Below are 106,340 nucleotides of genomic sequence, written 5' to 3'. Positions count from 1 at the left end.
TACGAGTTCCTGTCGAGGTCGAGTCATCGGTAAAGTCCTTTTAACGATGTGTGAATCAATGCTGATTTTGAGCTTAGGATTGGAATATCGAGTTGTCAATTTTACAGCGCCTGTCCATTTTGAAAGCCATGTGTCAATTAAGGGTGCCTGTCCCATATAAAGAACTTGTGTCAATTAAGTAGTGCCTGTCCCTGTTTAAAAAAGCGGAAGTATTGGGGTGGTGATTTGAAGCACGTAACTTTAGAATGATTATCTGGTATAAATCATGGGTAATGAGTGATGGATAATAAAATAAAGCAACTAAGCTCTCCTGTTGAAGGCCTTTATATCGGCCAGTTATCGACCATCGGCCCGGCAAAGACGCCTACCGGTATTGTTAAAATTCATTCAGACATAACCCATGAAATTAGTGAGATGGGGTTGAATGGTGATATCCAGGTGGATAAACGGGTGCATGGTGGGCCAGAAAAGGCGGTCTATCATTACCCCGCTGAACATTACTCACTGTTAAAGGAAGCACTGCCCCATCTCAGTGATAGCTTTATATCGGGCTCTATCGGGGAGAATATATCGACCCATGGGCTAATCGATACCGAGGTTCATATCGGTGATACCTTTCGGCTTGGCAGTGCTATTGTGCAGGTATCCCAACCCCGCCGCCCCTGTTGGAAGGTCAATCATAAATATGGCAATGCACATATCGCCTCATTGTTGATGTCCGAAGCGATTTCTGGCTGGTATTACCGAGTATTAGAAGCCGGTCAGCTTCGTCTTGGAGATAACATTGAGTTTCTCGAGCGGCTGGATAACAGTATCCCGGTGGCAGAGATCTGGCAGATATTGTTGCAACGCTTGAATAAACAACCGGGACCTTTAGTGAATGCTAAGATCCCAGGGCTGTCGGATGAGTGGCGTTTTGAATAGAAGCGTTTAAGAGTCGGTAAGCGCCCCTAAAAACGCCCTATTATTTAACTAAGCATCGTCGAGTTGCTTAAGTTTGCGATACAGGGTTGCTCGGCTGATACCGAGTTCTGTGGCGGTTGCCGAAATATTCCCCTCATGCTGTTCTAGCACCTGTTGAATAGTTAACAACTCGCTGGTTTTCAATGTGCCACCGCTCTGGTGCTGCCCTAAGCAGCCCATCGCAGCGCCCTGCCCACTCAGCTCTTCAAGAAAGTCATCACTGATATGACTACTATCGATTTTCACCTCATCGGGCTCCATAAAGGCGATCGCCACTCTCAGCGTTGTTTCCAACTGGCGGATATTACCCGGCCAATGATAATTCAGCAGTTGCGCCATCATCTCTGCATCGATATCTATCTGGCGGCCATCAGGTGTCAATTGCTGCAAGAAATAGCGAATAAAGTCTTCTTTGTCAGTGCGATCACGGAACGCCGGAATACGCAGACAGACACCATTGAGACGGTAATATAAATCTTCGCGAAACAGGCCGTCCGCCACTAAGGATTTTAGATCCCGATGGGATGCACAGATCACCGCGATATCCAATGCAATCTCATCCCCCCCTCCCAATGGAGAAATAGTCCGTTCCTGCAAAACCCGCAACAACCTCGCCTGCAATGCCAGCGGCATATCGCCGATCTCATCGAGAAACAGTGTGCCGCCCTGAGCCTGTTCCAGACGCCCAACCATGCCGCCTTTTCGTGATCCGGTAAATGCACCTTCACGATAGCCAAATAGCTCCGACTCTATTAACCCTTCGGGAATGGAGGCACAGTTAACCGCGACAAACGCTCCTCGGCTGCGGCGGCTATCAAGATGCAGAGATTTAGCCATCACCTCTTTACCGGTACCGGTTTCGCCCTGAATTAAGACTGGCAGTTCATGGGACAGTGCCCGGCTGCCCATCCTGACACCTTTCTGTAACCGTGGATCTTGGCCTGCCAGTTCGCTCAAAGGTGGCGCATGCAGTGGCGCCGGTGAGGCTTTATGGCGACTCGGCTTAAGTGGGGCGTTATAAGCAGTCGGTAAACTATTGGGGAAATGCAGTAACTCACAGTAGAAATCACCACCTCGAGTGCGCAGCTGACCACGCCCCTTACGGTGTAGATCGGTGAGTAGCACTTCAGCGCGCACACCAAACAGCTCTTCGAGATTGCGTCCTACCAACTGTTTCCGTTTCCGGTTAAGCAACTGACAGATCTGCTCGTTAGCCGCTTGAATATGACCGTCCAATTCCAGCGCCAACAAACCTTGCCAAGACGAACGAAGGTATTCCGGTCTTGAATGTACACTCAACACAATATGCTGTTGAAATTGACCGCTAAAGATACGGTTTTCGATAGACCGTATCGCCTGCTGTACGAGGCTGAGGTTGGGCGGTAAATTTTGGTAATCCGTTGGTGATGTCAGATCGAGTACGCCGAGAAGCTCCCCTTTAGGGTCAGAAATAGGGGCTGAGCAGCAAGAGAGATAACCAATAGAGTCTAAGAAATGTTCATTGCCGCGAATCATCAGCGGTGAGCGATTCACCACCGCCGTGCCTGGGCCGTTCGTGCCTCGCAACTCTTCCCCCCAGTTGGCACCAGGAGCTAAAGCATAGCGGGTGCTGCTGTCCAGATGACGGGTTTCGCCTTTGACTTTAAGAATGGTAGCCGATTCATCGGTCAGCATGACCAAACCGCCATCGGAACGAAAATATTCGACCAGTTGTTTAATTTCGGGATGCGCGGCTTCAATCAGCCGGCGATTTTTATCTCTCAGGTCATCGATACCGTCTTTGGACAGGTTTTCTAGATCTAACGGCGCATCGCAATTAAGCCCGGCATTGACACTGCGTAACCAAGAATCTTCTATTTCGCTACGCAATACCCCACTGGGCACCTCACCCTGCTCTATAAGGCGACTGCGCGCGATTTCCACCGTCTGAAGTTGATCGGTCGTCGGGGCTGTAACGGCTGTTTTTTTCATTATTATAATCACTCACCACGTCTAGACTTAACGAGTCACATACACACCATCTAATTTTTTACCGTATCACCTTAACGATAGCAACCCAAGCGTCTTCATACGAACCGGCCAACATCTGCTGATGGCTCATATAAAATGCCCGTCTATAACAGACTAAAAAACCCACGACACTGAAACAGCGCGTGGGAAAGCGATATCGAGGCAAGCAATAAAACCTGTTATCGCGGCTGAAGGAGTAGGGCCTCCTCAATCATGAATAATAAACACTCAATAGAAGTACATCAGCACCGCTTGCATATACACATTGCTGTCATCATTCGCCTGATTCGCTACCACAGCGGAACCATCCGGTGTGTAATAACCAATCAACGGACTAAAGACAAAGTTGTCGTTAATCGACCAGAGGGCATACAGATCAACTTCATGGCCGGACATATCCCCAGCATCATCCTGTTTGCCAAAATCCCAATACTGCATACCGAGAGTCAGATCGTCCAGAGGTTGCAGCAGCAGCTCTAAACGATCAACATCATTACCGCTGTTCGCAGGCCCGGCATAGTTAGAGGCCACTTCACCCTGAAACCAAGTACCAAAGCCACGGGTGAAACCGAAAAATAGTGGATCGAAGGCTTCATTATCGCTGGTAGCGCTATCATCACCAGAGAACTTCGCATGACGATAATTAAGCGTTGGCGACCAAGGTAGATCGGCAAAGGTCCAACCGCCCTCAACATACCAAGCATTCGCATCATTTTTAACCGCCGTATCGCCACCCTGCTCATCGACATATTCAAACGATAGAAACAGGTTCTCAACCCCGGCATTCCCCTGTCCACGCAGGCTGACCACATCCATCCCCTTACGCTGATCCCAAAGACCAAAACCAGCGCCTTGATCGACATCCAGCACCGACATATAACTCAGCCCCAGTGTGCCATGAGTCTCATCGACCCACTCAAGGTTAACCCCAGCAAGCTCGGTATCCTGATGATAGGGGTTGTCTGACTGTAACCAAAATAGATCACTGCGTAATGGGCCTTCCGGGTCAACTTTGAGTATGGCGGTTTGCTTAAAGCTTTTTTGACCCGCTAAATAGTAAGCACCACCGCGATCCACATCCACACCGGAGATCCCCATATCCCCTAAGCTGATGGCATCGCCGGCTAAGATAAAGCCATCGCCAACGGTGAAGGCTTGACGTCCGATAGAGAGATCAAACAGACCGGTACGGCTCTGCCAACCGACGAAAGCGTTCTCTACCTTCACTTCACTCTCACCACCGCTGGTATAGCCTCCCGCATCGCCATCACCACCGGTACCCAACGCAATCAACCCTAAGCCGCTGTAAATCGTGCCATTTGCGGTCGCCTGACGGCCAACCAGATCCCCTTTGATATAACCTTCTTGCCAATCGTTACCGCCATTATCGACGCCATCATAGTTTTCGTTGGTGGAAAAAACACCCGCCATCCCTTCCACATTAAACTCAACCGTTTTGCCATCTTGTTCATATACCGTGGCCGCGTGAGCCATGCCGGTGGCGAACAGTGCGCCAACCAAGGCATTCACTTTAACAAAGTGTCTTTTATTATTTTTCATCATCAAATCCCAGACAACGCGGTGCCAATAGCCTTGTTAAAGCTTCAACAAAGCGCCCATACACACCGCTGCGATAGTTTTCAGGCAAAGCTCCCCCAAAGCCGCTCATCAAGAGCGCACAAAGGGGAGTTACCGTATTAGAGAAATCGTTTAGCGAATAAACACCTGAGCCGTCGTGGTAGACATATCGCCACCCGGTAGATCAATGGTATTTAAACGTTCAAGGGAGTCAGCATCAAACACCGCCACATGATTGGAAGTACCCGCTAGATAGACTTTGCTACCGGTCTGGTTGACCGTTACGCAATAGTAGGAGTGCTCCAGCTCGGCCGCTTTAACCAGCGTTTGTTTCTCAATATCATATTTGGCTAACCGGTTGAGTACACCATACATAATATTAGGGTCTTTAGGTGAACGAGTACCGGTAAAATAGATCTCCGTTAATGGGCCAAAATCTTTGGTTTCGGTAGCACCGGTTTCCAAATTGATATTGAAATAACCATAGATCCAATCCGCCGTATTCAGATCATCAGAACCTTTCTGAAAACGGGCCGTGGTGTAGAGAATGGTGAAGTCTTGGGTCGGCGTTTGCACCGCCCAGACGTTCAACACATCCGGCTGAATATAGCGTTCCCGTTGCCAGTTACGACTTGGCACCGCGACTTCATACTCACCGGTTTGTACATCCATTTTATAAATATCGGCACCGGCCAAGTATAAGCCACCATCTTTACCCATCTGCATCGCCGTAACCAGTCGAGGAGTTGGTAGCATCCGGGTTGGCTTAGCATCCAAACCAGCATCGGTGTTGTAAACCGCCAACCGGGTTGGCTGCACAACATAGTGATCTCGCTCCATCAGCGTTGGATTTTGCACCGCGTATAGCTCTTTACCATCATAACTCAGGGCAAAGGCATACATAGTCTTCGTCCGCTCTTTGTGGCTCTGTGCCATTTTGGCGTGGAACTTAACCTCGCAAGTATCCATATCCACACCGTAGATATCTTCATAGCCATTATTAAGGATATAAGCGGTTTTTTTATCCGGAGCCACCTGCAGTGCCCCCGGGCCAAACCGCCCGGGCATATCACAGGTTTTGTAAACACTCTCGGTTTGCAAATCCAACACATGCATCTGATTAGGGTAATTAGCCACTACCATATATTCGTTGCCTGGCTTCAGTGCAGGCCCCTTGGCAGCAACCGCCAAACCACTGGTTAAAGTTGTTAATCCCAACGTTAACGTCGTCAGCATGATGGTCATACTGCGAGGAAGCATCGTTCTTTTTCTCATCGTAAGCATCCTGTTCGGTTAGTCTTTATCAGCAGGGAACACAGTTCCCAAGTTGCGCCAGTTTTCGCCGGAGCTCGCTGCTTTCTCATTCCAGTCCGGATAGGTATTCATCATGTCGGGCACCTGAGCAGGCCACCAGCATGGATCGGCACAACCATAGAGGTCGGATTCCATCGGCTGACACAGGGACGTTACGCCCCCAAAAGCATCGATTTCCCAACCTGGATCGGTGGTCGCGGTACAGCCCGCAATCGATTGCATCGCCACGACTTCTTCGACCTGATCGTCGGCTACGGCTTTAGTGAGAGTGTGTGCTTTGTTATTAACAGGCTTGAGATGTTTCATATCAATGAGCCCTCCGGGGAGATATGTAGCTGTCGATAAAGGCCGGATTTTCGGCCATGATGCGGCTGTAAACTTCGATACCGAAGTCCACCCAGTCGCGCATCAAATCGCAGTAGTGATAAACAGGTTGAGTGGGGTCTTCAAAACGGGCGTAGCTTTCGTGATAACAGCCGCCGGAGCAGAGGTTACGAATACGGCAACTAGAGCAACCGGTGTCGGTGCGATCCAAACGCTGTTCAAGGAAACCGCCGAGGCGCTCCTTATCGATACCGGTCTGCACATCACCAAAGGTATCCAGCCCTGATCCGGTAAAACGGTGACACAGGTTTAAACCGCCTTCATGATCGACCGCCAGTAAAGCAACACCTGCACCACAGGGTAACGCCTTCTTGTTGCCTTCATGGAGATCCGTAATCAACTGATGCATATTAGAAAAACCAATATTTCGGTGCTCCAGTGCCGCTTCAAGATACTCTTTACCAAGCTCTTTCATGTTGTGGAAAACATCCACCAGCTCGGCATCGCTCAGGTTGTAATAACTGATATCACCTGAGGTCACTGGCGCAAAACCCACCTCGGCAAAGCCCAGCTCGTTGAACAGGTGATGCCAAATCTGACGCACATCGGTGATGCCCTTAGTCAGCGTCACACGGGCACCGATGGGCCGGGCACGGAAGCGAGATAGCAACATTTTGGCTTTGCGACTGACCACATCATAGGTTCCCTGGCCACCCACGGTGATGCGGTTTTTATCGTGAATCGCTTTAGGTCCATCCATACTGACGGACAGACCAAAACGATGTTCATTAAGCCAGTCGGCGATATCCTCTGTCAGCAAAGTGGCATTGGTGGTCATGGTAAAGTCCACCGGTTTACCTAGCTCGGCAAAACGCGCTTCGCAATAGGCCACCACATCTTTGATAAGCCCCAGATTCGACAGCGGCTCACCACCGAAGAAAACGATGTTATAGCGCTGCTCTTGAGGGGATTCTGCAATCAACATTTCGATCGACTGACGCGCCGTATCGAACTGCATCTTCTTACCTTCAGAGGGCTTATCCAGATCTTCTTTATAACAATAACTACAGCTGAGATTACAACCGGTGTTCACATTCAATACCAAAGTATTTAAGGGAAACTCGGTGATCTTTTTCAGCGCAATTTCAGGCGTTAATGGCGAACCATCACTCACCAGTTCCAGTGCAATCAGCTCTTGCAGCGTTTCCGCCACCTGCGCAGTGGGATACTGGTTGGCCAGCTCACCAATCAACTGCTCTGCAGTCTGCTCTGGCCGGTTACGCAGTAACTCAATGAGCTGTGCGGTCAAACCATCCAGCTCAAACAAGCTGCTTGATGGAATATGGAACAACATCTGCCGCGAACTGACGGCGACGAGATGCAAGTTTTGCTCTACCAGATTTAATTGGGCGCCCATAGAACGACCCTCCTCACTATTATTATTTTCAGGATGCTGCCGGGTTCACAACATCGCTTATCTGTTAGTCAGGAACGGCTTATGGCAGTGGTGGATTATTCCAACGCTGCACCGTCACGATCATCTGACCTTCGGCATTCAGCGCCTTGTCCCCATCCATTACTTCAGCAATGACTTTGAGATTACCCGCATTATTGGTCGACATACGCCGTTCAGGGTTGGGTCCTGCCCCGGCGGTGATGAAGACACCGGTTTTCTCATTCATACGGCCGGTAAAGTGAACATCCCGATCCGCTTCAGCCTGCTCATTGAATGCTTCAACATGCCATTTAGCCGGTAGATAACCGATGCGCATATCATCCGCCGTACCCGGCTGACCATCGGCACCATTCATCCAGGCTTCCGCTTGAAAATAAGCATTATATTTCGGCGTTGAACCGCCATTGCCACCGACACGCGCAACCGTGAAGTCAGGCACGACATTGATGCGATCAATTTTGTTATAGACGTTGAGTGTGGCGCCTTCCGCTTTACCCGCATCCACCTTGCGTGGGCCCGGTTGTGCCTTATTGTTAGCCGTGGCTTGCACCACCACTTTGTTATCATCACGATAGATTTCACTGACTACGCTCACACCATCGCCGAGAGAGATCTGCTTGCCTAAGCCGGTTCCCACCAGCGTTAACACCTCTGTGCTACCTGCGCGGATATAGTTAGGCTGCACCGAGAGCAGTGTTGGTGTGCTACCGCTACGCACCGCGGAGAAATCCATACCGGCTTCATCATGCACCGTTTCAAACATACGGCCGGTGAGTTCATCACCATCGGCAGACAAAGCAAACACCTGGCGCATTTTGACACCATCGACGGTCAAGTTAGCACGCCATTCATAACCGGTATAAACCACTGCGCTACCGCTACCCTTCAGTGCCGAACCATCCGCATACTCGCCATCAACACTGACTTTATACTGATCCCCTTTACCGCCAGAGATCGTCATCACGCCACGGGCATTACCTTTGACAGGCATCTGTGCACTAAAACTCCAGCGACCACTCACGGGTACCTTAGTGACTTTTTGCCAGTTATCCCAACTGGTTGATTGCAGAGGGAAATTGCTGGCGAGTTCCGGCACCATCTTATTCAGTGCCAGCCCCATCCAATCACGGTCCCGTGCCTGGGCTTGATATTCAAGACTCGGCCACTGGCCTAAATGGAAGTTCACCAGATGGATCCACTCAGACGCCGGACGGCGCTGTAACTGCACCCGCGCACCTGAGTGACATCGGGCACACATCTGTTCAAAGTCAGTCGATTCAAAGCTTTCCATGGTAGTCAGGCGACGTTCTAAGGCATAACGAGAACCTTCGGTCTCCTCGGGTGCCAGCCCTTGCTTATCAGCAAAGTATTTCACCAAGGTTCGCCGCTCATCATCGGTGACCTCAAGACCATGCATCACCTGCATTCTGGCGATGGTCATCAACCAACCCTCAGGGGTTTTCCGTTGATGGCTCATACGGCTCATCTGCAAAGGTTCAGCTTTCTCTTGGGTATGGCACGCCACACACTTCGTTTGAATAATGGCTTCAGCATCAGCCGCCTGTATGGCTCCTGTTGGTAACATCAACCCCAGCAGAAACCCACCCGTCAACCGGGGTAGTTTAAAATTCTTCATCAAGGCCAGACTCCTTTGTTGTTAATTTAATTGGGCAGCCTCACACCGCTCATAGTTCTAACCTGTGAAGATATGTAGCACGGCGTGTGCCAAGAGAAATAATTCTATATTTTTCAATCATCTAGCTAGAAATAAGGGTAAACCACTAGGAATAAACGGCTTGGCGAGTGTTTTATTACGTAACACCGCTGTACAAAAATGTAACAGTATCGAGATACCCCTTGCGCTTTTCACCGCATCGTTGATCGAGAAAGCAACCCTTAAAAGACAACCCACCTCAATACAGCGCCCCCTCTGCCCCCTCAGCCCATGATCCGCCCGATATAGGGCGCTTATCTCGCCTATACGCTGACCGCCTCCATGAACAGCAGTCGTACAAACAAGCCTGCCAACTGACTTATTTTTTAACACTCTGTCTCAGAGTAAAACAGTTGGACGCTGTCAAAGCTCGCCTAAAAATCATGAACAAATACATATAAAACAATCAGTTAATTGCATTTAATAACTCTGGCACAGGCCTTGCGGTAGCAACTCTACTGAATAGCCATCCCACTGAGTTGCGGATTGTCTGTATAGGATTTCAGACCTCGGTCACAAAAAACATAACGATAATAAGGTTTATAAATATGAGCGAAACACAATTCTCCCCTTCGACAGCAGCGCTAGATTTTATTCAACGTCAGCATAAATTTTTGATCGGCGACCAATGGCTTGATGCCGAAGATGGCCGCACTCTACCGGTTATCAACCCTGCCAATGGCGAACAGATGGCCACCGTACCGAGTGGCAGCAAAGCGGATATTGATAAAGCGGTCGCTACAGCCCGTAAAACGTTTGAAGATTCAGAATGGAGCCGTATCAAGCCCGTCGATCGTCAAAAACTGTTATGGAACTTCGCCGATCTGATTGAAAAAAATGCGGGCTTGCTGGCTGAAATCGAAACACTGGATAATGGTAAAAATGTCGCCGTCGCAGAACATGTGGATATCCGTCTGGGTATCGACTTCCTGCGCTATATGGCTGGTTTTGCCACTAAAATCGAGGGGCGTAGTGTTGATGTTTCCGTGCCCTTTATGCCGGATGCTCAGTTCCATGGCTATACCCGTCGGGAAGCGGTCGGTGTGGTCGGCGCTATTGTCGCTTGGAACTTCCCTCTGCTACTCGCCTGCTGGAAACTCGGCCCAGCACTCGCGTCAGGTTGTACCGTGGTACTGAAACCAGCTGATGAAACACCACTCACCGCCCTGATGCTAGGTAAACTGGCACTGGAAGCGGGTTATCCACCGGGCGTCTTGAATGTTGTTACCGGCACCGGTATCGAAGCAGGTTCAGCCCTATCTCATCACCCCGATGTGGATAAACTCACCTTTACCGGTTCGACAGAGGTCGGCAAGCTCATCGGTAAAGCCGCGATGGATACCATGACACGGGTGACACTAGAACTCGGTGGTAAATCCCCCACCATCGTTTTAGAAGATGCCGATATCCCTACTGCAGCGGCCGGTGCAGCCAATGCCATCTTCTTTAACCAAGGGCAGGTATGCTGTGCCGGTTCACGTTTATATGTGCACAAAAAACACTTCGATAACGTCGTTGCCGATATCTCAAGCATTGCCGAAGAGATGACCATCGGAGCAGGCCTAAACCCTAATACGCAGATGGGCCCACTGATCTCGGCGAAACAGCAACAACGAGTGTGTAACTATATCGATCAAGGACGTCAGAGTGGTGCCACTATTACCACCGGTGGCGGTGCCGTAGATGGCCCGGGTTTCTTCGTTAAACCAACAGTGATGGTGGATGTCGACCAAAAATCTTCGGTGGTACAGGAAGAGATCTTTGGCCCGGTACTGGTCGCGATGCCTTTTGATGATATTGAAGAAGCGGTACGTATCGCGAACGACAGCCAATACGGCCTCGGTGCCAGCATCTGGTCAAACAACCTCTCGCAGGTACACCGGATGATCCCGCGCATCAAATCCGGTTCCGTCTGGGTTAACTGCCATACCGCACTCGATCCGGCCCTACCGTTCGGTGGCTATAAACAGTCAGGCCTAGGCCGGGAGATGGGCAGTGATGTGATCGAACATTACACCGAAGTAAAATCGGTATTGATGAGCATCTAAACCCGATCAGCACTTAACAAAAAGAGTAGCGGAGTGATCTGTTGCTCTTTATTCACCCTGACCATAGTGCAACGACGCTTAACACGACTATCCACTTTCACTTTTCCCCCTTTGACAACGAATCCTCTCGCCTGACAAAGCAACCGTCACCCCACGTAAAAACAACGCTTTCCCTCAAGCAGAAAAACCGCTAATTTAATACTTTAATTTAGTCAGTTAAGGACTCTAGGCTAACCGCTAATCAGCCTTGAAATACCCACTCGACGACTCACTCAGCCTAATGCCTCTAATCCTACTGCTGTTAGGTAAACACCGTTAGTCACTTGGAAAAAACATGTTTTTTAAACCGAAAGAAGAGAAAAAGCGCCTAACAGTCAACCGCGGTGACCCGAATAATCCACTGGCATCATATTCAAAACACACATTTGAATTGGATGGTTATGAATGGCCTTCGGTAGAACACTATTATCAGGCAATGAAATTTGGTGATGCGGAGTATGCTAAGCAGATTCGTCAGGCGGCCACACCGACAGACGCGGTGAAGCTCGGTAAAAGCAGACAACACGATAAACGCAAAGACTGGGATAAGATTAAGGTCACCGTCATGACCCGTGGTACTTACATCAAATGCCGTACCTATCCCGATATCGCTCAAACACTGCTCGATAGCGGCGATATCGACATTGCTGACCTGAGCCAGTACGACTATTTCTGGGGCAGTGGCCGCGATATGCGAGGTCATAATGCCTACGGTCACATGCTGATGGATATCCGTAACAAGCTAGCCGAAGAGGAGCAACAAAAGAAGTCTTAGCCTCACTCACCGACAGCCTAGAATAACGAGTTTTAAGCTCGGCTTACTCTACCGCACGGATGCTAGCCAACTATTCTGATACAGCCAGCGGGTCAAACCTTCTGCGGTGGACGGTGCCAGCCCTAATGTTTGTTGCAGACAGTCCTGAGGACTCTCATCCGCCGCGCGCTGTTGCAAAGCCCGCACCACTGGCGCCATCGCTAAGCCATTCAAATGCCAAATACCGAGAGGTTGATCATTGGTCGTGACCACTTCTTGAGCGGTAATTAAGCCGTTACTGACTACGGGTAACGTCTCAACCTTTAAGGACGCGGGATCGGTTTCCTGATGTAACGGTTCGCTATCGGGCCAGTTTCGTCGAGTGACCCAGAATGGATTATCCCAACGCGCTTCAGAGGCATAAAAATCTCGGCCAATACGGGCAAAACGGTAAAACAGATGGTCGACCCGTTGCTGGTAAAACTGCTTTGCCAACGGAGCATTCTCTGGTTGTTGCAGCAGCGTGTTAATTACTGCTGGGGCTTGCAAGGCACTGGATAGCGCCTGAAAAATACCGTTACCCGAGAGTGGATCGACAGCCATTGCGGCATCCCCTACCCTGATCCAGTTCCCCCCCACCGCTTCCCGGCAAAGTATCGGTGTGCTGGTGCGGGCATGGATAATCCCGCTTGGCTCGGCACTATCTAAAAAGGGCTCGGCACTCGATAGCGTCCGTAAGATGCGATTGCAGTGATCAATTAACTGGGATTTATCCGGCAGATTAGCACTAGCCACATCAAAGGTCAGCTGCAGATAGCGTGTGCCATCAGACCAAGCCGCCATCCAAGCCCAGCCATCCTGAAAGCTCTCAGCGGCGGACTGTGGTTGACAAGGAGCCCCCTGCCAATATTGCAACAATGACACCGTTTCACTGCCGCGTAAGCGTTCAAGACCGGCACCGGGCGCACTCCGACCCCGCGCTTCCACCAGAAAATCAGTGGTGATCAGCTGTGCGACAGCAACATCCCCATCAGCCTTAACCGAAATAGCATAACCGTCATCGTTCGGGTTAACCCTGTCCACACGGCCATCAATAACCGTAACGCCCGCGGCCTGCAAGTCCAACCCGATCCCTCGGTCTAACTCACTACGATTAACCAATCTTTCGGTATTGGCGCTATTGGTTTCACCGTTCCAACTAGCCATCCGTGGAGACGCCGCTGGTAAATTGGCGAGAGCCTGTTGAAAGCCCGCATTACGTAAACCTTCCAACACGCGTTCTGAGATCCCCTCAACCGCTTTAAAAGGTCGCGGCTGAGTGATGACGGTGACTTGATAACCCAGTTTTTTTAACCCTAATGCGGTGGCTCCTCCAGCAGGGCCGCCCCCAAGCACGACAATCTTTGCCATGCTCTGTTGGTCTCTCGTCATTATTCACTCCCTCCATTGCGGGCACCTTCCACCGCGGGGAAGCGCACTTCGACGCCAAAGTAACCGGCCTGACTTTCCAGCCAGTGATCGACCGCCGCCTGCTGAGCCTTTCCACCTTCGCTCAAATAGCGGCCAATATGACCGGTCAACTGAGCACAGCCGGCACTGGCACCGATCACCCCGTTGGCGGCTTTTACATAACCACCAAAATCCGCATATTGGGTTTTCAAACAGGATAACTGAGTAGCGTTTTCACAACGGGCATCACCGGTCATACGAAACACACCGGGATAAGCCGAAGGGTAAACAGGGTCCCCTTTAGCAGGCGACGAGGCACAGATGATCACCCCAGCAGCAATCGCTTTTTCACAGGCACGGCGTAACACCTCTCGGTCATTACGTAGCCCTAGACTCAGATTGATAAGATCAACCTTCTGTTCCACCAACCAATCGATGGCGGCGGCCACTTGTGCCGGTGTTGTGCTTAAACGCTCGTGGAAGATCTGGGCAATAGCAAAGTCTGCTGCCGGTGCTTGGGTTGCCATCACCTCTAACAGCGCAGAACCATGCCCAAGTTGATCATCACCGGCCGATGTTAAGACAACACCCTCATCATATTTAAACCCCTGCGCGGCAATCACCCGCTCGACGCCGGTCTTTGCCGATCTGGCAAAACCACAACCGCTATCAACAATACCGATTATCACCGGGTTGGATGTTGTTAATCCCATGTTACTCAACCTCCGACACTGAGTTTTCTGCCACCAGCTGGCCATCTTTTAATTCAATCCGCAGATCAACCCCACTGAGCGTCGAGGCCCGATGGCTGATCAGGATCCGGGTTTTACCGGCAAACACCCGGTTAACATTGGCAATCACTTCGGTTTCGGTGGCCTCATCCACCGCCGAGGTCGCCTCATCCAAAATCAAAATCACCGGCTGCTGCAAAATCGCCCGAGCGATCGCCACCCGCTGTTTCTGGCCACCAGACAGCTGACTACCACGTTCACCCAACGGGGTTTCTAAGCCCAACGGCAGGGACTCAATTAACGCCGACAGTTGGGCCTGTTCCGTGGCGGCTAACACCTCGGCATCGGTCGCCTCTGGCGCGGCATAACGGATATTTTCCATCAAAGTGCCGCGAAAGATAGTGATATCTTGGCTCACCAACGCCACCCGCTTACGCAGTTCCATTGGCGCCAATTGCTTCAAATTAATACCATCGATCAAAATACGCCCCTGCTGCGGATCGTAATAGCGCATCAGCAGATCAATCACGGTGGATTTACCCACCCCGGAGGGGCCAATCAAGGCGATACTGCCGCCAGCAGGCAGCACAACACTGGCATGATCGAGAATCGTTGCGCGATCTTGATAGCGGAAGCACACCCGATCAAACTGAATTTCACCGCGCATATCATCGGCCAGTGTGGTGGGGTTCTCAGGTGCAGCGATATCCGGCTCTGCCCGACGCAAGTCCATGACCCGATCGAGGCTGACCGACATCCGCTGAATCGCCACATACAGCCCCAATAAGCTTTGCACCGGGCCGGTGGCCATCCCCAAATAGGTCGAAAACGCGATTAAAGAGCCCAATTGCCACTGCCCTTCAATCACCCAATAACCGCCGATCAGAAATGCTGTGGCGCGGGTCAGTGAGGTCAGGGTGCCGGGCACCGCTTGAGTGAAAAATTCGGTGACCTGTAGTTTAAGCAGATCGGTAAGATAGTGATTACTCAGGTTATGCAGTTTACTGGATTCCCGTTTTTCTTGGGATACCGCCTGAATAAACTTCATTGCAGGCAGGGTTTCCACTAAAAAAGAGCTAAGGTCGGCCGAACGTTCGCGAATAATCCGCGCTTGGCGCTCAACTTTACGGCGCATCCAGCGCAGCCAAAGCACTTCTAAAGGAATCAGCACCAACACTAATAACGAGAGCTTCCATGAAAGCGTTATCAAGAGTGCGAACGCGCCAGCCAAACCCAACACACTGCTTAATGCCGAGAACATACTATCAACGGCAAAGCGCTGAATCTGAGACACATCGCCATCGAGACGGGAGAGAATATCGCCGATCCGTCGGCCACCATAAAACTGCGGCGACAGGGTTTGTAAATGCTCATACAGATGTTCGCGCAGGGCAAACAGAATTCGACCCGATAAACGGGTGTGTAGATAGCGGCTAATACCCGACAAGCCGGTGCTGAAGATACCGACGAAAATCATCGTTACCGCCATGGTGACTAACATGCCGTAATCTTTCGCCAGCAAGCCCTCATCAATCAGCAACTTGGTTAGCCAGGGTTGCAGCAACACTAACGCGGAGGAACACACCGACAGCAGCATTAAGCCAATTATCGCTTTTGATTGCGGTCGAACAAAGGTATAGAGCCAACGAAACGCCTCTTCTAACCGCTCTCGATCCTGCCCATCAATTGCTGCACTTAACCATCTGATCATGTTGACTCTTTTTATTATTCGCTTTAAATACAAAAAAGGCTGTCACCGGACAGCCTTTTACTTAACAGAACAACAATCGTCAGCTTACTTCAAAAATGCGATCCGCATGGCTGAGGTAGACTGATCACCCGGTAATTTGATTGAACCAATTTTCTCTAATGTATCAGGATCGTGGATCGAGATATCACTCGAAGTACCACCCACATAGATGGTCCGGTTTTGCGTCATATTTAGGTCGTAATAGGTATGTTCCATATTATGCACTGCGAGGGTCTTTTTCTCGCTAATGTCATGTTTGGACAGCGTATTAAACGCTCCGTAGAGTATATTACTATCGGTCGGATCGGTAATAAAGTTGAACACGATAAACTCAAACGGCAATATTTCGCCCTGTTCAACCTCACCGGTTTTAAGATCTACCCGGCTCATACCCCACCAGAACTCAGCTTTCTCCATATCACCCGGATCACCGTTCCACTTAATGGTGAAGTACGGCAGGATAAACTCATCTGCTTGCTCCCCTAAGGTGTGCATGGCAAACGCGTCAGGCTGTGTCCAGCTATCGCCCCGCTTCCAGTTTTGTAACAACGTCAGTACACGAATATCACCGTTTTGCGGATTAATCGCCTGCACATCATTACCACCGAGAATGACTTCACCGGTATCCATTGCCATGATCTTGGTTATCTGACGATCGACCGGGAAAGTTCTGATCGGCTTAGCATTAAGCCCAGCACTGGTGTCATATACCGCCAGTTGAGGTTCCATCACTTCATAGCGATCATTCAACTTACGGGTTGGGTTTTGCACCGTGTACAGCTCTTTACCATCTCGGCTAACCGCCAGTGACACAAAGCTTTTAACGGTAACGTTGTCATAAGATTGCTTCGCCGAGAAGACGATATCGCAGTTGGTAATATCAAAGCCAACCACATCTTCCCATTTATTGGTGCCGACATAGGCGATACGGCCATCCGGAGACGGTTCAACCGTCCCCTGACCAAAGGTGCCTGGCACATCACAGCTGCGCACAATTTTATTGGTTTCAGTATCGATCACATGCAACTGATTCGGACGGGTCACCGTCAACAGATATTCATGGCCACCGCCTTTCATACCGTTGAGATCCGCCGACGGGCTCATCGCACAACCAGACATCAGGGCAACAGTACCGGCGATACCAACCAAGGCAGCGGCTTTTATTGTATGGGTAAATTTCATCTGTGCCTCCTTCACTTCTGCTCTTCAGGGAAAATGCCGTCCAGCTTGCGCCAGTCTTCATCCGCCTTCGCCACATCCTGAGACCAATCAGGATAGTTACTCATGGTGTCAGGCACCTGAGCAGGCCACCAGCAGGCATCAGCACAACCATATAGATCAGATTCCATCGGTTGACACAGTGAACCCAAACCACCGAACGCATCGACTTCCCAGCCTGGATCGTTAGTGGACGTACAGCCCACGATGGTTTGCATAGCAACGACTTCTTCGACATCACCGGTCGATGTTGCCTTGTCGATCATTCTTGCTTTTTTATTAAACGACTTAAGATGTTTCATTTTCAAGCTCCTCGTCGCGGAGTCACATGGGCATCAAAAAAGCCCGGATTTTCTAGCATGATGTGGGTGTACGCTCTAACACCGAAGTCGACCCAGTCACGCAGTAGGTCGCAATAGTGATAAGAGGGTACGGTCGCATCACCGTATTTGGCATAACTCTCGTGATAACAACCGCCAGAACAGATATTGCGGATTCGGCAGGTTTCACAGCCGGTATCAGTACGGTCTAATCGGGTTTCAACAAATTCAGCTAATGCCGGTTTATCCAAACCTTCACTCACATCGCCGAACAGGGGCTGATCTGAGCCGGTAAACCGGTGACAGAGGTTAATACCGCCTTTGGTATCAACCGCGAGCAAGCCAACACCCGCACCACAGGGCAGCTGTTTCTTATTGCCCTCGTGAATATCGGTCATCAGCATATGCATATTGCCGTAGCCTAGATTTTTGCCCTCAAGAGCTGCATCCAGATACTTTTGGCCTAACCGCTTCATACCCGCAAACACCTCAACCATCTCTTCACCGGTGAGGTTGAATGAGGAAATATCGCCTGAAGTCACAGGGCCAAAGCCCACTTCGGCAAAGCCGAGATCGTGATACAGGTGATCGAATATAGCTTCTACATCGGTGATGCCTCGCGTCAACGTCACCCGACAGCCAACAGGGCGGGCGTTGTAGCGTGCTAACACCATTTGCGCCTTACGTTTAACGACATCGTAAGTGCCTTGGCCACCGACACTGATCCGGTTTTTATCGTGCATCGCCTTCGGCCCATCCATCGAGATGGTTAAGCCAAAACGGTGCTCGTTAAACCAGTCCACCAGCTTTTCGTTCAGCATGGTGGCGTTGGTGGTCATGGTGAAACTCACCTCTGCTTCACGGGTCGAAAACAACTCTTCACAATAAGCCACGACATTACGTATTAACGGCATATTGGTGAGCGGTTCGCCACCGAAGAACACCACGTTGTACTGACGCTGATCCGGAGACTCTTTCAGCATCATCTCGATCGACTGAACCGCTGTTTCAAAGCTCATCTTGTCACCCTCAGATGGGGTGGTCAGATCTTCTTTATAACAGTAAGTACAGCTGAGGTTACAACCGGTATTGGTGTTCAAAACAATGGTTGTCAATGGAAACTGGTCCACCGGTTTCGGATCAATATTGATCTGCTCCCGGGCACCCTTTTCAACCACAATTTTCAGTGTCTTTAACTCATCCAGAGTATCAACCACATCACCGGCACTGAACCGACCATCAAACCGTTCACGAATTTGAGGAGCAGACACCTCCCCCTCTGAGGTAAACAGTTCAATAAGCTCACGGCCCAGATCATCCAGCTCAAACAGACTGCTGGTTGGCACATGGAACAACATCCGTCGTTCCTCCACATCTACGAGGTGTAGATTGGGTTTTACCAGAGTTAAAGATCCCATATTCAATTTCTCTTCTTGTTATTGGTAACAGCGGTCATTAACAATTGTTATCGGTGCCAGTCTTACTGAATGGCGCGTTTGATATAACTCGGCACAGCCACCAACAGATCCGCTTCGCCTTCAACCGCTTTACCACCCTCTTTAACCGTCGCTACCACCGTCAGCATGCCGACGTTATTGGCAGACATGCGACGTTTAGGGTTAAGACCCGTATCGCCCGGTGTGAAGATACCTTTGCTATCGATGGTGCCAGCATACTCAAGATCTTTATCTTCAGCCGCCACTTCGTTTTGAGGTTTAAGCGACCAGTTAGCAGGCATATAACCGAGGTTTAAATCATCCTCGGTGCCTGGTTTACCGTCAGCACCTGCGGCAAAAGCGATGGCGCGGAAAGTTGATTTAATCTTAGGAATTTTGCCGCCATTGCCACCGATACGTGCCAAGCCATGCATAGGAGAAACCTGCACCGCCGCCACTTTATCGTACACCGCTAGCTGCGCTTTCGCCTTGGTCGAACCAACGGAAACATCGCGCATACCCACAGCGGCAGAACCCGACGCTTTCGCTAACACCACGACACGATCCGCATCACGTGACAGGACTTTAATCACCTGAACACCGTTGCCTAGTTTCACCGCACCGTTGAGGTAACCACCTTTAATGGTGATTTGAGTTTGCTGGCCTTGCTTAATCGCCGCAGGAGACAAAGCAACGATACCCGTTCCATTGACGGCTTTCAGTTCGCCACCGATTTCGTCATGGGCGCTTTGATACATCCGTCCAGTCAGCGTAGAGCCATCTTCAGAGGCGGCCATGACTTGACGTACACGAACACCATCAAGGGTCAAACCAGCACGCCATTCAAAACCAGAAAAGACTTTAGCACTACCCGTACCGCGCAGTTCAGAGCCATCAGCATAATGCCCGACCATGGTGACGGAATAGTTATCTTTTGAGGTTTGAGCGGCCGTCAGCACAGCACTGTAATCACCTTTTTCTGGCATGAAGCCAGAAACAGACCAGCTACCATTAAGCACAGGCTTGGCTGCGTTTTCCCACTTAGCCCAAGCTGCATCATTGAAGGCATAATCCATCGCCAGCTTAGGGGCCGTTTCATTCAGCGCAATATCGTACCAACGACGATCTCGCGACAATGCGTGTAGTTCTAGGGTTGGATGCACCGCCATATGGGTGGTTACCAACTCTTTCCACTCGCCTTCAGTCCGGCGCTGCAGACCAAAGCGGGCGTTTGAATGACACCGGGCACACATTTCGACATACGCTGGATCAACGTCTTCAACAACATTTGGCTGTTGTTCTAACGCATAGCGATGCTTAGCGGTTTCGGACGGCGCCAAGCCTTGAGTATCAGACAGATACTTAATCAGTGTCTGTTTTTCTTCGCTGGTTATATGTAAGCCATTAAGATGCTCCATACGTTGCAGCGTCATCTGCCAGCCTTCCGGCGTTTTGCGTTGTTCACTGATTCTAGAATAAGGTTTGTCAGGATTATCGGTCTGAGTATGACAAAGAAGGCACTTAGCCTTAATGATCTCATCCCCACCCATAGCCCAACTCGCCCCAGGGGTTAGCATCGTCCCCACCAGCGCCAGTGCACTCGCATTGAGTAGTGCATACTTGGATTTATTATTATTCAAGGCCAATCACTCCTGTAAGAATTATTTTGCAGCACCGGTATTGTCAATTAAATACCGGCGCAGGCCCTCATCTTTCATTATTAGATCGCTGCTCACCAGCTTCACCCAAACTAACGGTCAGGTGTAAATGAATTTCCGGGGATTTGTGTTAAGTTGTCCGTTAATGTAACAAGATGTAACGATTACCGATTAATAACAAATAAACTTATTACGTTACAATTAGTTACCCTGAAAACGATCTACACCCGAGTTTCGCATGAATCACTGTTCCGACAGCGAAGTGCTTGGTAGACTCGATGGTGACGAGTAACCACAAAATGATAATAGTTGCAGACCATGAATCTATCCATTGAACAGCCACACATTCTGATTGTTGAAGATGACTTTGCCTCCCGTGCGCTGCTGGTCAGCTATTTCGAAAGCGAAGGCTACCGGGTCAGTGAGACAGATCATGGCGAAAGCCTAGTACAGCGGGTATTGGATGAAACCATCAACCTCGTGCTGCTCGATATTAACCTGCCGGGTAAAGATGGCTTATCCCTCACCCGGGAACTGCGGGCGCATTCCAAAGTGGGCATTATTCTGGTCACCAGCAAAGGCGATGAGATCGACCGTATTGTTGGCCTCGAGCTCGGGGCCGATGATTATGTTACCAAACCCTTTAACCCTCGCGAGCTACTGGTGCGGGCCAAAAACCTGCTCTGGCGGGTGACCGATCAGGCAACCCCTGAAAAAAACAACAGTCGTCATCTAATCCAGTTTGAAGGCTGGACCCTCGACTGCAGCCGCCGCTTATTAGAAGGCCCCGATGGTTCGGAGCGGCTGCCAGAGGGTGAGTTTAAACTCTTTCATGCACTGATCAGCAGCCGTGGACAGGTGCTCAGCCGAGACCAGCTAATGGATGCGATCCATGACCGCGAATGGACCCCCAATGACCGCTCGATCGATGTTTTAGTGGGTCGCTTACGGCGTAAACTCAACGACAACCCTCTCGACCCTCACTTTATTTTGACCGCCCACGGAGCCGGTTACATGTTTGCCGGTGAGGTAAAATAACCCATGGGGGTCTTGCCTGGGTTTAAACTACTGAGCATCATCCATCGGGGTAAACACTGCACCATCAGACGGGCCATCAGAGAGAGCGATCAACGCCTCGTCATCATCAAACAGCTGAATAACAGCACCAACACCCCGGAAGAGTTACACCGTTTCGAACATGAAGATGAGTTACTCAGCGCCTTAAATATTGATGGCATCGTCGCACCGCTAATGTTCGCCAGCGTGAACACTCGCCCGATATTGGTATTCCCCGACCGAGGCGGTCTCTCCCTACGACAAACATTGCAGCAAAAAGAGGCCCATTGGCATGAGATACTGCCGATGGCCATTGCCATCAGCGAGCTACTGGGCAGACTTCACAGTGAACGGGTGATTCACAAGAAACTATCACCGGATAATATTCTCTGGTTAGCCGACAGCGGCACGGCTCAGTTGATCGACTTTTCGCTAGCCACCCGCCTCACCCGCGAACAGGCTAGTTGGAACTCACAACAGATCTCGATTGATGATCTTCGTTATATCGCCCCAGAACAAACCGGCCGTATCAACCGTCATATCGATTATCGCAGCGATTTCTACAGTCTCGGCGTCACCCTATATGAAGCCTTTTGTGGCCGCCCACCCTTTCGCAGTGACGAACGCCTAAAGCTTATTCACAGCCATATTGCCAAGCACCCGAAAGCACCACACAAAGTCAATCCAGCAGTACCAGAGATGCTGAGTCGTATCGTGCTAAAACTGATGGCCAAAGATGCCTCAGAGCGCTACCAATCCAGTTTTGCTCTATCGCAAGACCTGAAAAAATGTCTCGACCTCTGGCATCAGTTAGCATCGATCCCGCTATTTAACTTGGCCAGCCAAGATATTTCTGAACACTTTTCGGTGCCCCAGCGACTCTATGGCCGCGCCGCGACCATCCAAAAGCTGCGTAACAGTTTTGATCAGATGATGATGCGGCGCCAAGAATTGATCCTTATCACCGGTTATGCGGGGGTCGGTAAATCGAGTCTGGTACATGAATTACGGCATTATATTCATGAGCAAAACGGACGCTTTATTAGTGGCAAATTCGACCAATTTCGTCGAACACGCCCCTATTCTGGTATTTTTATCGCGTTACAAGCGCTCATCCGGCAACTGCTGACCGAGAGCGAACAAGAGATCTCGTTATACCGGGAAGCCATTCTTAAATCACTGGGCCAACATGCTGGTGCACTGGTGCGACTGCTGCCCGAACTGGAACTGGTAATCGGCAAGCAACCGAGCGAAAATCGAGTCTCGGTCTTGGAAGAACAAAACCGTTTTTCCCGTCTGGTCAAAGCACTGCTGCAGGTGTTCGCCACCGAAGAGCAGCCACTGTTACTGTTTCTTGATGATCTCCATTGGGGCGATCTAGCATCCTTTAACCTAATTACCTCGCTATGCGAAAACGGCGATATTCCCAATTTATTACTGGTCGGTAGCTATCGCGACCAAGAAGTCGGCCCGACCCATCCGTTAACACTGGCCATCGGGCGTATCAAAAAAGGCGGCTGCCACCTCAGTGAAATATTGCTTGAGCCGCTGAATAAAGCGCAAATTATCCGCCTCATCGCCGACACCTTGAGAACCGAACCGCAACGCTGTACCGCGCTAGCACAGATCTGTCTCGAAAAAACCCAGGGTAACCCTTTTTTCCTGATTCAGTTTCTCTACTCGCTTCACGATGACGGTTTAATCAGTTTCCATGAAAACCGCTGGCAGTGGGATGAGCAGAAAATTCAGTCGCGGGAGATGAGCGACAACGTTATCGATTTGATGGTCAGTAAGATTCAGAAACTGCCTAAAAATAGCCAGAACGCCCTGCAGATGGCCGCCTGTATCGGTAGCCCCTTCGACCTTAACACCCTTTCAACGGTCCTCGAGTTAACCATTCCGCAGCTGACTGAAGGGCTTTTTAACGCGGTGCGTGAAGGGCTATTGATTCCTCTGAATATCAACTACCCAAGCCTTTCGGGACTCACCTTTGAGCGACACCGCTACCGGTTTGTCCATGACCGAATTCAACAGGCCGCTTACTCCCTGATCCCTGAAGCGCTGCGACAACAGCTCCACCTACAGATTGGTCGGTTATTACAGCAACGTTTCGCCGGCCAAAGCAGCGCCCCAATATTTGAAATCACCAACCACCTCAACAGTGCTCGCTCACTCATAGAATCGACTGCCGAACTCACCGAGCTGGCATCACTCAACTGCCAATCCGGTATACAAGCACTCGATTCCGCCGCCTTTGATGCCGCTCAAGATTATTTTGAAACCGGTATCGAACTGCTGCCTGAGGATTGTTGGCAGCAACACTACGAACTGACCTTAACACTCTATAAAAGTGGCGCTGAAGCCGCTTATATTCGCTCGCGGTATGAGCAGATGGACACTCTGATCGATCAGGTCATTGCCAACGGCAATAATGTCCTCGACCGTGTCAAAGTCTATGAGATCAGAATTCAATCCTATATCGCCCGCAACAAATTTGATCAGGCGATGAATGAAGCCTTACAAGTACTGCCGATGCTCGGGGTCGTTTTGCCGCAGAATCCCGGCCGAGTGCATATTTGGAAAGGCATTCTGCGTACCCAGTGGCTGTTACATCGGCGCACAGCCGAACAGATACTCAGCGCTCCACCGATGCAAGATCCCCATGATTTGGCGGCCCTGTCGATTCTGGCAAGTATGTTTGGCGCGGTAAAATTCTCCAGTTCGGCACTGCGACCACTGGTAATGGCCAAAGAGGTCGAATTAACCCTAACGCGGGGCATAACCGCCCATTCGGCGATGGCCTTTGCCGGTTATGCCGGCACCCTCTGTGGTAAGTATTCCGCCATTGAACAGGGTTATCGCTTGGGCTGTGTGGCAATGGAACTCGATCAGCGACAACCCGATCGTCTGTTACATCACCGCACCACCTCCCTGTTTGACTCCTATGTACGGCATTGGAAAGAGCCATTGAAAAACTCTATCGACTCCCTGTTAGAGGGGCATCAACAGGCCATTAACTGCGGTGATGTGGAATGGGGTAGTTATTGCCTCGCCGCCTGGATTCAATATGCCTTCACCCAAGCGGATAACTTCGCCGAGATTCAACCAACCATCGAGAGTTATACCCGTTCGTTGCAACAATACGGCCAGAAACCCTCGATCCAATACTCGTTACAAGCATTGCAGGCCATCGATAATCTACTGGGGCGAAATGCCAATCCCAATGGCTTTTTCGGCCGCTTCTTCACCCAAGAGATGCTCGATCAAAACCATCGTGAAGATCACCGCACCGCCATCGCCACCTACCATTATTATGCGGCGCTGTTCTGCTATATCATCGAAGACTACCCTCAGGCACTACAACATTGTCAGACCGGTATGCCCTACCTACCCCATATTGTCGGCACCTATACCTCGGCCTGTTTAGAGTATCTGACCGCCCTATCGCTACTGGCACAGCTCGATGAGTTCAGCGTGTTGCAGCAGCGACAAAAGTTAAAAACGGTACGACGCATTATCCGCCGGGCTAAACGCTGGGCCTATCACGGCCCGGAGAACCATCAGTATTTCGCCGATCTACTGCAGGCCGAATATCACCGCGTCTGCCACCGCTATAGTCAGGCGATGGACTTTTACGATGCGGCTATCCGTGAAGCGCAGAGTAACCACTTTCATTTGATTGCCGCATTGGCCCGGGAAGTGGCTGGCCGCTGCTATCTCGAATGGGGTAAGGATAATATTGCTAGCACCTATTTAAATGAGGCGTGGAACGATTATCTGAAGTTGCAGGTCAAGCCTAAACTGCAGCAATTACAGCAACAATACCCCGAGATGTTTGGTGACCGGAACATCACCAGTAACCACAATAACAAGACCGTCATTAGCGTTGATGACTCCGCTAATATTTCCAACCAACATCTGGATATTATCTCGGTGATCCGTTCTTCTCAGGCGATTTCCGATGAGATCGAACTGGAAAAATTGCTCGGTCGATTGATGACCTTGGCGTTAGAAAGCGCCGGTGCTCAGCGCGCCATTCTGATCCTTAAAGACAAAGAACATCTGTATATCGAAGCGGAAGCCGAATCCGACCGGACGCCCCACTTCTTTAACGGCCTAGCCTTGGAGGATAGCAACCGCTTACCCACCAGCATTATTCACTATGCGGCCCGTACCAAAGAAACCGTGGTATTGAGTAATGCCCACAGCCATGAAATGTTTATGCAGGACAGTTATATCCGCAAACATAAACCACGTTCACTGCTGTGCAAACCTATTTTATATCATGGCGAACTGACCGCGGTGCTATATCTCGAAAACAATGAGAGTCGCAATGTCTTTGACCCGTCTCGTTTAGAAACGCTGCAAATCCTCTCGGCGCAGGCAGCGATCTCCATCGAAAATGCCAAGCTCTACTCCAGCCTAAAACATTCAGAACAGGAATACCGTTCACTGTTTGAAAACACCGTCGAGGCGATTTTTAGAGCCAGCCCTCAAGGACACTTTATCTCCGCCAACCCAGCGTTGGCCGAGTTACTTGGCTATTCCTCTCCGGCAGAGTTTCTTAACGCGATTACCGATATTGCCAGCCAGTGTTTTGCTAACAGCCATGATTTGCACAGTTTTCTACAACAGCTGGCTCAGAACAACCGTGTCACCGATTTTGAAACCGAATGGTTGCGCCGGGATGGCTCCAGCGTCAATCTATCGATCTCGGCCCGACGTGAATTGGATAATCGCGGTAATGCACTCTATTACGAAGGCTCGCTTACCAATATCACCGAGCGCAAAGCCAAAGAGCAGGCCCAACTAAACCTACAGCGCTCAGAAGCGTCCAGTCAGGCTAAATCAGAATTCTTGGCCACCATCAGCCATGAAATCAGAACCCCGATGAATGGTATTCTAGGTATGGCGCAGCTGTTGGAAACCCAGCAACTGCAACCGGAGCAACGTAAACATGTACAGGCTATCTACCAGTCGGGACAAACCCTGCTTTCCATTCTTAATGATGTGCTCGATTTCACCAAGGTTGAAGCCGGGCAGACCGAACTCGATCTAACCCCTTTTTCAATCCAGCAGGTGTTGGAAGAACTCGAACTGATTCTTCGGCCGATGGCGCACAATAAGCAGCTACAATTACAACTCACGATTAACGACCCATTGCCCGAGGTGGTGATCGGTGATCGGCGCAGCTTAGGCCAGGTGCTGATGAACCTCTGCGCCAATGCGATTAAGTTTACCCAGCAAGGCTATGTGGCCATCACCGTGTGCTGTGAAACCAGCGGTGACACTATCGGACTCCATGTCACCATAGAAGACAGCGGCATTGGCATTCCCAAAGAATCCCACCATCGAATTTTCCAGCACTTTTCCCAAGCCGATTCCTCGATTACTCGCCGTTATGGGGGCACTGGACTCGGGCTGGCGATCAGTAAAAAAATAGTCGAGCTGCAACAGGGAGAGATCGGCTTTGATAGTGAAGCCGGTAAAGGCAGCCGCTTCTGGTTTAGCCTACCCTACCAGCGGCCCACTGAAGCGACACAAAACCCTGCCCAGCCCGCCAAGCAAATCAAAGGTCAACCGCTGCGTATTCTACTGGTTGAAGATACTGAAATTAATCAACAGGTGGCGACCGGTTTACTGGAAAGTGACGGGCACTCGGTGGATATTGCCGCCAACGGCTATCAAGCGCTGCAACTGCATGATCAGCATGACTATGATCTGGTATTAATGGATATCCACCTGCCCGATATGGACGGTATGGAAACCACCCGCCGGTTGCGCCAGCATGCTCAGTCAGCCAAAGCCCATATCCGGGTGATCGCTCTCACTGCCAGCATCACCGAAGCAGAGATCAATAACTACTATTCCGCCGGTATCGATGCGGTGATCGGCAAACCGATCCAATTCACCGAACTACAGCAACTGATTGGTAAACAACAATCAAAATTAGGTAAGTCAATCACTACCATGGATACGCCTGCGAATAACGCACAACCCACCAGTAACAGTCACTACCTAAACCCCTCACTGGTGCAACAGCACGCCGATATGCTGGGAATGGAAAAATTCGCACGTCTGATCGGCCAGCTTGAATCCCAATGTGAACAGCTGATCAGCGAATTAGAACACGCTCAGCAACAAAACAATCTGACACAACTTCGCTCGATCGCCCACCAACTTAGCGGTGCCGCCGCCAATTTTGGTCTGCTGGCTTTAGCCAGCCAGTGTAAAGCCTTAGAAGAAGACCGCGAGACCCCAACGCCAAACACCTATGATGCACTGCGTGACCTGTTACTAATCAGTCTGACAAAGCTGCGGGAATTTAATCAACAACACGGCGCTAAACCTTAACCGCTAAGACTCGCTAGCCCTCGGCCATTAAACGAAAAAAGCCCCTCAATGAGGGGCAAAACGGTAAAACAAAAGGAGATCACCGGATAACCCTCCGGCAGGGTAGAAAAGACAAGCCTGCAGGAATACAGGCTCACATGGCTGTCATCTATCGAGTGACAGCCATGATGAGAGGCATAAATCAGCCCCTATTTATTGATATTAAGCACCTGAATTGAGGTATATTCCAGCAGACCTTCTTGGCCAAATTCAACACCAAAGCCAGACATCTTACAGCCACCAAAGGGAGCATAAGGCAGCAACTCGGAATGACCATTGACCCACGCGGTGCCACACTCAAGTCGGGCTGCAACCAGCGCTGCTTTGGCCGTATCCGAAGACCATACCGACCCCCCTAAGCCCTCATCAGAGGCGTTGGCTCGCTTAATCGCATCATCAACATCGCTATAACGGATCACCGGTAAGACCGGGCCAAACTGCTCTTCATCCACCAAACGACAACCATCGGTTACATCAGCAACAATGGTCGGTGGATAGAAGTAACCAGCACCTTCGATCGGTGCACCACCACACAGAATCCGCGCGCCATTAGCCCGTGCATCTTCGACCAAATCATTCACTAAGCTAAACTGCTTACGGTTTTGAATAGGGCCAAAAGTAACGCCCTCGTCCAAACCATTACCTACGGTTTGCTTCGCTGCTTCATCGGCCAGCTTCTCGCACATCTCTTCGTAGATAGAATCATGTACATAGAGACGTTTTAGCGCCGCACAGGTCTGCCCCATATTAAGGAATGAGGTCTGGAAAACCGCTTCCGCAATCGCCGACGGATCAGCATCGGGCAACACAATACCCGCATCGTTACCGCCCAGTTCCAGCGTCAGACGCTTAAGGTTTCCAGCGGCGCCACGCATAATATTTTGACCGGTCGGGGTCGATCCCGTAAAGACGATTTTGCTAATCCCTGGATGACCAGACATACCACTACCAATACCGGATTCACCGGTAACAACATTCACCAGCCCTGCCGGTGCGACTTCATTGATAATCTCAACCAGACGAATCGTGTTGAACGGCGTCAAACCGGACGGTTTAGATACCACCGTATTACCCGAACGGATCGCTGGCATAATATGCCAAACAGCAATCATCAGCGGCCAGTTCCAAGGCGTGATCGAACCCACAACGCCCAATGGCTTACGGTGCACTTCAACCCGTTTAGCCTCGCCATCTTCGAGCACTTCAACCGGCATCTCTAACTCAGCGGTAGCCCGAGTCCAAGCAACGGCTCCGCCCACTTCCATCTGTGCCAAAAACAGCGGTTTACCCTGCTCTTCAACAACAATACGTGCCAACTCATCGGCATTCGCTTCAATTCGATCAGCAATGCTATGTAACAACGCCTTGCGTTCTTCAGTGCTGGAATACTGCCAAGTCTCAAAACAGGCCTGTGCTGCAGCAATCGCATCGTCGAGCTGTGCCAAACTCGCTTCAGGGCAGTGTGCAACCACATCTTCCGTGGCGGGATTTAAAACCTCAAATTGGCCAGCAGCGCCGGCCACTTTCTGACCATTAATAATTAACGAGTAGTGTTTCATTCTCATATTCCTTTGTTACCGAAATGCCGTTGCCCTAACCGAGGGCAACGGCTCATTTATAATTATGCTGTGCAATCAGAACGGTACGATCGCAATAACCTGTGCGTAAAAGTTATCCGACTGAGTATTCTGAGTTTGGTTGCTATTATCCGGTGAATAAACACCAATTAACGGGCTAATAATCAGGTGCTCGTTAACCACCCACTCCGCGTAAAGATCCACTTCTTGGCCTTCCGAGTTAGCACCAAAGGTCGATGAATCACTGAAATCAAAATACAGTGCACCGATCGATAACATCTCGGTTGGAGAGGCTTTCAGAGCGACATGCTGAATCGTCGCAGATGAACCGAATGGTCCAGCATAGTTAGCGGCGACTTCACCTTGGAACCAAGTGCCGTAGCCACGGTTGAAACCATAAAACAGTGAATCAAAACCTTCATCATATTTGGTATAACGGTAGGTCACTTGAGGTGACCATGCGACATCAGCAAAGGTCCAACCCGCCTCAGCATACCAAGCATTGGCATCATCGGAGTTATCACCTTGGCTCTGATCAGCATATTCAGCCGACAGGAACAGGTTCTCAACACCGGCGTTACCCTGATAACGCACACTCATGGTTTTTTGGCCATCACGGGCGGTATTATTCACCGCGTCCAGACCTTTGATATAAGTACCACCAAAGGTACCTAACTCAGTAATATACTCAATATTGGCCCCGGCTAGCTCCATTTCGGCCTGTCCGGTGTTATCAGAATGTAGATAGAACAGATCCCCCCGCAGGCCATCATCTCCGCCAATACGGGCAATCGCTGTCTGGTCGAATGCCTTACGGGCAGCCAGCCAGTAAGCACCACCACGGTTAGAATCGGGGAACACACCTTCACCAAAATTCAGTGCATCGCCATTAATCAAAAACCCATCACCGATGGAAAAGTTTTGACGACCAAATGAAAGGTCTAGGGTATCGGTACGAAAGCCGATATACGCATCTTCGAGGGCTGTCCGACGTTCACTACCATCGGTATTACCGCCGGCATCACCGTCGCCCCAAGTACCGGACGACACAAAATTAATGCCGCCATAGACGGTCGCGGCTTCGGAGATCGCTTTACTACCGCTGAACCCGGCCTTCAAATAGCCTTCCTGCCAAGTAGAGCCGTTACCCGCTTTACCAAAGTAGTTTTCATCACTGCTGAAGGTACCAAGTACCGCTTCAATATCCAGATTCAGTTCGGCGCCATCTTCGGCATAGAGGTTATAAGCCTGTGCTGGCACGGCCATAGCCGCCGTGACTGCCGCCACTGCTGCAGTCAGCATGTAGCCTGAAAGCTTATGGCTGGTAAATTTTTTCATCGATGTGATCCTCCGCGAAGCCGCGATTTTTTATAATATTGGAGTGCTGCAATCACTGAATAACCCAAGATTGCTACCGATTAGCCGGCTGCGAGATAGGGGAAACCTCGGCCGGTCAAACAGATACATTAAGCACTGAGACCAGACTAACCGTGGCGTGTAAACCAGTTTCCTGAAAAATGTGTAATGTTGTGCAGAAATGTAACGAAATAAAACAAACGGAGAAAACCAGCAAGCTACCTGGCTTTTGTACTGTTAAGCGAAAGAGCCCTTCTCTAAAAAGCGTCTTCGATAGTAATGGCTAAATCAGCGTGCTGTAGAGGATGGCAGGCAAAAATCGGGCTAGAGTGTTCGTTTTCAGCACAAAGCAAACATGAGATCAGACAAACGAAAAGCGCCAGAGGCCCCCTCAGGGCGCTTTTCTATATCGACAACATCAGTGACACAACAACGTAATGACTGAACGAATGGGCCTGTGTTTAAAAACAGGCCGGAACAACTAACCGCTAAAACCGAGTGTTCATGGGCGCGGTGCATCCAGTTAAATAAATATGTACGAGGTAACGAAACCGGTTTCACCGCCCAATGGTGGGGATGGAAACGTCAGAAACTACTCTGTGAACAGTGTGATGCAGAGGCTAATTGCATTGAGTTTGCCTTATGAATGAAAAAGGCTGCTCCACAACCCAACAGTAAAAAGCCTGAGACTAATGGCAGCACCGTATCATTGAAAAGCTGACCAACTATCGTGCCAAAAACAACCGCCAACAGAGTCGAAAGATTACCAATAACCGCAGAGGCAACACCGGCAATTCGGCCAAAAGGTTCCATCGCCATGGCATTTAAATTACCAAACTGCAAACCAACAAAAAACAGTATGCTCCAGAGATAGGTCATCAACAACCATAACGGTGGAACGCCCTGTAATCGCCAAGAGAGTAGCAGCATGATGCACGACAATCCCGCCACCGATAGCGCCGCCGTCAACGCTAACCGCGGTGCTCCCCAACGCATCACTAGACGTGAATTCAAATAGGAAGCCCCCGCAAAACTGACCGTGAGTGTCGCGAATAGCGCTGGGAACATATCACCCATCTGATAAACACCCTGCATCACCGGCTGAACGGAATTGATAAAACCAATAAAGGCACCAAAAATAAACCCCAACGCCAGCACGTAATACACCGCCGCCCGTGCTTGCAAGATTGACTTAAAACTTTTAACCGTCTCACTAATCGAAAACGGCACTCGGTCATGCTCGGCTAATGTCTCTGGCTGTCTTAACCAAAACCACAGCCCAGCTATCACCGCCAGCGCCAACAGAAAGATAAAGATTTCCCGCCACCCGAACAGCCAAAGCACTCCCTGTCCAATTAAGGGCGCAACCACCGGCGATAAAATAAACACCGTCATCACAAGGGACAGCACGTGCGCCATCTCATCGCCTTTATATTGATCTCGAATAATGGCCAAGGTGATCGTTCTTGGGCCCGCCGCTCCCAGACCTTGTAGAAAGCGCCCCACTAACATCATTTCTAAGCTATCGGCCCAGAGCGCAACCAAGGTTCCGCACAAGAAGATCCCAAGACCTAAGTAGATTGATGTTTTCCGTCCTTTAGCATCGGCCAGAAAACCATAAATCAACTGTCCAACCGCCATGCCCGCAAAGATAGTCGAAACAACTAACTGAATATTATTCGATTCACCGACATCTAAATCGGCGGCCATCGGGTCGAGGGCCGGTAAAACCGCATCGATCGATAGCGCAACCATGCACATCAGCAACGCCATCAGACCAATAAACTCGACCGACACCCCTTGTTTAAGCGCTTTCATGCAGCATCCTAGGCTGAAAACAGGGGGCGTCTTAGCTCGCCCCTGCCTCACTATTTATAACTGAATACACTCGGTGAGTGTTAAGCGTGGCTGGCCATAATGACTTTCAAGCCATTTTTTAGCTGTAAGGATTGCTCTTCAGATAGCCCCATAAGCACCTGCGCTTCATGTTGCTTAGCCAGTGCCAGTAGTTCATCGGCCCGCCGCCGCCCCTCGGGTAATAAAGCCAGCGTATTGTCTTGTAGTTGCACCAGCCCTTTATCGACCATCCAGTCAATGGTTTGTAGTAGCGCAACCTCGGGCTGCATTACGATCGGCGCAAGCGCCTCGAGGGTAATTGCTCCTCTATCACGCACCATCGCCAGAATACGCCACTCTTCCGGGTTAACATCGCCTTTGGCTTGTAATAAAGGATATAGATCCGCACTGAAACGGTTATAGGATTCACGCAACATATACAACAGATAGTCGGAGATAAAGGCACCGGATTGATCCGGTTTTTCATAGGTCACGGTTGAGGGATGCTGGCTCGATACCGAATAGCTGCCCCGGGTAAACACCAAGGGTAAATTACTATCCCGGTAGCGGTAATCGATAACTTCACCGACTAAAATCAGATGATCACCACCTTCATAAACAGCCCAGGTTTTACATTCAAACTGGGCCGAATAATCACTCAGCAACGGGCTGTCCCCTACCCCTTGGGTATACTCAACATCTTTAAATTTATCTTCGCCCCGACTGGCAAAACGGTTAGAGGTCTCAACTTGATCTCGGCTGAGTACATTAACGGCAAAGAATTCAGTATTTTCAAAGGTGGCTAAGCTATGCGCCCCTTTATCGATGCTCCACAAAATCAAAGGGGGGTCGATCGACACAGAATTAAAACTGCTGGCGGTTACACCGACCGGCTCACCCTGTTCATCACGGGTTGTTATAACGGTTACCCCGGTGGGGAATTGCGATAGCGCCCGTCGAAAATCACGTATATCTAAATTTTGCATACTCATCTTTATCACCCTTTATATTTGAAACACCAGCATCTATATCGACTGCTTAACACCTAATACCTACATCTATCAGCTTGCACTTCTAAATCACTGTTTACCGGCTACTCTCAGGTTAATACCGTCAGAAACCGTTCATTCAGCACCCGGTCGTGATAGAAAATAGCTTTGCCTAGATCTTCAACCTTCCAAATGACCGGTTGATGATCGGGGTAGTGATAATCGCCGCCACAGAACACTTCATTACGGTTGCCCGAGGGGTCAAAAAAATAGATGGTCTGACCGTGGGTTAAACCATGCCGGGTAGGCCCGATATCGATCGGGGTATCGGTCATCGAGATCAGATCACCGGCTCGCAGGACCGCCTCCCAGCTATCGAGGAAAAAAGAGGCATGGTGGAATTTATTCGGTTCGGGACAGTCGATAAAGGCGACATCATGGGATTTCATCCCCACGGTCATAAAGATACCGACCTTCTGATTTTCAGGATCAACCACTTGCTCGGCTAGTTCAAAACCCAGTACATCGCGAAACAACATATGGGTCTGTTCAATATTTGGACCATATAGCAGACAATGATCAAAACGGGTCGCCTTCATGCCCTTCAGATTGCGAGGCCAAGCTTCAGGGTTAATATTAGATATGCCCCACTTGCCGGTTTTTTGCTTGTCCGCATAGAGCTCAAAGTAATGACCCGTCGGTGCCTGAAAACGAATTCGACGACCGCAGCCAAACAACTCATCAGCGGGAATATGTTCAACCTCACAGCCATAGGCAATTAACTCCCCTTCAAGCTGCTCCAGCACGGCATTATTGAGCACTTTAAAGCCCATAAAATCCATGCCTGCCGTATCGGCCTGCCGAAGCACAACAGAAAACTTATCCACTTCGGTCCAGCCCTTAAGATAGACCCGCCCTTGAGCATCTCGGCCCACCTCAATTAAGCCCAACAGTTCACTATAATGGCTGACCGCTTCAGCCAAATCTAAAACCCGAATCTGCACATGACCCGGCCGCATAATACCTTTTCTCATCGTGACACCTTCTTTCTTATTATTGTCTAAGTGACAGGCAACCCAACCGGTCATCGGTCCATTCGGGGATGCCGTGCCAATGTGTTATTCGCAGACCCCCATATCACTCTTTAATCGGCACAATCAACACGGGGCGATCCGATAGCTGTAATACCGCTTGGGCGGCAGAGCCGAGAAAAAACCGCCCCAATAACGAATGAGTTCGTGTGCGCGAGCCCATCACGATCAGATCAGCCTGCAGCTCATCGGCCACCTTAATGATGGTCTCAGCGGCGGGCCCTTCTTCTAGGCGCGTGATAGGTTGCTGTTGCAGCGGCTTATCCATGAGCTCCTCAAGACAAAACGTCTCGATACGATCAGTCATCAAGGCTTTCAGTTTATCGATACCCTCGGCACGCATTTCCGCCAACCCGGGGGAGCTCAGATAGCCTTCGACCAGTGTTTTGGTCGCCGCATTTGCCGGCTCGACCACATGTAAGAAGATTAATTGAGCATTATGTTTAGCAGCTTCATTAACCGCCATATAGAACGCTTGCTTAGAACTTTCACCTAGATCCGAGGCATATAGCACCCGATTAATATCCTGAATCATCATTACCGCCTTTTCAGTCGCGGATGCGGCCTGCAGTGCAACGCACCACAGACACGCGACCCATCAAATTGTGCTAGCCAACCATGCCAGGCAATAGCAGTGAGATCGCCGGGATCGTTGCAATCAGCACCAGTCGAATAATATCGGCAATCCAAAAGGGCGTGACGCCTTTGAATATAGTGGCGAGCCTGACATCCGGTAACACCGATTTGAGCACGAACACATTTAAGCCCACCGGCGGCGTAATCAAACTGATCTCGGTGACCACAACCACCAAAATACCGAACCAGATCAGATCGAATCCCAATGCTTGAACCAGTGGAAAAAAGACTGGCACCGTCAACAGAATCATCGACATACTCTCGAGCACACAGCCTAGTAACACATAGATAGCAATGATCGCCATAATCACCCAGATCGGGCTGAGGTTCATTTCCAGCACCATATCGCGCAGCGAATCAGGCAATCCGGCGAGGTTGATAAAGTTAGAAAACAGCACCGCACCAATCACCAAGAAGAACAGCATCGCGGTAGTTCTCACCGTACCAACGAGGGTTTCAACCAGACTTTTAAAGGTCAGACGACCACGCAGCAAAGCGATAAAAAAAGCCCCCGATGCGCCGATACCCGCCGCTTCGGTTGGCGTGAACACACCGCTATAGATGCCCCCCATCACCACCACAAACAGCAAGCAGATCGTCCAAACGTTTTTAAACGCGACTAGTCGCTCAGTCCAGCTGGATCGCTCCCCTGCAGGGCCTTTTTCCGGCTTCAGTTTCACGGTGACGGTCACCGCCGCCATATACAGAATGATGCCGAGTAAACCCGGCAACAGTCCGGCGATAAACAGCAAGCCGATATCGGTTTCCGTGATAATGCCGTACACCACCAGAATCACACTGGGTGGAATCAGAATGCCCAGTGTGCCTCCGGCAGCAATCGAACCGGTGGCCAATTCATCGGAGTAGTTGTATTTGCGCATCGATGGCATCGCCACCTTTGACATGGTTGCCGCTGTAGCCATAGAGCTACCACAGACCGCCGAGAATGCACCACATGAGACAACCGTAGCCAAGGCCAAACCGCCTTTGAAATGCCCAAGAAACGCATTGGAGGCACGATACAGCTGCGAGGATAGTCCCGCCTCCGTGATGAAATTACCCATCAGGATAAACAGCGGCACCACCGAAAGGCTATACGATAAGCCGGTTTCAAAGGACACCTGCGAGATCATATTTAACGCCGCATTCCAGCCCCGTGGATTACCAAACTCCACCTGCTGCACATAGGCAAAGCCGCACACCCCGACCAGCGCCATCGCGAAGCCCAATGGCACACGGGCGAAGATGATAAGCAACAAAACGGCAAAGCCGATCAGACTAATCTCCATAAATCACTCCACCTCGGGGGTTGGTTTATCAGCATGACGGGGAAACAGTTTTTTACCCCGTTTAAACAGCAGCATCAGCAGCAACGCCCAGGTTGAAAGCGAACAACACACCGCCATCAGAAACACCAACCCCGCGTAGGGGATTTCTAACATCGCAGTGGTGTCTTGATATTCATAGGTGCGAATCGCCAACTTCCACATCATCCAGGACATCACACCAAAGACGATGACATTTACCAAGCACACCGCTATATCCTGCACCGGCTTGAGAAAAGCCGGCACCGTGGAGTCCATGAGATCAACGTCCACATGAGAACCTTTGGCCGTGACCATCGGCAAACCGAGAAAGATCAGCGCGGCCAACAAAAGTTCAGTCAATTCAAAGCCGCCGGGTAACGGCGCAGCAAACAGATCCCGGCCAATGACGTCCACCAATGTGACCGCCATCATTAAAAACATCGCCAACGCGGCGGTGTAAGCCAGCACCCGCTCGAATAAGAATTCGAGCGGACTGATCCATACCTTTGCCTTAAACACAGCGATAAGGATATTCATAACAGCCTCGCTTACTGAGGATAATCAGCAGTGATCTGACGCAGTTCGGCCAATGCCGCTGCCCCATCAACACCCTTTTTCTTCGCAGCTTTAATCCACTCGGCTTCGAGGGTTGAGGTGCGCTGTTTCACGTCGTTGATAAAAGCAGCGTCTGCCGTCGTGATTTCATTACCGTTGGCTTTCATCGCCGTTAGCGCTTTAGCATCGGCAGCATCCCAAGCGCGACCCGCTAGTTTGGCAAAGGCTTCACCGGAAACACTCATGATGGCAGCCTGATCTGCTGCAGAAACACTCTTGAAGCGATCCCGATTCATCACGAGGAAGAAACTAATGTTATATAAGCCACCGGGGACAACCGTGGTGTGCTTAACAATATCTTGCACTTTAAACGCCGTGACGGATTCCATCGGCAGCAATGTGCCATCGGCCACACCGTGGGACAGCAGTTCATAACTTTTCGACGCGGGCTTCAACAACGGCACGGTATCAAGCGCTCTGGCAACATCATTCACCACACCACCACCCACTCGCAGCTTCATCCCTTTTAGATCGGCCACCGTGGAGACTTTTTTCTGGCTGTTATGAATTTGACCGGGGCCATGGGTAAAGACACTCAGCAGCTGTGTACCTTTGTGTTCATTCGCTTGCGCCAAGTATTTTTGATGTACACGCCAGTAGGCCACCGACAGCGCTTCTGCACTGTTGCCACCAAAGGGAAACTCAACCACTTTAGTTAAAGTAAACCGGCCCGGGGTATAGCCGTGAACGCTATAGGTAATATCCGCCAGACCATCACGGGCGATATCATAGTGAATCTTTGGATGTCCCAACCCTTTGGCCAAAATATTGATTTTCACCCGGCCTTCGGTCACCTCTTCAACCTGTTGTGTCCAGGGCACAATCATCTGCGCCACCACTGGATGGGTCGGTGGAAGCCAAGAAGATAACGTCAGTGTTGTATCGGCATTGGCCATACCGGTAGAGGCGAATAACACGCCAGCAGCAACTGTTTTAAGATAATTTTTCATTGTTATAATCTCCGTTTATCGCTTTTTTATCTGTTTTTATGGCAAAGCTTTATTCACTGATACTGCGTTTTTATGCCTCGTTAAGATCATCACCCCTGTCTAGTTGACCTGTTTTTTTTATCGCTATATCGCCGCCTTTAATAATTGAAAATTCAACTTTTTAAAGACAGACTCACCCCGGTTTAATCGCCCTGCATCGGCTGCAGGCCTACCTAATAGCGAAGGCCTGATAAGCGATCCCGCAGTTAGATATCTAACACCAACCGCTTACTTTTCGAGCGAGAACAACACAAAATAATCTGGTCGTTATCGTCACGCTCTTCATCGGTCAAAAACTTATCTTTATGATCCGGTGTGCCTTCCAAAACATCACACAAACAGGTACCACAAACACCCTGTTCACAGGAAACATCAACGGCAATACCGGCGGCGGATAACGCCTCAACAATGGTCTGATCTTCGCCGACCATCACGGTCACACCGCTTTGCTCGGCCACCACTTCAAACGCCGTTCCACTGGTATCAATCTCGGCGTTAAAATATTCAAAGTGGACATTATGTTTGTCATAGCCGACCGTCTCTGCGGTGCCAATCACCCAATCCATAAAGCCAGATGGGCCACAAACATACACATGGGTATCCGCTGCTGCCGGGGCTAATGTTTGCTGAGGATCGAAACGTTGCTCATCCGCTTCATCATCAAAATGCAGCGACACATGGGCATCGAACTCGGCAGCCAGTTCATCGAGAAACGCAGCACTGGCGCGACTACGACAGCAATAGTGCAGTTCAAAGGCTTTACCCGCGGCTCGTAAGCTATAGGCCATGGTTAGCATCGGAGTGATACCGATACCGCCGCCGACCAAGACCGTGCGCGCGGCGCTCAGATCCAGTGGGAAGTGATTACGCGGCGCACTGATTTGCAGTGTTTTACCGACGTTAAAATCATGGTGAATCGCCTGCGAGCCACCACGGGAATTGGGATCGTTAAGAATACCGAGTCGGTACCGGTCACTCATACTCGGATCATTACTCAAAGAATACTGACGCACGATGTCCGGGGTGACATGCACATCAATGTGGGACCCGGCATCAAATCCAGGCAATGCGGTGCCATCTTTAGCCTTAAGTTCAAAGACCGCCACCGCGTCAGCCTGATCTTCACGCTGGCTAATAACAACATCGATTAGTGGTTCACTCATCATCTCACCCTTTAAAAATATATGACTGTCGGGCCGTACCCACGGCCCGTCTTCGACGCCGACCTAATCGGTCATTACGCCTTAGCGCATAAAGATGCCGCCATTAACATCCCAGGCAGCACCGGTAACAAACGAAGCCTCGGGGCTAGCCAAACGGGTCACCGTATCGGCGACAAAATCGGCATTACCCAACGCTTTAACCGGAATCATCTGATCGATAATTTCAGCTAATCGCTCTGGGGGCACCAGCGCCCGTACCGATGGTAGGTCGATAGGTCCCGGAGCAACGGAATTAACCGTGACACCCGCTTCGGCTAACTGACGAGCGAAGATTTTAGTCATGGTCAAAATGGCCCCTTTACTGGACGCATAATGAGCCCCCGATGCGGTGCCACCGTTTTGCCCTGCCAGCGACGCCATATTGACGATGCGACCGTAGCCGTTATCGGCAAAATACTGCCCAAACACCTGGCAACCAAAGAAGGTGCCGCGCATATTCACGCCGACCACTTGATCGAACTCTTCGGCGGTGATTTCCATTACCGGGGTAGTGGGTGTCATCGCCGCATTGTTCACCAGTGCATGCACCTGACCAAAGCGAACCACCGTCGCCTCGAGTGCCGTGCTGAAATCGGCCTTGTTAAGCACATTCAGTTGTAGCGCCATCACCCGCTGCTCACTTGCATCAATCTCTAACGCCGTCGCTTTAACTGCCGCTTCGTTCATATCGGTTAACACCACCCGAAAGCCGGCCTTAAACAGGCTTTGAGCAATCGCTTTACCCAAGCCTTGCGCCGCGCCAGTGACTAACGCCACCTGATCGTTATGCGTTTCCTGATTCATCTAAGCCTCCTTAAAGGATGTAACCAATACTGCTGAGATATGCATCGGAGTTTTGTAAGCGGATAACTTTCTGTTCGATCTTGAATCCGTCCCCCTCCTTTAACAGCGTATAGGTCACATCTGCCGGATAGCTGCTCAGCTTGCCGTAGCGACATTCGCTAAGAAACATGGCGCAACGCACTGTCACCTGCGTATCGCTATCGTCAAGAATGCGAAAACGCGACACACTACGGACGGTTTTATCCGTAGTCTGGGTCGACACCGCTTCACCACTGAGCAAACGGTTCACCCGTAAACGACGCATCTCAGCTTTGTCATAGGCATAATTAAGGCTGTTCGCGAAGTCGGTTTCGTCGGGATCAATCGGCACCACATACATACCGTTCTCGCTCCACAGGGTTAACCACTGTTCATACTCTCTGAAATCGAGCATATCGGCTTCGATACTGATAAAGTCAGTCACCTGATTCAGCAAACTTAAATCTGTCATTGTTATTTCTCCTCAAAGCCGATCAATCAGGCAATCATCATCTTTTTCCACTGCTGATAAGCAGCGCGCATACCGGTTTCAGAGCACACCGCACCAGATACATTGCCATCTGGGCTCGTGGTCAAATTAGCTTGACCCCGATTCAGCAAGATCCACTCATCGGCACCCGCTTGAGAGCCTTTCTGTACCCGCTGCCATGCTTCAGCATCATCCGGTGTACCAAAGCCCATAGGCCCTTGAAAATGTTCATGTAAACGCAGACGAGTTTGGTTAAATGCCGCCGGCGCACCCTCGCCACCGATGGCAACATGGTGAATCTCGGTCTCGGTCACAGAAACCGGTGCCAGTACCCGGAAAAACGCCATCGAACAGGCCACATTAGGGAACAGATTCAGGTTGAAGCCGGAACCACCCACGGCACGTACCATACGGCGCACTTCAAGATCACTATGCCCTTCAGCCGCCAGCTCATCGGCCAACGCCTGAAAACGGCCCGGAATCGGCGCGTCTAGATCCTCTTCAAGATCCACCAGTTCAGGGATCATCACCATCACACTGTGACCATTGCCCAGATCTTCTACATGTCCTTCACCATCGAGGAAGTCGAAGATATCTGCGGTCTGATCATCAACCGAAGAGACAAATGATTTATGCACTATCGGGAAGTGATAAGCATCGGTGGTATTTTCTAACTGAATTTTCCAGTTACCCGGGAAACGGAAACGGTGATCGCCTAACACTTTTAATGGATAGCCACCGCCCTGTTTAACAAACAGGTCGATCCATTTTTTGGCTCCGCCAAGGAACTCTTCCAGCGGTTCAATATCATTTTTGAAGGTAGCAAAAATCAGCCCTTGATAGGTTTCATAACGCAGACTGATCAATGGCAGTTCAGATTTGTCCAACACGCCGTCATACTCTTCCGGCTTCGGAATGGCGCGCAGCGCACCATCGAGGGAGTAGCCCCAGCCGTGATAAGGACACATAAAGCTTTTAGTATTGCCCTTCTTCCCTTCACAGACGGTGGCCGCCCGGTGACGGCAGCGATTCAGCAGGACATGGATCTTCTTCTTGCGATCACGACTAACAATGACCGAATGGCGACCAATCATGGCGGTTTTGTATGAGCCTACGTCTGGCACTTCACTTTCGTGTCCAACCCACACCCAGGTGCTGTTAAAAATCTTATCCAGCTCTTCTTCAAAGATCTCGGGGTTTGAATAAAGAGCACTGTGCACCTTGTCCGGCTTGACCATATTTTGGTAATCCGCCGCTATATTTTTTACATCAATCATTTTGCTCATGGGGCTCCCCACTATTTTTTGTTATTAACGTCATGTACTTAGTTGGCCGGGTATTCAATCAGGCACCGGCAGGTCCGCCGGCTGATCCCAAGGCGTTGACACGGGCCGGTTAAATAAGCTCTCGGTCTGGAAATGGCTAATACGCCACTGCCCGTGATCACAACGAAAGGACACCGTTAGCCGAGCACTACTCAACTGAGATTTGCCGCTACTGAAAGTCGAGGTTTGTAACAACACCCAACTGCCCTGCGCATCACGCTCAGCCACCTCAATCAACTCACTGGTAAGAAAGTGAACATTGGTTTCAAAATGGGCCGGTGGTTGGGTATATTTGGCAAACATCGCCCGAATCGCCTCGGCTCCTTGGTGACAGCCGAAGGTTTTACCGTAACGACCACCACGACCTTCCCAGACGGCATCGTCAGTGAAGAGCACCATCAGATCATCCAGCTCAAAGCCGGCATCGAGTCGATCACAGAGGTACATATACCGGTTCATACAACGGCGAACGGCCTTTTCCGCTTCAAACGCCGCTAGACGTTTAGATAAAGAGGCAACGGTTTCTCGGCTAGCCATGGTGAGTCTCCCAACAGGTGATCAGGCAGGTACAACAAGTTCGCGACCGATACGGGCCTCAACTTTGCAGTATTTCCATAGCTTGTAAGTGCCATCGCCCACCGGCGTCGAACGAAACAGATCACAACCTTTAATCACCGTTTCCAGATCTGGCACATCGGCCATAATATAGGCGGTCCAAGGCGCACTAGTCGAAGGGCCGACTTGCAGACGGTCGTCGTCCATAATGCCCAGTACATTCACCCCCGGCAGATCAGCAATGCCTTTCATCATGCCGCTAAAGGCTTGCCATACATCCCCCATCTCACTTTGCGGCGCATCCATAAAGTTTTGGTTAACGCCAATACAGAAAAGAACTCGGTGCATCGTAGTTTCGCTCATAACAATCTCGCTTAAATTAGTGTTGGTTAATGTAAGGTGTGCCGCGGATCACAGATATCCAGGCAATGGTTTATGATCAAACAGCATCGCCCCGGCATTTTTATAGGTGATCGCCCCCATGAAGGCGTGCTGTGTGCACATCATGGAATCACGCATAATGCGCGACAGTGGGTGGTCGTTATAGGCACCGGTCATACCTGATACCTGATAAGCAATACGAATCGCTTCGGCGCATTCGTGGGTTAAATTGGTGGCGGATAAACGCAGCATGCTGATCTGCTCTGGCGTAGGCACCTCACCGTCAAGAATGCTGGCCCAAGCCTCATCGGTAGCTTGATAGAAAAAGGCCTTGGATGAGCGTACTTTTGCTTCAGCCTTAGCGATCTCCATCTGCACATATTCGCGCTCACCGAGGTTAGGGGCACCGGTAACGGAGCGTCGTCCAGCGGCCATACCGCGCACCACATCAATAGCTTCACGGGCCAGTCCTAATGTCGTTACTGCCAGTACCTGTGCCGCAAACGCCAACGATGGATATTTAAAGAATGGGTCATCTAAATTCGATTTTCCGCCCCGCGTGAAAGTCCATTCTTCCGGCACTATCACGTCATCAACCACCAGATCGTGGGAGCCTGTCCCAACCATGCCGACAACGTTCCAAGTCATATCGATGTTCACTTGTTCTCTTGGCATCACCGCCATACGCGGTAAGGATTCGCCATCATCCGGCAGAATACCCACGCCACAGAGAGAAGCGCCCATACAGCCACTGCCAAACTGCCACCGGCCTTTAACCTTAAAACCACCCTCGACCCGCTGTGCCGGTTGCGGCGGAAAAATACCGCCGGCAAACACGACATCAGGACTATCGGCCCAAACTTTTTCAATGGTCTCAAGGGGAAGGCTGGCTAAATACACCGGGTTCATACCAAAGCTGGCGACCCAGCCTGCCGAGCCATCCGCAGCCGATAGCGCTTCAACCATCTGCAAAAACTCAGTTGGCGATTTCTCATCACCACCAAAACGTTTAGGCACTAGCGCACGGTAGACACCGATCGCCTTAAAACGCTCGATGATGTCTTGTGAGATATATTTTTGTTGCTCAAACTCCTGGCGGCGGCTACGGATATCAGCCAGCAGAGCATCAAATGTTGCTGCTCCACCCCAGGCGTCTTTATTGATGACGTTGGCAGTCATGACTCAAAACTCCACACGGTTATTATTTTGATTAGGCATAAACTCACTCAACAACCGGGCAAGTTCACATAAACGTTCGTCGTCACCTTTACGGCCGACCAACTGCAAACCCACTGGGCGCTGGTCTGACGTTTGTAGGGGAATCGATATCGCCGGGTGGCCCGAAAGATTAAAAGGCCGCACAAACGTCGAAATACTCAGATCGGTTTTACCTGCCTGCGCATCGGCAAGGCTCATCGGAAAAGCAGGAAGCGTGGGCAAGACTAACGCCGTTACCTGCGCTAACGCGGCATCAACCTGTTGACTGAATTGCGTACGGATTGACTCGGCAGCCGCGACCTGCTGATCAGTCGTATGGGCAGCCTGAGCTAAGCGGGCCGCCACATCATCGCCAACCTTGCCGGTGTCGAGTAGATGACCACAGGCATGCCAAGTTTCAGCATTAATCAACACCATGCCGGCCGTAAAGGCATCATTAAAGGCGGCTAACGTCAGCGGTTGTAACTGAAATGGGGTACGTTGTAGGCATGCGGAGATACACGCATCGATCGCCTCATCGGCGACGACCTCGATCACACCGAGGCGAATATCACCTGATAGCGGTGCTGTTTTGAAACCGGGCTCTATCGCTTGCATCGCCGTTATTAACATATCGGCGGAATCAGCGAGCACGCCGACGCAATCAAGGCTGCTTTGTTCAGGCATCACCCCCCGGCGACTCAGCCGACCAAAAGTGGGTTTAAAACCAAACACACCGCAGCAGGCTGCCGGTACACGAATAGAGCCACCGGTATCGGTGCCGATAGAGAAATCGGCCTCAGCGGCGGCGACAGCCACTGCTGAACCACTAGAGGAACCACCTGGAATAAGATCGGGATAACGAAAGTTAACGGGGGTGCCACCCCACTGATTGAGGCCCGTCATGCCGTACGCTAATTCATGCAGCGTCGTTTTACCGACAATCTGACAGCCGGACTGTAACAGCATCGCGACCACATCAGCATGCTGACTCGCAGGTAGTGCATGCTCTAACGCTCGGCTGCCACAGCGCGTTGGCAACCCTTCAATATCGATGCTGTCCTTTACGGCAACCCGTAAACCATCACCTAGTGACACCCGTTGAGAGAAAATTGGCATAGTCCGGTCACTCTTATCATTCTTATTATTGGCCGCTGATCGCTTAACCCAACGCCCTTGTCATGGACTAATAATTCTACTTAAAGGTTGAATTGTCAACTAAATTTACTTGAATATTCAACCTTTAACATGCATCTTAAATGAATAAAAAGGACTCTAACCCAATAAAACAAAAAACATAATTAATTTAAAATCAATGACTTAAATGAAGACAAAAGTGATTAGCAGATTCAGCTGGGAGATTTTTTATAGACGTGTAAATATCAATTTATAAAACAAAAATTCAGATTTAACTCTATGAAAAATATAAGAAATCGAAATAGCATTAAAAAAATGGCCAGAACAGCCAAAAAATTATCGCGAGGGGCGGCGAATAGAGATCAATCCTCCGATAAGTTAACAAATAATCGTTTGAGCAGCTCATTCGTTTTTTTAATCTGAGGCTCAGAAAAGCCTTTAAAGGCCCGAGAAAAAACTTTCTTCGTGGTGGTTTGAAGCACTGCATCCACCTTCTCATGCCCCTCTTCAGTGAGGGAAACAATCGCCACCCGGCCATCACTCTCGCTGGCATTCACCTCAACCAGTCCAGCATCACGCATCCGATAGACGATTTTGGTAATCGTCGGCAGTTTGCCGATCGCATGTATCGCCAGTTCAGAAATGCTCGATGGACCGTTAAATTGCAGTATCGCTGCCACCCGCCAGCGGGCGATATCCATGCCCATCGGTTTGAGGGTCTTTTCCATCTCTACCGAATACAGTGCGTTGACCCGCGCTACCCAATAAAAGGGAAATTCGTGAATATCAAAACATTCACTGGCTGGATTATATTTTTCTAACTTTTTAGACTGAGTCGCCATAACACCCCCTGAACATCTCTGCCTCATGCACGAGATACCCAATCCTAATTTCGGCGCAACCATAACAAATAAACGTCAGACAAACGAGTACAGCCGCCCGCAAAACGGTGAATTAGTGGCATTTATGCGCGGATAAATGCGGTAAATCAATAGTGATTAAGCTTACAACGGCGCCAACGCCATGCCTAGCCGTCTAAACGCACCTCCAGCATATCGTAGTAAATACAACGATTAAGAGAACCTAACAGGCAACGTTTTCGATAAGGCCAGAAAAAGGGATTCAATGACCCCTATTGGCAAGTGATTAAGCGATAGTTATTGGATAACAAAAAGCCACCTAACCGTGCCCTTTGTAAACACAAAGAAGACGTTTAGGTGGCTTTTAAGTCTATTCGCATCTACCTAGGTTGGCAGAGCGATGCGGTTAGCGGTTAGCGGTTAGCGCTGATCGAAATCGACCACCACAGTATCGGTGATTGGGTGTGCCTGACAGCTAAGGATATAACCCGCTTCGATTTCATGCTTTTCTAAACCATGAGAAATATCCATATCGACCTCGCCTTCAACCAGCTTACATTTACAGGTTGAGCAAACCCCCGCTTTACAGGAGTAAGGAAGATCCATGCCATTGTGCATACCGGCATCTAGGATATTTTCACCCACGGTCGCCAAATCGAACATCACCGCCCGTCCATCAGCCCGCACGGTCACTTTAGAGGTTTTCTCTTCACCAAACTGTTCTTTACGTTTAGCCGCTTTTTCCAGCATCTCTTTCGAGTCAGCGGATGAGTTAGCAAACAGTTCGTAATGGATCTGTTCATCGCTTAGGCCTTCCAACCGGAAGCCCCGTGAGATTTCCGACATCATCGCTTCAGGACCACAGATAAAGGCGTCATCTACATTTTTGATATCGATCAGACCCGCTTTTTGCAGTGCATAGCCTTTAGCATTATCGATGCGACCATTGAGCAGATCCGCGCCCTGATCTTCATAATCCATGATATTGATCCAATGGAAGCGATCCATAAAACGGTTTTTAACGAAGTTCAGTTCCTCTTTAAACATCACCGAGTTGCTGCGACGGTTACCGTAGATCAGAGTCACTTTGGAACCCGGCTCGGTATCAAGAATCGACTTCATGATGGAGATCATCGGCGTAATACCCGAGCCGACGGCCAAGCACATATAGTTTTTGCTGTTAGCCGGGTTCAGTTCGGTATAGAAACTGCCCTGAGGCGGCATCACATCCACCGACATACCCGGTTTAAAAACATCATTGGCGTAGTTTGAGAAGCGCCCGTTCTTAACTCGTTTGATGCCGACCCGCATATGGCCATCATGAATACCGGAGCAGATCGAATAGGAACGACGTACTTCTTCACCATCAATGGTCGCTCGCAGGGTCAGAAACTGCCCCTGTATAAAGCGGAACTTATCGGTTAGGTCGGCCGGAACCGCGAAGGTTACGCAGATCGCTGTATCCGTTTCGGGCTGTACATCGGCGACTTTCAGCGTGTAAAAATTGGTGTCAGACATGCTTCACCTATTGTTTTTATCAGAGCTGATACGAGATCAGATCTTTTTGAAATAATCGAACGGTTCACCGCAATCGTCACACTGAAACAGTGCTTTACAGGCGGTTGAACCAAACTCACTGACTCTGCGGGTATTGCGTGATCCGCAGTGGGGACAGGCGGCGTGCGCATCGGGCGTCAGGCCATCCGCATCCAGCTCCGCATCTTCCGGCGGGGCGATACCATATTGGCGCAACTTGATGCGTCCCTCGGGTGACATCCACTCGGAACTCCACGCCGGCGACAGTGACATTTTCACCGTCACATCGGCGTAGCCATGTTCGTTCAGACACTGAACAACATCGGTGCTGATATTATCCATTGCCGGGCAACCGGAGTACGTCGGTGTAATGATGATCACAATTTGATCACCATTACGTTGGATATCCCGCAATATGCCCAGATCCCAGATGCTTAACGCCGGCACCTCGGGGTCTTTAACCGCATCCAGAAGATCCCAGAGCACTTTAACGTCATCAGCATTACGCTGTTGCAGACGCTGGTAGTGCTCTTCAGCCATCAGAGAGATTTCATTCATAGCCCTTACCACTTACAGCCGGGGTGAGAACGGTGCACAATCTGCATTTCAGTCAGCATGTGACCTAGATTTTCGGTATGATAACCAATACGACCACCACGCACGGCCCAACTATCTTCAGGCACGCTCAAGGTCGCGTTAGTGATAATCTCAGTCACCATCGCCAGCCAATCATCCCGCAAAACCGACACATCGACACCGATACCGGCATCTGCCAACAGTTGTTCAGTTTCATCCATATCGAACAGTTCATGGGTGTAACCCCATAGCTGATCGAGGGCTTTCTGAGCCCGTTGATGACTCTCTTCAGTGCCATCACCAAGACGTAGCACCCAGTCACGGCTGCGACGCAGATGGTATTTGGTTTCTTTAATCGCTTTGGCGGCGATCGCCGCTAACCGTTCATCTTTAGATTGCAGTAGCTGTGGCAACATCAGGGTGTAATACACATCAGCAAACAGCTGACGGATCTGCGAATAGGCAAAATCCCCTTTCGGCAGTTCCAACAATAGCAGGTTGTGATATTCACGATCATTGCGCATATAGGCGAAATCGTCTTCGTCACGGCCATCATCAGCCAACTCGGCGGCATAGGTATAAAGCATCCGGGCACGGCCAATATAATCGAGGGCCACGTTACCGTAGGCGATATCCTCTTCGAGGAAAGGCCCATAGCTCACCCATTCAGAAATCCGGTGGCCAAGTACTACCGCGTCATCGCCCAGACGGGTCGTGTATTCCAGCAGTGCATTTTTCATTTGATCACTCATGCAGGCTCTCCCCAATTACATGTTGTTGACGGGGTCAGGCAAAACATAATACGTTGCATGACGATAAGGTTTGTCATCGCTCGGATCATAGAAGCAATCTGCATCGTCTTCCTGAGAAGCGCAAATATCATTGGATTTAACAACCCAGATACTGACACCTTCACTACGGCGGGTGTAACAGTCGCGGGCATATTCCAGCGCTTGTTCATGATCTTCGGCATGTAGGCTGCCGATATGCTTGTGGTCCAAGCCACGCTTGGAACGCACAAATACCTCAAACAGTTCCAGCTTTTCAGTTGTCGTTGTCATCTCAGTTACCCCTTATGCCGCGTTCTGTGCTTTTTGGGCACGTTTCTTTTCGTTATAGGCGGTGATCGCATCACGTACCCACTCACCTTCTTCATGAGCCGCTACATGGTGTTCAATACGTTGACGGTTACAGTGACCGTTACCGTTGATAACACTCCAGAACTCATCCCAGTTCAGATCACTGCTATCGTAGTGACCCCGCTCTTCATTCCATTTAATCGCTTTGTCTGGATGTTCCAGACCCAGCACTTCAATCTGCTGCACCGTTTGATCGATGAACTTTTGTCGCAGATCATCGTTGGTTTCACGTTTGATTTTCCATTCCATCGATTTCTGCGAATGCGCGGACTCCGAATCGTGTGGTCCAAACATCATCAAGGCAGGCCAGTAAAAGCGATCGAGGGCATCTTGAGCCATCGCTTTCTGTCCTTCAGAACCTTTCGCCAGCGCTAGCATGGCTTCATAACCTTGACGCTGATGGAAGGATTCCTCTTTACAAATACGAATCATGCCCCGTGAATATGGGCCGTATGAGGTACGCTGCAAAGAAACTTGGTTCACAATCGCCGCACCATCAACCAACCAGCCAATCGCGCCAACATCCGCCCAAGTAAGGGTCGGATAGTTGAAGATTGAAGAGTACTTAGCGGCACCCGTTTGTAGCTGCTCGATCATCTCAGAACGGGAAATACCCAGCGTTTCACAGGCACTGTAAAGATACAGACCGTGACCCGCTTCATCCTGAACTTTGGACAGCAGTACCGCCTTACGACGCAAAGAAGGTGCCCGAGTAATCCAGTTTCCTTCTGGCTGCATGCCAATGATTTCAGAGTGCGCATGCTGTGAGATCTGACGAATCAGGTTCTTACGATAGGCATCCGGCATCCAGTCTTTCGGCTCAATTTTCTCTTCGGCCGAAATCTTACGCATGAAGTTTTCTTCTTGAGGTATTGTCATTTCAATCGTCTCCACTTCGGTTTAAGACCCAAACAGGTCTTTCGCGATGACATGTCGTTGGCGACCCCACAACAGGGCACCCGTGTTATTTTATTTTAGGGCGGTTATCAAAAACCCGCTTGGCCTTACCTTCGGAGCGAGGAATAGCTCCCGGCTGCAAAATATCGATCTTGGTAGAGATACCAACCACCGCTTTAATATGGTGAGCTAGTTCTTTCGCCACTTGATCCTGATGTGCACTCAAGCCGCCCTGGGTTAGCTCGACCTTGATCAGTACGGTGTCGAGGTTGCCCTGCTTCTCAACCACAATTTCATAGTGCGGAGCCAGAGCAGAAATCTTCAAAATCTGTTCTTCGATCTGGGTCGGGAAGACATTCACACCACGGATAATCATCATGTCATCGGAACGGCCGGTAATTTTGTCGATCCGGCGCATTGGACGCGCAGTACCCGGCAATAGGCGGGTCAAATCACGGGTACGATAACGAATAATCGGCAACGCTTCTTTGGTCAGAGAGGTAAACACCAGCTCGCCGTACTCACCGTCTGGTAATACTGCACCGGTATTCGGATCGATAATTTCAGGGTAGAAATGATCTTCCCAGATAGTTGGACCATCTTTGGTTTCGATACATTCTTGTGCCACACCCGGTCCCATCACTTCAGACAGACCATAGATATCCACGGCATCAATACCTAAACGATGTTCGATGTTTTTACGCATCTCATCGGTCCAAGGCTCGGCACCAAAGATGCCACAACGAAGCGCCATCTTATGAGGATCTAATCCTTGGCGCTCCATCTCATCGATAATGTTGAGCATATAAGAAGGGGTCACCATGATGATATCGGGATCAAAATCGTTCATCAGCTGAACCTGTTTCTCCGTCTGGCCACCCGACATCGGAATAACAGTACAACCCAAACGTTCAGCACCATAATGAGCACCCATCCCACCGGTAAACAAACCGTAACCGTAAGAGATATGGACTTTATCGCCGGCATGACCACCCGCCGCACGGATTGAACGCGCCACTACATCAGCCCAGACATTAATATCATTCTGGGTATAACCGACAACGGTTGGTTTACCGGTCGTACCGGATGAGGCATGCACCCGCACAACGTCATCCATTGGCACGGCGAAGGAATCAAACGGATAAGCATCGCGCAGATAAGATTTGGTCGTGAAAGGAAACAGACTCAGATCTTCTAGCTGTTTCAGTTCAAAAGGGTGAACCCCAGCCTCGTCACATAGACGCTTGTAGGCCGGCACATTGTTATAAGCATGGGCGATACTCCACTGCATACGCACGAGTTGCAGGGCACGAAGCTCATCAATACTGGCGGTTTCAATCGGGTCTAAAGCCCGGCGGGGATGCTTCTCATATTTCATAATTTTGTCGTCCTGTATTTCTTATATTTCAGGCATTCAGCACAGGGTAAATAGCAGCTCGGCAAACATTCGGTTCTGCCGAGCTGATGAACAGTCTTACACGCGTTCGATGATCATCGCGATTCCTTGTCCGACGCCAATACACATGGTGCACAGCGCATAACGGCCACCGGTACGGTGCAATTGATACATCGACGTCATCACAAGACGCGCGCCACTGGCTCCCAGAGGATGCCCTAATGAAATAGCACCGCCGTTCGGGTTCACATGCGCGGCATCATCTTCCAAACCTAAATCTCGCATGACCGCTAAGCCTTGAGCCGCAAACGCTTCATTCAGCTCAATGACATCCATCTGATCCAACGTCAGACCGGTTTGTGCCAGTACCTTTTTGGTCGCTGGCGATGGACCAAAACCCATAATCCGTGGCGCGAGACCCGCCGTTGCCATACCGACGACACGAGCTTTTGGGGTCAGGCCGTATTTATCTGCGGCGGCTTTCGAAGCGATCAGCAATGCACAGGCACCATCATTAACGCCAGAAGCGTTACCTGCTGTGACCGAACCTCCGGCGCGAAAAGGCGCCTTCAATTTAGCGAGATCTTGCAAGGTTGTTGATGCGCGAGGATGCTCATCGGTATCAACCACCAATGGTTCACCTTTACGCTGAGGAATAATGACCGGCACAATCTCTTCATCGAAAAGACCTTTTGCCATCGCGGCGGCGGTTTTTTGCTGACTACGCAGCGCAAACAGATCCTGATCTTCGCGAGAGATGTTGAACTCTTCAGCGACGTTTTCAGCAGTCTCCGGCATACTATCGACGCCGTATTGCTCTTTCATCTTTTTGTTGATGAAACGCCAACCGATAGTGGTGTCATACAGTCCATTCGGTGTGCGACTAAAGGCCGCTTCTGCTTTACCCATCACGAACGGTGCCCGTGACATCGACTCACAACCACCTGCAATCATCAATTGAGTTTCGCCGGCTTTAATCGCCCGCGCTGCCATACCAATGGCATCCATACCTGAACCACACAGACGGTTAACCGTGGTGCCTGGCACCTCGGTTGGCATCCCCGCCAGTAGCGCGGACATACGTGCAACATTACGGTTATCTTCACCCGCCTGATTGGCATTTCCGTAGATAACATCATCTACCTGAGACCAGTCCACCTGTGGATTACGATCTATCAATGCCTTCAAAGGCACCGCACCCAGATCGTCAGCCCGAACAGCAGAAAGACCGCCACCGTAACGCCCAAAGGGGGTACGGATAGCATCGCAGATATAGGCATCTGTCATTATTATTTCCTCATTTCTATTTTCCTGAGAACGCACAACATAGCGCCAATCAGTGTGGAAAACTGTGGTGACAATAAAGTCCGTCATTCCCGGATTGAGTTAATATTACACAAATCATCATGATTGACAACTTTTATGTATCACTTTAAGACCAATGGAAATGCCGCCTATATGAAATATATTCATTACTAATCCCACATAAGCCCTTATTTATGAAACTTAATTCAGGTACGTTAAACAAAAAATGTATCAATCAACATCACTTATAAAAGTATAGATGGCGATCAAAATAACGCCTGCTAATATCCAGCATAATTAACAGGCCGCCATCCTGCCTGCGTCATGCGAACCGCAATAAAAAGGCTGACAATAATGGCAAGCCGACTAGACTTAACAGGGTAAGATGTAGAGGAAGCAACAATGGAAAGAATCACCACCCAAACGCTTCTAACAGGCTGCGAATTAAGTCAGCTTGCCAACGCGTCGGTGTTTGGGGCACTGCCGGAAAGCGCAATCCGCTGGTTATTAGATCATGGGGTGATAAGGCGTTTTAATGCCGCAGACGAACTCTTCAGTCCGGCACAGCCAGGCAATAGTTTTCACATTATTCTGCAGGGCTCGGTGGCCTATTATAAATTTCATGACGGTCGCTATGCCTATATCCGCACCTTCAACCCCGGCGAGCAGATCGGTTTTGTTAGCATGATTGCCCTTCATGATCGTGTCGGTCGCGCCGAAGCCTGCGAAGCGGTGATCTCATTAGAGATAGACTCAGACACATTTCATGATTTTCATCTGAGTCAGCCTATGGAGTTCGGTATCTTGATGATGAACCTAGCCCGCGAGATGGCCCGAACATTAAGAAAGACCAACAATATACTGGTGGAACGCTCCTAAAAGCAGCAAACTCAATCTAATGAAGGCTGTATAGCACCAGAGAGTGCACTTTTGTGGCCGGTCAGGTAGGCCCAAAAACGATCACGGTAAGAAAAGAGCCACCACTCTTGCTGATAATTAACCAAGCCGACCGTGCTCATTACGTTGGCAAGCAAGCGTCGGTTAGCCATCGCCTGCTCACTGAGCGTCGAACAATGACTTAAACATAGGTCTGGGTCTGGGTCAGTTTCATTCCAACGATAGATATCCATACCAAAATCGAGCATAGCGCCCTGTTCATCTATTAAGAACAGATCCACCGCTGCACCGCTATTATGGGGTGGCAGCAGCGTTGAGCCATCAGGATAGGTCACCGCTGACACCATTCGGGTAGCGGCAATAAATAATGCGGCGTCATCCAAACTAGGCTGACAATAGCGCAGTCGCGCTAGTTCATGGTCGAACACGCATTTGCTGCACCGTCAGGCTGCGATAACCTTCATACAGTTTCAGCCGGATACCCTCAGAGAGAAATGACTGCGCCGCAACAAGCGAAGATAGGTCCCATGACGGGCAAAGGTATAGTCGCTGAGGGTGGCCAGACACTCCGGAGGTGGGCCATATTCGAGACCTCCCATTCGCCGAATATCCACCAACGGTTCACCACACTCCACAATGGGAACGGCCAATACCTCAGCAGAGGAAGGGGTAAAGCGGGTCATCAGCCTATCCAGACACATGCCGATAATAAATAACTGACTATAACAGGCGCTGACAGAGACTCATGGCTATCGACTGATAGCACAAGAATGCACAGCCTCGGCGGCTGTGCATAAGATAGGATATTTACCGCAAGGCCAATTTTCGAAAGGCTTAGCTAGCGGTGATCGGTGTGATATTAACGGCGTGTATACCCACGTCTTTGGGTGCAGCTTCAAATTGCACAGACTGCCCTGTTCTAAGACTTTTATACCCCTCGGTAACGATCGCCGAATAATGGACAAATAAGTCCTCTTCAAAATCAGGCGATACTATAAAGCCAAAGCCTTTAGCGTTGTTAAACCACTTTACTGTTCCCGTATGCATCTGATGCTCCTTAATATAATGCGCTACTACAGGTCTCAGAGTATTTTAACGACCATTAGATCCACTCGACCCTAGGACTATTCTCAGAAATCAGAGCGACGGGGTATATAAGAAAAAATCCTATAATGCGGTTTCAGTATGATTAAAACTGTCTCAAATCAAAAAAAAAGCAGGCGATGCCTGCTTATGGGAATTATGCCCGGTCTTGTCGGTCGATATCACCGAAGATATCTTGCCTCAGCCGCTGCCGTTCTAAACGGTCTTCAATATCGCGTCGACGGCTATGAGATTTACGCCCCAGCTCTTCTGGAAGCTCATCATCGGCCTCGTCCCAATAATCGTCAGCGATAAACTCTACCGCTCGTGCCGAGCGCGCTCGACGCTTGCTGCCTTTATAACTCTCGTCACCCCAGTCTTCCCAGCCATCTTGGTCGTCTGAGTAGTTATTGAAACGCTGCTTGTTACTCATAATGCTTCTCTTTAATACCTTAAGGGCCTTGATAAGAAAGTGCTGTTAGCGCACTACTCACCTGATCAGGCATCAAAAGCCATCCATAGGCATCATAAAGCCTGACCATAAAAAATATTGATCTACTATTGTTTGTACTGTTTGAAGTACACTTTGATTATTATCAGACTTTTAAGCGCTGTAAAATGATGCTTTTTTATGACTTCGATCGAAATTACTAATCGAAGTAATGATCACACTGCCTCCTCAGGCTCCTGATCAATACCCACCCTCCAAGCAGATGGCCTACACCATGGAAATAGGATTACTACGCACTTTTCTGGAAGTCACCCGTACCCGCCACTTCGGCAAAGCGGCGCAGAATCTTTACCTTACTCAGTCAGCGGTTAGCTTTCGTATTCGCCACTTAGAAGAGTTGGTAGGCGTCGCCTTATTCACTCGCCAACGCAACAATATTCTCCTCACCAGTGCCGGTGAGCGGCTGATTCCCCATGCGGAAAATATTATTAAGAACTGGCAGATGGCTTTACAGGATGTGGCTATATCGGAAGAACAGGAACGACAACTAGTGCTAGGGGGAATATCAAATCTCTGGGGCACCTTTCTCCAATCCACCTTGCCAAAATTGGCGGGGAGCTTTCCCAATATGATTATCCGGACTGAAATTAATAATCATCTGGAGCTAACCCGATCACTACTCTCGGGCACACTGGATCTCGCCATTGTGCTCGATCCCCCCAACCTCGATGAATTAGATCATGCAAAAATTGGTCAGATCGAACTGGTGTTGGTCAGTAATCAAGCAGGCCTGACACCCGAGCTGGTGCAAGATAATGACTTTGTCTTTGTCGACTGGGGAGCGGCATTCAATATGCGAACCGCTAAGCTGTTCAAAAAAACTCTGACGCCGATTTTACATACGGAACAGAGCCAGATCGCACTGGAATTTATTCTCAGTCACGGCGGCTCGGCCTTCTTACCGTTAGTATTGGCTGGCCCCTATTTGGCATCCGCTCAGCTCCACCGGGTCAATTCAATTAAATCGGTTAAACGCTCGGTGTTTGCGGTATACGTGAAAGACTCTGAACGCCAGTTTCAGGTGCAGGCCATTATTAAGAAATTAGGTGAGTATGAACTCAAACCCGAAATGACGCTTTGAGCAAACGCCCCCAACACCTGTTGGGGTAGCAGCATAGATGTTTGCTGATGCTAGGCCGATAGTATCTGTACGATAGAAAAGCTCAATTATCCAACAGGATAGAAAGCGCCTCTTTTATTTCAGGCTGCATCGCCTGATCTTTGTCCTGTAACTCGGTTACCGAAACGGCGAATTGGGTACGGATAATATCATTTTGATCGACTAACCAAGCCAGGGCGGCTTGACTACATTGTTGCGGTGTCCATGTTTGCTTAAGAGGTACACCTGATCCCTTGAGAAAAGCAAAAAAATCATTCTGGTCCTTCAAAACAGAATTCATGTGCGCTCGCTCCTGCAACAGTTCCGGTTGCTTTATTATTATCGTTATCCCTGACAGCTATAATAATAGGGACGAAAACCAGCGCTGGGCTGGTTTATCTTTATACCTTAGTTGTATACCAACAAACTCTATTGATCAACTTTTTATCGCCTCTGTGTAATAAAAAAACACCGTTTAAAAAGCCTTATCTGGGTTACCACCGGCCAGCAAACAAAAATACCGTGCGACAGCAACTAAAACTAAGATTTCCGTTAAGGGATCACCGTAAACTTAACCTCCTGCCATACCCCTTGCTGATCGACTACCCGCAACAGGTGTTTACCCGGCGAAAGCGTTTCACTCAACTCATGGAAGGTGCGTGTAGCGCCTAAGTAACGTTTATCAAGGTGCCAAAATAGCTGCGCTGAATCCTTTTTCGCCGTCGCGCGAAAGATCACCTCACCTTGCTGGCCATTCATATAGCGTGGCAAGCTGATAATCTGGCCGACACGGGGATAGGTCACTTCAAAACGGCCCCTGAGCGCACGTCTGTCAGGCGTGCAATTTGGCTCAAAATCTGGCACCGGACGATAAGAAGCATGCGCGATACGATAGAACGCCGCCTGTGATGGGGGTAATTGGAAATAAGTTTTACTAATAATAATACTGCCGCTAGGGTTGCAAGCAATGCTGCTGCGCAAACCACTGTTACGATCCACCGTTACCTGAAAATGGTGCGGACTAACCTTCTCAAACTGCGTCGCCACCGGAATCAATACACTTTCCCGGGGACAGCCAAACTTCGGTAAAAAACCATTTTCGCGGCAGACTTCAATCGACTTCAACGCCGCACTAGGTTCTTCTGGCCATCCCAGATCATTAATTACATTTAGGGTATCAAACAATAGCGGCGCCGCAGCACGGGTGCCGGTCAGTAATTGCCGCCCTTCGCCATTGGCATTACCGACCCATACACCAACCGTGACGTTAGCGGTGGTACCCACGGCCCAGCCATCTCTTAGGCCATAGCTGGTGCCGGTTTTCCAAGCTACCCGGGCTGATCCAGAAAACAGCCGATGAATCTTATGTAACCCCGGACGGGTAACATCCGACAAGGTATCAAGTGTCAGCCACGCGGCGCCCTGACTAAAAGGGTATGGCGGTGCATCAGCCGCACCCGATTCACCGTAGCGCAGCGGTAGCACCGTCAAAGCTTGGGCGGTTTGCGCCCGACGACTCAGGTTCGCATAGGCCGCAGTCAGGTCCGTTAAACTCACTTCCGCGCCGCCCAATATCAGTGATAAACCATAGTCGTCCGGCGGCCGAAACAGGTGACTAAAACCGAGCGTCTGTAAACGTTGATAGAACGCCTGATAGCTATAGCTGTTTAACATCCGCACCGAGGGGATATTCAGCGACGCGGTAAGCGCTGCACGGGCGGTCACGGCCCCCCGAAAACCTTCATCATAATTACTCGGTTGATAACTGCCATAGGCGGTCGGCACATCGGGAATCAGTGTTTGTGGGGTAATATCGCCATTATCGAGCATAGCGGCATACAAAAACGGCTTTAAAGTGCTGCCGGATGATCGGGGTCGACTGGCGATATCAACATGGGCAGCATCTTCAACCCGTTGACTATAGGCCAGATTACCCACGTAGGCCTTCACCTGCATAGTGGCATTATCTACCACCACGAGCGCTAAATTATGAATCCCGATCGCCCCGAGGCGCTGACTATGTTGCCGAGCAATAAAGCCAATTTTCTGACTTAAACGACGGTCGATCTGAGTCTGAAATACCGCCTGATCCGGAGACTGCTGACTCAACCGATCCAACAGGTGCTGAGCATAAACCGGCCAGCGCCGCGGTCGCGCAGGTATCGTTTCTAACAGTGAAAGACGGTAATCCTGCTCAGTTAATACCCCCTGCTGCCACAGTTTATGCAGCAGAAAATCCCGTTTTGCGCGTAGTTTATCTCGACTACGAGAAAGGTGCATCGCCGCCGGGTTATTGGGCAGCACCGCCAACAGTGCGGATTCGGCCCAGCTGAGTTCCGCTAATCGCCGGCCAAAATAACGCCAAGCCGCCGCTTCAATCCCCACCGTATTCCCTCCCATCGGCGCATTGGCGGCATAGTAATTAAGGATTTCCGTTTTGCTTAATTGGGTTTCAAGCCGCAGTGCGAGATGCAATTCCTGTAGTTTTTGCCACACCGTTCGGGCTCGGTTGCCATACACCATACGCGCCAACTGCATGGTAATGGTGCTTCCACCACTGACCACCCGACCGGATTTCAGGTTGAGATACAAGGCCCGAATAATCGCGACAGGGTCAACCCCGGGGTGCTGCATAAAACGCTTATCTTCATAGGCGATCAAAGCGGTTTTATAGGTTTTAGATAGAGGTGACACTAAAGCGAAACGCCACTGCTGATCAGTGGCGATGCGGGCACTCAGCAATTGCTGATTTTCATCCAACAACTGCCGCGAAAGCGGTTGATTAAACAACGGCTCGGGCAGCGGCCACCACAGGGTGGCGACCGCCAGTAATAGCAGTAAGCCCGTTAGGGCGATGCTACGTTTACTGAACAACCTCAACACTTAGGCCTTTTCGTTGCGCTTTAATCGTTTCGTCATACATCGCATAAGCAGAGATAGCTGGCAGGTAAAAACGACCGACAAAAGAGGCATTCAACTGCAGTGTCAGATTTTTCTGTTCGCCAGCCTTGAGGGCCATGTAACCGCTCACTCGATCATCGCGGATATCAACATAATCAAACTGACAGGCAGCCTCACTGCAAGCCTCACGCTCATTATCGATCTGCCAACCACTCGGCGCCCTAAAGTTCAGCGCCACATTGGTCATATCGTTACGGCTGGTATTACGCAACCAAATCTGAGCAGTGATATTACTCCCCTGCTTGAGTGAGCGGATATTCGCTTCATCACCCTGGCTATCGAGATAATCAACCTGCAGCTCTAACCCCTCAGCATAGCTCTGCTCTGAACCGGGGCTCGCAACGCCGCTCTGCGTTAGGGTTAGCCAGACCGGTGCATCGCCGTTATTAGCAATATTAAGTGTTTCGGCGACATCACCACTTTGCAGCGCCGCTTCGACGACCTGTCGACCAACACTCAAACGCTGTTGCGCCTGAGCTTGCTGTAACAACACCTCGGTAGGCGCCACCTCATTGGCCTGATCGCTCAGCGCCAATTGCTGATAGTTCTCCAACGCCACCAAGGCATAAGCAGCGCTCTGGGTGCTATACCAGCGATTTTCGGCCAGCTTGTCAGCCACTTCATCCGCCAGCTTTGCGGCACTCTCAGGATCAGCCATATTGGCATAGAGCATCAGGAATAACGCTTTATCCCGCAGGGCTGAACCGAAGCTTGGTGAGTTAACATCATAAGCGTCCGCAACCGTTAGGCCATCGTCAATCAGCGTCCGAGCTATATCATCCTGCCCGGCATACAGATATGCCAATGACAGCATCGCCCGGCTTGCTCCATCATCAATCTGCAAGGCTTTCAAACGATACATGGCAGACCAGTTAGGCGTACCAGCGAGACTCAATGTAAATAAACGGTACGCTTGGGCTCTGATTTTTTCGCTATCACTGCTATCGACAGCTAACTCCGACGCCTGATGCTGATATGACAACCACTGTTGTAACAGGTTTTCCGGCACATCATAGCCGGCCTGTTTCGCCAGCAAGAGGAAATGCCCTGCATAACTGCTCCCCCAAGCATGGCTCTGAGTCTGACCCGGCCAGTAGGCAAAACCACCTTCTAGGGTTTGAAATGACTGCAAACGATCGATCGCCGCGCTAATGTTCTGTTGCACCTGTTGCTCTGTTTCACCGGCCAGGTGACTCAGCTGATTAAGGTAGAGCTGAGGAAACACCGACGAGGTAGTCTGCTCAAGGCAACCGTGGGGATATTTAACCAGATAGTCCAACCGTGACCTTAGGTGAATCGGTTTAAACTGACTCAGCGCGATGGACGCACCATTACTACCGGCAATACCAAAGGGCTGCAGATCCAGCGCCAAGGCCGCCTGACTATCCAAACGATAGGAGGCTGTGCGAGTCGATAGGCTATTAGGCGCGTTTATATCCAAATAGAGTGTCTGACGGCTTTCCCCTGAGGCGGATTGTGTCGTAAAGGTGAAGGCCACTTTACCCGCCAACGCACCGGTCTCAATGGCAAACTCGGTAATTGCCGATGAATACGCTCCCACAGTGACACGCTTTAAGGCTTCAGCAATCTTCACCTGTTCGCTATCCACCGCCAACGTCACCTCAACTTCAGCTGCTTCAGCCGTATTATTAAATAGCTCGACCGGCACACCCGCTTGTTCACCGATTCTCAGCACTCGAGGTAGCGTTGGGAACATGGAGATATCATCCCGTACGACCACTTCCTGCTCCGCTTTACCGTAGGCCCCACCATCTTCAGCAACCACCATCACCCGCACGGCACCCAGATACATCGGCAGGGTCACCTGATGGTTGCGCGTTTCGCCGGGCTGTAATTCAAACCGGCCAATATATTGCACCAAAGGGGGAAAACGTCGATTTTTCTTACTCTTATCGTCATCCTTCTGAGCGTCACTACCACCGACCGGTAATAGGCCATGTAGCTCACCGCTATAGGCACCCACGACATCTTTATAGAGATCCCAAGTTTTCACCTGCAATGCCTGACGACGATAGAAATAACCAAAAGGATCAGGGGTTCGGTAGTTAGTCAGCCCTAATAATCCCTCATCAACCAACGCCAGGGTGTAAGCCATCGGACGGCCATCGGCCTCGGCAACTTGAATATCAAAGCTGGCACGGGAACGCACCTCTTGTTTCGTGGTAATCAACGGATGAAGATGGTTCTCAGGGTTTTCAACGGCTATTGGGATAATGCCCATCAGACGCATCGGCCGATCATTGTCGCGTTTTTCATGGGGCTGCAGGTAGGTCACACTGACATACACATTCGGCGTCATCTCCGCGGTGATATCGAACGTAACTTGCTGTTGTAACAGCGGCGTTGCCGAAGCGTCAGCTTGTTCGCTCTTCACCCAGAATTGCTGCAACACCTGATTAGCCGATTCAACCGTAACCAACGCCCGACCATGCTGCAATTCAGGCAGGGTAACCGTGGCGATTTCACCCACCTGATAAGCTTTTTTATCACTGAATAGCGTTAACCGATCAACATTATCGCCCTGTGACTCCTGTTGCCGCCCTGCCCAACCGGGCCAGTCGATATAAACAACTTTACCGGTGCAATGACTATCTTCGCCGGCAATACAGCCGCGCACAAGATAACGGCCCCACTGGGGATAATTAACCCGCAATGGCCATTCAGCCATGCCGTTCTCATTGGTCGCAACATGGCCCGAGGCAACCACACTACTATGTCGACCATCGGTATAACGCGCTAACGATTCGCTGTTTTTTTCATACCACCACTTCCAATCGAGTTTATACACCGTCACCTCGAGATCGGTATTGCTCACCGGCTGGCCAGTTTTATCCAATACCACGAGACGGGTTTTATGATCCTCATCGGTCAACAACATCCCCCGTTCCGCATCACCTTTAGGCAGTTGCAGCCCGAGGTAACGCTCGTAGTAATCAAACGGCCGGCTAAAACGATTGCTACTAAACTGACCACTCGGCTCAAACACCCGATTCGTAAACACGGCTTTAAGCATCCCCGGTGCCGGGGTTTTACTTTCGATACGTAAATCAAACTGGGTATTGCCCTGCTTATCCAATGAGCCTTCAAACAGTTTTGTTTTGCTCGCGCGATAATCCCGCGCGGGATCATCGAAGGTATAGTCAGGAAATTTACCCGCAAAGGCTGTTTTTACCGGCACCAGCATCACCGAAACATCCGCCTCTAAACCGCTAGCGGGGGCACCGTGCAGCCATTTTGACTGCAATCCAACCGACCGCGTAACACCGTTTTCTAAACGAGTATCCCGGGGGATATCCAACTCCACTTTAAGGCGATTCGGCACTACAGTTTCGATCCGCAGAGGATGATAAAAATCCTGTCCCCCAACACGGACAATCGCTTCCCAATTACCGGTCGGCGCGCTTTCCGGCGTAGCCAGTTTAAAGCTATATAGCCGTCCAACCGGCTGATTACTGTAAATCGATTCCACCAACTGACCCGAGGGGTTATAGAGGTCGGCCACCACAGGATGTTCCGCAGGCAGTTCATTAAGCTTATCTTTGAGGATAAAGGTCAGATAAATATCATCGCCGGGACGCCAAACATCCCGCTCACCAAAGATAAAGCCGTCGATATTACTTTGCAGATGGGTGCCGCCGATATCAAACTGACTGGTGGTTAACGCCCCAGCATCATTCAGCTTGAGGTAACCGACCTGCTCACCGGATGTCGCTTGGAGATAAAAAGGCTTGCCTTTGAGTTCAACCATCGTAAAGCCATCATCATCGCTGACCCCTTTACCCACCGACTGACCTTGGAAATTGAACAGCTCAACCGTGCTGCTCACCAGCGGCTCCGCGGTTTTTAAGTTGGTAGTGATCACTCGAGCAATCTTGCCCGCCGGTGTTTGTTTAACAACGATGCCAATATTCGAACGCAGCAGGTTTTTCGCGTCTTTACTCTCCGCCGCATAACGATAGTAACGATCACTGCAGGCACTTAGAGAATTTGAACGGGAAGAGCCTGGCTCTAGATTATCCCAAGAACTGTAACCGCCACTGTAATCGAGCGCCTCACTATTAGCGGGAAGCTGACGGGGCGGCACGGGTATCGCGTTTTCGGCGTCGCTACAGGCGATCATCGAATCCCCTCGATCCAATGAGAGATAAAGACGGATAAGACTACCGCCCTTTTGGGCCATCAGTTCGGTGATATCTAACCGATAATCTTGCCAGCTGCGCAGATTATTATCCTTCAGCGGCACCGATTTCTGCCAAATAAAGCGCCCGACTTTATCCAGTTGGCGGGCTTCACCTAAACGATTTTCTTGTAAAAACTGATGGATATTATCATCGAACACTTCAAACGCAGTGACCGTTACCGACTTTGCGCTGACGGCCTGGAACGGTAACTCGATACGGGCAGCATCCGGCAAAATAACACCACTGCCGGCAAACCGTACCGCTGGATTATGCGGGGCAATGCTGAAGCTTTTCTTAAGACTGGTCGCTAAGCCGATATCACACCGGTCCTGTAACTCTTTATGGATGGTGATATTCAGCTTGTCCGCGGCCGAGTTATTCAAGCCTAACCGCAGGGTATTGCCGTCCACCTGATAATGAGTAAAGCGATACTGGCTCGAAATTAGATGTTTAAGGGCTTGGTTCTGTTTGAGTTGACGATTAAATCGTAATGCCAGCACACCGCTATCAGCCACAATCGCACCGGAGATCAGTTCTAATGGTCGATTATCGGCACCGTCCATGGTCGGCACAGTAAAACCTTGTTGCAGCCCTTCACCCCAGCTAACTTCCACCTCTTGAGCACAGCTATCGGCTCGGCGAATATTACTGATAATCAGCTGTGGTGCCTGTCCTTCCTTGGTGGTAACGGAGACGCTGGCATCACTATCGGACACCTGAATTAAGGAGGTTAAGCTTGCGGCATCAAGGCCCTCGGCACCGCTAATCTGAGCATGAATTTCAACTCTATCGGCCTCACTATCGCGGACGATCGGTTGATGATTGAAAACATCCTGCCATTGCAGGTCGATTTGTGGATTGCTGGCAATAACCAGACTATCAGTTGGCGGAGCCGCCTGAGAGGAATTTGTCGCATCGATAGCGGCCGCATCGGCACCCGTGGCGCTTGACTGAATAGCCTCTACAGCATTCGCCGCAGTGACTTGCTCTGTAGAATGACTTGCAGTATCAGCCTCGTCGCTGCACCCCAGAACCAAAACCACTAAACATAAAATTGACGCCCGCAACATATTCAAATCCCTTTCTCCAGCGAGCCATCAAGTAACATAATTACTCGATGGACGGCCCCGCAAACATTTCATTATCCTGTTATATACCACTCAGCGATTATCTGACACCTTTCGTGGCCCGCTCTGGTGAAAACCTGCGCGATAAAAACGTTTTTGCTCAAAAAGCCCGCACCACCGCGAGCCAAAGTGCAACTCGCAGCGCTCCGCTATCCAGACTTAGACTTTACTTCGATTTTTTCTTCGTCGTACGACCTGCCGCCGGTTTGCTACGAATAATCTTCGTCCGTCCGGCCTTATTGGTGCGTGGACGATGCACCTTCTTACTCATCTGCTTACGCAGATTATCGCGACTACCGACCTCATAACCTGGCATATAAACCCGCTGAATCCGGTTACCGATAAGGCGTTCGATATCATCCAATGCCCGCTCTTCTTCACGGCTGACAAAAGAGATCGCTTTACCTTTCGCACCGGCACGCCCGGTACGGCCAATACGGTGAACATAATCTTCAGCTAGATAGGGCAGGTTAAAGTTAACCACCAGCTCTAAGCCTTGAATATCCAAGCCACGAGCGGCAACTTCAGTCGCCACCAACACCTGAATTTTACCCGATTTAAAATCGGCAATAGCGCGACGACGAGACCCCTGTGACTTATCCCCATGGCAAAGCGCCGCACGAATACCGTCGATTTTCAGGTCAACCATCAAAGAATCGGCTTGAGCTTTAGTACTGGTAAACACCAGTACCTGAAACCACTGATGCTTATTGATCAGTTCCGCAAACAGATCAGCCTTACGCTTCTCTTCTACTGGATAGACCACATGTTCAATGGTATCGGCGGTCGCGTTCAGTTTTGCCACCCGCACGGTTTCGTAAGGTGTCATCAACTGTTTAGCCACGGTATTAACCGTCGGCGATATCGTCGCTGAAAACATCAAAGTTTGATGTTTTTTCGCAGTTTGCTGCAACAGAGTGCCAACATCGGTGATAAAGCCCATATCAAGCATACGGTCGGCCTCATCGAGCACAACAAATTCAGCTTTCGCTAAACTCACATTGCACTGCACCACATGTTCTAGCAAACGGCCCGGGGTAGAGATAAGAATATCGACGCCCGCTTTAAGTTTTTTCTGCTGGCCATCCATATTGACGCCACCATAGAGGGCCGTCACGGTTAGTGGCATAAACTGAGCATAACGCTTAATCGTCTCGGCCAGCTGTTCAGCCAATTCGCGGGTAGGGGTCAGGATCAATGCGCGAGGACAACCGGGTTCTGTCGGTTTAGGCCGGTCGCTCATCTGTTGTAGAATCGGCAGACTGAATGCAGCGGTTTTGCCGGTGCCGGTTTGGGCGTTGGCAAGCACATTCTTACCCCGACGGGCGGGCACTATCGCCTGCTCCTGTACTGGGGTCATCTGACTATAGCCACAGGCATCCAGCGCCTGCTGAATCTCTGGAGCAAGATCTAATGCTGAAAACTTCATGATAAATCCTCTGTATACCGTGCTATAGCAAGGGCAGGTGTAAATAACGTCACTGTTTTAACTTAACAGGCATCAACTTCACCCGCCCTATTTCTCGGGCGCATATAATAAAGGATTTTAAACACATTAGTGAGGCTGATTACAGGTGATTACGGTTATCCAGTGAATCAACGCTGCACAGAGGTCATAATCGCCTGTAAGCCGGGTTTATTGGCAAAGATTTCTGCCTCGGTTAAACCCACCATTTCATAGGGTAATACCAACCATTTATCGGTGGTATGGGTATAGAAATCGGGAGTTCTATCGGTGCGATTATGGGACGGTTTAAACCAGGGCACCGCCACTTTGACATCCTTTGGCATATTCCGCTTAGCTCGCTGCGACAATTGCGATAGCACCGCATCGATACTCTTGCCAGAACCAAAAACATCATCCACGATCAATAACTTATCGTCCCGGTTAAGGTTTTCCAACAGATAGCGCAAGCCGTGGGCTTTGATACTGTTTTCGCCTTCGATCATCGATTGATAACCGGGTAAGCCACGATAGGAGGTGCGAATAGAGATATGATCGGTTTTCACGCCGAGGTATTGCAAACACTCCTGCACGTAAATACCGACGGTGCTACCGCCCCGCCAAATACCGACAATAAAATCAGGCCGATAGCCGCTTTCAAAAATCTGCGCCCCTAAACGAAACGAATCGCAGATCAGTTCCTGCTCTGTAATAAAATGTTTTTCCACAATCTTCACCTTCCCCATAAGAGTAGTCACTGTTGCCGATCAATCAGCCCGCATCAGGCACTAGATGACCGATAATGCTGAACAGTTCCGGGCGATGCTGCTGCAGCTCATCAACCGTTAGTCCTTCCAGTGAGTGCGGGTATTTCAGCCACGCTTCAGTCTCATAGAGATAATATTCAGGATCGACACCGGTCTTATTACGGGTCGGCTTAAAATACGGGACCGCTATACGGATATCCTCAGGGGTATTTAAACGACACTTGTCTCGCAGTTCGGCGATCACCGCTTGAATAGTGAGACCGGTGTCATACACATCATCAACAATCAGTAGACTGTCAGTGGCTTGGATATTCTTGATCAGATAATCCATACCATGAACATTAACCTTCTTAGCCTGTTGATCAATCCCATCACTATAGGATGAGGTACGAATGGCAATATGATCACTGTGTATATCGTAGTAGGCGAGAAACTCCTGCACCGCTACACCAATCGGTGTGCCGCCACGCCAGATAGCAATAATATAGGTCGGCTTAAAACCGTCATTGACTATTTTTGCCCCTAACCGGAATGAGTCTTCCAATAACGTCTGGGCATCGAGGTATGTTTTTTCCATCGTTTTATACTCTGTCTATAACGCCTGCTATCATAACAACCGCTAATACATTTCTACATCTCAATTTCAACTTAACAACGTGATTGCCCGCCTATTTCAGCATCACAGCAAAACGCAACGGGCAGTAGCGCCGGTTAACTCACCGCCAAGCGGTGCGCCAACGCTTTCTGACGTTGAATCAATTGCGCAATATCGAAATCAACAATGGCGCCGTCGAGCACCCGCCATTGACCGGCAACCATCACTCTATCGGCCTGATGAGCACCACAGAGCACCAGTGCCGCCAACGGATCACCAGCACCGGCAAAGCGCAGCTCATCCAGTTTAAACAACGCGATATCCGCTTGCTGCCCCACTTTAAGGGAGCCAAGATCATCCCGACCGAGACAGCGCGCAGACCCTTCGGTCGCCCAAGACAGCACCTTTTGATGGGTGATTTCAGCGGCATCATATTTAAGCCGTCCTAAGAGAAATGCCTGACGCACTTCCTGAATCATATTCGAGCCATCATTAGATGCAGAGCCATCGACCCCCAGCCCTACTGGACTTCCGGCTCGCTCAAGATCCAATGTTGGGCATAAGCCTGACGCCAGCAACATATTGGACGATGGACAGTGACAGATACCCGTACCGGCAGCCCCCAAACGACGAATTTCATCATCATTAAAGTGAATACCATGAGCCAGCCAGACTCGATCACTCAACCAACCGACTTTCTCCAAATAATCCAGCGGCCGCAGCCCAAACATCTTAATGCAGAAAGCCGTTTCATCATGGGTTTCGGCCAAATGAGTATGTAAACGCACATCATATTTCTGTGCTAGTTCGGCACTGGCCCGCATTAAACTCTCACTTACCGAAAAAGGTGAACAGGGCGCCAAGGCAACCCGGCTCATGCCCCCCGCTTCAGCCTGATGATAGCGACTGATTAGCCGTTCACTATCATCCAAAATAGTCTCTTCATCCTGTACGGTAGACTGGGGCGGCAACCCGCCGTCATCCTCCCCTAAGCTCATTGAACCACGGGTAAGATGCACTCGAATACCGAGTTTATCTGCCTGCGCCATCTGAATATCAATGGCGTTTTCTAACCCTTCAGGGAACAGATAATGATGATCGCTGGCGGTGGTACAACCGGATAACAACAGCTCGGCTAATGCCACCTGAGTGGAAACTTCAATCATCTCCTCACCCAGCTTTGCCCACACCGGATAGAGACTTTTTAACCAGCTAAACAGGGATTTATTCAACGCCTGAGGAAAAGCCCGCGTCAGCGTCTGATAAAAATGGTGATGGCCGTTAATTAGTCCCGGTAACAACACATGTTCTCGTGCATCAAACACCTCATCCACCGGCTTAGAAGGTTGCGCCCCGGCGGCCAGCACCTCGACTATAAGCTTGTCTTCAATCACGACCCCGCCAGCAGCATCACTGCTGAGTGTCGCCAGAGGCGTCTTAATCCAGATACGACCAGAACTGTTCAACTTAGTAACTCCGTTAGTCAATAATGTCTTAATTAATGATCTGGCTAATATCTAGCCATTTACATTTGAATCCACGCTGTTAATCCGTGGCGAATCGATACTCGTTTTCAGCCCTTTAGGCATCAAGTTTGCCAATCCCAACACGCTCAAAATGCCTGTGCTCGGCACTCGTTGGCCGTTTAAGCAGCATGAATGCCGGCAACGATGGCGCTAATGCTGGATGATGGGCTACAAAAATAATAGAGGAGAAGCTAATTGTCTACAAAACAGAAAATATATGTATCCATATTACGAAAAAGATTAGCGTCGATAACCGGTAATATTAACAGCCACTATCACGCTCACAACGCTCAGTTTGAACACCATGACCCTCAGCCCACTGAACTGAATCAATGGAACATCACCGCAACTTAAGTTTTTTAGCATAATAGAAAGGACTCAATAGACCAACATATCGATCCAAAAGAAGGCTGTTTAAATTGTATACAATAAATCCCTAAATAAAGGGATACACCGTAAAGATGCGGAGATCAGCAGAAATTAACGCCAAACAACCCAAAAAGAACAGAGTAATTTAGTGCATTAAAACGGTAGAGTAGATAAATAGCGTATAGGTAATGATCGGTTTTAGTAACTGAGGACCTAAAATAAGTTGACTAAAAAGTCAGGTTTTAATTTAATGATTGAAATCCGAACTAAACTCCAAGATAGATAACCATAATAACAGGAGGTCCACCTTGATCAGGTTCTTACTCAACAAGGAGCTTCGCGTCGAGCAGCAGTTAGACCCCAATATGACGGTACTCAACTATCTCCGCGACGAACGCAGTAAAACCGGTACCAAAGAGGGTTGTGCTTCGGGTGACTGTGGCGCCTGTACCGTAGTACTAGGCGAACTGGATGGCGATCGAATCCGTTACAAAAGCATCAACGCCTGCCTCACCTTCATCGCCACCCTCAACGGAAAACAACTGATCAGCGTTGAAGACCTCAAGCAGGGGTCAACTTTACACCCCGCTCAGCAGGCGATGGTTGACTGTCATGGTAGTCAATGTGGCTTCTGTACCCCCGGCATCGTGATGTCGATGTTTGCCCTGGGAAAAAATATAACCCATCCCAATAAAGAAGAGATTAACGAAGCATTGGCAGGCAACCTCTGTCGCTGCACCGGCTATCGGCCGATTATTGAAGCCGCCGAAAAGATGGCTAACGATGTAACCCCGGATAGCTTCACCTCGGAAGAGGCAGCCACAGTGGCAAAATTACGGCAGATACAGCCACAACAACAAGTGGAACTGTCGGATGGTACAAAACGGGCTTTCAACCCCACCACTATCGCAGAACTGGCTGACCTCTTAACCGCCTATCCAAACGCTCGACTGCTTGCCGGCGGCACTGATTTAGCACTCGAAGTAACCCAATTTCATCGCCCCATCGAAACCCTAATTTACATCGCCGATATCCCCGCCCTAAAAGAGATTCATATAACGGATCAACAGTTAGAACTTGGCGCCAGCGCCTCATTGAGCAACTGCTACCAGCGTTTAAACTACGATTACCCCGATGTTGGCGCACTGTTACACCGCTTTGCGTCACTGCAGATCCGTAATCAAGGCACCTTAGGCGGTAATATTGGCAACGCATCCCCTATCGGCGATGCACCACCGATGTTAATTGCTCTGGATGCAAAACTGGTGCTAAGAAAAGGTGAGCAACAACGCACCCTAGATCTGCAAGATTACTTTATCGATTACAAAGTCACCGCTCAGCAACCGGGGGAGTTTATAGAAAAAGTGATCGTGCCCCGCGCCGCCGATAACGGTGAGTTTCGCAGCTATAAAATCTCCAAGCGGATCGATGACGATATCTCCGCTGTATTAGGCTGTTTTAATCTTAAAATCAGCAATGGTGTGGTTGAATCCGCGCGGATCGCCTTTGGCGGTATGGCGGCAATTCCTAAACGGGCCAGCTACTGTGAACAGGCACTCATCGGTGCTCCTTGGACAAGGACCAGCATTGAACAAGCTAAAGCAGCACTGCAACAGGATTTCAATCCTATCTCAGATTTTCGTGCCTCACGAGAGTATCGCCTATTGGTCGCCACCAATATGCTGACCCGTTACTTTATTGAGATCGAAACGCCAGACGTCGAAACACGGGTAACTGCCTATGTCTAATCATCAAAAAGCCAGCAGTTATGCAGCGATGCTGGAAAAAGTTCAACAGGATATCACCACCGGCGTAGGCCGTAGCGTTAAACATGAAAGCGCAGCGAAGCAGGTCAGTGGTGAAGCGATCTATATTGATGACCGCTTAGAATTCCCCAATCAACTGCATATCTATGCACGTATGTCCGACAACGCCCATGCTCGCATCACCCGTATCGACACAACCCCCTGCTACGCATTTCCTGGAGTCGCCATTGCCATTACTGCAAAGGATATTCCCGGCATCGTCGATATTGGCGCACTCAAGCCTGGCGACCCGTTACTGGTAGAGGAGTTAGTTGAATATGTCGGCCAGCCACTATTAGCAGTGGCCGCCGATGACCATGAGACCGCCCGTAAAGCCGCAATGGCGGCTATCGTAGAGTATGAAGCGCTCGAACCGGTGCTCTCAGTAGAACAAGCATTTAACAACAAACACTATGTTAGCGAGCCACACACCCATAAGCGGGGTGACTCCGCGGCGGCATTGGCTGGCGCGAAGCACAGCGTATCCGGCAGCGTTCATATCGGCGGTCAGGAGCACTTTTATCTGGAAACCCAGATTGCTTCCGTAATGCCCACCGAAGACGGCGGGATGATTGTTTATTCCTCCACCCAGAATCCTACCGAAGTGCAGAAACTGGTCGCCGAAGTACTGGATATCCCGTTTAACAAAGTGCAGATCGATATGCGCCGCATGGGTGGCGGCTTTGGGGGTAAAGAAACACAGGCAGCAGGCCCTGCGTGTATCGCGGCAGTGGTTGCTAAGCTGACGGGGCGTCCGGCCAAGATGCGACTCCCACGGATGGAAGATATGATGATGACCGGTAAACGGCATCCTTTCTTCAATCAATATCAAGTTGGCTATGACGATAATGGCAGAATAACCGGTTGTGAGATGAAGCTAGCAGGCAACTGCGGCTACTCACCGGACCTATCAGACTCGATCATTGACCGAGCAATGTTCCACAGCGATAACGGTTACTACCTCGGTGATGCCACCATCACCGGCTACCGCTGTAAAACCAACACCGCATCCAATACCGCCTATCGTGGTTTTGGCGGACCTCAGGGTCTGATTATGCCGGAAATTATTCTCGATGAAATTGCCCGAAAACTAGGCAAAGATCCCTTAGCGGTTCGTAAACACAACCTCTATGGCGAAGCAGGCCGGGACACCACCCACTACTACCAGAAAGTGGAAGATAATGTTCTCCCTGAAATGCTTGATGACCTTGAACGCAGTAGCGATTACCAACAGCGCCGCCAAGAGATTAAAGCCTACAACGCCACCAGCCCGATTCTTAAAAAGGGATTAGCACTGACACCGGTGAAATTCGGCATATCCTTTACCGCCAGCTTCCTTAACCAAGCCGGGGCGCTTGTTCATATCTACACCGACGGCAGTATCCATCTTAACCATGGCGGCACCGAGATGGGCCAAGGCCTCAACACCAAAGTGGCTCAAATTGTTGCCGAAGAGTTTCAGGTGGATATCGACACCATCCAAATAACCGCCACCAATACTGAGAAAGTACCGAATACTTCACCAACCGCGGCATCATCTGGGACAGATTTGAACGGTAAAGCCGCCCAGAACGCAGCCCGCACCATTAAACAGCGATTGCTCGAGTTTGCTGCCAATCACTTTAAAGTGACGCCTGAGGATGTTGAGTTCCGCAATAACCATGTGATGATTCGTAATGAGTTGATGAGCTTCGCTGACTTTATCCAGCTGGCCTATTTCAATCAAGTTTCACTCTCAAGCACCGGCTTCTATCGCACGCCGAAGATCTTCTATGATCGTGAAAAAGCCAGTGGTCGGCCGTTCTACTACTTTGCCTATGGCGCCGCCTGCAGTGAGGTAGTGATCGATACGCTAACCGGCGAGTATAAAATTCTGCGGGTTGATATCCTCCATGATGTCGGCGCATCACTGAACCCAGCGATCGATATTGGTCAGGTCGAAGGCGCATTCGTACAAGGCGCAGGCTGGCTCACCACGGAAGAGTTGGTGTGGAACGATCAAGGCCGTCTTATGACCTCCGGGCCTGCTGGTTATAAAATCCCGGCGATAACCGATATGCCAATCGATTTCCGCGTCCGCTTGGTCGAAAACCGTAAAAACAAAGAAGACACCGTATACCACTCCAAAGCCGTAGGCGAACCCCCCTTTATGCTCGGTATCTCCGTCTTCTGTGCCATAAAAGACGCCATATCCAGCATTGCCGATTATCGCAACAGCCCTGCATTAGATGCACCCGCCACCCCAGAACGGGTGTTGTGGGCAGTGCAAGAACAGCAGGCTGCAGCAGCAAAATGACTCTCAAGTTTTCGCTAACCGCACTGTTAGGAGCCCTATCATGAATACTCCGTGGATCGCAGCGCTAAGCCAAATTGAAGCCGATGCTACCCCGGCCGTCATGATTACGGTGGTCGAGGAACGGGGTTCAACACCGCGTAATGCCGGAGCTAAAATGATCGTCAGTCAGGTCCAGCAGTTTGACACCATCGGCGGTGGGCATTTGGAATATAAAGCGATCAAAATTGCCCGTAAACTATTAGCCCAAGGCCAAACCCAACCACAACTAGAACGCTTCTCTCTCGGCGCAAGCCTCGGACAGTGTTGCGGCGGGGCCACCACGCTATTGTTTGAGCCACTGAATACCGACACCGTCAACATCACCCTCTTCGGCGCAGGCCATGTTGGCCGGGCGCTAATTCCCATACTCGCTAGCCTGCCCTGCCGAGTGCGTTGGGTCGACGCCCGTGAAGATGAGTTCCCCGATCATATTCCTGAAGGGGTGGAAAAAGTAGTCAATGAATACCCGGTGGATGAGATAGAGAAACAACCCAGCGGCAGTTACTTTATTGTCATGACCCACAACCACCAACTCGATCAAGAACTCACCGAAGGCATACTCAAACGGAATGATTTTAGCTATTTCGGGCTGATTGGCTCCCTCACCAAGCGCAATAAATTTATCCACCGGCTGCAAGCAAAAGGCTTTACCAGCGAACAGATTGCTAGGATGACTTGCCCTATGGGGATCGCCGAAGTGAGCGGCAAGCTCCCCGCCGAGATCGCCGTATCGGTCGCAGGGGAAGTCATTGCCCACTATAACGCCGGATTTAACGCACAACGAAAAGGCAGCAGCCATAGCACCGTTGCCTCCGTGGTTGATCGTTTGGCGATCTAAATCGACCCGGCAAGAAATAGAACACACCTTGAAGTAAAACTGAGAGTCCGCATGACACATAACACTGTAACCGCTTACCGCGCAGCGATTCTAGATAGCCTTGGCGATCCCGCAGAGATCGGCTTAAACAACAGTATCCGCTATTTTGAAGATGGTCTGATGCTGGTTGAAAATGGCACAATCACGGCTTTGGGCGATGCCACGGCACTGTTACCCAACCTACCTCAGGGTTGTGAAATCAAACACTATGAAGACGCCCTGATCGCACCGGGCTTTATTGATACCCATATCCACTATCCGCAAACCGGTATGATCGCCTCCTATGGCGAGCAGCTGCTCGACTGGCTCGAAAACTATACCTTCCCGGCTGAACAGCAGTTTGCCGACCGCCAACATGCTGATGAGGTCGCCGATATCTTTGTCACCGAACTGCTGCGTAACGGGACCACCACTGCGCTGGTGTTTGGCACGGTTCACCCTGAATCAGTGGATGCTTTTTTTGCCCGTGCAGAGCCACAAAACCTGCGCATGATTGCCGGCAAGGTGATGATGGATCGTAACGCTCCAGCCGCGCTCACGGACAGCCCACAAAGCAGTTATGAAGAGAGTAAAGCACTGATCGAGCGCTGGCACGGCAAGGGCCGATTACATTATGCCGTTACGCCTCGCTTCGCCCCTACCAGCTCACCAGAACAGTTAGCGATGGCCGGTCAGCTGTTGCAAGAGTACGACGGCCTCTACATGCATACCCACTTGTCAGAGAATAAGAGTGAAATCGAATGGGTTAAAGCACTGTTCCCAGAACAAAAAGGCTATCTCGATGTGTATGACCATCACCAGCTTTTAGGGGAACGTTCAGTGTTTGCCCACGGTGTGCATCTTTGTGATGAGGAGTGCGCGCGGCTAGGTGAAACCGGCTCTGCAATCGCCTTCTGCCCTACCTCGAATCTATTTCTCGGCAGCGGCCTGTTTAACCTACCCCAAGCAGAGCAACACAACATTAAGGTTGGCCTAGGCACCGATGTCGGCGCTGGCACTAGCTTTTCAATACTGCAAACCTTGAATGAAGCCTATAAAGTGATGCAGTTACAGAGGGTCAAGCTACACCCCTATAAATCCTTTTATCTAGCGACCCTCGGCGGTGCCCGAGCGCTGCAACTGGATGATAAAATCGGCAACCTCGAACCGGGTAGCGAAGCTGACTTTATCGTCTTGGATTATAAGGCGACACCACTGTTGAGCTATCGCATGGCCCAGACAAAAACCATCGAGGAGCGGCTATTTGTGATGATGACCCTCGGGGACGACCGGATGATCAAACATACTTTTGCCATGGGTAAATCGGTTTACGATCGCAGTTAGGCCCTTGGACAATAGGGCTTATCAAATATATCAACTGTAAAAATAATCATTAAAAAAGGCTGATCCTATCAAGATCAGCCTTTTTTACGACCCAATGGGTACTCCAACATCGCTATTTCGTTCTATTCTCGACGACCGAGATCAGCGGGGATTGCGCACATGGGAGAAGATAGCTCGTAAATCATCGGTGGCAATCTCATCATCCAAACTGAGTTTTTCTTCTATATGATCAAGATGGTGCATCATCAAACTCACTGCACGGGGTTTGTCTTGCTCCGCAATCGCATCGATCAGTTCAAAATGTTCATCATAAGAACAGTGGGATTTAGCTCCGCTTTCATACTGCGCAATAATCAGTGAACAAAGAGATACAAGGCTGCGCTGAAAACTCAACAGAGGAGGGTTGTTTGCAATTTCAGCCAGCAACAGGTGAAACTCTCCGGACAGTCGGATACCCGCACCACGATCACCACGGTCAAAACACGCCTGCTCATCACGAACCATCTGTCTAAGCTGTTCCAACTGTTTTTTCTGAGCATGATCACAGACCAGTTCAGTGACTGACTTTTCCACCACCCGGCGGGCAAACACGATCTGCCGAGCTTCTTCTATCGTTGGTGAGGCAACTACTGCTCCCCGGTTAGGCCGCAATACCACCACCTGTTCATAACCTAAACGCGATAGGGCCCGACGAATGATGGTACGGCTAACACCAAAGATCTCACCCAGCGATTCTTCATTGAGTTTAGTACCCGGGGCAAGACGCTGCTCTAGGATCGCATCGAAAATGTATGCGTAGACAATATCATCTTGGGTCTTTTTACCGTCCCGTTTGGTATCACTCTTTTTTAACTCAGATATCTGACTCATAAAGCCTCATTAACACCGACTCACCGGCCAAAAGCTAATGGAAAAACAGCCATAACTTTTTGATTGAAAACGTCATTAATTATACATATAAGGGTATATTTTGTACACATATTCACCGGTCACAAAAAATACTCGCACTCCCGGAAATTCTAACAAAATAAGCGATATCATCGGCCATAACCGAGACTCTACCGGCGTTCTTTGTCATCAATAAACAGCCATTCAAGAAGACACTAAAATCGTCAAAACTCAAAAACCTGACTTTTGGGTTGACTTTTTTGTATACAATTATAGTATGAATAAAACACAATGCTGTTTAGGACACGTCACATTTCCAAGGAATGAAACACAACAACCCGGCGGTCAATCTACCCAATGGCAGCCTTAATAACAATAATATGGGTGAGACCCCAAATCAGGAGTTAAAGTTGTGGATAACATACAACTTGATGCAACCAAGACGGATTCGCCATCGTCGCCAGGCAACCGTAGCGTTGTAGATCGTTTTTTTAAACTCAGCAAACATAAAACCAATGTGCGCACAGAGATCATCGCAGGCCTCACCACCTTCGTGACCATGTCCTACATTATGTTTCTCAACCCCATTATCATGTCTAAAACCGGCATGCCCTTCGATGGCCTCTTTCTCGCGACCTGTATCGGTGCCGCCATCGCCACCATTTTTATGGGCATCTATGCCAACTGGCCGATCGGCTTAGCACCGGGCATGGGTCTAAACGCCTTCTTCACCTTTACCGTCGTGCTAGAGATGAACTACAGCTGGCAGATCGCACTGGGGGCCGTGTTTCTCTCCGGCATTCTATTTGTACTGATGAGCGTCACCCGCTTACGAGAATGGATGTTAGAAAGTATTCCCATGAGTATGCGTCTAGCGATGACCGCTGGTGTCGGCCTCTTCCTCGGCTTTATCGGACTACGTTTTACCGGTTTGATCGTACCTAACCCCGACAACATGCTCGCCTTAGCCGATCTAACTCACTTTGGTTTCGGCCCGTTCGGCCCTGAAGCGCCAGCCCTAGGGTTACTCAGTTTCCTGATTATCAGTGTGCTAAGCTATCTCCGAGTGTTTGGTTCGGTGATTATCGGCATTGTCGTGACAACCGCCATTGCCTTCCTAATGACCGCACTACTGCCTGTCGATTTTTTCACAGTGACCTCCGATAGGGCGCCACTGTCTGGTTTTATGGCTTGGCCCGAGAATGGTCTCGTCGCCGTGCCTAACTTTGCCGACCTCGCTCCCGTCTTTATGCAGCTCGATATCATGGGCGCATTGGATGTTGCACTGATTCCAGTGATTATCACCTTTCTGTTTGTTAACATTTTCGATACCGCAGGCACCCTAATGGGGGTCGCTCAACGGGCTAACCTACAAGATGAAAACGGTAAGATCGAAGGCCTGGATAAGTCCCTCAAGGCCGACTCAATCTCCTCCGTTATCGGTACCGCCTTCGGTTGCCCTCCCGTTACCTCCTATGTTGAATCAGCCGCAGGTGTCGCCGCCGGTGGCCGTACCGGTTTAACCGCTGTCGTCATTGGCATCATGTTCTTGCTAGGCGTGTTCCTACTACCTCTGGCGCAGATGCTGCCCGGCTTTGCCGTGGACGGTGCATTGATCTATGTCGCCATGTTAATGATGGGTTCCCTAGCCAGTATCGACTGGGATGATCTTACCGAGTTTGCCCCCGCCCTGATGACCACCATCATGATGCCACTGACCTTCTCTATCGCTAACGGTATCGCTATCGGCTTTATCACCTATACCGTTATGAAAGTCACCACCGGTAAAGCATCATCCATCACTAGCGGTGTATGGGTGCTAACCGCTATCTTTGTGGCTAAGTTTATCTTTCTGCCCTAAGCCTTAAACACGTCTTAGAACGGACGTTTTAGTACAACTCTCAAGCCCTCCTCTGAGGGCTTTCGTTTACCAGCCGCTAAAAAACCCTCACTTTACCCACGCTCCTGCTTGGCATATTCTTGCTTAACGGCTGTAGACCGTAAAACCCAACGACCGCGATCTATTTAATCAGGAGATATAGATGACTTATCCAATTGAGGGTGCCTGCCAATGTGGCGGCGTAACTTATAAGTTATTATCAGCCCCGCAGTTCATTTTGGCCTGTCATTGCATCGCATGTCAGAAGCTATCCACCAGCGCCTTCAGCATTACCGCCATCGTTGACGCCAGCGCCATTGAGTTTAAAGGTGAGATGAAGGAATGGAGTCGTCCCGCCGACAGCGGTAATATCTCTGCAGCCAAATTTTGCCCTAGCTGTGGTAACCGGATCTACCATTTCGACCCGGCTACACCCAACGTTATCAAACTCAAACCCTCTACTCTGTCCGACACCCGTATTTTAAAACCCACTCGACATATATGGGTTAGCCAAAAACAGGACTGGTTTGAGATTCCCGAAGGTGTCGAAGTGTTCCAAAAACAAACCTCATAAAGGATTAGGAATCGTCGAGCGGTTATTACCGCTTGCGGCAATCACTCAGTCAACTATCACTCAGCCAGATAGGCCATAGCCAATGGTTAGTTGAGCCTACTGGCGAATGTTGATAGCGCACAACACTTCAGGGACTTCAATATGATCAATCTAAGCACACCTATTGCGTTCAATGACACACTCCCCGACGCGGTCGATGTGGTGATTATTGGCGGAGGCATTATCGGTATCTTCTCCGCCCTAAATATTGCCCGCTCGGGTCTCAGCGTGATGGTGATCGAAAAAGGCCGTATCGCGGGGGAACAATCATCCCGCAATTGGGGTTGGATTCGCCAACATGGCCGTGATGCGGCCGAATTACCGATTATGATGGAAGCCACTCGGTTATGGGAAAACATTGATCAAGAGGTCAAAGGCCGCACAGGGTTCAAGCGTGTCGGCGTGATGTACCTCTCACAAACAGAAGAGGCCCAGGCTCAGCGCGAAACATGGCTTAGCACTGCCGCTGCACATGGTGTCGATACCGTGGCCCTATCGAGTGCACAAATAGGGCAACACATACAACTGGATGCACACTCGAAGAATCCTTGGGTTGGTGCAACCTATACCGCCAGCGATGCGCGTGCCGAACCTTGGCAGGCGATCCCCGCGATCGCCGAACTGGCCCACAGTGAAGGCGTGCTGATTAAAGAAAATTGCGCCGTGCGCACATTAGACATTGAAGCCGGCCAAATCACCGGCGTTATTACCGAGGCGGGACGCATTAAAACAGCGCAAGTCGTGGTCGCCGGAGGCGCTTGGTCATCGTTGTTTCTACGCCGTCATGGAATCACTATTCCCCAGTTATCGGTACGCGCCTCTGTGGCCAGAACCGCGCCTATTCAAAGCATTACCACCACCAGCTTTGCCGATAAAAAACTGGCGGTGCGTCGACGCAATGACGGTGGTTACTCGCTTGCGCTCACGGATTCCCATGATCACTTTATTGGTCCGGATTCGTTTCGTTTGTTGCCTAAATGGATAAAAACCGGGTTGCAAAATATTCATGAAATCCGCCCTTGGGTCAATGAAATAGCCAACTCTCCTGATGCGTGGCGGGTTGAACGTCATTGGGCTACGGATGAAATTAGCCCCTTTGAACTAACCCGCGTTCTCGACCCAGCGCCCGCTAAGGGCAAGGTAAAAGTGATGCAACAACGCTTTGCGCAAAGGTTTCCACAAATAGGTGAGCCTCAGATTCTGGATGCTTGGGCTGGCATGATCGATGCCATGCCTGATATTGTGCCTATCGTTGACCGAGTGCCCAATTTTGCAGGACTCATTGTGGCGACAGGAATGAGTGGCCACGGCTTCGGTATCGGCCCCGCGTTCGGCAAAATTGTGGCACAAATGGTGAATAAAGAAGATAGTGAACATGATTTATCACGCTTCCGTTTCTCCCGTTTCAGTGATGGTAGCACCTTAGATATTGGGCCCAATATCTAAAGGGGGCATAACTTCCCCTTTGTGGTTACTGACGCTGTTCAACAACAATAACAGCGTCAGTATCAAAGCCTCTCACCTTAGCCATTTTCATAAATTTCTGCATGACCTCAGGTTTAACGTCAGGCGTTCGGGACAGCAGCCACAAATAAGAGGTGTCAGGCCCAGAGACAAATGCATACTGATAGCCTTCGTGGTCCAGTTCAAACACCACATACGAGCCGTAGAATGGCCCAAAGAAGGAAACCTTCAGGTAGCCTTCATCGCTTTCGTTAACAAAATAAGCCTTCCCCTCTGCTTCCTGCCATTCTCCTTTTGCCGTTGAAAAACCCCGATTGAGCACGGCCACGCCACCATCCTCTCGCCGAGTATATTCAGCCAAAACCTGGGTTAACCCTCGTTCAAATGAGTGATCGAGTCGAGCAATTTCATACCACTGACCTAAATATCGCTCTAGTTCAAACTGATCGACCGGTGTCACTGACTTCGGCATGCCTAAGCAACCATTCAGTAACAGTGCCATCATCAGCGTTAATAAAATGTTCACCGCCACTTGAAAGACCTTATGCTAAACGTTTAAAGCGTCATACGTCGCGCTTGCCATTCAGATCATTACCGCTGTAATACTGGAACAGCACCCTAAAACATATCCTTGTCAGCCTGCCTAAGATCTAACTCAAGCACCTGTCGCATACGACAGTTGTCTATCACCACCACTGTCTCTAGAGTGTAGTCTGATAACTTTAATAAAAAAATCTATCCATTTGAGCGGTGATATTGGCTTAGGGATAACAAGACAGGTAGCGTCATGAGCGATAAATATCTAAAACAGAATTTAACCACGCCATCACCACCCCTTAGGTCGAGCCTAAAAAGCACCGTGATTAAATCATCAATCACGCTCTCTTTACTGCTGACCTCGTTGGTCAGTTATGCCGATGAGAACGTGTTACTCGAGCGGGTACGCTACTGCGATTTTCGTGGTATTAATAATGTTTGCGCTGGCACGGCCACCACACCGAACAAATTCAAAGCCTGGAATGATGCAGGCGTTTCAACCGAGGGCCAACGTAACACCTATATCGCTATCGTTAACCAGCCACCAAAAGATCAGGTCCGTAAGGTGGTGTTTATCTCAGCAGGACAGCAAACAGACCCCGGTGGAGAAAAAAAAGGCAAGTTTGGTAAGGGCTATCCTAACGTACTAACGGGGCAACCCAACGATTATAAAGATGGCTGTATGAACGCCACCAAAAGCTGCACCCGTACGATTGACGCTAGGTCAGTCCTCGGTCGCTTGCGGGGGGATGGTAAATTTAGTGATAACGACACCCTGTTTATCGCCGCGTTTGATATGCGCTTTGGCTACTATCGATCCACCGCCGAAAAACAGAAACGAGAAAACGCTTATTGGGAATTCCTCACCTCGAAGTTTGATCCTAAAAAAGTGGAGTTAATCGTCTTGGCGGGGCAAAGCCGCGGGGGCTGCATGATGTTCCGACTCGGACAAAAGTTACGGGCAACATCCACCTATGAAAATACCCCCTTAATCGTGCAAGGCTTAGACCCTGTTTGCTCCACCACCGGCACCCCAAATGTTGGCCGGGAACTCCCTCCGTTAAGTGGCGTATATAAAAACCCACTCAATAGTGGTTATGAATCCTATCCTATCGATATGGATCAAGTTTTCCCCAGCGACCACCGTAACAAACTGGCGGTTCTGGATATTCACGGTGGCGGTGAAGTATGGGACCTAGAACCGGACATCCGTTCATTCACATGGAAGGCCAGCGATACCGACCTCGGCTGGTGGAAACAAAAGTGGGTGAATGCGGGTCATGAAGATATGGGGGGGAAATATGAACACTCATGGCAAACCGTTGACTTAGCGGTTACCCATATTTACGACTCGATGTACCTATTTGGCAGCACCCATTTCAAATCAACCGCTCAACATCCGGTTGATATCAATGGCGATGGCTTAAGTGACATAGTGCTACGCTCTCGAAACCCGCAACAAGGGCTCATCATTCATACAAAATTATCCAACGGCGATGGCTCATTCACCGATAAAGCGTTTATCTCCGGTGATGGTTCAGCGGTAGACTTACTACCGATGCTCTCCGGTTATTTCAATGCCGACAACAAAACAGATCTACTGTTACGTTATTACCACCCACAGAAAGGCTTAATGCTGCGCACCAAGTTTTCCAATGGTGATGGCAGCTTCACAGAAAAAGAGTATCAGGCTGGCGATGGCCATAGTGCAGCAGAAAAACTGGCGTTTATCGGTGATGTCGATGGCGATAAACTGTCCGATCTCATCTCACTTTATCAGCACCCCACCTCTGGGTTGCACATCCGCGTTAAATACTCGAATGGCGATGGTACTTACCGAGAAACTGATCACCGTTCCGGTGATGGCGCCATGGGTGACTCCCTGCGTATGCATGCCGCCGATGTTAACGGTGATGGTAAAACCGACCTAATCTACCACTTTCAAAGTGGTTCAAATAACTTCCAAATACGAACCCAAATCTCCAATGGCGATGGCAGCTTCACCTATAAAAAACTGATCCCCGGTGGTTGGTGGCATATGAATAATATGCAAAGCTTTGTCGGTGATGTGAATCGCGATAAGAAGTCTGATCTCATCCTAATCACCCGTGACCATGGCACGAAGTTATTACGCGCCAATACCTATCTCTCTCAAGGGGATGGTACCTATCATCGAGTCATACACGATCTCGCCGAAACCGCCGACGTTGATAAACTGGAAACCTTAGTCGGTGATTTCAATGGTGATCGCAGAACTGATATTCTGCTACGTAAGCGTGACCCACAACAAGGTTTGATTCTGCGGCTTAAACTCGCCAAAGGTGATGGTCATTATACCCATGTTCAACATATCGCCGGAGACGGGCCTCAAATCGATAATTTTTCTGCTTTGATCGGTAATATCGATAAAGGACAAACGGCTGATCTTATCCTACGAGCACGCACGGCTAATGGTATATTAATACGCTCCAAGCTAAGCAAAAGCGATGGTAGTTTCTCCGAAGCGCAATACAACGCAACCGGTGATACCCTTATGTTGATGCGATACCCCGCCCTTAGCGGTGCGATGAGATGGGCCGGCGGCGGAACCTTTCACCCCTGCGGCGGCTGTGCAAAGACCACTTCCGCTGCAGACAAAGTAGCCGTCAAAAAAGCGACCGTACTGCTAACAAAACCATCCATACCCGGCGGGAATGTAGTACATAAAGCGGTTCAGGTGCCGCAATTAAAGCAATAAATAGCCCTATTTATCCTGCAGACTGAGGGGCTACACAGCCCCTCAGCGATGGAGGCTTAGTAGCCTTTTCGGTTAACCCATTAGGCTGAGATAAACTCAACTAAAATCGGTGATTGATATTTTAGCCAGTACCCCTCTAACGACCGGCCCGAGTAACCCGCGATGATCAACTGCATCAAAGCATGCCTATTTATTACCCTCTTGATCGGTAATAGCTTTGCTGTGGCAAATGATGTTCAGCTTAAAAATAACTGGTTGTTTCAACACGGCGATAGCCCAGACTGGAGCCAACCCTCATTCGATGACAAGCCATGGGAAACCGTTGAAGTCCCTAAACTGCTATTTCAAGGACATAACACCCCGGTCAAAGGCTGGTATCGAATCCATTTCGATTTTCAAACATCAAACCAACAAAACTTAGCTCTTTTCATTGAAACCATCCGCCACGGGGATGAAACCTGGCTCAATGGCACTCGTATCGGCGGATTGGGAGAAACCTATAATGCTTGGGATTTTTTACATACAAACCCACAAAGTTTACCGCGACTGTATAAAATACCCGATCAGTTGCTACAGCCGCAAAACAATGTTTTAGCGATCAAAACCAATGTCGGTTTCGGCGCCGCCTGGGGGGCGATGTTTCCCGGTGGGGCTGGCATTACCAAGGGCCAAGTGGTTATTGGTCAATACGATGCATTGCTCGAAAAAGTCCATAAAACAACCCTTAAGATCATCACCCTAGACACCGTCTTTGCGGTCTTAGGGGTCATCGAGTTTGTTATTATTATTGTGCTGCTGAAAACAGCCTTAGGCCCAGTACCTGAATTCAAATGGCTACTCGCCTGTAGCTTTTTCCTGCTATTAGGGGCGGCCGCCCACGATATCAACTACATCTATTCGATTAAGTTCATCAGCGCCAACCTTGCCATGGTGACGGCAATGCTGGTGCTGCCCTACACCACCGCTATGTATTTTTGGAGTCAGTACCGGGATATCCCCGGCAAGCTGATCACCGTTTTTTCTGTGATCTGGGCAGTCAACGTTGCGGTGATTTTATTACCCAACATTTCATTCGAGCTGAAAAATCTCTGCTGGTATCTCTGGAACCTACAGGCGGTGGCGTTTTTCTTTTATGCTATCTATGCCGCGTTTAAAGGGCTTATCTATAAACGCATCGGTGCCTACGCTCAGTTTTTTGGCATCATCATTTATGTCTTTTCGATTCGTAGCCAATGGCTTCCCGATGATTTCTTTGGCCACCGGAATATTCAATTCGGCAGTATCATCTATCGCTATGCACTGCTGTTCGCATACTTTCAACAGCTAACCCATATCCGCATGGACTTTAAGAAACTCTCTATCAGAATCGTCGATATCACCGACAATGTTCGCCATTCAATTGCTCGAGAACTCCATGATGGCATTGGTCAGCACCTTGCCTCAGCGAAACTTCAGACAAATTTAGCATTACACACCGAAGATAAAGACAAACATCTAGAATATGTCAAAGCGGAGTTAGAAAGAGCTGTTCAGGGGTTAAGACGCCTGATCAACGGCCTACACCCCGTGATTATCGATCAGACCCCCATCAAGGGGGCGCTCGAAACTGAGTGCAAGAATATTGAAAAAATATATGGCATTAGCACCCAACTCAACGTCACCGATATCGACCTCGATAAGCGCACCGAGATTCACGTATTTCGAATATTTCAGGAGTGTGTCGCCAATGCGATCAAACATGGCTTGGCGCGTCAGGTTGAGATCCAGTTAGCGACCAAAAAAGGCTATGTCTTTCTCTCGATTAAGGATGATGGCGTGGGCTTTAACAACAACGTCAAACAGGAATACCGCGACGATGGCGGTTATGGCTTTGTCAGCCTGCAGGAAAGAATCACCCTGTTAAACGGTCATATCGATATCACCAGCAATCAGGGCACAGGCTGTCATATACAGATTAAGTTTCCTGCTGCAGGTATTGCTGCTTAACGAATATAGCCCTGTTTGAGCGCCTCAGCGACCGCATTGGCACGACCATGTGCATTTAATTTAAGGCAGGAGTTAGAGATATGAAAGCGCACCGTGCGTTCAGAGATATCCAACTGCCGTCCGGTTTCCTTATTGGAAAGCCCTTGAGCGGCACAGGCTAACACCTCGATCTCCCGTGTGGTTAAGGTCGCATTGCCATCGGTCGACTCAAATATCGAGAGCGCTTCAATCATCCCGGGAGATAAAAACTGCTCTCCCTGCTGCACATTTTCGATCGCATCGCTCAACTCTTCAAATGCGCTCTCTTTGAGTACATAACCGGATAAGCCTAAGCCCAATAAAGTTTTAGCCAAATGCGCTTCAAGATGCATGGTTAATGCAATCAGTTGAGTAGCCGGACTATGACGCTCGGCAAATTGAAGAATCTCTTCGGTTTTAGCTCCCGGCATCGACAGATCGACTAAGGCAATAGCGGGGCTAAATTGTTTAATGAGCTCAATCAATTCATCGCCATTACTGCCTGTGCCTAATAATTGAAACGTCGGCGATTTACCAATCAAACTACTGAGCCCTTCCAAGAACATTGAATGATCATCAGCCGCAACGATTGTGACAATCTCTGACATAACTGGCTTCCTTATAAGGCGAACAAAATAGGGCTAACGAACGACTCGCGGCGGGGTAATATTAGGCCTTAACACAAACATACACCGAGTTAGTCGATTCATCACTCTGAAACGGGTTATAAAAAGACACCACATGGGCATCGACCCGCGCAAAGACCGTTTTCAACAAAGCCACAAAGGGGGCTTCCGGCAAATTTTGTGACCACATAGCAAACACACCACCGGGTTTAAGCTGCTCAGCCATTAATGACAGATTTTCGGTGGTATAAAAGCTCGCATTGGCTGAATTAAGATACTCCGTGGGGGAGTGATCAATATCCAATAAAATGGCATCAAACTGTTTCCCGGCGCACTTCGGATCAAAGCCCTTACTCGGCTCAGCCGCTAAATCGAAGAAGCTACCATGCACATAGCGATTGCGGTTATCGGCATTGAGTATTTTACCCAACGGAACCCGTTCATCTTGATGCCAACCAATCACGGTATCAAGCGCATCAACCACCAGCAACTCGGCAATACGTTGATCTTTTAAGGCTGCCACCGCAGTATAGCCGAGCCCCAACCCTCCCACTACAACACTACACTGTTCACCCTGAACGGCGGCTAAACCTAGATCCGCTAATGCCTCTTCCGCCGCCACAAACATACTCGACATCAAAAACTCTTCGCCGAGCTTCACCTCATAGATCTCACGCTCACCAAATGCGGGCATTCGCCGCCGACGCAGAGATATCTGCCCTAAAGGCGAGGCTTGGCTATCGATTTCTTCAAATAATGGCATGGCAGAACAATCCTAGCGTGATATGCGGGCGATCATCATACTTGCTTCGCGCGAGGTTGGAAAATATCCAGACATTTGAGACCCGCCCCATATAGAGGATCGCCTTTATGCTTACCTGACAGCAAAAGGATCCAGCAACAGCATTGCGCCGTACAACAACACAATCAACTTACTCGAGAAACACTGATGTTTTCTATCTTTAAGTCCAACCCTAGCAAAAAGCTGGATAAGCAATACAAATCAACCCTAGAAGAAGCCATGCAGGCCCAGCGAAATGGCAACATAGAACGCTATTCTGAACTCAGCGTTGAGGCAGATAAGCTCTACCAACAGATTTTGGCGATGGAAAAGAAGACATAATAATTGAAGGGCATTATTGCCACGAAGACGCACGGCAAGATTGCGTTAATCGAAACAGACAAGCCTAGAGGCATTAAATCTTAGATAGGCTTCACGTCAGTAACAAAGCCCTAGACGTGCTGACTATATTCTCTAAAAGCAGTTTAAGCTATAAAACAAGTTCAACTCTCGAATAACATGCCCCTCGAGTAACCAGACACCACTGTTTAAATCGCTCCTCATAAGGAGCGCCTAAGTAGAGTGCCCTAGATACCGCAAGACCACGCCTAGCAGGGATTAAAACGACATCAAGCGACTGACATTATGATCCGCGATAGGTCGAATAACTATATGGCGAAATCAACAACGGTACATGGTAGTGCTGATCTTCGTCGGCGATGCCGAAGCGTATCACCACATCATCTAAGAAAGCCGGCTCTGGCAGCTCGATGCCACGGTGACGATAATAGTTGCCAACACTAAAGGTCAATTCGTACACCCCCACTTTAAAGTCTTCACCTTCCAATACTGGCTGATCGCAGCGGCCATCATCATTGGTCAGAGTGGTATGAATCTGTTCGCGATAGTTATCGCTGATACGGTAGAGTGCGACCGGTATGTTGCTGCCGGGGCAGCCATGCGCTGAATCCAGTACATGTGTTGTCAAATAACCCATGGAGTGTGCATCCTCTAGCTTATATGTATAAAGATCAGACTAAACTGATCTGCAGTTGACTACACTATAAAACAGTAAAAAAAACACTTAAAGACAATTTTAAACTTTATTGTATACATTATTCTATTCATATTTTCCTGCACTATCATCACCAGTTGAATTCATTGATACCAAAGGCTTTGTCCGCGACTTATGAGAATCCAACGGTCGAAAGGTCGGTTTTTATCGATACTTGACCCTTGTTAATCACAGAAAACATTGTATACAATGATTGCATACCGGTTTGGATTGATTCATTATCTAATCCAATACAGGCTTTTAGTATCTTTAAGGAGTGCCCCCGTGAACAATGAATATCCTCGTGATCTGATCGGATATGGTAGCAAGCCACCCCATCCGCACTGGCCTGACAAGGCCCGTATCGCTATATCATTTGTTCTGAACTACGAAGAGGGCGGTGAGCGCTGCACCTTACATGGCGATAGTGAGTCCGAAGCGTTCCTGTCAGAGATGCCCGGTGCTCAAGCACTACCCGGTGTACGGCACATGAGCATGGAGTCCTGCTATGAATATGGCAGTCGTGCGGGTGTCTGGCGGGTGCTAAAACTGTTCAGTAAATATAACGTCCCCCTCACCATCTTTGCCGTGGCAATGGCCATCGAACGGCACCCCGAAGTAGCGCAGGCGATGGTCGATGCCGGTCATGAGATCTGCAGCCACGGCTATCGCTGGATTGATTACCAATATTTTGATGAAGCCGCAGAGCGCGATCACCTTCACCGCGCAATCGATGTCATTACCCAGGTGACCGGTCAGCGTCCACAGGGATGGTATACCGGCCGTAATAGCCCAAATACCCGTAAATTGGTGATGGAAGAAGGCGGCTTTATGTATGACTCCGATGCCTATGACGATGACCTACCCTACTGGGTAAATAATCAGGGCAAAGGACATCTGGTGATCCCCTATACCCTCGATACCAATGATATGCGTTTTGCCACACAACAGGGCTTCAATAGTGGCGAACAGTTCTACGAATATCTAAAAGATGCTTTCGATACCCTGTATGCCGAAGGGGCCGATGCACCAAAAATGCTCTCTATTGGTCTGCACTGCCGCCTAATTGGACGGCCGGCACGGATCGCGGCACTCGAACGCTTTATCCGTTATGCCCAAAGCCATGAGCAAGTGTGGTTTAGTCGCCGTATTGATATTGCCGAACACTGGCACCGCGAGCATCCCTTTAACCCGGAGGCCGCCTCATGAGTAGCCCACAGTTCAAAAGCTGTACCCCAAGCCAAATGAGCCGTGAAGCCTTTGTCAGCACCTTTGGCGATGTTTATGAACACTCCGCTTGGGTAGCAGAACAAGCCTATGACCTCGGACTCGATAGTCGTTACGACCAGATCGAGACGCTGCACAAGCGCATGGCAAAGATCTTGCTTGATGCAGATAAACAATCTCAACTGGATCTTATCAATGCCCACCCGGATCTTGCCGGCAAAGCGGCTATCGCGGGCGAGTTGACCGAATCGTCAACCTCCGAACAGGCCGGTGCCGGTATCAGTGAGTGCACCGCGGAAGAGTTTACTCGTTTTACCGCACTAAATGATGCCTATAAAACGGCCTTTGGCTTTCCGTTCATCATGGCGGTCAAAGGCAGTAACCGGCACCAGATACTGGCCGCCTTTGAAGAACGCATCCATAACAACCCCGAGCAGGAGTTCAACCGCGCCCTGCAGGAGATTAATAAAATAGCCCAGTTTCGACTGGATGCTATCTAATACATTTTTGCCAGAACGAGATAAATAATGACAACAACATTTGAGAAACACATCAACCTGGCTGACGCCCGCCTGGGCAGTAAAGCAATTTTTGTAACCGACGACTGGTTTGCCGCCGTCGACCGAATGCTACAACCGGAAGCTCCCGTTTGGAAAGATGGGGTCTTTGACGACAACGGTAAATGGATGGATGGCTGGGAATCCCGCCGTAAACGTTTTGAAGGCTATGACTACACCATTATCCGTCTCGGTGTCCCCGGCATCATTAAAGGTATCGATATTGATACCGCATTCTTTACCGGAAACTTTCCCCCCTCAGCATCGCTAGAAGCCTGCTTCTGCGACAATGGCGACCCGAGCGACGATGCCGAATGGACTGAGCTACTCGGCGCCGTTAGCTTAAATGGCGACAGCCAACATCTCCACGCCATCGATGATGAACGCCCTTGGACCCATATTCGCTTTAATATCTTCCCCGACGGCGGTGTCGCGCGTCTAAGAATATATGGCATCCCTTACCTCAACTGGTCATCCATCAGCCGTGATCAAGAGATCGATCTGGCCGCTTCCCTCAATGGCGGCCGTGCGCTAGCCTGCAGTGATCAACACTACGGCACCATGAGTAATATTCTCAACCCGGGTCGCGCTATCAATATGGGCGATGGCTGGGAAACCGCCCGTCGCCGTACACCGGGTAACGATTGGGTGATTATCGCCTTAGGCCATCCGGGTGAAATCAGCCGTATCATCGTTGATACCCTGCACTTTAAGGGCAACTACCCCGATAGCTGCTCCATTCAGGCGGCCTTTGTTAAAGGCGGCACCGATGAGCAGATCGAAACCCAGAGTTTATTCTGGAAAGAACTATTACCTTCGCAGAAACTCGAGATGCACCAAGAACATGAGTTTAGCGAGCAAATTAGCGCCATTGGCACCATTACCCATATCCGTCTGAATATCTTCCCAGACGGTGGTGTCAGCCGTCTAAGACTGTTTGGCAACATTAGCGACTGAGGAGCCTTTAGATGACGCAACAAACGACGCTTATCCTCACACCGGAACCACTGACCGCCGCCGCCTTTGCCCCTTATGGCACGGTGATTGAGACCCAGGATCGTGACTGTTTCATGATCAACAACGGTTCGACTCAGCGTTTTCACCGCTTAGCCGAAGTCATGCTGGGTAAAGCCGGCGACCGCGGCATCATGAGTATTTTCCGGGCACAGGGATTAGCTATGCCGCTGCGGATCAAACTGCTAGAGCGGCATCCGTTTGGTAGTCAGGCCTTTATGCCCCTCAAGCAGAACCCGTTTTTGATTGTCGTTGCCGAACCCGGTGATAAACCGGCGTTGGAAAAGATTCGCGCCTTTATCACCGATGGCCGCCAAGGGATCAATTATCACTCCGGCGTATGGCACCACCCGGTTTTAAGCTGCGTTCCAGAAGATGACTTTCTGGTTGTCGACCGTGAGGGTGAAGGCAACAATTGTGATGAGTATTTCTTTGCTGAAGAAACCAACATAGTGCTCGAATTTAACACTCAGCAGCAGTAGCGCCACTGCTAAACACAACATGAATATCGTTGGCCTTTAGCGAAAGCGATGAGTGTCACTCTATGAGGAGTAAACCATGGATCCCCATATCACCGAATGGTTAAACCTAGCCGTGCGCTGGGTTCATATGATTACCGGAATCGCCTGGATTGGCGCATCCTTTTATTTTGTCTGGCTGGAAAACCACCTCGACCGCCGCAATCCACGGGAAGGCTTATCCGGCGACCTGTGGGCGATCCACGGCGGCGGCATCTACCATTTAGAAAAATACAAACTGGCGCCCCCAAAAATGCCAGAACAGTTACATTGGTTTAAATGGGAAGCCTATACCACCTTTTTATCCGGCTTTAGCCTGCTAGCGGTCGTTTATTACCTTAACGCCCAGCTCTACCTCGTGGCTCCCGGCAGTGATCTTAGCTCTACCGCAGCTATCGGCATCAGTATTGCCAGCTTAATTGCCGGTTGGTTTATCTATACCACCCTGTGCGACTCACCGTTGGGTAAAAAACCCGCACTGCTCGGTTTAGTGCTATTTGTTTTACTCGTCACCGCCGCCTGGGCATTCACCCTAGTCTTCAGTGGCCGGGCAGCCTTTATCCACATCGGTGCAGTTATCGGTTGCATCATGGTAGGTAACGTCTTTTTTGTCATCATGCCGGCGCAAAGCGCTATGGTAAGTGCCATTAACGCCGGCCGCGAACCCGATCCGTCACTCCCCGCTAAAGGGCTGTTACGCTCTCGGCATAACAACTACTTCACCCTGCCGGTGCTGTTCATCATGATCAGCAATCATTTCCCTAGCACCTATGGATTTGAGTACAACTGGCTAATTCTCGCCGGCCTCGCCGTGCTGAGCGTGTTGGTACGTCACTACTTTAACACCCGACACCAATCTCAGAAGTATGTCTGGACACTTCCCGCCGCCGCCTTGGGAATGATCGCCCTAGCGTTTGTAACGGCGCCCAAAACTGCCGCCACCTCAGCTACGCAGGTGAGTTTTAGTCAGATCAAACAGGTTATTGATGAGCGTTGTTCGGTATGTCATTCGGCAACACCAACCTTTGCTGGCTTCAACGCGCCACCACTGGGTGTGGTCATGGATACCCCGGAGCAAATTCAAATGCTAGCACCAAGAATTCAGGCGCAAGCGATCACAACGCAGGCGATGCCACTTGGCAATATCACCCAGATGAGCCAACAGGAGAGAGATCTGCTTGGAACATGGATCGCCCAAGGCGCTTTAACAAAGTAGCCTGCTCGCTTCCCTAAAGCGAAGGCAAACCCGCGACTAAACGGTGTTTGCCTGAGCCTGAGCCATCAATTCTCGGCCCCATAGCCAACAACTATCCGCTGTATATCTAAGCCCCTTTCTTTGCAACGGGGCTTTTTTGCCTCCATTCAATCCCATATGCTAACTTGAGCACGGCTAACGCCGGGTGATACCATTGCCCCGCAGTAAACTCATAGCATGAAAATAATAAGAAAATAGGTAGCAAGGTAAACCGATGGCTAAGATAAGGGAGCGGAATCGAGAGCGGATTATTCAAGCCGCCAGTGAAGTATTTGCCGCCCGGGGTTTTGCCGCGACCAAAACCATTGACATTGCCGAGCATGCAGGACTACCAAAGGCCAACATTTACTACTATTTCAAAAGCAAAAAAAACCTCTACCACAGTGTCATCGAAAGCGTTATTGAGCCGCTATTAGCAGCAGCAACGCCCTTCTACGAAAATGATGACCCGGTAACCGTGCTAGAACAGTATATCCGTGCCAAGATTCGCGTGTCTCAACAGTACCCCCATGCCTCGAAGGTGTTTGCCAGTGAGATCATGTATGGTGCACCACACTTACCCAACGATATCGCCGAGCAGATGATGACACAGACACGCCAAAGCAGCGGTAAAATTCAAGCCTGGATCGATCAAGGTCTGATGGACCCCGTTGACCCAAACCACTTACTGTTCACCATCTGGGCCTCCACCCAAACCTATGCAGACTTCGACTGGCAGATATCCCGTGTGACCGGCAAGCAAAAGTTAAGTCAGCAGGACTACGACCTTGCCGCCAATCAGCTTATTCAGTTAATCCTCAAGGGCTGTGGCGTCAAAGCAGCAACAACCGCTTAAGCGGCCGATTAAACGCAGATCTAAATAACGACAAGTATTCTATCCCTGACCAGCTATACGACCCGGAGCATTAATGAATACCGCATTTTTTGACCTTGATGGCACCCTGATCGACTCTCAAAGGGGAATTAGTGAATCGATCCAAAGCGCTCTGCTTGCGCTGGGTTATCCACAAGCGTCAGCGGCCCAATTACAACGGTGCTTTGGGCCACCCATCCGTGACAGCTTTGCACGGCTGATGAATAGCCAAGAAGCAGCCCTTATCGAACAGGCTGTGGATCTATTTCGCCAGCATTATTTGCAACTGGGTATCAAAAACTATCGCGTTTACCCGGGCGTAAAACATTCACTAAAACAACTATCCAGCGCGGGCTTTTGCTTACGCGTACTGACCATTAAACCTCAACCGCAGGCTGAATGGTTACTGCAAGATGCTCAACTAGCTCATCTATTCGCAAGCGTTCACGGCAGTGAACTCAGTGGACATAAGAGTGATAAAACGGCCCACCTCGGTGAGCTTATCAAGGATCACCCACGTCCTTATAACCGCCACTGGATGATCGGCGATCGAGCTAATGATATTGATGCAGCCAAAGCACACGGGCTTAACTCCGTTGCGGTTAGCTGGGGTTATGGCGAAACGACAGAGATCCACAACGCCAATAGTGACTTTGTTATTCACACCGCGGATCAACTCATTCCCCTATTGCTAAAACAGTAACTCATACCAGCCAAAATGCATTTTCATAATATGAAAAAAGTCTGTTAGTTATTACAATACGGTATCTTCAATCCATTCTGTTCAGGTGCCTTATGCCAACCAGCCCCACCAAACCTGGCGAGTTAAACGCTGACCCAGCAAGTAATAAGCCATCAGCAGCCGATACTAAACCGGTCAGTGGTATACAGGTTATCGATCGGGCCGCCCATATTCTTGATGCCATCTCTCGTTATTCGCAACCAGTCACACTGAAAGTGCTTAGCGCCGAAACCGGTTTACATCCCTCAACCACCCACCGGATACTCCGCTCACTGATCGATAACCGTTTTGTGGATCGAAATGAAAATGGTGAATACTGGCTGGGCAACCGATTGCTACAACTAACCAATAAACGCCGGACCGATGTAGACCTGCGTGCCGTTGCCCTGCCCTATATGGAACGATTAAGAGACACCTTCGGTGAGAGTATCAACCTCACCGTGCGCGAAGGCGACGTAGTGATCTATTTTGAACGGGCGATTCCGAACCGCATGATGCACGTCCATCAATTAGTCGGTAGCCGTGCACCGCTACATGTCACTGGGGTAGGTAAACTGATGTTGGGGATGGGCGGCGAAACGGAAATTCTTCGCTACGCACAACGCACCAACCTGCCAACCTACACCCAAAATACCTTTTCGTCACTGCCAGAGCTGACCGCCGAATGCTTACAATCCGTCGAACAGGGCTATGCATTGGATAATGAGGAAGCCGAAATGGGTGTGGGCTGTATTGGAGTACTGATTTACGATCAAACTCAACTTCCCGTTGCTGGGTTATCGATTTCAGCCCCCATCGAACGACGCAGCCTGGAGTGGATCGACGCCCTCAAGGAGACCGCTAAAACGATCTCAGCACAATTAGGCTATGCCCGTTAATGGGCTGCCTGGCTCTAGCCTAAAACGCCCCTTAAGTACTTAGCGCACTGCGGTAAGATCCAGCTGCGATAACTCTTCTAACAACCAACTTCCCGCCGTGCCTAAAGAGCGGCTTTCGGTCCAAACCACATCAACGCCCTGCAAGGACGCCGCCGCCTGAAAGTCCCGCTGCAAGACTAATAGCTCACCGCTAGCCAATTTTTCCTGTACCACATTACGATGAAGAAAAGCCCAGCCCAAACCACTACAAAGCAGCTCAAGAATAATATGGGGACTCTCCGAAAACCAAACACTCGGGCTAAACATTAAGCGTTCATGGCTGCGATCCGTTAAATCTAAACTGCGCAACACGAGCTGGCGATGAGCTCTAAAGTTTGCATGACTGACCGGTTGTTTATCAACTATCGGGTGGTCATGACGACACACAGCCACCAGTTCAGAATACCCGATACCGCGAAAGCCAAAGCCCTGTGGATAATACTCCCGCTCTAACATCATGCCGATATCGGCTCGATTGGTGCGAATCAGCTCGGCAACATCACTGCCGCCGGGATCGAGTAACTCCAACTGAATGTGGGGAAAACGTTGCTCAAAGCGGTGCAGAATATCCAATAACGGCTGACTAGAAATACTCTGCTCTACCGCCAAACAAAGTTCCACCTCATCACTCTGACCCAAGGCTTGAGCATGTACCCTAAATTCATGTTGCGAGTGTAATACCGTGCGAGCGTATTCCAATAGTGCCTTGCCACTGTCGGTCAAGACCGGATTACGGTGGCTACGATCAAACAGCGCCACATTGCTATCCAATTCGAGGTTACTAATCGCGATGCTCACCGCTGACTGTGCTTTACCCAAACGCCGGGCGGCCGCAGAGAATGAACCGGTTTCGGCGGCAATCACAAAGGCTTCTAATGGATCAATACCCGCCATAATTCCTCTCAACAACCTATCTGATTTTTAGATAGTATCTAACTTTTTCCTATCGAAATAAAGCCTAGAATAGCCCCATCTTCAAAACATCATTCGCTGACTAAGCATCGCAAATAAGCATCGCAAATAAGCATCGTAAGGAGCCATCATGAATCAGCCAATTATTACCCGTACCCCGCTCGACCGTCTGCGTCACACCCTGATGTTCGAACTATTACTGCTAACACTATTAGCACCGATGATGGCGCTACTACTCGACCGAGATATTGTCGAAGTGGGTATGTTATCCGTGGTGATCAGTCTTAAAGCGATGATGGTCAATCCGTTTTTCAATTATCTATTTGATCGCTATGACGTTAAAAAGGGTCGAATTCCCACGGAACGGAAATTTGTTGCTCGATTGATTCATGCAGCTGGACTAGAAGTAACGCTGATTGCCACCTCGCTACCGCTGATTATCTGGTGGCTTGATGTGACCTTTATGCAGGCCTTAATGGTCGATCTGATCTCGATCTTTCTGGTAATGGCCTACACATTCGCCTTTAACTGGGGATATGACCGAGTATTTCCTGTTATACAGCAACCTGCAGCGACAACCGATACTCTAGCAAGCGAATTACAGCCATAAGAGAACTTATGCACAGTTGGCCCGTAATTGGCCGAATGCAATTGAATAACCGATGAGACGCGATACCACTCACACTCATCGGTTTTTTCGATGATGACCACACCCACTCAACGTAGCCCCCAACCGTAACAACCATCCATTACCCTAGATCACATAGCTGTCGGCATCAGGATTGATCGGTAACTCTGCGTCCACCCCCAAGGAACTCTCAGCCGCGATGTCAGCCGCTGGAGCCGTCAATGCATCGGCCAGCAAAGGTGACTCAACATACTCTAAATCATTGCGGGTCCACCAATAACGGAAACCATTATCCACCATCCACTGACCGATCCGGTCGAGCGTAGACCATTCACGACAATCACCCCGAGCACTGTTAAGCCTCAACGGTAAACCATCCACATAGACGATAGCCGCCCAAGCATATGGATGTTTATCTGGGTCGCCGAAACCACCACCCTGTTTATTCCTAAAGATGCGATAAGCAACCGCATAATCCCCTAGTAATCCCTTCTCTCGGCAACCCGGCAGCTCCGCCTGAGTCACACTTCCAGCGATCTCTAGATAGACTTCTAAACTCTCATTTGTAAACATCATGAACCATAGTGTTGCTTTTTTTAAAATACAGACATACATTATGGTGCATGATGAAAGGTTCCACAACGATTAAGACATGCCTAAATTGGCCTAAAACAGGCTCTATTCGGTCATTTTCTAGAACCTTAAAAAAACCGCCTAATGCAATAAGGAATTCAGATGAATTCAGATAAGAAAACTGCGATTGAACTACTTGAAGATCTGCGTGCTCAACGAATTACCGCCACAGACCTGCTCGAACAAACGATCCAGCATGCTGAATATGTCGCCGAAACCTACAATCCGTTTTCCGTCAAACTGTATGATCGCGCCCGTCAAGCCGCTGCAAAAGCCGACGAACTGCTGGCCCAAGGTCTAGGCGGGCCACTGTGTGGCTTACCAATCACCATCAAAGAATCACAGTGGTTGGCCGGCATCCCCCTAGCCAATGGCTCTCGTACCGGTGATATGATTCCGCAGGAAACCAGTGCGGCAGTGCAACGCTTAGAAGATGCCGGTGCGATTATTTTTGCAAAAACCACCTGTCCCGAATTCTGCCTTACAGGCACTACCTCATCAGCACTGTATGGCACCACTACTAACCCTTGGAACCGGGAACGCACCTGTGGCGGCTCTTCCGGTGGTGCAGGCGCAGCCGTTGCAGCGGGCGCCGGCACCCTCTCACTGGGCGGCGACGGTGGCGGCTCGATCCGCATTCCAGCCGCGTTCTGCGGTATTGTAGGCTTTAAGCCCTCTTATAAAGCGGTACCAAGAGAGCCTTGCAATCCCTCTTGGAGCACTATCGTCTCCTATGGCCCGATGGCCCGTACCGTTGCCGATGCACGGCTGATGTATTCCGTCATTGCCGCCAATAATGATGAACACGCTTATGTGGATTCACTGCAAGCCCATCGTCTACACCCCTTACCCCTCTCCGGACAAAAAGTAATTGTCTCTGAAGACCTCGGCATCGCACCGATCGACGATGATGTGCGAATGACTTTCCGTTGGATCATTGCTCAGCTACAGGAAGCAGGAGTTGAGATTATTCATGACCATCCTCACCTGCCCTCCTCTGTGATCGCTTGGGCTACCTCGGCGATGTATGACACCTGGAGTTTTCAGAAAGACAAAGAAAATCCACTGGACGGACTCGAACAGGGAACATTGGATTCAATGAATTTCGGTGCCAGCATTACCGAAGAGGAATTTAATGCCGCGGAAGACCATCGAGAAGCTATTCATGCTGCCTATAAAGCGATGTTTGATCGGCATAACTGCTCAACCTTTATAACCCCAACCTTAGGGGTTGAAGCGTTCAAACACACTCTGCGCCACCCTAAATATGTTGGTTCGACCCGGATTACCTATCCTTGGTTGGACTGGGCAACCTTTCTATACGATGCTAATTTGATCGGCATGCCCGCCTGCGCTCTGCCAATGGGACTGGGCAATGAGGGTTTGCCCCTCTCAATTCAGGTTCAAGGTCCACGGGGCAGCGATGCTGCCGTACTCGACTTTGCTGAACATTTAGAAGCCATTATTGGCTGGGATCATGCCCCAAAAGATTCCGCTAGCGAACCCAAGGCAAACACCGATGACGATGACTTCGATGAAGATGAAAGCAAAGGGATCATTAATCAGATGAAACGTGCTCGAGCGCGTCTGCTGCAACTCCGTGGGACGACTTCCAAGTGAGAACCCTACAGTTCGACTTCATCAGTGAACTCGCGCCCGGCGAAAAGCTGAGTCAGTTGTTCCACCGCACCTGGCCCGCTTACCGCGCTTGGTATCTGGATGAGGGAGAAGCCGCACGGCCCAGCTATCTAGAGTGTTTAAACGCCCTTAAAGAATATATGCCCGAGTTGCTGCCGGTATATCAACAACTCTCCGTTCTGCTCGGCTGTGATGACCTGCAGGCACGCTTTCTTAGTCTATATTGCCCCCCAACATTTTATTCAGCCTGCTCCCAACTGATCTATAAGAAAGAACGTACCGCACTGATACGCAACTATGATTTCCCCGCGTTTCTCTGCGAAGGCACTATTTTGCAAAGCCAATGGCTGGATAAAAAAGTAATTGCCACCGCCGATTGCCTTTGGGGCGCGTTAGACGGCATGAATGACAGCGGTCTCAGTGTGTCAATCAACTACGGTGGCCGCCTAGTTGAAGGCAAAGGTTTCGGTATCACCATTGTCATCCGCTATATATTGGAGACCTGCAGCACCGTTGATGAGGCGATTGACGTCCTCAAACGCGTCCCGGTACATCTCGATTACAACATCGCCCTGCTCGATAAACAGGGCCAACACGCGACTGTCTTTATCGCGCCCGATCGAGATACCTGCATCACCTTGGCCACCACGTCAACCAATCATCAGGGCGCCCCAGAACCGGGAAAACCGCTACTATTGGATGACACACTGATCCGTCTAGATGCACTCAACCTATTGGCGGCACCAAGAGAATCAAACTTAACCGACACCGTCGGCCACTTTCTGCGCCCACCGCTCTACCGGCCCCATGACATTTACACCTCAGGAACGCTATACACCGCGGTTTATCTGCCCACAGAGGGGATCGTCAGCTTTGTCTGGCCGCATCATAGTGTTGATCTGAGCTTCGAACAGTTTCCCGAACAAATTCTGGATATCCGTTATCTTTAACCAACCTAAAACGAGGTGCATACCTAAGGAATGAAAACACAAACGAATAAGTTCACCTCACTACTCTGTTGGTTATATAAAGCCATTTTTGCGCCGACTTCCGAACAGAGTGAATCAGCCATAACAGCCCCGACTTTAGATAAAGATAAAAATACTGAGGAAGTTACTATGACTACACCCGATACTAAAACTCCCGAAAAGCTTCGCAGCCTGTCTGATATTTATCGTTTCTTTCGCAATACAACAACGCCCATCTATTTTGTGTCACCAACGGCCTATAACATTCTCGGATTGGGCCAGTGGATTCAGGGCTTTAAATATATCTCCCATTTTGATTCCTTCGATGGCGGCCACTTTCGGGTAACCAACGTTGAACAAAATACCGAACGAGAGTTTCAATCGATGGAAGATATGGTCAACTACCTGTTGAGCCATAAACAATCGGTTGAGCTATTCGAAGCCAATGGCAGCAAAGGTAAAATCCTCACGGTGATGTTTGATGAAGAAGCCGAAAAGATCGCCAAAAGCCTCGGCATGGAACTCGCCCTGCCCTCGGCTGAGCTTCGCTCCCGCATCGACTCGAAAATCGTCACCACCCAATTGGCTAACGAAGCAGGTGTTCCCAGCGCCCCTAACATCGTTGATGTTAAAGCCAATGACTACCCAACCCTACAGGCCCTAGCGGCGGAGAAAAATCTGGGCGACAAACTGGTCGTACAGACCCCCTATGGAGACTCGGGTAAAACCACTTTCTTTATTAGCAGCCAAGCCGATTGGGATAAAAATGCCGATAAGATCGTCGGTGAAACACTGAAGATCATGAAATACATCAACCATATCCCCGGTACAGTTGAAGCGGTTGCCACTCGCTGTGGCACGATGGTTGGGCCGTTACAAACCGACATTACCGGCTATGAAGAGCTAACACCTTACAAAGGTGGCTGGTGTGGTAATGATATTTTCCCTGAGCTGCTACAAGGAGAGCAGCGGGAGAAAATCATTGCGATGGTTAAAGCCATGGGGGATAAGCTCTACGAAAACGGCTATCGCGGCACCTTCTGCTTCGATTACCTGGTGGATACCGATGATGGTGAAGTCTATCTAGGCGAAATCAACCCGCGCATCAGTGGTGCTAGCCCACTCACCAATTTGATCACCTCTAAATACGGCGGCATTCCACTGATGCTGTTTCACCTGTTGGAGTTTATGGATGTCGATTTTGATATCGATATCAACGAAATACAGAAGCGCTGGGAAGATTTTGATACCTGGACCCAGCTAGTACTCAAACATACCGAAGACCATGTGCGTATGATCACCAAAGCACCACAATCTGGTATCTGGCGCATGCAAGACGATGGCAGCATCGAATTTGTGCGTCAGAGCATCGACTGGGGTAACGTCAGTGATAATAACGATGCATTCTATCTGCGAGTCTATGGCGAAGGTGACTACAGTTATCTAGGGGCCGATATGGGTATTCTGGTTGCCCGGGGGCGAATGCAATCCGATGACCGTCAACTACTGCCACGCGCTAAACAATGGGTAAACGCGATCAATGCACAGTTCGAATTCAAAGAACTCGATGAGCTAGAAGTGCCATATATCCCAACCGATAACGTCCGAAAAATGCTCTAACCACGCATTCTTACTGACACATAAAAGCAAAAAGCCCCCTCAAGAACACTCCTTGAGGGGGCTTTTTTAGAGCGGTGCCGTTAGATTAACTTAAGCGACGCGTGAAGCCTTGGTTTGATTATCCAGATACTCATCAAAGGTGCCGGGGAAGTGAATCACTTTATTATCTTTAATCTCGATAATATTGTTCGCCAGCGAAGAGATAAAGGCACGGTCATGGCTGACAAAAATCAGCGTACCGTCAAAGTCTTCGAGGGCGAGATTCAATGATTCAATCGCTTCCATATCCATATGGTTCGTCGGCTCATCCATAATCAGCACGTTGATATCCATCATCATCAACTTACCAAACAGTAGACGGTTCTTTTCCCCACCTGAACAGACCCGCGCTTTCTTATTGAAATCATCCGCAGTAAACAGCAAACGTCCTAACATCGCCCGCACTTTCAAATCATCATGCTTGGGCGTGCGCCATTGTGACATCCACTCAAACAGGGTCAGATCACAATTAAAGTCTTGGGTACTATCCTGAGGGCAATAACCAATAGACGCATTTTCAGACCACTTGACGGTGCCCTCTTTGGTTTCTAATTCATTCATCAGGCAGCGCAAAAAGGTGGTTTTACCGGCACCATTTTCACCAACAATCGCCAATTTAGCGCCGGCTTCCAGAATCAGATTACCATCACGGAACAACATTTCACCGTCATAACCATGACCCATATCTTCCAGAATAAGCGCCTGACGGTGCAGTCTCTTATCCTGTTTATAGGTGATAGAAGGAAATTGACGGCTAGAACTTTTAACTTCATCCAGCTCGATCTTTTCCAGTTTCTTAGCTCGAGAACTCGCCTGTTTTGCTTTCGAAGCGTTAGCCGAGAAGCGGTTAACAAATGACTGCAACTCATCCATCTCGAGGCTCTTCTTCGCGTTCGCAGTCAATAACTGTTCACGAATCAACGCCGAAGCTTCTAGGTAATATTCATAGTTACCCGGGTAGATACGCAGCTCACCATAATCGATATCCGCCATGTGCGTACACACTGAGTTCAGGAAGTGACGGTCGTGGGAGATAATAATCATGGTGCTCTTGCGCTGGTTAAGCACATTTTCCAACCAGCTGATGGTATGAATATCCAAGTTGTTGGTTGGCTCATCCAGCAACAATACATCAGGGTTAGCAAACAACGCCTGCGCCAACAGCACCCGAATCTTCCAACCTGGGGCAACCTGACTCATCAAACCAAAGTGATACTCTTCAGCGATACCCGCTTCTAGCAAAATATCCCCAGCACGGCTTTCGGCACTGTAGCCATCCATCTCGGCAAATTCGACTTCCAGATGGGCCACCTTCATGCCGTCTTCTTCAGACATCTCCGGCAGCGAGTAGATCCGCTCACGCTCCTGCTTAATTTTCCACAACTCAGTATCACCCATAATCACGGCATCGATAACGGTGTACTCTTCAAAGGCAAACTGATCCTGATTAAGGATGCCCAGTTTTTCCCCCGGTGTCATAGAGACATTACCGGACGTTGGCGTCAGCTCACCACTTAAAATTTTCATAAAGGTGGACTTGCCACAACCATTCGCACCGATCAAACCATAACGGTTGCCGTTGCCAAATTTAGCAGAAATATTTTGGAACAGCGGCTCAGCGCCAAACTGCATGGTGATATTCGCGGAGGAGATCAAAGGATAAGTCCTGAAAAGATAGTTCGGGAAAGAATGTACTGAAAGAGAATCCTGATAAAGAACCCGGAAAAGTACAGGTTACACAGTGCCAAACCGGCATTGTAAAAGAATGCGCCACTTTAAAGAGTTAAGCCCCTAAAGTCGAGAGCACATTGTACATTTATTAAACAAAAGCCGTTTTTTGCTCAAGAGTTACCCGTCATTTAGCCTCTCCAGCAAAAACAGCCTCTTTTCCTTGGCGGAAAGAGGAAATAAGCAAGCAATCGCCCAGCACGCCAATAAACCTAAGCGCAGCGTTTCATCCATATTAACGGGTATAAGAGATCGAGGAGTTCGCAACATCCTGCAGTAATCGTTCATATTGTTGTGCCATATTCCCCCAGCTTAACCCCGAAATATCGGGCGCTGCCGGCGGGTGGCCCTGCTGCTTTGCATCCGCATAATTAATAACGGCACTCACCAGCGCTTGGCTTTCAGCATCACCACTTTGATAACAGCACTCTTGTGGGAAAAGCTCAGGATAAGCTAGCCGATTTGGCACTAACGGTAGCGCACCCGCCGCTGCCCCTTCGAGTACCGCAATACCCTGATAATCATGTAGCGCCGTTGAAAGTACGATATCCGCCTGTTGCAACAACAAACGGTATTCAGCCACCGACTCAACAAAGCCCCAGTGCCCTGCCCGCTCCGCCAGTAAAGTTTTAAGTTCTTCAAATACCGGTGGTACACGACGGAATTGCTGTCCAACCACGTCTAAACGAAAATCCACACCGGCATCACAAAGCCCCTCTACCGCCCTCAGCAAACGGTCGGGGCCTTTATCAAACTCCCAACGGTGGTTCCAAATAAGCCGTACAGCGCCACACTGAGGATTATGAGGCTGATAAGCCGACGATGGCAGGGGCACTTGCAGCACCGATGAACGTTCTTCTAATTGTTCAACTACACCGGCAGGCACCTGATCCGGCAATTTTTTCAATAAAGCGCGGCAACCATTCAGAAAAGTATTGCGATTATAGAAGGTATTAAAACAGATATGGTCGGCAGCCAGTGCCGTATATATATTGAGAATCTTCGGCTCAACATTACCGTATTCACGACCGGATTCCGGGTAAGCAAACTGGTTCTCGTGAAAATACACCAGCGTCGGGATGCTCGCCAAATGGGGCACAAATCCTCTTAGCGCTGATAGATCCGTCATTGAAGTAGCGATAACCAAGTCGTAAGGCTGTTCGAGAGTCTCTCGCTCATTCATGGCCCAACTCAGGCTGTTACCGCGAATACGCCATGAAAAATAACGCGGTGGTAATGTCAGTAGCGTCCACTGATGCTGACTAAGATTTTCCATCACCCCCTGATGCCAATAACGATGACTAGCGGCATCATAAGCTGAAAGTAGCAGTATCTTCACGCGTTTTAAATTCCTAGTATCGAGTTATTTTGCATACAGGGAGCGATAACTACGAATCCAAGCCTCGTGGCTCAAGGGGGAAGGGAGTTTGGTTTTATAAGTACTTAAGGCAAGCGTTTTATTGGCAAAGCTATCCTTTAACAGCACCACATAATCATCCACGGCAAGGCTTACCGCATAGGCTTGCCCCTCTAACTGGTATTCATGAATAAAGCGCAACGCACCTTTTTCACTCGTCAACCGAGCCAGCTGCACCGTAAACAATCCAGGAGGTTGCTGTTTCAGCCAATTAAGGTCATGCAGTGCTTCATCAACGTGAGTCTGAGATTTTACACGAGCCGTATCCGGTAAATTGACCGGGACTACATCATTAACTCTCCACGCCTGGGAAAGCCCGGTTTTCTGAATACGCGATAAAATAGTATCGTAAAGCGGTTGAGTACGATGATTACCTAACTCGATGCTGCGATCAGCATAAGCCAACGCTTGTAAAAGGTCTGAGGGGATAATATGACCTTCAGAATAGAGCAAAGCGAGGTTGTGTGCGGCGTAAGCATTCCCCTGAGCAACCGCACGACTATACCATTTGACTGCACCCGCAGGATCAACATCCATCAGCATAACGCCTAACGCCAATTGCGCTTTATCGTTCCCTAACTCTGATGATTTTTCAATCCATCTGCGCCCAGCGACGAGGTCTTTGGCAACACCTTCGCCTTGCGCTAACATCAATCCGGTCTTGAGTTGGCTATCCGACAACCCCGCTTCTGCAGATTGCTGGTAGAGTGAGAAAGCCTGACTCACATCCTGTTCAACAGCCTCA

Annotated in this window: 87 protein-coding genes and 1 pseudogene; 29 read left to right on the top strand and 59 right to left on the bottom strand. The window is 49.7% G+C overall.

The genetic code is table 11. The annotated features are described in order from the left end of the window. The first annotated feature begins 279 nt into the window (after positions 1–279). Complete coding sequence (locus tag ACN0T0_RS13630; RefSeq protein WP_417226959.1) at positions 280–924, top strand: MOSC domain-containing protein; 645 nt, start codon at positions 280–282, stop codon at positions 922–924. A gap of 48 nt (positions 925–972) precedes the next feature. Here the strand turns inward: ACN0T0_RS13630 and ACN0T0_RS13625 are convergent, their stop codons facing one another. From ACN0T0_RS13625 to peaA (ACN0T0_RS13600), 6 genes are all read right to left on the bottom strand, one after another. Continuing rightward, the gene (locus ACN0T0_RS13625) at positions 973–2,934 is read right to left on the bottom strand and encodes a sigma-54-dependent Fis family transcriptional regulator (protein ID WP_417226957.1); all 1,962 of its coding nucleotides are present in this window, start codon (positions 2,932–2,934) and stop codon (positions 973–975) included. A gap of 267 nt (positions 2,935–3,201) precedes the next feature. After that, positions 3,202–4,533: an alginate export family protein gene (locus tag ACN0T0_RS13620; RefSeq protein ID WP_417226955.1), complete on the bottom strand. Its 1,332-nt coding sequence runs from the start codon at positions 4,531–4,533 to the stop codon at positions 3,202–3,204. Between the two features lie 150 nt (positions 4,534–4,683). Continuing rightward, a complete protein-coding gene (peaD, locus tag ACN0T0_RS13615; protein ID WP_417226953.1) occupies positions 4,684–5,826 on the bottom strand; it encodes a quinohemoprotein amine dehydrogenase subunit beta in 1,143 nt (380 codons plus the stop codon). 18 nt (positions 5,827–5,844) lie between these two features. After that, positions 5,845–6,171, bottom strand: a complete 327-nt coding sequence (gene qhpC / locus ACN0T0_RS13610) for a quinohemoprotein amine dehydrogenase subunit gamma (RefSeq protein WP_417226951.1) — start codon at positions 6,169–6,171, stop codon at positions 5,845–5,847. 1 nt (position 6,172) lies between these two features. Continuing rightward, positions 6,173–7,606 carry a quinohemoprotein amine dehydrogenase maturation protein gene (gene peaB / locus ACN0T0_RS13605; RefSeq protein ID WP_417226949.1) on the bottom strand — a complete coding sequence of 478 codons (1,434 nt, stop codon included), beginning with the start codon at positions 7,604–7,606 and terminating at the stop codon, positions 6,173–6,175. Positions 7,607–7,685: 79 nt separating this feature from the next. Then, positions 7,686–9,281: a quinohemoprotein amine dehydrogenase subunit alpha gene (peaA, locus tag ACN0T0_RS13600; RefSeq protein WP_417226948.1), complete on the bottom strand. Its 1,596-nt coding sequence runs from the start codon at positions 9,279–9,281 to the stop codon at positions 7,686–7,688. 626 nt (positions 9,282–9,907) lie between these two features. Between peaA (ACN0T0_RS13600) and ACN0T0_RS13595 the strand changes: the two genes are divergently transcribed. Together ACN0T0_RS13595 and ACN0T0_RS13590 are read left to right on the top strand one after the other, a co-directional pair. Continuing rightward, on the top strand, positions 9,908–11,407 hold the full coding sequence (locus ACN0T0_RS13595; protein WP_417226946.1) for an aldehyde dehydrogenase family protein: 1,500 nt from the start codon (positions 9,908–9,910) through the stop codon (positions 11,405–11,407). A gap of 334 nt (positions 11,408–11,741) precedes the next feature. Then, positions 11,742–12,221 carry an NADAR family protein gene (locus ACN0T0_RS13590; RefSeq protein ID WP_417226944.1) on the top strand — a complete coding sequence of 160 codons (480 nt, stop codon included), beginning with the start codon at positions 11,742–11,744 and terminating at the stop codon, positions 12,219–12,221. A 48-nt stretch (positions 12,222–12,269) separates the two neighbouring features. Here ACN0T0_RS13590 and ACN0T0_RS13585 read toward each other — a convergent pair whose 3' ends face one another. The 7 genes from ACN0T0_RS13585 to peaA (ACN0T0_RS13555) form a co-directional block, all read right to left on the bottom strand. Continuing rightward, entirely contained in the window at positions 12,270–13,631 is a 1,362-nt protein-coding gene (locus ACN0T0_RS13585) for an NAD(P)/FAD-dependent oxidoreductase (RefSeq protein WP_417226942.1), read from the bottom strand. After that, positions 13,631–14,362 (bottom strand): S8 family serine peptidase, encoded by a 732-nt coding sequence (locus ACN0T0_RS13580; RefSeq protein ID WP_417226940.1) that lies wholly within the window; start codon positions 14,360–14,362, stop codon positions 13,631–13,633. Before ACN0T0_RS13580 ends, ACN0T0_RS13585 begins: the two co-directional genes overlap by 1 nt. Position 14,363: 1 nt before the next feature. Continuing rightward, on the bottom strand, positions 14,364–16,091 hold the full coding sequence (locus ACN0T0_RS13575) for an ABC transporter ATP-binding protein (RefSeq protein ID WP_417226938.1): 1,728 nt from the start codon (positions 16,089–16,091) through the stop codon (positions 14,364–14,366). 84 nt (positions 16,092–16,175) lie between these two features. Further along, a complete protein-coding gene (gene peaD, locus ACN0T0_RS13570; RefSeq protein ID WP_320134604.1) occupies positions 16,176–17,312 on the bottom strand; it encodes a quinohemoprotein amine dehydrogenase subunit beta in 1,137 nt (378 codons plus the stop codon). A gap of 11 nt (positions 17,313–17,323) precedes the next feature. Continuing rightward, positions 17,324–17,650 (bottom strand): quinohemoprotein amine dehydrogenase subunit gamma, encoded by a 327-nt coding sequence (gene qhpC / locus ACN0T0_RS13565; protein WP_126159490.1) that lies wholly within the window; start codon positions 17,648–17,650, stop codon positions 17,324–17,326. A 2-nt stretch (positions 17,651–17,652) separates the two neighbouring features. Beyond that, positions 17,653–19,086 carry a quinohemoprotein amine dehydrogenase maturation protein gene (gene peaB, locus ACN0T0_RS13560; protein ID WP_126159489.1) on the bottom strand — a complete coding sequence of 478 codons (1,434 nt, stop codon included), beginning with the start codon at positions 19,084–19,086 and terminating at the stop codon, positions 17,653–17,655. A gap of 62 nt (positions 19,087–19,148) precedes the next feature. Then, positions 19,149–20,744 carry a quinohemoprotein amine dehydrogenase subunit alpha gene (gene peaA / locus ACN0T0_RS13555; protein WP_417226935.1) on the bottom strand — a complete coding sequence of 532 codons (1,596 nt, stop codon included), beginning with the start codon at positions 20,742–20,744 and terminating at the stop codon, positions 19,149–19,151. Between the two features lie 336 nt (positions 20,745–21,080). Here peaA (ACN0T0_RS13555) and ACN0T0_RS13550 point away from each other — a divergent pair, with 336 nt between their 5' ends. Further along, positions 21,081–21,800 carry a response regulator gene (locus ACN0T0_RS13550; protein ID WP_417226933.1) on the top strand — a complete coding sequence of 240 codons (720 nt, stop codon included), beginning with the start codon at positions 21,081–21,083 and terminating at the stop codon, positions 21,798–21,800. A gap of 3 nt (positions 21,801–21,803) precedes the next feature. After that, complete coding sequence (locus ACN0T0_RS13545; RefSeq protein ID WP_417226931.1) at positions 21,804–28,172, top strand: AAA family ATPase; 6,369 nt, start codon at positions 21,804–21,806, stop codon at positions 28,170–28,172. A gap of 188 nt (positions 28,173–28,360) precedes the next feature. Here the strand turns inward: ACN0T0_RS13545 and ACN0T0_RS13540 are convergent, their stop codons facing one another. From ACN0T0_RS13540 to pcaF, 25 genes are all read right to left on the bottom strand, one after another. Beyond that, complete coding sequence (locus ACN0T0_RS13540; protein WP_417226929.1) at positions 28,361–29,770, bottom strand: aldehyde dehydrogenase family protein; 1,410 nt, start codon at positions 29,768–29,770, stop codon at positions 28,361–28,363. A gap of 75 nt (positions 29,771–29,845) precedes the next feature. Continuing rightward, a complete protein-coding gene (locus ACN0T0_RS13535; RefSeq protein WP_417226927.1) occupies positions 29,846–31,126 on the bottom strand; it encodes an alginate export family protein in 1,281 nt (426 codons plus the stop codon). Between the two features lie 603 nt (positions 31,127–31,729). Continuing rightward, positions 31,730–32,962 (bottom strand): multidrug effflux MFS transporter, encoded by a 1,233-nt coding sequence (locus ACN0T0_RS13530; RefSeq protein WP_417226925.1) that lies wholly within the window; start codon positions 32,960–32,962, stop codon positions 31,730–31,732. Positions 32,963–33,042: 80 nt separating this feature from the next. After that, positions 33,043–33,972, bottom strand: coding sequence for a flavin reductase (locus ACN0T0_RS13525; RefSeq protein WP_417226923.1), 930 nt, complete (start codon positions 33,970–33,972; stop codon positions 33,043–33,045). A 107-nt stretch (positions 33,973–34,079) separates the two neighbouring features. Then, entirely contained in the window at positions 34,080–35,003 is a 924-nt protein-coding gene (locus ACN0T0_RS13520; protein ID WP_417226921.1) for a catechol 2,3-dioxygenase, read from the bottom strand. Between the two features lie 103 nt (positions 35,004–35,106). Further along, complete coding sequence (locus ACN0T0_RS13515; RefSeq protein ID WP_417226919.1) at positions 35,107–35,595, bottom strand: universal stress protein; 489 nt, start codon at positions 35,593–35,595, stop codon at positions 35,107–35,109. Between the two features lie 73 nt (positions 35,596–35,668). Further along, complete coding sequence (locus tag ACN0T0_RS13510; RefSeq protein WP_417226917.1) at positions 35,669–36,985, bottom strand: TRAP transporter large permease; 1,317 nt, start codon at positions 36,983–36,985, stop codon at positions 35,669–35,671. A 3-nt stretch (positions 36,986–36,988) separates the two neighbouring features. Beyond that, positions 36,989–37,540, bottom strand: a complete 552-nt coding sequence (locus ACN0T0_RS13505; RefSeq protein ID WP_417226915.1) for a TRAP transporter small permease — start codon at positions 37,538–37,540, stop codon at positions 36,989–36,991. Between the two features lie 11 nt (positions 37,541–37,551). Next, the gene (locus tag ACN0T0_RS13500; protein WP_417226913.1) at positions 37,552–38,568 is read right to left on the bottom strand and encodes a TRAP transporter substrate-binding protein; all 1,017 of its coding nucleotides are present in this window, start codon (positions 38,566–38,568) and stop codon (positions 37,552–37,554) included. Positions 38,569–38,813: 245 nt separating this feature from the next. Continuing rightward, positions 38,814–39,770, bottom strand: coding sequence for a PDR/VanB family oxidoreductase (locus tag ACN0T0_RS13495; RefSeq protein ID WP_417226911.1), 957 nt, complete (start codon positions 39,768–39,770; stop codon positions 38,814–38,816). A gap of 81 nt (positions 39,771–39,851) precedes the next feature. Next, the gene (locus ACN0T0_RS13490; RefSeq protein ID WP_417226909.1) at positions 39,852–40,613 is read right to left on the bottom strand and encodes an SDR family NAD(P)-dependent oxidoreductase; all 762 of its coding nucleotides are present in this window, start codon (positions 40,611–40,613) and stop codon (positions 39,852–39,854) included. A gap of 10 nt (positions 40,614–40,623) precedes the next feature. Further along, positions 40,624–41,103 carry an aromatic-ring-hydroxylating dioxygenase subunit beta gene (locus ACN0T0_RS13485; protein ID WP_417226907.1) on the bottom strand — a complete coding sequence of 160 codons (480 nt, stop codon included), beginning with the start codon at positions 41,101–41,103 and terminating at the stop codon, positions 40,624–40,626. Positions 41,104–41,129: 26 nt separating this feature from the next. Next, positions 41,130–42,407, bottom strand: coding sequence for an aromatic ring-hydroxylating oxygenase subunit alpha (locus tag ACN0T0_RS13480; RefSeq protein WP_417226906.1), 1,278 nt, complete (start codon positions 42,405–42,407; stop codon positions 41,130–41,132). Positions 42,408–42,461: 54 nt separating this feature from the next. Beyond that, a complete protein-coding gene (locus ACN0T0_RS13475) occupies positions 42,462–42,983 on the bottom strand; it encodes a nuclear transport factor 2 family protein (RefSeq protein WP_417226904.1) in 522 nt (173 codons plus the stop codon). Between the two features lie 21 nt (positions 42,984–43,004). After that, entirely contained in the window at positions 43,005–43,364 is a 360-nt protein-coding gene (locus tag ACN0T0_RS13470; RefSeq protein ID WP_417226902.1) for an IacB protein, read from the bottom strand. A 48-nt stretch (positions 43,365–43,412) separates the two neighbouring features. Then, on the bottom strand, positions 43,413–44,561 hold the full coding sequence (locus ACN0T0_RS13465) for an acyl-CoA dehydrogenase family protein (RefSeq protein ID WP_417226900.1): 1,149 nt from the start codon (positions 44,559–44,561) through the stop codon (positions 43,413–43,415). A 3-nt stretch (positions 44,562–44,564) separates the two neighbouring features. Next, a complete protein-coding gene (locus ACN0T0_RS13460; protein ID WP_417226899.1) occupies positions 44,565–45,698 on the bottom strand; it encodes an amidase in 1,134 nt (377 codons plus the stop codon). Between the two features lie 380 nt (positions 45,699–46,078). Next, complete coding sequence (locus ACN0T0_RS13455) at positions 46,079–46,558, bottom strand: MarR family winged helix-turn-helix transcriptional regulator (protein ID WP_417226897.1); 480 nt, start codon at positions 46,556–46,558, stop codon at positions 46,079–46,081. Positions 46,559–46,996: 438 nt separating this feature from the next. After that, positions 46,997–48,094 carry a 1,2-phenylacetyl-CoA epoxidase subunit PaaE gene (paaE, locus tag ACN0T0_RS13450; RefSeq protein WP_417226895.1) on the bottom strand — a complete coding sequence of 366 codons (1,098 nt, stop codon included), beginning with the start codon at positions 48,092–48,094 and terminating at the stop codon, positions 46,997–46,999. Positions 48,095–48,130: 36 nt separating this feature from the next. Further along, entirely contained in the window at positions 48,131–48,670 is a 540-nt protein-coding gene (gene paaD / locus ACN0T0_RS13445; RefSeq protein ID WP_417226893.1) for a 1,2-phenylacetyl-CoA epoxidase subunit PaaD, read from the bottom strand. A gap of 5 nt (positions 48,671–48,675) precedes the next feature. Continuing rightward, positions 48,676–49,440, bottom strand: a complete 765-nt coding sequence (gene paaC, locus ACN0T0_RS13440) for a 1,2-phenylacetyl-CoA epoxidase subunit PaaC (RefSeq protein ID WP_417226891.1) — start codon at positions 49,438–49,440, stop codon at positions 48,676–48,678. A 15-nt stretch (positions 49,441–49,455) separates the two neighbouring features. After that, a complete protein-coding gene (paaB, locus tag ACN0T0_RS13435) occupies positions 49,456–49,749 on the bottom strand; it encodes a 1,2-phenylacetyl-CoA epoxidase subunit PaaB (protein ID WP_417226889.1) in 294 nt (97 codons plus the stop codon). Between the two features lie 12 nt (positions 49,750–49,761). Further along, the gene (paaA, locus tag ACN0T0_RS13430; protein WP_417226887.1) at positions 49,762–50,706 is read right to left on the bottom strand and encodes a 1,2-phenylacetyl-CoA epoxidase subunit PaaA; all 945 of its coding nucleotides are present in this window, start codon (positions 50,704–50,706) and stop codon (positions 49,762–49,764) included. An 85-nt stretch (positions 50,707–50,791) separates the two neighbouring features. Continuing rightward, positions 50,792–52,102 carry a phenylacetate--CoA ligase PaaK gene (gene paaK / locus ACN0T0_RS13425; RefSeq protein WP_417226885.1) on the bottom strand — a complete coding sequence of 437 codons (1,311 nt, stop codon included), beginning with the start codon at positions 52,100–52,102 and terminating at the stop codon, positions 50,792–50,794. Positions 52,103–52,198: 96 nt separating this feature from the next. Then, positions 52,199–53,407, bottom strand: coding sequence for a 3-oxoadipyl-CoA thiolase (gene pcaF / locus ACN0T0_RS13420; RefSeq protein WP_417226883.1), 1,209 nt, complete (start codon positions 53,405–53,407; stop codon positions 52,199–52,201). A 420-nt stretch (positions 53,408–53,827) separates the two neighbouring features. On the opposite strand from pcaF, the gene ACN0T0_RS13415 reads away from it, so the two are divergent. Then, positions 53,828–54,304 carry a cyclic nucleotide-binding domain-containing protein gene (locus tag ACN0T0_RS13415; RefSeq protein WP_417226881.1) on the top strand — a complete coding sequence of 159 codons (477 nt, stop codon included), beginning with the start codon at positions 53,828–53,830 and terminating at the stop codon, positions 54,302–54,304. A gap of 11 nt (positions 54,305–54,315) precedes the next feature. On the opposite strand, the gene ACN0T0_RS13410 is transcribed toward ACN0T0_RS13415, so the two are convergent. The 4 genes from ACN0T0_RS13410 to ACN0T0_RS13395 all read right to left on the bottom strand — a co-directional run bounded on the left by ACN0T0_RS13410 (position 54,316) and on the right by ACN0T0_RS13395 (position 55,838). Next, entirely contained in the window at positions 54,316–54,750 is a 435-nt protein-coding gene (locus tag ACN0T0_RS13410; RefSeq protein WP_417226879.1) for a M15 family metallopeptidase, read from the bottom strand. A gap of 42 nt (positions 54,751–54,792) precedes the next feature. Further along, on the bottom strand, positions 54,793–55,005 hold the full coding sequence (locus ACN0T0_RS13405; protein ID WP_417226877.1) for a hypothetical protein: 213 nt from the start codon (positions 55,003–55,005) through the stop codon (positions 54,793–54,795). 151 nt (positions 55,006–55,156) lie between these two features. After that, complete coding sequence (locus tag ACN0T0_RS13400; RefSeq protein WP_417226875.1) at positions 55,157–55,369, bottom strand: cold-shock protein; 213 nt, start codon at positions 55,367–55,369, stop codon at positions 55,157–55,159. Positions 55,370–55,562: 193 nt separating this feature from the next. After that, the gene (locus ACN0T0_RS13395) at positions 55,563–55,838 is read right to left on the bottom strand and encodes a hypothetical protein (protein ID WP_417226873.1); all 276 of its coding nucleotides are present in this window, start codon (positions 55,836–55,838) and stop codon (positions 55,563–55,565) included. A 229-nt stretch (positions 55,839–56,067) separates the two neighbouring features. On the opposite strand from ACN0T0_RS13395, the gene ACN0T0_RS13390 reads away from it, so the two are divergent. Continuing rightward, the gene (locus tag ACN0T0_RS13390; RefSeq protein WP_417226871.1) at positions 56,068–56,997 is read left to right on the top strand and encodes a LysR family transcriptional regulator; all 930 of its coding nucleotides are present in this window, start codon (positions 56,068–56,070) and stop codon (positions 56,995–56,997) included. Between the two features lie 82 nt (positions 56,998–57,079). Here ACN0T0_RS13390 and ACN0T0_RS13385 read toward each other — a convergent pair whose 3' ends face one another. The 7 genes from ACN0T0_RS13385 to ACN0T0_RS13355 form a co-directional block, all read right to left on the bottom strand. Next, positions 57,080–57,316, bottom strand: coding sequence for a hypothetical protein (locus tag ACN0T0_RS13385; RefSeq protein WP_417226869.1), 237 nt, complete (start codon positions 57,314–57,316; stop codon positions 57,080–57,082). 251 nt (positions 57,317–57,567) lie between these two features. Beyond that, positions 57,568–59,889 (bottom strand): penicillin-binding protein 1C, encoded by a 2,322-nt coding sequence (pbpC, locus tag ACN0T0_RS13380; RefSeq protein WP_417226867.1) that lies wholly within the window; start codon positions 59,887–59,889, stop codon positions 57,568–57,570. Further along, complete coding sequence (locus ACN0T0_RS13375) at positions 59,879–65,248, bottom strand: alpha-2-macroglobulin family protein (RefSeq protein WP_417226865.1); 5,370 nt, start codon at positions 65,246–65,248, stop codon at positions 59,879–59,881. Before ACN0T0_RS13375 ends, pbpC begins: the two co-directional genes overlap by 11 nt. 223 nt (positions 65,249–65,471) lie before the next feature. Further along, positions 65,472–66,734 (bottom strand): DEAD/DEAH box helicase, encoded by a 1,263-nt coding sequence (locus ACN0T0_RS13370; protein WP_417226863.1) that lies wholly within the window; start codon positions 66,732–66,734, stop codon positions 65,472–65,474. Between the two features lie 167 nt (positions 66,735–66,901). Further along, positions 66,902–67,477 carry a phosphoribosyltransferase gene (locus ACN0T0_RS13365; protein ID WP_417226861.1) on the bottom strand — a complete coding sequence of 192 codons (576 nt, stop codon included), beginning with the start codon at positions 67,475–67,477 and terminating at the stop codon, positions 66,902–66,904. Positions 67,478–67,520: 43 nt separating this feature from the next. Continuing rightward, positions 67,521–68,093: a phosphoribosyltransferase gene (locus ACN0T0_RS13360; RefSeq protein ID WP_417226859.1), complete on the bottom strand. Its 573-nt coding sequence runs from the start codon at positions 68,091–68,093 to the stop codon at positions 67,521–67,523. A 134-nt stretch (positions 68,094–68,227) separates the two neighbouring features. Further along, entirely contained in the window at positions 68,228–69,577 is a 1,350-nt protein-coding gene (locus tag ACN0T0_RS13355; RefSeq protein WP_417226857.1) for an 8-oxoguanine deaminase, read from the bottom strand. Between the two features lie 737 nt (positions 69,578–70,314). Between ACN0T0_RS13355 and xdhA the strand changes: the two genes are divergently transcribed. From xdhA to guaD, 4 genes are read left to right on the top strand one after another with little or no spacing between them, the layout of a single operon-like run. Next, positions 70,315–71,754 carry a xanthine dehydrogenase small subunit gene (gene xdhA / locus ACN0T0_RS13350; protein WP_417226855.1) on the top strand — a complete coding sequence of 480 codons (1,440 nt, stop codon included), beginning with the start codon at positions 70,315–70,317 and terminating at the stop codon, positions 71,752–71,754. Next, positions 71,747–74,107, top strand: a complete 2,361-nt coding sequence (xdhB, locus tag ACN0T0_RS13345; protein ID WP_417226853.1) for a xanthine dehydrogenase molybdopterin binding subunit — start codon at positions 71,747–71,749, stop codon at positions 74,105–74,107. The genes xdhA and xdhB overlap by 8 nt, the downstream gene beginning before the upstream one ends. A gap of 40 nt (positions 74,108–74,147) precedes the next feature. Continuing rightward, positions 74,148–74,984: a xanthine dehydrogenase accessory protein XdhC gene (gene xdhC, locus ACN0T0_RS13340; RefSeq protein WP_417226851.1), complete on the top strand. Its 837-nt coding sequence runs from the start codon at positions 74,148–74,150 to the stop codon at positions 74,982–74,984. Positions 74,985–75,035: 51 nt separating this feature from the next. Beyond that, complete coding sequence (gene guaD / locus ACN0T0_RS13335; RefSeq protein ID WP_417226849.1) at positions 75,036–76,346, top strand: guanine deaminase; 1,311 nt, start codon at positions 75,036–75,038, stop codon at positions 76,344–76,346. A gap of 141 nt (positions 76,347–76,487) precedes the next feature. Here guaD and ACN0T0_RS13330 read toward each other — a convergent pair whose 3' ends face one another. Beyond that, positions 76,488–77,216, bottom strand: coding sequence for a GntR family transcriptional regulator (locus ACN0T0_RS13330; RefSeq protein ID WP_417226847.1), 729 nt, complete (start codon positions 77,214–77,216; stop codon positions 76,488–76,490). Positions 77,217–77,655: 439 nt separating this feature from the next. Between ACN0T0_RS13330 and ACN0T0_RS13325 the strand changes: the two genes are divergently transcribed. The 3 genes from ACN0T0_RS13325 to ACN0T0_RS13315 all read left to right on the top strand — a co-directional run bounded on the left by ACN0T0_RS13325 (position 77,656) and on the right by ACN0T0_RS13315 (position 81,172). Further along, positions 77,656–79,095 (top strand): NCS2 family permease, encoded by a 1,440-nt coding sequence (locus ACN0T0_RS13325; RefSeq protein WP_417226961.1) that lies wholly within the window; start codon positions 77,656–77,658, stop codon positions 79,093–79,095. A 181-nt stretch (positions 79,096–79,276) separates the two neighbouring features. After that, on the top strand, positions 79,277–79,687 hold the full coding sequence (locus ACN0T0_RS13320) for a GFA family protein (protein ID WP_417226845.1): 411 nt from the start codon (positions 79,277–79,279) through the stop codon (positions 79,685–79,687). A gap of 141 nt (positions 79,688–79,828) precedes the next feature. Further along, positions 79,829–81,172 (top strand): NAD(P)/FAD-dependent oxidoreductase, encoded by a 1,344-nt coding sequence (locus ACN0T0_RS13315; RefSeq protein WP_417226844.1) that lies wholly within the window; start codon positions 79,829–79,831, stop codon positions 81,170–81,172. Between the two features lie 25 nt (positions 81,173–81,197). Here ACN0T0_RS13315 and ACN0T0_RS13310 read toward each other — a convergent pair whose 3' ends face one another. Beyond that, positions 81,198–81,722, bottom strand: coding sequence for a lipocalin family protein (locus ACN0T0_RS13310; protein WP_417226842.1), 525 nt, complete (start codon positions 81,720–81,722; stop codon positions 81,198–81,200). Positions 81,723–81,977: 255 nt separating this feature from the next. Here ACN0T0_RS13310 and ACN0T0_RS13305 point away from each other — a divergent pair, with 255 nt between their 5' ends. Continuing rightward, positions 81,978–84,464: an FG-GAP repeat domain-containing protein gene (locus tag ACN0T0_RS13305; protein ID WP_417226840.1), complete on the top strand. Its 2,487-nt coding sequence runs from the start codon at positions 81,978–81,980 to the stop codon at positions 84,462–84,464. Positions 84,465–84,626: 162 nt separating this feature from the next. Beyond that, positions 84,627–86,450 (top strand): histidine kinase, encoded by a 1,824-nt coding sequence (locus ACN0T0_RS13300; protein ID WP_417226838.1) that lies wholly within the window; start codon positions 84,627–84,629, stop codon positions 86,448–86,450. Here ACN0T0_RS13300 and ACN0T0_RS13295 read toward each other — a convergent pair. Next, complete coding sequence (locus tag ACN0T0_RS13295; RefSeq protein WP_417226836.1) at positions 86,447–87,076, bottom strand: LuxR C-terminal-related transcriptional regulator; 630 nt, start codon at positions 87,074–87,076, stop codon at positions 86,447–86,449. The two genes, ACN0T0_RS13300 and ACN0T0_RS13295, sit on opposite strands and share 4 nt — an antisense overlap. A gap of 61 nt (positions 87,077–87,137) precedes the next feature. Then, positions 87,138–87,857 (bottom strand): spermidine synthase, encoded by a 720-nt coding sequence (locus ACN0T0_RS13290; RefSeq protein ID WP_417226834.1) that lies wholly within the window; start codon positions 87,855–87,857, stop codon positions 87,138–87,140. Positions 87,858–88,043: 186 nt separating this feature from the next. Here ACN0T0_RS13290 and ACN0T0_RS13285 point away from each other — a divergent pair, with 186 nt between their 5' ends. After that, positions 88,044–88,217, top strand: coding sequence for a DUF6435 family protein (locus ACN0T0_RS13285; protein WP_417226832.1), 174 nt, complete (start codon positions 88,044–88,046; stop codon positions 88,215–88,217). A 301-nt stretch (positions 88,218–88,518) separates the two neighbouring features. On the opposite strand, the gene uraH is transcribed toward ACN0T0_RS13285, so the two are convergent. Further along, positions 88,519–88,872 (bottom strand): hydroxyisourate hydrolase, encoded by a 354-nt coding sequence (uraH, locus tag ACN0T0_RS13280; RefSeq protein WP_417226830.1) that lies wholly within the window; start codon positions 88,870–88,872, stop codon positions 88,519–88,521. A gap of 342 nt (positions 88,873–89,214) precedes the next feature. On the opposite strand from uraH, the gene puuE reads away from it, so the two are divergent. The 8 genes from puuE (at position 89,215) to ACN0T0_RS13240 (ending at position 95,973) form a co-directional block, all read left to right on the top strand. Next, a complete protein-coding gene (gene puuE / locus ACN0T0_RS13275; protein WP_417226828.1) occupies positions 89,215–90,138 on the top strand; it encodes an allantoinase PuuE in 924 nt (307 codons plus the stop codon). Further along, positions 90,135–90,656, top strand: coding sequence for a 2-oxo-4-hydroxy-4-carboxy-5-ureidoimidazoline decarboxylase (gene uraD / locus ACN0T0_RS13270; protein ID WP_417226826.1), 522 nt, complete (start codon positions 90,135–90,137; stop codon positions 90,654–90,656). Before puuE ends, uraD begins: the two co-directional genes overlap by 4 nt. 27 nt (positions 90,657–90,683) lie before the next feature. After that, positions 90,684–91,670 (top strand): allantoicase, encoded by a 987-nt coding sequence (gene alc, locus ACN0T0_RS13265; RefSeq protein WP_417226824.1) that lies wholly within the window; start codon positions 90,684–90,686, stop codon positions 91,668–91,670. 11 nt (positions 91,671–91,681) lie between these two features. After that, a complete protein-coding gene (locus tag ACN0T0_RS13260; RefSeq protein WP_417226823.1) occupies positions 91,682–92,209 on the top strand; it encodes an ureidoglycolate lyase in 528 nt (175 codons plus the stop codon). A 76-nt stretch (positions 92,210–92,285) separates the two neighbouring features. Then, positions 92,286–93,461, top strand: coding sequence for a urate hydroxylase PuuD (locus ACN0T0_RS13255; protein ID WP_417226822.1), 1,176 nt, complete (start codon positions 92,286–92,288; stop codon positions 93,459–93,461). Between the two features lie 253 nt (positions 93,462–93,714). Beyond that, complete coding sequence (locus tag ACN0T0_RS13250) at positions 93,715–94,335, top strand: TetR family transcriptional regulator C-terminal domain-containing protein (RefSeq protein ID WP_417226820.1); 621 nt, start codon at positions 93,715–93,717, stop codon at positions 94,333–94,335. A gap of 73 nt (positions 94,336–94,408) precedes the next feature. Beyond that, a complete protein-coding gene (locus ACN0T0_RS13245; protein ID WP_417226818.1) occupies positions 94,409–95,056 on the top strand; it encodes an HAD hydrolase-like protein in 648 nt (215 codons plus the stop codon). Between the two features lie 92 nt (positions 95,057–95,148). Further along, positions 95,149–95,973 (top strand): IclR family transcriptional regulator, encoded by an 825-nt coding sequence (locus tag ACN0T0_RS13240; protein WP_417226816.1) that lies wholly within the window; start codon positions 95,149–95,151, stop codon positions 95,971–95,973. Between the two features lie 39 nt (positions 95,974–96,012). Here ACN0T0_RS13240 and ACN0T0_RS13235 read toward each other — a convergent pair whose 3' ends face one another. Beyond that, positions 96,013–96,906, bottom strand: coding sequence for a LysR family transcriptional regulator (locus tag ACN0T0_RS13235; protein ID WP_417226814.1), 894 nt, complete (start codon positions 96,904–96,906; stop codon positions 96,013–96,015). Between the two features lie 148 nt (positions 96,907–97,054). On the opposite strand from ACN0T0_RS13235, the gene ACN0T0_RS13230 reads away from it, so the two are divergent. Continuing rightward, positions 97,055–97,534 (top strand): PACE efflux transporter, encoded by a 480-nt coding sequence (locus tag ACN0T0_RS13230; protein WP_417226812.1) that lies wholly within the window; start codon positions 97,055–97,057, stop codon positions 97,532–97,534. Positions 97,535–97,678: 144 nt separating this feature from the next. Here ACN0T0_RS13230 and ACN0T0_RS13225 read toward each other — a convergent pair whose 3' ends face one another. After that, positions 97,679–98,125 carry a hypothetical protein gene (locus tag ACN0T0_RS13225; protein ID WP_417226810.1) on the bottom strand — a complete coding sequence of 149 codons (447 nt, stop codon included), beginning with the start codon at positions 98,123–98,125 and terminating at the stop codon, positions 97,679–97,681. A 162-nt stretch (positions 98,126–98,287) separates the two neighbouring features. Here ACN0T0_RS13225 and ACN0T0_RS13220 point away from each other — a divergent pair, with 162 nt between their 5' ends. The 3 genes from ACN0T0_RS13220 to ACN0T0_RS13210 all read left to right on the top strand — a co-directional run bounded on the left by ACN0T0_RS13220 (position 98,288) and on the right by ACN0T0_RS13210 (position 102,411). After that, the gene (locus ACN0T0_RS13220) at positions 98,288–99,805 is read left to right on the top strand and encodes an amidase (RefSeq protein WP_417226808.1); all 1,518 of its coding nucleotides are present in this window, start codon (positions 98,288–98,290) and stop codon (positions 99,803–99,805) included. Beyond that, positions 99,802–100,773, top strand: coding sequence for a C45 family autoproteolytic acyltransferase/hydolase (locus ACN0T0_RS13215; protein WP_417226806.1), 972 nt, complete (start codon positions 99,802–99,804; stop codon positions 100,771–100,773). Before ACN0T0_RS13220 ends, ACN0T0_RS13215 begins: the two co-directional genes overlap by 4 nt. A gap of 168 nt (positions 100,774–100,941) precedes the next feature. Next, positions 100,942–102,411: a biotin carboxylase gene (locus ACN0T0_RS13210; protein ID WP_417226804.1), complete on the top strand. Its 1,470-nt coding sequence runs from the start codon at positions 100,942–100,944 to the stop codon at positions 102,409–102,411. Between the two features lie 90 nt (positions 102,412–102,501). On the opposite strand, the gene ACN0T0_RS13205 is transcribed toward ACN0T0_RS13210, so the two are convergent. The 3 genes and pseudogenes from ACN0T0_RS13205 to ACN0T0_RS13195 all read right to left on the bottom strand — a co-directional run. Beyond that, positions 102,502–104,106 (bottom strand): ABC-F family ATPase, encoded by a 1,605-nt coding sequence (locus ACN0T0_RS13205; protein ID WP_417226802.1) that lies wholly within the window; start codon positions 104,104–104,106, stop codon positions 102,502–102,504. A gap of 307 nt (positions 104,107–104,413) precedes the next feature. Continuing rightward, the gene (locus ACN0T0_RS13200) at positions 104,414–105,517 is read right to left on the bottom strand and encodes a tRNA-queuosine alpha-mannosyltransferase domain-containing protein (RefSeq protein WP_417226800.1); all 1,104 of its coding nucleotides are present in this window, start codon (positions 105,515–105,517) and stop codon (positions 104,414–104,416) included. A gap of 24 nt (positions 105,518–105,541) precedes the next feature. Then, positions 105,542–106,340 (bottom strand): annotated as a pseudogene (locus tag ACN0T0_RS13195) (hypothetical protein); the annotation flags it as partial.

The sequence above is a fragment of the Amphritea sp. genome, from assembly GCF_048266285.1.
Classification (GTDB): domain Bacteria; phylum Pseudomonadota; class Gammaproteobacteria; order Pseudomonadales; family Balneatricaceae; genus Amphritea.
The sequence above is the reverse complement of the archived record's forward strand: the minus strand, read 5'-3'. Positions and strand labels throughout refer to the sequence as shown.

Bases quoted from the DNA above. Each gene is read 5' to 3' on its own strand.
- paaK (WP_417226885.1), bottom strand. From the start codon at position 52,102: ATGAAATATGAGAAGCATCCCCGCCGGGCTTTAGACCCGATTGAAACC.
- ACN0T0_RS13305 (WP_417226840.1), top strand. From the start codon at position 81,978: ATGAGCGATAAATATCTAAAACAGAATTTAACCACGCCATCACCACCC.
- guaD (WP_417226849.1), top strand. From the start codon at position 75,036: ATGACACATAACACTGTAACCGCTTACCGCGCAGCGATTCTAGATAGC.
- ACN0T0_RS13255 (WP_417226822.1), top strand. From the start codon at position 92,286: ATGGATCCCCATATCACCGAATGGTTAAACCTAGCCGTGCGCTGGGTT.
- alc (WP_417226824.1), top strand. From the start codon at position 90,684: ATGACAACAACATTTGAGAAACACATCAACCTGGCTGACGCCCGCCTG.
- ACN0T0_RS13385 (WP_417226869.1), bottom strand. From the start codon at position 57,316: ATGAATTCTGTTTTGAAGGACCAGAATGATTTTTTTGCTTTTCTCAAG.
- ACN0T0_RS13370 (WP_417226863.1), bottom strand. From the start codon at position 66,734: ATGAAGTTTTCAGCATTAGATCTTGCTCCAGAGATTCAGCAGGCGCTG.
- qhpC (WP_417226951.1), bottom strand. From the start codon at position 6,171: ATGAAACATCTCAAGCCTGTTAATAACAAAGCACACACTCTCACTAAA.
- ACN0T0_RS13480 (WP_417226906.1), bottom strand. From the start codon at position 42,407: ATGAGCAAAATGATTGATGTAAAAAATATAGCGGCGGATTACCAAAAT.
- paaE (WP_417226895.1), bottom strand. From the start codon at position 48,094: ATGTCTGACACCAATTTTTACACGCTGAAAGTCGCCGATGTACAGCCC.
- peaD (WP_417226953.1), bottom strand. From the start codon at position 5,826: ATGAGAAAAAGAACGATGCTTCCTCGCAGTATGACCATCATGCTGACG.
- ACN0T0_RS13545 (WP_417226931.1), top strand. From the start codon at position 21,804: ATGGGGGTCTTGCCTGGGTTTAAACTACTGAGCATCATCCATCGGGGT.
- ACN0T0_RS13290 (WP_417226834.1), bottom strand. From the start codon at position 87,857: ATGCCATTATTTGAAGAAATCGATAGCCAAGCCTCGCCTTTAGGGCAG.
- ACN0T0_RS13465 (WP_417226900.1), bottom strand. From the start codon at position 44,561: ATGACTGCCAACGTCATCAATAAAGACGCCTGGGGTGGAGCAGCAACA.
- ACN0T0_RS13550 (WP_417226933.1), top strand. From the start codon at position 21,081: ATGAATCTATCCATTGAACAGCCACACATTCTGATTGTTGAAGATGAC.
- ACN0T0_RS13375 (WP_417226865.1), bottom strand. From the start codon at position 65,248: ATGTTGCGGGCGTCAATTTTATGTTTAGTGGTTTTGGTTCTGGGGTGC.
- ACN0T0_RS13230 (WP_417226812.1), top strand. From the start codon at position 97,055: ATGAATCAGCCAATTATTACCCGTACCCCGCTCGACCGTCTGCGTCAC.
- ACN0T0_RS13495 (WP_417226911.1), bottom strand. From the start codon at position 39,770: ATGAGTGAACCACTAATCGATGTTGTTATTAGCCAGCGTGAAGATCAG.
- ACN0T0_RS13210 (WP_417226804.1), top strand. From the start codon at position 100,942: ATGACTACACCCGATACTAAAACTCCCGAAAAGCTTCGCAGCCTGTCT.
- ACN0T0_RS13475 (WP_417226904.1), bottom strand. From the start codon at position 42,983: ATGGCTAGCCGAGAAACCGTTGCCTCTTTATCTAAACGTCTAGCGGCG.
- ACN0T0_RS13535 (WP_417226927.1), bottom strand. From the start codon at position 31,126: ATGAAAAAATTTACCAGCCATAAGCTTTCAGGCTACATGCTGACTGCA.
- ACN0T0_RS13360 (WP_417226859.1), bottom strand. From the start codon at position 68,093: ATGGAAAAAACATACCTCGATGCCCAGACGTTATTGGAAGACTCATTC.
- ACN0T0_RS13285 (WP_417226832.1), top strand. From the start codon at position 88,044: ATGTTTTCTATCTTTAAGTCCAACCCTAGCAAAAAGCTGGATAAGCAA.
- ACN0T0_RS13530 (WP_417226925.1), bottom strand. From the start codon at position 32,962: ATGAAAGCGCTTAAACAAGGGGTGTCGGTCGAGTTTATTGGTCTGATG.
- paaD (WP_417226893.1), bottom strand. From the start codon at position 48,670: ATGAATGAAATCTCTCTGATGGCTGAAGAGCACTACCAGCGTCTGCAA.
- ACN0T0_RS13620 (WP_417226955.1), bottom strand. From the start codon at position 4,533: ATGAAAAATAATAAAAGACACTTTGTTAAAGTGAATGCCTTGGTTGGC.
- ACN0T0_RS13405 (WP_417226877.1), bottom strand. From the start codon at position 55,005: ATGACCCGCTTTACCCCTTCCTCTGCTGAGGTATTGGCCGTTCCCATT.
- ACN0T0_RS13390 (WP_417226871.1), top strand. From the start codon at position 56,068: ATGATCACACTGCCTCCTCAGGCTCCTGATCAATACCCACCCTCCAAG.
- ACN0T0_RS13470 (WP_417226902.1), bottom strand. From the start codon at position 43,364: ATGAGCGAAACTACGATGCACCGAGTTCTTTTCTGTATTGGCGTTAAC.
- ACN0T0_RS13500 (WP_417226913.1), bottom strand. From the start codon at position 38,568: ATGAAAAATTATCTTAAAACAGTTGCTGCTGGCGTGTTATTCGCCTCT.
- uraD (WP_417226826.1), top strand. From the start codon at position 90,135: ATGAGTAGCCCACAGTTCAAAAGCTGTACCCCAAGCCAAATGAGCCGT.
- ACN0T0_RS13260 (WP_417226823.1), top strand. From the start codon at position 91,682: ATGACGCAACAAACGACGCTTATCCTCACACCGGAACCACTGACCGCC.
- pcaF (WP_417226883.1), bottom strand. From the start codon at position 53,407: ATGACAGATGCCTATATCTGCGATGCTATCCGTACCCCCTTTGGGCGT.
- ACN0T0_RS13525 (WP_417226923.1), bottom strand. From the start codon at position 33,972: ATGAGTATGCAAAATTTAGATATACGTGATTTTCGACGGGCGCTATCG.
- ACN0T0_RS13485 (WP_417226907.1), bottom strand. From the start codon at position 41,103: ATGACAGATTTAAGTTTGCTGAATCAGGTGACTGACTTTATCAGTATC.
- ACN0T0_RS13455 (WP_417226897.1), bottom strand. From the start codon at position 46,558: ATGGCGACTCAGTCTAAAAAGTTAGAAAAATATAATCCAGCCAGTGAA.
- ACN0T0_RS13625 (WP_417226957.1), bottom strand. From the start codon at position 2,934: ATGAAAAAAACAGCCGTTACAGCCCCGACGACCGATCAACTTCAGACG.
- ACN0T0_RS13515 (WP_417226919.1), bottom strand. From the start codon at position 35,595: ATGATTCAGGATATTAATCGGGTGCTATATGCCTCGGATCTAGGTGAA.
- uraH (WP_417226830.1), bottom strand. From the start codon at position 88,872: ATGGGTTATTTGACAACACATGTACTGGATTCAGCGCATGGCTGCCCC.
- ACN0T0_RS13575 (WP_417226938.1), bottom strand. From the start codon at position 16,091: ATGATCAGATGGTTAAGTGCAGCAATTGATGGGCAGGATCGAGAGCGG.
- peaB (WP_126159489.1), bottom strand. From the start codon at position 19,086: ATGGGATCTTTAACTCTGGTAAAACCCAATCTACACCTCGTAGATGTG.
- ACN0T0_RS13490 (WP_417226909.1), bottom strand. From the start codon at position 40,613: ATGAATCAGGAAACGCATAACGATCAGGTGGCGTTAGTCACTGGCGCG.
- ACN0T0_RS13235 (WP_417226814.1), bottom strand. From the start codon at position 96,906: ATGGCGGGTATTGATCCATTAGAAGCCTTTGTGATTGCCGCCGAAACC.
- ACN0T0_RS13295 (WP_417226836.1), bottom strand. From the start codon at position 87,076: ATGTCAGAGATTGTCACAATCGTTGCGGCTGATGATCATTCAATGTTC.
- ACN0T0_RS13540 (WP_417226929.1), bottom strand. From the start codon at position 29,770: ATGAAACACTACTCGTTAATTATTAATGGTCAGAAAGTGGCCGGCGCT.
- ACN0T0_RS13510 (WP_417226917.1), bottom strand. From the start codon at position 36,985: ATGGAGATTAGTCTGATCGGCTTTGCCGTTTTGTTGCTTATCATCTTC.
- ACN0T0_RS13245 (WP_417226818.1), top strand. From the start codon at position 94,409: ATGAATACCGCATTTTTTGACCTTGATGGCACCCTGATCGACTCTCAA.
- ACN0T0_RS13505 (WP_417226915.1), bottom strand. From the start codon at position 37,540: ATGAATATCCTTATCGCTGTGTTTAAGGCAAAGGTATGGATCAGTCCG.
- ACN0T0_RS13520 (WP_417226921.1), bottom strand. From the start codon at position 35,003: ATGAGAAAAGGTATTATGCGGCCGGGTCATGTGCAGATTCGGGTTTTA.
- peaA (WP_417226948.1), bottom strand. From the start codon at position 9,281: ATGAAGAATTTTAAACTACCCCGGTTGACGGGTGGGTTTCTGCTGGGG.
- xdhB (WP_417226853.1), top strand. From the start codon at position 71,747: ATGTCTAATCATCAAAAAGCCAGCAGTTATGCAGCGATGCTGGAAAAA.
- ACN0T0_RS13330 (WP_417226847.1), bottom strand. From the start codon at position 77,216: ATGAGTCAGATATCTGAGTTAAAAAAGAGTGATACCAAACGGGACGGT.
- paaA (WP_417226887.1), bottom strand. From the start codon at position 50,706: ATGACAATACCTCAAGAAGAAAACTTCATGCGTAAGATTTCGGCCGAA.
- ACN0T0_RS13590 (WP_417226944.1), top strand. From the start codon at position 11,742: ATGTTTTTTAAACCGAAAGAAGAGAAAAAGCGCCTAACAGTCAACCGC.
- xdhC (WP_417226851.1), top strand. From the start codon at position 74,148: ATGAATACTCCGTGGATCGCAGCGCTAAGCCAAATTGAAGCCGATGCT.
- ACN0T0_RS13400 (WP_417226875.1), bottom strand. From the start codon at position 55,369: ATGCATACGGGAACAGTAAAGTGGTTTAACAACGCTAAAGGCTTTGGC.
- qhpC (WP_126159490.1), bottom strand. From the start codon at position 17,650: ATGAAACATCTTAAGTCGTTTAATAAAAAAGCAAGAATGATCGACAAG.
- ACN0T0_RS13315 (WP_417226844.1), top strand. From the start codon at position 79,829: ATGATCAATCTAAGCACACCTATTGCGTTCAATGACACACTCCCCGAC.
- ACN0T0_RS13415 (WP_417226881.1), top strand. From the start codon at position 53,828: ATGGAAAGAATCACCACCCAAACGCTTCTAACAGGCTGCGAATTAAGT.
- ACN0T0_RS13460 (WP_417226899.1), bottom strand. From the start codon at position 45,698: ATGCCAATTTTCTCTCAACGGGTGTCACTAGGTGATGGTTTACGGGTT.
- ACN0T0_RS13630 (WP_417226959.1), top strand. From the start codon at position 280: ATGGATAATAAAATAAAGCAACTAAGCTCTCCTGTTGAAGGCCTTTAT.
- ACN0T0_RS13320 (WP_417226845.1), top strand. From the start codon at position 79,277: ATGACTTATCCAATTGAGGGTGCCTGCCAATGTGGCGGCGTAACTTAT.
- ACN0T0_RS13250 (WP_417226820.1), top strand. From the start codon at position 93,715: ATGGCTAAGATAAGGGAGCGGAATCGAGAGCGGATTATTCAAGCCGCC.
- ACN0T0_RS13580 (WP_417226940.1), bottom strand. From the start codon at position 14,362: ATGGGATTAACAACATCCAACCCGGTGATAATCGGTATTGTTGATAGC.
- ACN0T0_RS13585 (WP_417226942.1), bottom strand. From the start codon at position 13,631: ATGACGAGAGACCAACAGAGCATGGCAAAGATTGTCGTGCTTGGGGGC.
- ACN0T0_RS13220 (WP_417226808.1), top strand. From the start codon at position 98,288: ATGAATTCAGATAAGAAAACTGCGATTGAACTACTTGAAGATCTGCGT.
- paaB (WP_417226889.1), bottom strand. From the start codon at position 49,749: ATGACAACGACAACTGAAAAGCTGGAACTGTTTGAGGTATTTGTGCGT.
- ACN0T0_RS13300 (WP_417226838.1), top strand. From the start codon at position 84,627: ATGATCAACTGCATCAAAGCATGCCTATTTATTACCCTCTTGATCGGT.
- ACN0T0_RS13225 (WP_417226810.1), bottom strand. From the start codon at position 98,125: ATGTTTACAAATGAGAGTTTAGAAGTCTATCTAGAGATCGCTGGAAGT.
- ACN0T0_RS13395 (WP_417226873.1), bottom strand. From the start codon at position 55,838: ATGAGTAACAAGCAGCGTTTCAATAACTACTCAGACGACCAAGATGGC.
- peaD (WP_320134604.1), bottom strand. From the start codon at position 17,312: ATGAAATTTACCCATACAATAAAAGCCGCTGCCTTGGTTGGTATCGCC.
- ACN0T0_RS13595 (WP_417226946.1), top strand. From the start codon at position 9,908: ATGAGCGAAACACAATTCTCCCCTTCGACAGCAGCGCTAGATTTTATT.
- ACN0T0_RS13240 (WP_417226816.1), top strand. From the start codon at position 95,149: ATGCCAACCAGCCCCACCAAACCTGGCGAGTTAAACGCTGACCCAGCA.
- paaC (WP_417226891.1), bottom strand. From the start codon at position 49,440: ATGAGTGATCAAATGAAAAATGCACTGCTGGAATACACGACCCGTCTG.
- peaB (WP_417226949.1), bottom strand. From the start codon at position 7,606: ATGGGCGCCCAATTAAATCTGGTAGAGCAAAACTTGCATCTCGTCGCC.